The organism is Sanguibacter sp. Z41_6, assembly GCF_059621145.1.
Map to the genome: position 1 here is coordinate 456,916 of NZ_JCAQIF010000002.1, position 110,586 is coordinate 567,501.

At 69.8% G+C, this 110,586-nt stretch carries 99 protein-coding genes and 5 pseudogenes (1 of these 104 only partly in view); 56 read left to right on the forward strand and 48 right to left on the reverse strand.

Features of this window, described 5'->3' with window-relative positions:
- From clsA to AC54T1_RS07105, 8 genes are all read left to right on the forward strand, one after another.
- Positions 1 to 319: the 3' portion of a cardiolipin synthase ClsA gene (gene clsA / locus AC54T1_RS07070; RefSeq protein ID WP_484344502.1), read on the forward strand. It extends 248 nt beyond the left edge of the window; 319 of the gene's 567 nt are visible here — the last part of the coding sequence; the start codon falls outside the window, past its left edge; the stop codon is at positions 317 to 319.
- Positions 316 to 1,188: a DUF881 domain-containing protein gene (locus AC54T1_RS07075; protein WP_496911504.1), complete on the forward strand. Its 873-nt coding sequence runs from the start codon at positions 316 to 318 to the stop codon at positions 1,186 to 1,188. Before clsA ends, AC54T1_RS07075 begins: the two co-directional genes overlap by 4 nt.
- Before the next feature lie 31 nt (positions 1,189 to 1,219).
- Complete coding sequence (locus tag AC54T1_RS07080) at positions 1,220 to 1,552, forward strand: small basic family protein (RefSeq protein WP_484344500.1); 333 nt, start codon at positions 1,220 to 1,222, stop codon at positions 1,550 to 1,552.
- Positions 1,549 to 2,280 (forward strand): DUF881 domain-containing protein, encoded by a 732-nt coding sequence (locus AC54T1_RS07085; protein ID WP_484344499.1) that lies wholly within the window; start codon positions 1,549 to 1,551, stop codon positions 2,278 to 2,280. The genes AC54T1_RS07080 and AC54T1_RS07085 overlap by 4 nt, the downstream gene beginning before the upstream one ends.
- 200 nt (positions 2,281 to 2,480) lie before the next feature.
- Positions 2,481 to 2,975, forward strand: a complete 495-nt coding sequence (locus AC54T1_RS07090) for an FHA domain-containing protein (protein WP_484344498.1) — start codon at positions 2,481 to 2,483, stop codon at positions 2,973 to 2,975.
- A 65-nt stretch (positions 2,976 to 3,040) separates the two neighbouring features.
- Entirely contained in the window at positions 3,041 to 3,799 is a 759-nt protein-coding gene (gene ftsR, locus AC54T1_RS07095) for a transcriptional regulator FtsR (RefSeq protein WP_484344497.1), read from the forward strand.
- A 31-nt stretch (positions 3,800 to 3,830) separates the two neighbouring features.
- Positions 3,831 to 4,316 carry a bifunctional nuclease family protein gene (locus tag AC54T1_RS07100; protein WP_484344496.1) on the forward strand — a complete coding sequence of 162 codons (486 nt, stop codon included), beginning with the start codon at positions 3,831 to 3,833 and terminating at the stop codon, positions 4,314 to 4,316.
- Positions 4,317 to 4,507: 191 nt separating this feature from the next.
- Positions 4,508 to 5,167 (forward strand): MerR family transcriptional regulator, encoded by a 660-nt coding sequence (locus AC54T1_RS07105; protein WP_484344495.1) that lies wholly within the window; start codon positions 4,508 to 4,510, stop codon positions 5,165 to 5,167.
- A gap of 1 nt (position 5,168) precedes the next feature.
- Here AC54T1_RS07105 and AC54T1_RS07110 read toward each other — a convergent pair whose 3' ends face one another.
- Complete coding sequence (locus AC54T1_RS07110) at positions 5,169 to 5,942, reverse strand: ParA family protein (RefSeq protein WP_496911505.1); 774 nt, start codon at positions 5,940 to 5,942, stop codon at positions 5,169 to 5,171.
- 214 nt (positions 5,943 to 6,156) lie between these two features.
- On the opposite strand from AC54T1_RS07110, the gene AC54T1_RS07115 reads away from it, so the two are divergent.
- Together AC54T1_RS07115 and AC54T1_RS07120 are read left to right on the forward strand one after the other, a co-directional pair.
- Positions 6,157 to 9,555, forward strand: a complete 3,399-nt coding sequence (locus tag AC54T1_RS07115; RefSeq protein WP_484344493.1) for a pyruvate carboxylase — start codon at positions 6,157 to 6,159, stop codon at positions 9,553 to 9,555.
- A gap of 130 nt (positions 9,556 to 9,685) precedes the next feature.
- Positions 9,686 to 9,859 carry a hypothetical protein gene (locus AC54T1_RS07120; protein WP_484344492.1) on the forward strand — a complete coding sequence of 58 codons (174 nt, stop codon included), beginning with the start codon at positions 9,686 to 9,688 and terminating at the stop codon, positions 9,857 to 9,859.
- A gap of 113 nt (positions 9,860 to 9,972) precedes the next feature.
- On the opposite strand, the gene AC54T1_RS07125 is transcribed toward AC54T1_RS07120, so the two are convergent.
- A complete protein-coding gene (locus AC54T1_RS07125) occupies positions 9,973 to 11,229 on the reverse strand; it encodes a phospholipase D-like domain-containing protein (RefSeq protein WP_496911506.1) in 1,257 nt (418 codons plus the stop codon).
- A gap of 300 nt (positions 11,230 to 11,529) precedes the next feature.
- On the opposite strand from AC54T1_RS07125, the gene AC54T1_RS07130 reads away from it, so the two are divergent.
- The gene (locus tag AC54T1_RS07130; RefSeq protein ID WP_496911507.1) at positions 11,530 to 14,235 is read left to right on the forward strand and encodes a cation-translocating P-type ATPase; all 2,706 of its coding nucleotides are present in this window, start codon (positions 11,530 to 11,532) and stop codon (positions 14,233 to 14,235) included.
- A gap of 22 nt (positions 14,236 to 14,257) precedes the next feature.
- Here the strand turns inward: AC54T1_RS07130 and AC54T1_RS07135 are convergent, their stop codons facing one another.
- Positions 14,258 to 14,629, reverse strand: a complete 372-nt coding sequence (locus tag AC54T1_RS07135; RefSeq protein WP_496911508.1) for an ArsR/SmtB family transcription factor — start codon at positions 14,627 to 14,629, stop codon at positions 14,258 to 14,260.
- A gap of 179 nt (positions 14,630 to 14,808) precedes the next feature.
- Here AC54T1_RS07135 and AC54T1_RS07140 point away from each other — a divergent pair, with 179 nt between their 5' ends.
- Together AC54T1_RS07140 and AC54T1_RS07145 are read left to right on the forward strand one after the other, a co-directional pair.
- Complete coding sequence (locus AC54T1_RS07140) at positions 14,809 to 15,396, forward strand: hypothetical protein (RefSeq protein WP_484344488.1); 588 nt, start codon at positions 14,809 to 14,811, stop codon at positions 15,394 to 15,396.
- A 313-nt stretch (positions 15,397 to 15,709) separates the two neighbouring features.
- Complete coding sequence (locus tag AC54T1_RS07145; RefSeq protein WP_484344487.1) at positions 15,710 to 16,054, forward strand: RNA polymerase-binding protein RbpA; 345 nt, start codon at positions 15,710 to 15,712, stop codon at positions 16,052 to 16,054.
- A gap of 99 nt (positions 16,055 to 16,153) precedes the next feature.
- Here the strand turns inward: AC54T1_RS07145 and AC54T1_RS07150 are convergent, their stop codons facing one another.
- From AC54T1_RS07150 to AC54T1_RS07190, 9 genes are all read right to left on the reverse strand, one after another.
- Positions 16,154 to 16,912, reverse strand: a complete 759-nt coding sequence (locus tag AC54T1_RS07150) for a polyprenol monophosphomannose synthase (protein WP_484344905.1) — start codon at positions 16,910 to 16,912, stop codon at positions 16,154 to 16,156.
- Positions 16,913 to 17,007: 95 nt separating this feature from the next.
- Positions 17,008 to 18,753, reverse strand: coding sequence for an apolipoprotein N-acyltransferase (gene lnt, locus AC54T1_RS07155; protein WP_496911509.1), 1,746 nt, complete (start codon positions 18,751 to 18,753; stop codon positions 17,008 to 17,010).
- 420 nt (positions 18,754 to 19,173) lie between these two features.
- Positions 19,174 to 20,856, reverse strand: coding sequence for an amidohydrolase (locus AC54T1_RS07160; RefSeq protein WP_496911510.1), 1,683 nt, complete (start codon positions 20,854 to 20,856; stop codon positions 19,174 to 19,176).
- A 136-nt stretch (positions 20,857 to 20,992) separates the two neighbouring features.
- On the reverse strand, positions 20,993 to 23,938 hold the full coding sequence (locus AC54T1_RS07165) for a DEAD/DEAH box helicase (RefSeq protein ID WP_496911511.1): 2,946 nt from the start codon (positions 23,936 to 23,938) through the stop codon (positions 20,993 to 20,995).
- Positions 23,939 to 24,063: 125 nt separating this feature from the next.
- Positions 24,064 to 24,894, reverse strand: coding sequence for a twin-arginine translocase subunit TatC (gene tatC, locus AC54T1_RS07170; RefSeq protein ID WP_484344483.1), 831 nt, complete (start codon positions 24,892 to 24,894; stop codon positions 24,064 to 24,066).
- A 5-nt stretch (positions 24,895 to 24,899) separates the two neighbouring features.
- A complete protein-coding gene (locus AC54T1_RS07175; RefSeq protein ID WP_484344482.1) occupies positions 24,900 to 25,244 on the reverse strand; it encodes a twin-arginine translocase TatA/TatE family subunit in 345 nt (114 codons plus the stop codon).
- A gap of 51 nt (positions 25,245 to 25,295) precedes the next feature.
- Entirely contained in the window at positions 25,296 to 25,619 is a 324-nt protein-coding gene (locus AC54T1_RS07180) for a hypothetical protein (RefSeq protein WP_496911512.1), read from the reverse strand.
- A 26-nt stretch (positions 25,620 to 25,645) separates the two neighbouring features.
- Positions 25,646 to 26,653 (reverse strand): helix-turn-helix transcriptional regulator, encoded by a 1,008-nt coding sequence (locus AC54T1_RS07185; protein WP_484344480.1) that lies wholly within the window; start codon positions 26,651 to 26,653, stop codon positions 25,646 to 25,648.
- The gene (locus AC54T1_RS07190) at positions 26,646 to 27,692 is read right to left on the reverse strand and encodes a helix-turn-helix transcriptional regulator (RefSeq protein WP_496911513.1); all 1,047 of its coding nucleotides are present in this window, start codon (positions 27,690 to 27,692) and stop codon (positions 26,646 to 26,648) included. Before AC54T1_RS07190 ends, AC54T1_RS07185 begins: the two co-directional genes overlap by 8 nt.
- A 34-nt stretch (positions 27,693 to 27,726) precedes the next feature.
- Between AC54T1_RS07190 and AC54T1_RS07195 the strand changes: the two genes are divergently transcribed.
- The 8 genes from AC54T1_RS07195 to AC54T1_RS07230 all read left to right on the forward strand — a co-directional run bounded on the left by AC54T1_RS07195 (position 27,727) and on the right by AC54T1_RS07230 (position 34,444).
- Positions 27,727 to 28,941: a DUF3866 family protein gene (locus AC54T1_RS07195; RefSeq protein ID WP_496911514.1), complete on the forward strand. Its 1,215-nt coding sequence runs from the start codon at positions 27,727 to 27,729 to the stop codon at positions 28,939 to 28,941.
- Positions 28,938 to 29,744, forward strand: a complete 807-nt coding sequence (locus AC54T1_RS07200) for a DUF4129 domain-containing protein (RefSeq protein WP_484344477.1) — start codon at positions 28,938 to 28,940, stop codon at positions 29,742 to 29,744. Before AC54T1_RS07195 ends, AC54T1_RS07200 begins: the two co-directional genes overlap by 4 nt.
- Positions 29,741 to 30,217 carry a hypothetical protein gene (locus AC54T1_RS07205; protein WP_484344476.1) on the forward strand — a complete coding sequence of 159 codons (477 nt, stop codon included), beginning with the start codon at positions 29,741 to 29,743 and terminating at the stop codon, positions 30,215 to 30,217. The genes AC54T1_RS07200 and AC54T1_RS07205 overlap by 4 nt, the downstream gene beginning before the upstream one ends.
- Positions 30,214 to 31,236 carry an AAA family ATPase gene (locus AC54T1_RS07210; RefSeq protein WP_484344475.1) on the forward strand — a complete coding sequence of 341 codons (1,023 nt, stop codon included), beginning with the start codon at positions 30,214 to 30,216 and terminating at the stop codon, positions 31,234 to 31,236. The genes AC54T1_RS07205 and AC54T1_RS07210 overlap by 4 nt, the downstream gene beginning before the upstream one ends.
- A complete protein-coding gene (locus AC54T1_RS07215) occupies positions 31,233 to 32,552 on the forward strand; it encodes a DUF58 domain-containing protein (protein ID WP_496911515.1) in 1,320 nt (439 codons plus the stop codon). Before AC54T1_RS07210 ends, AC54T1_RS07215 begins: the two co-directional genes overlap by 4 nt.
- Positions 32,549 to 33,214, forward strand: coding sequence for a hypothetical protein (locus AC54T1_RS07220; RefSeq protein ID WP_484344473.1), 666 nt, complete (start codon positions 32,549 to 32,551; stop codon positions 33,212 to 33,214). The genes AC54T1_RS07215 and AC54T1_RS07220 overlap by 4 nt, the downstream gene beginning before the upstream one ends.
- A gap of 75 nt (positions 33,215 to 33,289) precedes the next feature.
- Positions 33,290 to 33,874 carry a Dps family protein gene (locus tag AC54T1_RS07225; protein WP_484344472.1) on the forward strand — a complete coding sequence of 195 codons (585 nt, stop codon included), beginning with the start codon at positions 33,290 to 33,292 and terminating at the stop codon, positions 33,872 to 33,874.
- Between the two features lie 78 nt (positions 33,875 to 33,952).
- Positions 33,953 to 34,444, forward strand: coding sequence for a DUF6328 family protein (locus tag AC54T1_RS07230; protein WP_484344471.1), 492 nt, complete (start codon positions 33,953 to 33,955; stop codon positions 34,442 to 34,444).
- A 21-nt stretch (positions 34,445 to 34,465) separates the two neighbouring features.
- Here AC54T1_RS07230 and AC54T1_RS07235 read toward each other — a convergent pair whose 3' ends face one another.
- Together AC54T1_RS07235 and AC54T1_RS07240 are read right to left on the reverse strand one after the other, a co-directional pair.
- Entirely contained in the window at positions 34,466 to 34,906 is a 441-nt protein-coding gene (locus AC54T1_RS07235; RefSeq protein ID WP_496911516.1) for a hypothetical protein, read from the reverse strand.
- A gap of 71 nt (positions 34,907 to 34,977) precedes the next feature.
- Positions 34,978 to 35,547: a tyrosine-type recombinase/integrase gene (locus AC54T1_RS07240; RefSeq protein ID WP_496911517.1), complete on the reverse strand. Its 570-nt coding sequence runs from the start codon at positions 35,545 to 35,547 to the stop codon at positions 34,978 to 34,980.
- Positions 35,548 to 35,714: 167 nt separating this feature from the next.
- Between AC54T1_RS07240 and AC54T1_RS07245 the strand changes: the two genes are divergently transcribed.
- The 3 genes from AC54T1_RS07245 to AC54T1_RS07255 all read left to right on the forward strand — a co-directional run bounded on the left by AC54T1_RS07245 (position 35,715) and on the right by AC54T1_RS07255 (position 38,905).
- Entirely contained in the window at positions 35,715 to 36,851 is a 1,137-nt protein-coding gene (locus tag AC54T1_RS07245; RefSeq protein ID WP_496911518.1) for an LLM class flavin-dependent oxidoreductase, read from the forward strand.
- Entirely contained in the window at positions 36,848 to 37,471 is a 624-nt protein-coding gene (locus tag AC54T1_RS07250) for an FMN reductase (RefSeq protein ID WP_496911519.1), read from the forward strand. Before AC54T1_RS07245 ends, AC54T1_RS07250 begins: the two co-directional genes overlap by 4 nt.
- Before the next feature lie 159 nt (positions 37,472 to 37,630).
- Positions 37,631 to 38,905: an ATP-grasp domain-containing protein gene (locus AC54T1_RS07255; RefSeq protein WP_496911520.1), complete on the forward strand. Its 1,275-nt coding sequence runs from the start codon at positions 37,631 to 37,633 to the stop codon at positions 38,903 to 38,905.
- 19 nt (positions 38,906 to 38,924) lie between these two features.
- On the opposite strand, the gene AC54T1_RS07260 is transcribed toward AC54T1_RS07255, so the two are convergent.
- On the reverse strand, positions 38,925 to 39,380 hold the full coding sequence (locus AC54T1_RS07260) for a tellurite resistance TerB family protein (RefSeq protein WP_484344465.1): 456 nt from the start codon (positions 39,378 to 39,380) through the stop codon (positions 38,925 to 38,927).
- A gap of 217 nt (positions 39,381 to 39,597) precedes the next feature.
- Between AC54T1_RS07260 and AC54T1_RS07265 the strand changes: the two genes are divergently transcribed.
- Positions 39,598 to 40,329: an ANTAR domain-containing protein gene (locus tag AC54T1_RS07265; RefSeq protein ID WP_484344464.1), complete on the forward strand. Its 732-nt coding sequence runs from the start codon at positions 39,598 to 39,600 to the stop codon at positions 40,327 to 40,329.
- A gap of 44 nt (positions 40,330 to 40,373) precedes the next feature.
- On the opposite strand, the gene AC54T1_RS07270 is transcribed toward AC54T1_RS07265, so the two are convergent.
- A complete protein-coding gene (locus tag AC54T1_RS07270; RefSeq protein ID WP_484344463.1) occupies positions 40,374 to 41,018 on the reverse strand; it encodes an ANTAR domain-containing protein in 645 nt (214 codons plus the stop codon).
- Positions 41,019 to 41,204: 186 nt separating this feature from the next.
- Here AC54T1_RS07270 and AC54T1_RS07275 point away from each other — a divergent pair, with 186 nt between their 5' ends.
- Together AC54T1_RS07275 and corA are read left to right on the forward strand one after the other, a co-directional pair.
- Positions 41,205 to 41,942: a GAF and ANTAR domain-containing protein gene (locus AC54T1_RS07275; RefSeq protein ID WP_496911521.1), complete on the forward strand. Its 738-nt coding sequence runs from the start codon at positions 41,205 to 41,207 to the stop codon at positions 41,940 to 41,942.
- Entirely contained in the window at positions 41,939 to 42,955 is a 1,017-nt protein-coding gene (gene corA, locus AC54T1_RS07280; RefSeq protein WP_484344461.1) for a magnesium/cobalt transporter CorA, read from the forward strand. Before AC54T1_RS07275 ends, corA begins: the two co-directional genes overlap by 4 nt.
- Positions 42,956 to 43,179: 224 nt before the next feature.
- On the opposite strand, the gene AC54T1_RS07285 is transcribed toward corA, so the two are convergent.
- Complete coding sequence (locus tag AC54T1_RS07285) at positions 43,180 to 44,634, reverse strand: glycosyltransferase family 2 protein (protein ID WP_496911522.1); 1,455 nt, start codon at positions 44,632 to 44,634, stop codon at positions 43,180 to 43,182.
- A 223-nt stretch (positions 44,635 to 44,857) separates the two neighbouring features.
- Between AC54T1_RS07285 and AC54T1_RS07290 the strand changes: the two genes are divergently transcribed.
- A complete protein-coding gene (locus AC54T1_RS07290; protein ID WP_496911523.1) occupies positions 44,858 to 45,955 on the forward strand; it encodes a hypothetical protein in 1,098 nt (365 codons plus the stop codon).
- A 75-nt stretch (positions 45,956 to 46,030) separates the two neighbouring features.
- On the opposite strand, the gene AC54T1_RS07295 is transcribed toward AC54T1_RS07290, so the two are convergent.
- Complete coding sequence (locus AC54T1_RS07295) at positions 46,031 to 46,336, reverse strand: YtxH domain-containing protein (RefSeq protein ID WP_484344457.1); 306 nt, start codon at positions 46,334 to 46,336, stop codon at positions 46,031 to 46,033.
- Positions 46,337 to 48,245: 1,909 nt separating this feature from the next.
- Here AC54T1_RS07295 and AC54T1_RS07300 point away from each other — a divergent pair.
- The 5 genes and pseudogenes from AC54T1_RS07300 to AC54T1_RS07320 form a co-directional block, all read left to right on the forward strand.
- Complete coding sequence (locus AC54T1_RS07300) at positions 48,246 to 49,244, forward strand: glycosyltransferase (RefSeq protein ID WP_496911567.1); 999 nt, start codon at positions 48,246 to 48,248, stop codon at positions 49,242 to 49,244.
- Positions 49,241 to 50,383 (forward strand): polysaccharide pyruvyl transferase family protein, encoded by a 1,143-nt coding sequence (locus AC54T1_RS07305; protein WP_496911524.1) that lies wholly within the window; start codon positions 49,241 to 49,243, stop codon positions 50,381 to 50,383. Before AC54T1_RS07300 ends, AC54T1_RS07305 begins: the two co-directional genes overlap by 4 nt.
- The gene (locus AC54T1_RS07310; RefSeq protein ID WP_496911525.1) at positions 50,380 to 51,363 is read left to right on the forward strand and encodes a nitroreductase family protein; all 984 of its coding nucleotides are present in this window, start codon (positions 50,380 to 50,382) and stop codon (positions 51,361 to 51,363) included. Before AC54T1_RS07305 ends, AC54T1_RS07310 begins: the two co-directional genes overlap by 4 nt.
- Before the next feature lie 82 nt (positions 51,364 to 51,445).
- A complete protein-coding gene (locus AC54T1_RS07315) occupies positions 51,446 to 52,681 on the forward strand; it encodes a lipopolysaccharide biosynthesis protein (protein ID WP_496911526.1) in 1,236 nt (411 codons plus the stop codon).
- Positions 52,682 to 53,019: 338 nt separating this feature from the next.
- Positions 53,020 to 53,406: pseudogene (locus AC54T1_RS07320) on the forward strand (integrase core domain-containing protein); the annotation flags it as partial.
- A 285-nt stretch (positions 53,407 to 53,691) separates the two neighbouring features.
- Here the strand turns inward: AC54T1_RS07320 and AC54T1_RS07325 are convergent.
- Complete coding sequence (locus AC54T1_RS07325; RefSeq protein ID WP_496911527.1) at positions 53,692 to 54,495, reverse strand: glycosyltransferase; 804 nt, start codon at positions 54,493 to 54,495, stop codon at positions 53,692 to 53,694.
- A 686-nt stretch (positions 54,496 to 55,181) separates the two neighbouring features.
- Here AC54T1_RS07325 and AC54T1_RS07330 point away from each other — a divergent pair.
- Positions 55,182 to 55,313, forward strand: a pseudogene (locus AC54T1_RS07330) (IS3 family transposase); the annotation flags it as partial.
- 111 nt (positions 55,314 to 55,424) lie between these two features.
- On the opposite strand, the gene AC54T1_RS07335 reads toward AC54T1_RS07330, so the two are convergent.
- The 4 genes and pseudogenes from AC54T1_RS07335 to AC54T1_RS07350 all read right to left on the reverse strand — a co-directional run bounded on the left by AC54T1_RS07335 (position 55,425) and on the right by AC54T1_RS07350 (position 58,833).
- Positions 55,425 to 56,492: an EpsG family protein gene (locus AC54T1_RS07335; protein ID WP_496911528.1), complete on the reverse strand. Its 1,068-nt coding sequence runs from the start codon at positions 56,490 to 56,492 to the stop codon at positions 55,425 to 55,427.
- Positions 56,493 to 56,584: 92 nt separating this feature from the next.
- Positions 56,585 to 56,729 (reverse strand): annotated as a pseudogene (locus tag AC54T1_RS07340) (IS481 family transposase); the annotation flags it as partial.
- Positions 56,730 to 56,810: 81 nt separating this feature from the next.
- A pseudogene (locus AC54T1_RS07345) lies at positions 56,811 to 57,057 on the reverse strand (IS481 family transposase); the annotation flags it as partial.
- Positions 57,058 to 57,387: 330 nt separating this feature from the next.
- Positions 57,388 to 58,833, reverse strand: coding sequence for a sugar transferase (locus AC54T1_RS07350; RefSeq protein ID WP_496911529.1), 1,446 nt, complete (start codon positions 58,831 to 58,833; stop codon positions 57,388 to 57,390).
- A gap of 258 nt (positions 58,834 to 59,091) precedes the next feature.
- Between AC54T1_RS07350 and AC54T1_RS07355 the strand changes: the two genes are divergently transcribed.
- Positions 59,092 to 60,684 carry a tyrosine-protein kinase domain-containing protein gene (locus AC54T1_RS07355; RefSeq protein ID WP_496911530.1) on the forward strand — a complete coding sequence of 531 codons (1,593 nt, stop codon included), beginning with the start codon at positions 59,092 to 59,094 and terminating at the stop codon, positions 60,682 to 60,684.
- A 153-nt stretch (positions 60,685 to 60,837) separates the two neighbouring features.
- Positions 60,838 to 61,824, forward strand: a pseudogene (locus AC54T1_RS07360) (IS481 family transposase).
- A gap of 92 nt (positions 61,825 to 61,916) precedes the next feature.
- Here the strand turns inward: AC54T1_RS07360 and AC54T1_RS07365 are convergent.
- Positions 61,917 to 62,441, reverse strand: a complete 525-nt coding sequence (locus AC54T1_RS07365; RefSeq protein WP_496911531.1) for a peptidase — start codon at positions 62,439 to 62,441, stop codon at positions 61,917 to 61,919.
- A 79-nt stretch (positions 62,442 to 62,520) separates the two neighbouring features.
- Entirely contained in the window at positions 62,521 to 64,452 is a 1,932-nt protein-coding gene (locus tag AC54T1_RS07370) for a DUF4012 domain-containing protein (protein WP_496911532.1), read from the reverse strand.
- Between the two features lie 159 nt (positions 64,453 to 64,611).
- Between AC54T1_RS07370 and AC54T1_RS07375 the strand changes: the two genes are divergently transcribed.
- The 6 genes from AC54T1_RS07375 to AC54T1_RS07400 all read left to right on the forward strand — a co-directional run bounded on the left by AC54T1_RS07375 (position 64,612) and on the right by AC54T1_RS07400 (position 72,273).
- A complete protein-coding gene (locus tag AC54T1_RS07375; RefSeq protein ID WP_496911533.1) occupies positions 64,612 to 65,184 on the forward strand; it encodes an arsenate reductase/protein-tyrosine-phosphatase family protein in 573 nt (190 codons plus the stop codon).
- A 353-nt stretch (positions 65,185 to 65,537) separates the two neighbouring features.
- Positions 65,538 to 67,493 carry an IPT/TIG domain-containing protein gene (locus AC54T1_RS07380; RefSeq protein WP_496911534.1) on the forward strand — a complete coding sequence of 652 codons (1,956 nt, stop codon included), beginning with the start codon at positions 65,538 to 65,540 and terminating at the stop codon, positions 67,491 to 67,493.
- A gap of 97 nt (positions 67,494 to 67,590) precedes the next feature.
- Positions 67,591 to 69,099, forward strand: a complete 1,509-nt coding sequence (locus tag AC54T1_RS07385) for an SDR family oxidoreductase (RefSeq protein WP_496911535.1) — start codon at positions 67,591 to 67,593, stop codon at positions 69,097 to 69,099.
- 9 nt (positions 69,100 to 69,108) lie between these two features.
- Positions 69,109 to 70,308: a type III polyketide synthase gene (locus AC54T1_RS07390; protein WP_496911536.1), complete on the forward strand. Its 1,200-nt coding sequence runs from the start codon at positions 69,109 to 69,111 to the stop codon at positions 70,306 to 70,308.
- Between the two features lie 32 nt (positions 70,309 to 70,340).
- Complete coding sequence (locus AC54T1_RS07395) at positions 70,341 to 71,117, forward strand: class I SAM-dependent methyltransferase (RefSeq protein ID WP_496911568.1); 777 nt, start codon at positions 70,341 to 70,343, stop codon at positions 71,115 to 71,117.
- Positions 71,110 to 72,273: an FAD-dependent oxidoreductase gene (locus AC54T1_RS07400; RefSeq protein WP_496911537.1), complete on the forward strand. Its 1,164-nt coding sequence runs from the start codon at positions 71,110 to 71,112 to the stop codon at positions 72,271 to 72,273. Before AC54T1_RS07395 ends, AC54T1_RS07400 begins: the two co-directional genes overlap by 8 nt.
- 21 nt (positions 72,274 to 72,294) lie before the next feature.
- On the opposite strand, the gene AC54T1_RS07405 is transcribed toward AC54T1_RS07400, so the two are convergent.
- Complete coding sequence (locus tag AC54T1_RS07405) at positions 72,295 to 73,998, reverse strand: methyltransferase domain-containing protein (RefSeq protein ID WP_496911538.1); 1,704 nt, start codon at positions 73,996 to 73,998, stop codon at positions 72,295 to 72,297.
- A gap of 87 nt (positions 73,999 to 74,085) precedes the next feature.
- Between AC54T1_RS07405 and AC54T1_RS07410 the strand changes: the two genes are divergently transcribed.
- The gene (locus tag AC54T1_RS07410; protein WP_496911539.1) at positions 74,086 to 74,418 is read left to right on the forward strand and encodes a DUF3817 domain-containing protein; all 333 of its coding nucleotides are present in this window, start codon (positions 74,086 to 74,088) and stop codon (positions 74,416 to 74,418) included.
- 62 nt (positions 74,419 to 74,480) lie between these two features.
- Here the strand turns inward: AC54T1_RS07410 and AC54T1_RS07415 are convergent, their stop codons facing one another.
- Both AC54T1_RS07415 and AC54T1_RS07420 read right to left on the reverse strand, forming a co-directional pair.
- Entirely contained in the window at positions 74,481 to 74,780 is a 300-nt protein-coding gene (locus tag AC54T1_RS07415; RefSeq protein ID WP_484344439.1) for a hypothetical protein, read from the reverse strand.
- A gap of 54 nt (positions 74,781 to 74,834) precedes the next feature.
- A complete protein-coding gene (locus AC54T1_RS07420; protein ID WP_484344438.1) occupies positions 74,835 to 75,362 on the reverse strand; it encodes a hypothetical protein in 528 nt (175 codons plus the stop codon).
- A 212-nt stretch (positions 75,363 to 75,574) separates the two neighbouring features.
- Between AC54T1_RS07420 and AC54T1_RS07425 the strand changes: the two genes are divergently transcribed.
- The gene (locus tag AC54T1_RS07425) at positions 75,575 to 76,975 is read left to right on the forward strand and encodes a hemolysin family protein (RefSeq protein ID WP_484344437.1); all 1,401 of its coding nucleotides are present in this window, start codon (positions 75,575 to 75,577) and stop codon (positions 76,973 to 76,975) included.
- Positions 76,972 to 78,039, forward strand: a complete 1,068-nt coding sequence (locus tag AC54T1_RS07430; RefSeq protein ID WP_484344436.1) for a hemolysin family protein — start codon at positions 76,972 to 76,974, stop codon at positions 78,037 to 78,039. Before AC54T1_RS07425 ends, AC54T1_RS07430 begins: the two co-directional genes overlap by 4 nt.
- Here the strand turns inward: AC54T1_RS07430 and AC54T1_RS07435 are convergent.
- Complete coding sequence (locus AC54T1_RS07435; protein ID WP_496911540.1) at positions 78,033 to 78,989, reverse strand: oxidoreductase; 957 nt, start codon at positions 78,987 to 78,989, stop codon at positions 78,033 to 78,035. The genes AC54T1_RS07430 and AC54T1_RS07435 overlap by 7 nt on opposite strands.
- A 111-nt stretch (positions 78,990 to 79,100) precedes the next feature.
- On the opposite strand from AC54T1_RS07435, the gene AC54T1_RS07440 reads away from it, so the two are divergent.
- From AC54T1_RS07440 to AC54T1_RS07455, 4 genes are all read left to right on the forward strand, one after another.
- A complete protein-coding gene (locus AC54T1_RS07440) occupies positions 79,101 to 79,454 on the forward strand; it encodes a VOC family protein (protein ID WP_484344434.1) in 354 nt (117 codons plus the stop codon).
- Positions 79,455 to 79,614: 160 nt separating this feature from the next.
- Positions 79,615 to 80,202, forward strand: coding sequence for a PilZ domain-containing protein (locus tag AC54T1_RS07445; protein WP_496911541.1), 588 nt, complete (start codon positions 79,615 to 79,617; stop codon positions 80,200 to 80,202).
- Positions 80,203 to 80,264: 62 nt separating this feature from the next.
- Positions 80,265 to 81,326 carry an ATP-dependent DNA ligase gene (locus AC54T1_RS07450; RefSeq protein WP_496911542.1) on the forward strand — a complete coding sequence of 354 codons (1,062 nt, stop codon included), beginning with the start codon at positions 80,265 to 80,267 and terminating at the stop codon, positions 81,324 to 81,326.
- 214 nt (positions 81,327 to 81,540) lie between these two features.
- A complete protein-coding gene (locus AC54T1_RS07455; RefSeq protein ID WP_496911543.1) occupies positions 81,541 to 83,628 on the forward strand; it encodes an endo-1,4-beta-xylanase in 2,088 nt (695 codons plus the stop codon).
- Between the two features lie 129 nt (positions 83,629 to 83,757).
- On the opposite strand, the gene AC54T1_RS07460 is transcribed toward AC54T1_RS07455, so the two are convergent.
- The 5 genes from AC54T1_RS07460 to AC54T1_RS07480 form a co-directional block, all read right to left on the reverse strand.
- A complete protein-coding gene (locus AC54T1_RS07460; RefSeq protein WP_496911544.1) occupies positions 83,758 to 84,150 on the reverse strand; it encodes a VOC family protein in 393 nt (130 codons plus the stop codon).
- Between the two features lie 66 nt (positions 84,151 to 84,216).
- A complete protein-coding gene (gene ligD, locus AC54T1_RS07465; RefSeq protein WP_496911545.1) occupies positions 84,217 to 85,239 on the reverse strand; it encodes a non-homologous end-joining DNA ligase in 1,023 nt (340 codons plus the stop codon).
- 13 nt (positions 85,240 to 85,252) lie between these two features.
- Positions 85,253 to 87,802, reverse strand: a complete 2,550-nt coding sequence (hrpB, locus tag AC54T1_RS07470) for an ATP-dependent helicase HrpB (protein ID WP_496911546.1) — start codon at positions 87,800 to 87,802, stop codon at positions 85,253 to 85,255.
- A gap of 19 nt (positions 87,803 to 87,821) precedes the next feature.
- Positions 87,822 to 88,658, reverse strand: a complete 837-nt coding sequence (locus AC54T1_RS07475) for a PKD domain-containing protein (protein ID WP_496911547.1) — start codon at positions 88,656 to 88,658, stop codon at positions 87,822 to 87,824.
- Between the two features lie 4 nt (positions 88,659 to 88,662).
- Entirely contained in the window at positions 88,663 to 89,244 is a 582-nt protein-coding gene (locus tag AC54T1_RS07480; RefSeq protein WP_496911548.1) for a DUF6318 family protein, read from the reverse strand.
- A 93-nt stretch (positions 89,245 to 89,337) separates the two neighbouring features.
- Here AC54T1_RS07480 and AC54T1_RS07485 point away from each other — a divergent pair, with 93 nt between their 5' ends.
- Complete coding sequence (locus tag AC54T1_RS07485) at positions 89,338 to 90,009, forward strand: DUF1294 domain-containing protein (protein WP_496911549.1); 672 nt, start codon at positions 89,338 to 89,340, stop codon at positions 90,007 to 90,009.
- A gap of 190 nt (positions 90,010 to 90,199) precedes the next feature.
- A complete protein-coding gene (locus tag AC54T1_RS07490) occupies positions 90,200 to 90,799 on the forward strand; it encodes a hypothetical protein (RefSeq protein WP_496911550.1) in 600 nt (199 codons plus the stop codon).
- 56 nt (positions 90,800 to 90,855) lie between these two features.
- Here the strand turns inward: AC54T1_RS07490 and AC54T1_RS07495 are convergent, their stop codons facing one another.
- The 9 genes from AC54T1_RS07495 to AC54T1_RS07535 all read right to left on the reverse strand — a co-directional run bounded on the left by AC54T1_RS07495 (position 90,856) and on the right by AC54T1_RS07535 (position 98,937).
- Positions 90,856 to 91,383, reverse strand: coding sequence for a DUF4240 domain-containing protein (locus AC54T1_RS07495; protein WP_496911551.1), 528 nt, complete (start codon positions 91,381 to 91,383; stop codon positions 90,856 to 90,858).
- A 96-nt stretch (positions 91,384 to 91,479) separates the two neighbouring features.
- The gene (locus tag AC54T1_RS07500; protein WP_496911552.1) at positions 91,480 to 93,075 is read right to left on the reverse strand and encodes an ABC-F family ATP-binding cassette domain-containing protein; all 1,596 of its coding nucleotides are present in this window, start codon (positions 93,073 to 93,075) and stop codon (positions 91,480 to 91,482) included.
- 94 nt (positions 93,076 to 93,169) lie between these two features.
- Complete coding sequence (locus AC54T1_RS07505) at positions 93,170 to 93,817, reverse strand: hypothetical protein (protein WP_496911553.1); 648 nt, start codon at positions 93,815 to 93,817, stop codon at positions 93,170 to 93,172.
- 48 nt (positions 93,818 to 93,865) lie between these two features.
- A complete protein-coding gene (locus AC54T1_RS07510; protein ID WP_484344420.1) occupies positions 93,866 to 94,405 on the reverse strand; it encodes a TetR/AcrR family transcriptional regulator in 540 nt (179 codons plus the stop codon).
- Positions 94,406 to 94,434: 29 nt separating this feature from the next.
- Complete coding sequence (locus AC54T1_RS07515; protein ID WP_484344419.1) at positions 94,435 to 95,253, reverse strand: oxidoreductase; 819 nt, start codon at positions 95,251 to 95,253, stop codon at positions 94,435 to 94,437.
- 90 nt (positions 95,254 to 95,343) lie between these two features.
- Positions 95,344 to 96,294 carry an SRPBCC family protein gene (locus AC54T1_RS07520; protein ID WP_496911554.1) on the reverse strand — a complete coding sequence of 317 codons (951 nt, stop codon included), beginning with the start codon at positions 96,292 to 96,294 and terminating at the stop codon, positions 95,344 to 95,346.
- Positions 96,291 to 96,539 carry a hypothetical protein gene (locus AC54T1_RS07525; protein WP_484344417.1) on the reverse strand — a complete coding sequence of 83 codons (249 nt, stop codon included), beginning with the start codon at positions 96,537 to 96,539 and terminating at the stop codon, positions 96,291 to 96,293. The genes AC54T1_RS07520 and AC54T1_RS07525 overlap by 4 nt, the downstream gene beginning before the upstream one ends.
- Before the next feature lie 95 nt (positions 96,540 to 96,634).
- The gene (locus AC54T1_RS07530; RefSeq protein ID WP_496911555.1) at positions 96,635 to 97,819 is read right to left on the reverse strand and encodes a GDSL-type esterase/lipase family protein; all 1,185 of its coding nucleotides are present in this window, start codon (positions 97,817 to 97,819) and stop codon (positions 96,635 to 96,637) included.
- 161 nt (positions 97,820 to 97,980) lie between these two features.
- Positions 97,981 to 98,937 carry an SDR family NAD(P)-dependent oxidoreductase gene (locus AC54T1_RS07535; protein ID WP_496911556.1) on the reverse strand — a complete coding sequence of 319 codons (957 nt, stop codon included), beginning with the start codon at positions 98,935 to 98,937 and terminating at the stop codon, positions 97,981 to 97,983.
- A gap of 77 nt (positions 98,938 to 99,014) precedes the next feature.
- On the opposite strand from AC54T1_RS07535, the gene AC54T1_RS07540 reads away from it, so the two are divergent.
- Positions 99,015 to 99,560, forward strand: coding sequence for a TetR/AcrR family transcriptional regulator (locus tag AC54T1_RS07540; protein ID WP_496911557.1), 546 nt, complete (start codon positions 99,015 to 99,017; stop codon positions 99,558 to 99,560).
- Between the two features lie 24 nt (positions 99,561 to 99,584).
- On the opposite strand, the gene AC54T1_RS07545 is transcribed toward AC54T1_RS07540, so the two are convergent.
- From AC54T1_RS07545 to AC54T1_RS07560, 4 genes are all read right to left on the reverse strand, one after another.
- Entirely contained in the window at positions 99,585 to 100,190 is a 606-nt protein-coding gene (locus AC54T1_RS07545; RefSeq protein ID WP_496911558.1) for a class I SAM-dependent methyltransferase, read from the reverse strand.
- Between the two features lie 283 nt (positions 100,191 to 100,473).
- A complete protein-coding gene (locus AC54T1_RS07550) occupies positions 100,474 to 102,390 on the reverse strand; it encodes a glycoside hydrolase family 127 protein (RefSeq protein ID WP_496911559.1) in 1,917 nt (638 codons plus the stop codon).
- Positions 102,391 to 102,480: 90 nt separating this feature from the next.
- Positions 102,481 to 104,097 (reverse strand): APC family permease, encoded by a 1,617-nt coding sequence (locus AC54T1_RS07555; RefSeq protein WP_484344411.1) that lies wholly within the window; start codon positions 104,095 to 104,097, stop codon positions 102,481 to 102,483.
- An 83-nt stretch (positions 104,098 to 104,180) separates the two neighbouring features.
- Positions 104,181 to 105,245: a DUF2776 family protein gene (locus AC54T1_RS07560; protein WP_496911560.1), complete on the reverse strand. Its 1,065-nt coding sequence runs from the start codon at positions 105,243 to 105,245 to the stop codon at positions 104,181 to 104,183.
- 218 nt (positions 105,246 to 105,463) lie between these two features.
- Between AC54T1_RS07560 and gadC the strand changes: the two genes are divergently transcribed.
- From gadC to AC54T1_RS07580, 4 genes are all read left to right on the forward strand, one after another.
- Positions 105,464 to 106,933: a glutamate/gamma-aminobutyrate antiporter GadC gene (gadC, locus tag AC54T1_RS07565; protein WP_484344409.1), complete on the forward strand. Its 1,470-nt coding sequence runs from the start codon at positions 105,464 to 105,466 to the stop codon at positions 106,931 to 106,933.
- A 5-nt stretch (positions 106,934 to 106,938) separates the two neighbouring features.
- Entirely contained in the window at positions 106,939 to 107,382 is a 444-nt protein-coding gene (locus AC54T1_RS07570; protein ID WP_484344408.1) for a hypothetical protein, read from the forward strand.
- A 70-nt stretch (positions 107,383 to 107,452) separates the two neighbouring features.
- The gene (gene gad / locus AC54T1_RS07575; protein WP_496911561.1) at positions 107,453 to 108,844 is read left to right on the forward strand and encodes a glutamate decarboxylase; all 1,392 of its coding nucleotides are present in this window, start codon (positions 107,453 to 107,455) and stop codon (positions 108,842 to 108,844) included.
- Between the two features lie 66 nt (positions 108,845 to 108,910).
- On the forward strand, positions 108,911 to 109,585 hold the full coding sequence (locus tag AC54T1_RS07580) for a hypothetical protein (RefSeq protein WP_484344406.1): 675 nt from the start codon (positions 108,911 to 108,913) through the stop codon (positions 109,583 to 109,585).
- A 42-nt stretch (positions 109,586 to 109,627) separates the two neighbouring features.
- On the opposite strand, the gene AC54T1_RS07585 is transcribed toward AC54T1_RS07580, so the two are convergent.
- On the reverse strand, positions 109,628 to 110,335 hold the full coding sequence (locus AC54T1_RS07585; RefSeq protein ID WP_484344405.1) for a DUF4389 domain-containing protein: 708 nt from the start codon (positions 110,333 to 110,335) through the stop codon (positions 109,628 to 109,630).
- Positions 110,336 to 110,586 lie beyond the last annotated feature (251 nt).

The window sequence follows — 110,586 nt, forward strand, 5'->3', positions numbered from 1 at the left end:
CTGGCGGGACATCGTCCCGGTGTGGCTCGTCGTGGTCATCGTCTCGCGCGACCTTCTCCTGCTCGCGCTGGCGCCGGGGCTCGCCCGTCGCGGGCACGGCCCGCTCCCGGTGAACATCGTCGGCAAGGCCGCGACGTTCGCCCTGCTGTACGCCTTCCCGCTCCTGCTGCTGGCGGAGTCGACCGGCGCGGTGGGCGTCGTCGCGTCCGTGCTGGGATGGGCCTTCGCGCTGTGGGGGGTCGGCCTCTACTGGTATGCGGGCGCGTTGTACGTCCAGCAGGCGCTCCCGCTGCTGCGTGAGCCGGCGATCACGCCGTGAGCGAGCACACCGTGAGCGAGGGACGACGGAGCGCGCAGGAGCCGCAGGGGTCGCGGCCCCCCGTCGACGCGTCGATGACCTTGCTCAACGAGGTCATGCTCCGCCCTCTCGACCCGAGCTACGCGCACGCCGCGCGGCGCCGCGCCCGGGGCGGTGACGCCCCCCGGTCCCGGGCAGCGGCCGCGGGCCTGCTCGCGCTGGCGGTGGTTCTCGGGTTCGCGACAGCCAGCGCTGCCGTCCAGCTCCGCGCACCACAGCCCTCCGTGCTCGCCGCGCGGACCCTGCTCGAGCAGGAGATCGTCGAGCGTCGCACCGAGGTGGAGGCCACGAGCGCGCGCAACGCCCAGCTCCGCGCTGAGATCGACTCGCTGCAGGCCGCCGTGCTCGCCACGCAGGACCCAGAGCTCCTCGAGCTCCTCGAACGCGACGCCCTCGCGACGGGCAGCGTCGCCGTCACAGGGCCGGGACTCACGGTCACGGTCAACGACGGCCCGGACGCCGTCGACGACCCCCGCGGTTACGTCCAGGACCAGGACCTCCAGCAGGTCGTCAACGCGCTCTGGGCCAGCGGCGCCGAGGCCGTTGCCGTCGACGGGCACCGTCTGACGCCGACGACCGCGATCCGCAGCGCTGGCCAGGTCATCCTCGTCGACCTCGTGGGGGTGAGCTCGCCCTACGAGATCACCGCCGTGGGGGACCGCAACGCGCTCGAGACGGGGTATGCGAGGTCGACGGCGGCGACACAGATGGAAGCGTTGCGCGGCGGGTTCGGCATCACGACGAAGGTCTCGCCGAGCGACGAGCTCACTCTTCCTGCGGGCAGCGCGACGGTACTGTTCTACGCACAGGTCGCGGGCGGGGATAATTGACCGTGAATCCGACGTTGCGGGGGAGTGCACAGTGATACCGGTCCTCGGACTGATCATCGGGGTGGCGGTGGGGCTGTTCCTCGAGCCGACCGTCCCGGTCTATCTCCAGCCGTACCTGCCCATCGCTGTGGTCGCTGCCCTGGACGCGCTCTTCGGTGGTCTGCGGGCACTGCTCGACGGTCTGTTCGACGACAAGGTCTTCCTTGTCTCGTTCCTGTCGAACGTCGTCGTCGCTGCCCTCATCGTGTTCCTCGGTGACCAGCTCGGTGTCGGGAGTCAGCTCTCCACGGGCGTCGTCGTGGTCCTGGGCATCCGGATCTTCTCCAACGCGGCCTCGATCCGCCGCCACCTGTTCAAAGCATGACGGGCGAGCCGGAATCCGCATGGCGGCGGCTGCGGGGCGTCCTGCGGCCGCGGGCGAGCCGTGCCCAGATCCTCGCCGCGCTGCTCTGCGCCGTGCTGGGCTTCGCCCTCGTCGTGCAGCTGCGCCAGACGAGCCAGGACGAGTTCGCGAACCTGCGCCAGTCGGACCTCGTGCGGATCCTCGACGACGTGACACGCCGGTCCGAGGAGCTCTCGAAGGAGGCCACGGAGCTGCGCGACACCGAGTTCGAGCTGCGCTCGGGCAGCGACTCCCAGCAGGCAGCTCTTGAGCTCGCCGAGCAGACGGCGATCACGCAGGGCATCTTGTCCGGGCGGCTGCCCGCGCAGGGGCCCGGGATCGAGATCACGATCCGCGAGGACGGCGAGCCGATCCGGGCGGCGCAGCTGTTCAACGTTCTCGAGGAGCTCCGCAACGCGGGCGCGGAGGCCATCGAGGTCAACGGCATCCGCATGGTCACCACGAGCTACTTCGCGGACGCCGGTGACGGCATCGTCATCGACGGCGAGACCGTCGACCAGCCGTACACGTGGTCCGTCATCGGCGATCCTTCCACCCTGGAGCCTGCGGTGGAGATCCCGGGAGGTGCGATGGCGACGATCCGGAGCAAGGGCGGCGAGACACGCATCAAGCAGCGCGAGCAGGTCGAGATCCTGTCCGTGCGCACGCCGGTCGAGCCGGAGTTCGCGACGCCCGTCGAGAACGACTGACGCGCACCGCACCGATCCGTGGCCGCGGCCCGGGCCGTGCTGTCGAGCCGCCCCGCGGCCTGCTGACCAGCCGGTTCGGTGCACAGAGGTCGGCGAGGCGGTTCAGAAAACACCCGATGACGAACTATGGTGGTGCGCAACGGAAGCCGATGGACCGGCGGGTCGATGATGCCCGGCGTGCGAACGTTCTAGGAGGCGGCATGAGGAGCATCAACGACACCCCCGACGAGAGGTCGGCCGCCGCTGGTCCTGGGGCGCCGCACGGGTTCAGCGACACGACCATCAGCTTCGGCACGGCACTGCGGTTCGACGACGCGCCCGGCGTCGGGCTCAGCGCGGAGCAGCAGGCGGCCGTCGCGGCGCTCCCGCCGACCTCCGCGTTGCTCATCATGAACAGTGGCGGGTCGCGGTTCCTGCTCGATGCGGACCGCACCCTTGCGGGTCGCAGCGAGCGTTCGGACATCTTCCTCGACGACGTGACGGTCTCCCGCAAGCACGCGGAGTTCGTCCGCGAGGGCGAGGACTTCGTCGTGCGTGACGTCGGGTCGCTCAACGGGACGTACGTCAACCGCAACCGCATCGAGTCCGTCGTCCTGCACGCGAACGACGAGGTGCAGATCGGCAAGTACCGCATGCGGTACTACCCGAGCCCCCGGTCCCGGTCGGAGTCCGGCCAGGCGCAGGCAGGCCAGTGAGCGCAGCGCGTCCTTCTCGACACGCCGATCTCGTCGCCGCGGTCCGTGAGGAGTCGCGGTCCTCCGTGAGCTCTGAGCCGCGAGCTGCTGACCCGGTGCGTGCGGACGGCGAGCGGGAGACGTGGCCCCAGGGGATCTCACGCACGCCGTCGATGCGCATCTCCGACGTGCTCAACAGCCTCAAGGTCGAGTTCCCCGCGGTGAGCCACTCGAAGCTCCGCTTCCTCGAGGAGCAGGGTCTCGTGCAGCCCGTGCGGACTGCCGCGGGCTACCGGCAGTACAGCGCCGCGGACATCGAGCGGCTTCGATTCGTCCTCGTCGAGCAGCGTGACCGTTACCTCCCCCTCAAGGTCATCAAGGACAAGCTCGCCGCGCTGGACGCGGGGGTCACGGGAAGCGATCAGCCGCTCATCCCGCGCCTGGTGACCCGGGACGGTGAGCCGGCAGCCGTCGTTCCCTCGTCGATGACGCTCGCCACGCTGGCGCACGACGCGGGCGTGGACGTCGGCGTCGTCGAGGAGCTCGTCGACGCGGGCATCCTCCGGCCCGGACCGGACGGTCAGTTCGACGCGTCGGCCCGGCAGGTCGCGGTCCTCGCCGCTGGTCTCGCCGAGCACGGGATCGGGTCCCGGCACCTGCGGTCGTTGCGTTCTGCGGCGGACAGGCAGGTCTCGCTCGTCGACCAGGCCATCGCTCCGTTGCGCGGTCAGCACACGACGTCCGCCCGCGCCCGTGCCTCCGTCACGGCGGCAGAGCTGGGTGAGATGTGCGCCCAGCTGCACACGGCGTGGGTGCGCCAGGGGGTCGCGGACCTCACCACCTGACGGTCGTCCGCTTTGGCCGTACGGTGGAGACATGTCCGACGACGTCCCCATGGTTCCCGTAGACGTGCTGGGAGTGCGCCGTCGTGCAGCCAACGAGGAGATCGTCGTCCTGCTTCTCGACGCGGACGCGGAGCTCGTCGTGCCGATCGTCGTGGGTCCACGCGAGGCCGGGGCGATCGCACTCGGGCAGTCCGGCGTCCCGGCTCCGCGCCCGACGCCGCATGACGTCATCTGTGCGGTCCTCGACGCCGTGGGCGTCACCCTCGACCATGTGGAGATCGTCGCGCTGCACGACGGCATCTTCCATGCCGAGCTCGTGCTGAGCACAGGAGCGCGGATCGACTCTCGCGCCTCGGACGCGATCGCTCTGGCCGTCCGCCAGAATGCCATGGTGCTCTGCTCGGCCGAGGTCGTCGGACTCGTCGGCCTCGAGGTGGTCTCCGATCCCGACGTGGAGGAGCTCGAGAGGTTCCGGGCGTTCCTCGACGGGGTGACTCCGGAAGACTTCACCCCCTGATGAACGCCCGGGTCGAGGCTCCGACGTCGGTGGTGCGACACGCCGGATCCCGCGAGGCCGCGGTCGTTGACCGCGGAGGGGCCGACCCCTAGCGTGTGACCCGCCAACCTCGCTGGCCCGACCGGGCCGCACGAGCACTCCGCACGACCGGTGCTCATCGTTCGCTGGCAGCCCGAGAGCCGCGTGTCACCATGGAGGTAGACGCACGTGCCGCCGGGCGAGTGCCACGGTCCCGTGGTGATGCTTCAGAGGAGGCAAGAGTGAGCGGTAGCGATGACACCGGGTTCCCACGGGGAGCGCGGACGCAGGGCCTGCTCTTCGGTGACGACCTGCCGAACCTCGACGCGTCGATCGGATATCGCGGCCCGACGGCCTGCCGTGCCGCAGGCATCACCTATCGGCAGCTCGACTACTGGGCGCGCACCGGCCTCGTCGAACCGACCGTGCGGACCGCCAGCGGATCCGGCACGCACCGTCTCTACAGCTTCCGCGACATCCTCGTCCTCAAGGTGGTCAAGCGTCTGCTCGACACCGGCGTCTCGCTGCAGCAGATCCGTTCGGCTGTCGTCCACCTGCGGGAACGTGGGGTCGAGGACCTCGCGCAGATCACGCTCATGAGCGATGGTGCGTCGGTGTACGAGTGCACGTCCGCGGACGAGGTCATCGACCTCGTGCAGGGAGGCCAGGGGGTCTTCGGGATCGCCGTCGGCCGCGTGTGGCGAGAGGTCGAGGGGACGCTCGCCTCCCTCCCGCGCGAGCGGCTCGGGGCGGACGGCTCCGTCACCCCGGACACGGTGCCGGGAGCCCCGGACGAGCTCGCGCTGCGTCGCCAGTCGCGCTCGGCGGGCTGACCTACCCCACTCCCATCGCGCGCATCGCCCGGGCGAGGAGCGCGTCGAAGATGGTGGCGAGCTCCGCAGCCGCGTGGCCCGGCCAGTCGTGGATGGCGCGGCCCGCTCCTTGCGACTGCTGCAGCGCGGCGCGCTCGGGGATGGCCGGAGCCAGCACGAGCGGACCGAACATCGTCTCCAGCTCCGCCTGGCGGAAGGCCTGCTCGCTGGAGCGTGCCCGCACCCGGTTGATGACCACGCCCAGCGGCTGCAGGCCGGGTGCTGGTCCCTTGCGCAGGTCGTCGATCGCGTGGAACGCCCGCGACGCCGCCGTCACGGAGAAGAGCCCGGGTTCGGAGACGACGAGGGCACGCTCGCACGCGGTGAGGCCCTGTCGGGTGAGACCCCCCAACGAGGGTGGGCAGTCGACGAGGACGAGGTCGTAGCCGGTGACCGTCGCGAGAGCAGTCGCGAGCCGCCCCGTCCGGTGTCCGTGCGTCGGACCGTCGTGACGGGCAGACTCCGCCGACCCGACGACCACCTCGAGGAGATCGGGTTCCCACGCCGAGGCCGCGAGGGCCGACTCGAGCACGTACCCGGCGGGGTTGTCGAGGACGGCGGCGACGTCCTGCGCAGCGGCCCCCGTCACGCCGAGCGCGAGCGTGCTGTCGGCCTGGGGGTCGAGGTCGACGACGAGCGTGCGATATCCCGCGGCGATCGCGGCGGAGGCCAGGCCGAGCGTCACCGACGTCTTGCCGACGCCTCCCTTGAGACTGCAGACACCGAGGATCGCCACCCGCCGAACCTTAGTGCCTCCATGTGCGCAATCCCACAAGTCCCCGACGACCGATACGTGGATGATCCGAGGAGGAATCTCGCCCGGCGTGGGAAGATCGCAGGCGACTTCCGCGTACGCCACCGTGCGCGGGGCGGCGGGTTCGATGTTGCACCGTCCCGGGCCGGGCGAAGAGGCCGGTCCTGGCCGGACACGACGAGTGATGAGGTGCTGGGTGTTCTCGAAGGTTCTGGTTGCCAACAGGGCAGAGATCGCCGTGCGGGCGTTCCGTGCTGCGTACGAGATGGGGGCGCGGACGGTCGCGGTCTTCCCCAAGGAGGACCGCAATTCCGAGCACCGTCTCAAGGCGGACGAGGCTTATCTCATCGGTGAGGCCGGGCATCCCGTCCGCGCGTACCTCAACATCGAGGAGATCATCCGCGTCGCCAAGGACGCCGGTGCCGACGCCGTCTACCCCGGGTACGGCTTCCTCTCGGAGAACCCGGACCTCGCTCGGGCGTGCGTCGAGGCGGGCCTGACGTTCGTGGGCCCGCCCGCCGAGGTCCTCGAGCTCGCCGGGAACAAGGTTCGAGCCCTGCAGGCCGCCCGTGAGGCCGGGATCCCGGTCCTCGCCTCGAGCAAGCCGTCGGCGGACATCGACGAGCTCATCGCGGCCGCGGACGAGGTGGGTTTCCCCATCTTCGCGAAGGCTGTCGCGGGTGGTGGCGGCCGGGGGATGCGCCGCGTCGACAACCGCGAGGACCTTCCTGCGGCGCTGGCTGCCGCGATGCGCGAGGCCGACAGTGCGTTCGGCGACCCCACGATGTTCCTCGAGGCAGCCGTCCTGCGGCCGCGGCACATCGAGGTGCAGATCCTCGCTGACGGCCAGGGCAACGTCGTCCACCTCTTCGAGCGTGACTGCTCCGTGCAGCGTCGCCACCAGAAGGTCATCGAGATCGCCCCGGCGCCGGACCTCGACCCGGCGATCCGCGACGCGCTGTGCGCGGACGCGGTGAAGTTCGCGAAGTCGATCGGCTACCAGAACGCGGGGACCGTCGAGTTCCTCCTCGACACCGTGGGGGAGCGCGCCGGCCAGCACGTGTTCATCGAGATGAACCCCCGCATCCAGGTGGAGCACACGGTGACCGAGGAGGTCACCGACATCGACCTCGTGTCCTCCCAGATGCGCATCGCGGCGGGGGAGACCCTCGAGGACCTCGGCATCCGTCAGGAGGACGTGCGCGTCAACGGCGCCGCCCTGCAGACCCGGATCACGACGGAGGACCCGTCCAACGGGTTCCGCCCCGACACGGGCCGGATCGTCGCCTACCGCTCCCCGGGCGGCGCCGGTGTGCGCCTCGACGGAGCTACCGCGACCGCTGGTTCGGAGATCTCCGGCCACTTCGACTCGATGCTCGTCAAGCTCACGTGCCGTGGGCGGGACTACCCGACGGCGGTGCGCCGAGCGCGCCGGGCCCTCGCGGAGTTCCGCATCCGAGGCATCCGGACGAACATCCCGTTCCTGCAGGCGGTGCTCGAGGACGCCGAGTTCGTCGCGGGCCACCTGTCCACGTCGTTCATCGACGAGCGTCCGGAGCTGCTCGCCGCGCGGGAGAGCGCGGACCGCGGGACCAAGCTCCTCAACTTCCTCGGTGACGTCACGGTGAACCGTCCGCACGGACCTCTGCCGTCGACGATCGTGCCCCGCGCGAAGCTCCCGACGGCTGACCTCGCGGCCGAGGCTCCAGCCGGCTCGCGCCAGCGTCTCCTCGAGCTCGGGCCGGAGGGCTTCGCACGAGCGCTGCGGGAGCAGACCGCCGTCGCGGTCACGGACACGACGTTCCGCGACGCCCACCAGTCGCTCCTGGCGACGCGTGTGCGCACCTACGACCTCGCCGGCGTCGCGCCGTACGTGGCACACCAGCTGCCGGAGCTCTTCTCGGTCGAGGCCTGGGGTGGCGCGACGTACGACGTCGCGCTGCGCTTCCTCGGCGAGGACCCCTGGGACCGCCTGGCGACGCTCCGCGCCGCGATGCCCAACGTCGCTCTGCAGATGCTGCTGCGCGGTCGCAACACGGTCGGCTACACGCCGTACCCGACGGAGGTGACGGAGGCGTTCGTCCGTGAGGCGGCCGCGACCGGCATCGACATCTTCCGCATCTTCGACGCGCTCAACGACGTCGAGCAGATGCGCCCCGCCATCGAGGCGGTCCGGGCGACCGGGACAGCCGTCGCCGAGGTGGCCCTGTGCTACACCGGCAACCTCCTCGACCCGGACGAGAAGCTCTACACCCTCGACTACTACCTGGATCTCGCGGACCGGATCGTCGCTGCCGGCGCGCACATCCTCGCGATCAAGGACATGGCGGGGCTCCTCCGGCCAGCCGCGGCGACCGCACTCGTCACCGCGCTCCGGGAGCGCTTCGACCTTCCCGTGCACCTGCACACCCACGACACGACCGGTGGCCAGATGGCCACGATCATGGCCGCGGTCGAGGCCGGGGTCGACGCGGTCGACGTCGCGAGCGCTGCGATGGCGGGCACGACGAGCCAGCCGCCGATGTCCGCGCTCGTCGCCGGCCTGGAGCACACCGAGCGTGACACCGGGCTGTCGCTGCGCGCCGTGTGCGACCTCGAGCCGTACTGGGAAGCGGTGCGCAAGCTCTACGCACCGTTCGAGTCCGGGCTCGCAGGACCCACCGGGCGCGTCTACACGCACGAGATCCCCGGGGGACAGCTGTCGAACCTCCGCCAGCAGGCGATCGCGCTGGGACTGGGGGACCAGTTCGAGCAGATCGAGGCCACGTATGCCGCGGCGGACCGGATCCTCGGTCGCCTCGTCAAGGTGACGCCGTCGTCCAAGGTGGTCGGCGACCTCGCGCTCCAGCTCGTGGCACGCGGTGCGGACCCGGCTGACTTCGCCGAGAACCCGCAGGACTACGACATCCCGGACTCTGTCATCGCCTTCCTCGGGGGTGAGCTCGGCGACCCGCCCGGTGGGTGGCCCGAGCCCTTCCGCTCGAAGGCTCTCGCCGGTCGGACGGTGCGCGGCGGTGTCACGCCGCTGTCCGACGAGGATCGCCGCGAGCTCGACGGATCGTCGGAAGCCCGCCGGAACCGGCTCAACCACCTGCTGTTCGCGGGTCCGACCAAGGAGTTCCTCGCGATTCAGGCGGCCTACGGGGACGTGAGCGTGCTCGACACGTCGAGCTACCTCTACGGTCTCCAGGCGGGCGACGAGGTCGAGATCGCTCTCGAGCGCGGCGTGCGTCTGCTTGTCGGGCTCGAAGCCGTGGGGGAGCCTGATGTGCGCGGCATGCGCACGGTGATGTTCACGCTCAACGGCCAGATCCGCCCGATCCAGATCCGCGACCGCAACGCCGAGGTCGACCTCGACGCGGCGGAGAAGGCTGATCCCGGCACGCCGGGCCAGATCGCCGCGCCGTTCGCCGGGGCCGTGACAGCGGTCGTCCAGGAGGGCCAGCGCGTCGAGGCGGGCCAGACGGTCGCGACCGTCGAGGCCATGAAGATGGAGGCAGCGATCACCACCCCGATCGGGGGAGTGGTGCAGCGGCTGGCCATCGGTGCGGTGCAGCAGCTCGAGGGCGGCGACCTCGTGCTCGTCATCGCCTGACGCCCACGGGTGAGCCTCGGGGCACGACCCGTCGGGTCGTGCCCCGAGGCATGTGGGACCGGGTGTCCGTGCAGGTCGCGCGCGTGGGCCGGGGCACCTACGGTGGGGGAGACCGACCGGAGGAGACACGATGACCAGCACACCCGAACTGCCCGACGACGACCGCGCGACGAAGGTCGCCGAGGCGCTCCACGCCCAGCACCCCGAGTTCGACGAGGTCCCGGAGCTCGAGGTCGACGAGACCGTCGCGCCGCGTCCCGAGGAAGCCATCGCCGACGTCGGCCGGCAGGAGCGCCAGGTCTGAGAGGCCAGGCCTGAGAACGCCAGGCCTGAGAACGCCGGGCCTGAGAGCGCCGGACCGCACACAGGACGAGGGACGTGACCTGTCACGTCCCTCGTGCTGTGTGCTGCGAGGGGCTAGAGGAGCGGGCTCAGGGGAGTGAGGACGATCTCTCCGATCTTCGCGAGCGGTGAGCGGCGCTCCCACTCCTCGAGGTCGAGTCGACGGCAGTTCGTGAGGTCGATCTCGAAGATCTGCTCCATCTGGCCGGCGAGGGTCTTGTCGTAGATCGCCATGTTGATCTCGTAGTTGCCCGTGAGGCTCAGGCGGTCGATGTTCGCTGTGCCGATCGTCGTCCACCGGCCGTCCACGGTCGCCGTCTTCGCGTGCACCATCGCGTTGCGGTACAGCCAGATGCTCACGCCGGAGCGCAGGAGCTGGGAGTAGAGACCGCGTGACAGCCAGTCGGTGAGGACGTGGTTGGACGCCTCGGGCATGATGATCCGCACGTCGACGCCACGCTCGGCCGCGGCGGTGATCGCGCGCAGCAGCTCCCGGTCGGGGATGAAGTACGCCTGCGTGAGGTAGATGTGGCTCGTCGCCCGGCGGATGGCCTCGAGGTAGATGTTGCGGATGGGGTAGACGCGCCGCACCGGGGCGTTGCTCGCCGCCTGGAAGTCCGGTTCCCAGTGTGGCGGGACACCGGCGTCGGGGAGCGTCACGGACGTGCGGATGCCCGTGAGGTTCCAGAAGTCGATGAACGCGCTCGCCAGCTCCCACACGACCGGGCCCTCGATGCGCATGTGGGTGTCGCGCCACTGCGTCGCGTACAGCGACCCGATGTTGTAGCCGCCGACGAACCCGACCCGGCCGTCGACGACGAGGATCTTGCGGTGGTCGCGGCCGGTGTGCTTGAGGTTCCCCAGCAGCACCTTCGGGCGGACGACGGGGAAGCGCAGAACCTCGATCTCCGGCGGGAACTCGTAGAAGGAACGGGGGACGACGAGGTTCGCGAAGCCGTCGTAGACGAGGTAGACCCGGACGCCGCGCTGGGACGCGGCGATGAGGGCGTCCTTGAAGCGTCGACCCATCGGGTCGCTCTTCCAGATGTACGTCTCGAGGAAGATGTAGTCCTCGGCGCCGTCGATCGCGCGGAGCATCTCCTCGTACAGCTCCACACCGAAGGTGTAGACGGTCGTCGTCGACTCGCCGATGACGGCGTCCACGGGCTTGGCGTGCGGGAAGATCGCCTTGCGCGAGTGCTTGCGCTTCGTCCAGTGGTCGATGGCGACGATCGCCGATGCGGCCACGACCGGCACGACGGCGTAGGCGATGAGCGTGCGTTTGATGGTCGAGCGCACGAACGCGACGGCGCTGTTCTCTGCGGAGGTCACATGAGGGACCTTAGTCGGCGCGCGGCGCCGCGAAGGAGCGGACACGAGGAGTCTGGCCGTCGGCTGCTTCGTCACGCGGGCGGGGCGCTGTCGGCTCTGTAGCCCGTCGGGGGACGTCCTCGCCCTCGCAGATGTAGGCGGAATGTCATAACGTACCTTATCGGCGACGGAGAAGCATCGCAGAAGGGGTCGACGCGCCAGACCGCCGGGGTCCGGTCATGCTGGACAGAACGGACACTCGCTGCGCCTCGCAGCTCGTGCCGACCGCGGTGCTCCGGCGAGCGAGAGGACGGTCCAGCGATGGACGAGGATGTCGATGCGGCACAGGCGACGCTGCCGGCGCCCTGGGCGGTGCCCGTCCCTGACGTGCTCGCGGCGCTCGACGTCGGCACCGGCGGGTTGACCGACGCCGAGGCGGTCCGCCGTCGGGCGGTCGCCGGGGCCAACCGCCTGCCGCCGCCACCACGGCGCCCCTGGTGGCGCGCCGTCGCCGACCAGTTCCGCGACGTCCTCATCTACGTGCTGCTCGTCTCGGCCGTCCTCAAGGCCGTGCTCGGGCAGTGGGTGGACTTCTGGGTGATCCTCGCCGTGACCGTGATCAATGCCGTCGTGGGCCTCGTCCAGGAGGGTCGCGCGCGCAAGGCACTCGACGCCATCTCGACGATGCTCCCCCGCACCGCCGACGTGCTGCGTGACGGCACCTGGGTGCGCGTCGATGCCGCCGAGCTCGTCCCCGGCGACCGCGTCCGCATCCGCTCGGGTGACGGGGTCCCGGCCGACCTGCGCCTCGTCGAGGTGACCCGGCTCCAGATGGACGAGTCCGCGCTGACGGGCGAGTCCGTCCCCACGACCAAGTCCGTCGACGCCGTGCACCGTGAGACGGAGCTCGGCGACCGCACGGACATGGCGTTCTCCAGCACCCTCGTCACGACAGGCACTGGTGTCGGCGTCGTCACCGCCACCGGGCCGAGGACGGAGATCGGCCAGATCCAGGCGATGGTCGCCGAGGCCGAGCCCCTCACGACTCCCCTGGCACGAGCCCTTGACCGCTTCGGCAAGCAGCTCGCTCTCGCCATCCTCGTGCTCGCCGTCGTCATGGTGGCCGTCGGGTGGTTCGTGCACGGGTGGTCCATCGAGGACCTCGTGAGCTCCTCCATCGGGTTCGCGGTCGCCGCCGTCCCCGAGGGCCTCCCGGCGCTCGTGACGATCACCCTCGCGCTCGGTGTGCAGCAGATGGCACGTCGGAAGGCGATCACCCGCAAGCTGCCGGCGATCGAGACCCTGGGGGCCGTGACGACGATCTGCTCGGACAAGACCGGCACCCTCACGCAGAACGAGATGACGGCCCGCACGGTCCGCACCGCCGCCGAGGAGCTGGCCGTCACCGGGACCGGCTACGCGGACGAGGGACAGGTCCTCGGGCCCGACGGCGCAGCTGTCACAGCCGCCGACAGGCGCGACCTGCGGGCCCTCGCGGAAGTCATGGCGCTGTGCAACGACGCCCACGTCACCCAGGACGAGACCGGGCGGTGGCGCCTGTCGGGGACGCCGACGGAGGGAGCCGTGCGGGTGCTCGCGCACAAGGCCGGGTTCGCCGACACCGGGTGGGTGCGACGGGCGGTCCTGCCGTTCGAGTCCGACACGAAGTACATGGCCGTCCTCGTCGAGGACCCGCACGGCGCCGCGCACCTGCTCGTCAAAGGTGCCCCGGACAGGATCCTCGACCGCTGCACGTACCAGACCGACGCCGACGGACGCCCCGTCCCGGTGGACAGAGACCTGTGGTTGCGGCAGATCGAGACGATCGGGGCGCGCGGGTTGCGGGTCCTCGCCGGGGCGCGCGGTGCCCCGGCCAGCGGTGCCGGTCCGCTCACCGACGCCGAGGTCGGCGGGGACCTCGAGCTCGTGGGCTTCGTCGGCATCGCCGACCCGCCCCGGCCCGAGGCCGTGGTCGCAGTGGCGCAGTGCCAGGACGCCGGCGTGGACGTCATGATGATCACCGGCGACCACGCCGACACGGCGGTGGCGATCGGCCGCGAGATGGGCATCGTGCGTCCCGGCACGACCGTGCTCACCGGGGCCGAGCTCGACGCGATGAGCGACCGGGAGCTCGAGGAGGTCGTCCCCCGGACAGCCGTCTTCGCGCGCACGAGCCCCACCCACAAGGTGCGCATCGTGCGGAGCCTGCAGCGTCACGGGCAGGTCGTCGCGATGACCGGTGACGGCGTCAACGACGCTGCGGCGCTGACCCAGGCCGACGTCGGGGTCGCGATGGGCATCAAGGGCACCGAGGCGACCAAGGAGGCTGCCGACGTGGTGCTCGCGGACGACAACTTCGCGACGATCGAGCGCGCGGTGGAAGAAGGACGGCGGATCTACGACAACATCCGCAAGTCCGTCCTGTTCCTCCTCCCGGCCAACGGTGCGCAGTCGCTCGTCATCTTCGTCGCGGTGCTCTTCGGCCTCACGCTCCCCCTCCAGCCCGTGCAGGTCCTGTGGATCAACATGGCGGCAGGGATCACGCTCTCGCTCGCGCTCGCGAACGAGCCGGCCGAGGAGGGACTCATGGCCCGACCACCGCGCGATGCGGCCGCTCCCCTGCTCGACGGCACGATGTTCCGGCGCATCGCTGTCGCGTCCGTCCTCGTCGGTGCGGCTGCGTTCGGTCTGTTCTACTGGCAGACGAACCACGGCGTCGCCCTCGCGGAGGCGCGCACCGCGGCCGTGACCATGCTCGCGGTCGGGCAGATGGCCTACTTGTTCTCGTGCCGGTTCCTCGACCGCTCGAGCCTCACCGTCGACGTCCTGCGCGGCAACAGGTCCGTGTGGTGGGCGTGCCTCGCACTGCTCGCGCTGCAGCTCGCTTTCGTCTACCTGCCGGTCATGCACGACCTCTTCGGCACAGCGCCCCTCGGCATCGGCCAGTGGATGATGATCGTCGCCCTCGCGTTCGTCGTCTTCGTCCTCGTCGAGGCGTCGAAGCCCTTGGTACGACGGCGCACCTGACGGTCGGCGGAGCGTCGCGGTGCTACGTCGGGTCGGTGGCGGCTGGCTCGTTCGACGTCCATGCCTCGTCGGCATCCTTGAGGTGCTGGCCCAGCGCACCGAGTGCGCCCGGGACGAGCGAGAACACCGACCACACACCGCGCTTCTCGCGCGTGAGCAGCCCTGAGTCGGTGAGGATCTTCAGGTGGTGGGAGACGGTCGGCTGACGCAGACCGGTGGGCTCCGTGAGGTCGAGGACGGTCGCCTCACCGTTCTCGTGCGCCGCGACGAGCGACAGCAGTCGCAGCCGGGTCGGCTCCCCCAGCGCCCGGAACATGCGTGCCAGCGCGACCTCGCCGCTGGGCCGCGCGATGTCGGGTTGCCCCGGAGTGGATGGTTCGCCTGTCCTGGGCATGTGTCTCTTCCCCTGTGTGCTGCCGCGCTCGATGCACAAAGCATAGACGACCATCGATGCTGCGCGTGGCGCGGTTTCTCCGGGATTCTCGCGGACGAGGCCCTGTGGATCGCGGGGCCGGTCCACCGCTGACCGCCAGTCGCCACATCGCCCGGCACCACGCCTGCAGGATCGCGGCCATGACGACGACCTCCGCAGGCTCGAGCCACGACCATGACGACGACCGTGTGCGCCGCGCGGCCGACCCCGACCGCTCCCGAGCCACAGCCCCCGACCCGTTCGAGCTCCACGCGCTCCTCGACGGACCGCTCGAGGTCCTGTCCGCCCGGCACGCGCCCGCCGAACCCGGCTCGCGGCTCACGACGGACGCAGCGATCCTCGACCACCTCGTGGGTCTCGTCGGCCCCGAGGCCGCGGGCCCACCCGCGTTGTGGGTCGGTTTCCTGGGTGACGACGAGCGGGTGCTCCCTGTCGCGATCCCCCTCGAGGACCTCCCCGTCCTCCCGGACCGCGACGCGGTCGACACCATCGAGCAGCTCGTGCGCACCGTCGTCCGGGACAACTTCCCCGGCGCTCGGACGCTCGTGGCGATCGTCCGGGCAGACGGAGGCGACTACGGCGCGTTCGAGCGACGTTGGGCCACCGCCCTCTGGGCTGCTGCGGACGCCACGGGGTGGTCTCTGAGGTCCGTCGTCGCCGTCGGTGAGGGGCGGGCGCGGACCCTGGACCGTGCGCGGTGCCGCTCGGTCCGAGGTCCGACCGGCTGAGGCCCGTCTGCGGCGGCCCGCAGGTGCGCTCGCCCCGTCGCTCGTCGGCCGAACGCGGTACAGTGGTGCGGTTGCCCACCCGCTTCCGCAGCCAGGCTCACGAGGTCTGTGCACGCCCGCCCGCTCCGCCTCTCGGATGCGGTCCCGCGCGTCAGCCAGCATCGTGACGACAGCGACGCGTTCACGAGACCTTCACCACACCGTGGAACAGGGTGCGGCCGCACGACGTTGAAGACAGCAGGACGCATCACCCTCACGACCGCCGGCACACCGGCCCCGGTCGAGCAGTACCGCAGACAACTTGGAGGACCCTATGGCCGACCGATCCTTGCGTGGGATGAGCATTGGCGCCAAGAGCATGGAGTCGGACGAGGGCGTCGACTTCGCTCCCCGGTTCCAGGCTCACTACGACTGCCCCAACGGCCACACGGTCATCCTCCCCTTCTCCACCGAGGCCGAGGTCCCCGTCGTCTGGGAGTGCCGCTGCGGCGAGGAGGCGCTCCTGCGGGATGCCGACCGCCCCGAGCCGAAGTCGGGCAAGGCTCCTCGCACGCACTGGGACATGCTGCTCGAGCGCCGCACGATGAAGGAGCTCGAGGACCTGCTCGATGAGCGCCTCGCCCTCCTGCGTGCGGGAAAGCTGCGCCGCAGCGCGTGAACCGCCGACAGATGCCCCGGACCACGACGGTCCGGGGCATCTGTGCGTCTCCGGCACCCTGACGGTCGAGCGGGTGCGACGTGCGGACTGGTGCGGTGGTCAGCGCGGAGCCCGCGACCGGCTCGCGCCCGCCGCGGCCCGTCCCAGCAGTCGTCGCAGTGACCGCGTCCGAGCGGTGACACCCCAGGCGGTGACCTTCCACAGGGCTTCCGTGACGATGTCGCGACTCATCTTCGACTCCCCTGCCGTGCGCTCGACGAACGTGATCGGCACCTCGACGATCCGCCCGCCTGCTTGCGCGACGCGCCACGCCATGTCGACCTGGAAGCAGTACCCCTGGGAGGCGACGTCGGACAGCGGGAGCGAGCGCAGCGTGCTCGCGCGGTAGGCACGGAAGCCGCCGGTCGCGTCGCCGAGGGGCAGCCCGAGGGCCCACCGCACGTACGTGTTGCCCCCTCGCGAGAGCCACTCCCGGCGGGCCGGCCAGTTGAGGACGTCTCCCCCGGGCACCCAGCGCGATCCCAGGACGAGGTCCGGCGGGTCGACCGCGTCGAGGGGTTCGAGCAGTCGGGCGAGGTCCTCGGGGCGGTGCGAGCCGTCCGCGTCCATCTCGACCACGACGTCGTAGTCGCGGTCGAGCGCCCAGGCGAACCCCGCGAGGTACGCAGCCCCGAGTCCGTCCTTGCCCGCCCGGTGCAGCGCGTGCAGGTGGGGGTCGGTGGCCCGCAGCGACTCGACGAGCTGCCCGGTCCCGTCGGGACTGGCGTCGTCGACGACGAGGACGTCGAGCGTCGGGGCGTGCTCGCGCAGGCCTGCGAGGGTCGTGGGCAGCGTGAGTCGCTCGTTGTAGGTGGGCATGACCACGAGGGCTCGTCGACGGTTCGCGGGCGCTGACGCCGTGGGCCCGGGGTCGGGCTCGGGCGACGCGGGACGGTTCTCCGGCACCGACGACATCACGACTTCGGCGCAGGTCGTGCGCGCCCTGTCTGACCCGCACCGGTGCGCTTCGTGCTTCGCGGTCGGGCTCCCCGACCAGCCGTGGAGCCCGCTGACGCGCGGCCAGTCGATCGCTGTGCGGGTACCGCGGGTCGCGCGCGTCCCGTGCCGACCGCCGCCGCGCGACCACGCGGGGTGGTGCTGCGTCCTGTCGTCCGGGCAGCCGCGTCCGGCCGGGGCCGCTGGACGATCGCGGCGACGAGCAGGGCGACCGCTGCGCCGAGGACCGCCCAGGCGGGCCACGGGCCGAGGGCGACGGCCGGGGTGATGCTCGTACGCAGGGCCACGGAGTCGACCATCTGCTCTGCGGTGAAGTGGCCCGTCCGAGCGATGGTCGCGCCGTTGGGAGCGATGATCGCGCTCACGCCGACGGTCGAGATCTGCACCGTCGTGCGGCCCGTCTCGATCGCACGGAGCCGGGACATCGCCAGCTGCTGGGTCGACTCGTCGGTGGGGCCGAACGAGGCGTTGTTCGTCGGGACCACGAGCATCTCCGCGCCCGCGGCCACGGCGTCGCGGACGAGGCCGTCGTAGGCGACCTCGAAGCAGATGACGTCGCCGATGACCACCGTGCGTCCGAGCCGCGGTGCCTCGAGCTCGACGATGCCGACCTCCTGGCCCGCGACCATGTCGGTCTGGACGAGGTCGACGGCGGAGGAGAACGGGCGGACGAGCTCGCGGATGGGGATGTACTCCGCGAAGGGCGCGGGGTGCTGCTTGGCGTAGCGGTCCACGACCCCGACGCCCGGCTCCCACAGGAGCGAGACGTTGTAGCGGCCGCCGGACTCGGGGTACTCCTGCGCTCCGACGAGGATCGGTGCGCCCACGGCCTGGGCGGCACCGTCGATCGCGGCAGCGGCGGCTGCGTCGACCTGCGGGTCGATGTCGGTGCCGTTCTCGGGCCAGAGCACGACGTCGAGGTCGCCCTGCTCGACGCCGTCGAGCAGGGCGTGGGTGCCCTGCACATGGTTGTTCAGCACCTCGCGACGCTCGGCGAAGGCGTCGAGGCCCTCTCCGGCGACGTTCCCCTGGACGGCGCCGACGCGCAGCGTCCCGTTCTCGGCTCGTGTCTCGAGCGGCACGAGGAACCCCACGCCGATGATGACTGCGGCAGCCGTGGCGCAGGTCCCGACCTCGAAGGGGTCGAGCCGTCGGATTCCGAGGATGGCGAGCGCGAGGAGCACGCCGGCCGCGGCCACGGCGAGCGAGACGAGCGGGGTCCCGGCGAGCCACGCGAGGCGTCCGACCGGAGACTCGGACTGGGAGAACGCCAGGCGCCCCCACGGGAACCCACCGAAGGGCACGAGCGAGCGCGTGAGCTCGGCGGCGACCCAGAGCACGGCGAAGGCGACGACGTGCGCCGCGTGGTTGCGTGACACGAGCGGGATGCGTCGGACGAACGTCCACGCGAGACCCACGAGCCCGACGAAGGCGGCCTCGGCCGTGCTCAGCGCCACCCACGGGACGTCGCCCACGGCGAACTGCGCCCATCGGATGTGCGGGAGGAAGAACGCGAGCCCCCACACGAACCCGACGAGGAAGTTCCACGCCGGTGCGTCGCGTCGCACGGCGAGGTAGAAGAGCGCGACTCCTGCGACGGCGGCGATCCAGATGCCGGCGTCCGGGAAGGCGAGGTCGGTGAGGAGCCCGCCGGCGACGGCGAGCAGCAGAGCCAGCCATCGAGGGAGGGGACCGGGAAGCACCCGTGCAGATTACGTCACGGCGCTGGTCGTCTGCTGTGACGGCAGGGTTCGGAGAGCAGGTGTCCGGGTTCCGGTGCCGTGGGCCACGGCACCCTCCTCGTCGTGCGCGCAGCTGGCGGTCCGCGTGTCCTTCGTGCCGACGTCGCGCGAGCGCGACATACGTTTTCTACTGAACACGCGGACCAACCAGTGCTGCGCACGGGAGCTGCTTCCGCCGCGCCCGTGACCCGTGGGGCACGTTCATGAACCTACTCGCACAGGTCGCCATCGTGTCAAACGACGAAATGTGCAGGTCAGGGGCTTTCTGGCTGGTCAGAGCCTGGTCGCCACCTGTGATCTACCTCACCCGGAGCGGGTGAAAAAGTGCGACACGCCGGGTGAAGTACGTGCCCCCGGGCGTGTCCGGGAGCAGGTGCCCCGTCAGTCGAACGTGTCGTAGATCGGCACCCCGTCACGCACCGTCTGCAGGCACGTGGGTCGGGGTGCGTCGGGGCCGAGGTCCGGGAGCAGCGGTGTGCCCGACCGGGCGTCGGTGCTCCACGAGGACACCGCGGCGGAGCCGCTCTGCACGACGACGTGCTGGGCCCGCCAGACCGCGAGGTGCGCCGGGCTGCCGACCCGCAGCTCCCCGGCACCGGTGTGGTCGAGCCCGGCTGCCCGCCAGGCCCCGCGTGTCGACGCGCGGAACGCGGCGCGTGCGGAGATCCGCTGCGCGGGGTCGTGGTGGTGGACGGCGGCACGCACGGGCTCCCACGGGTCCGACGTCGTCACGGGTGCGTCGGAGCCGAACGCCATGGGGATCCCCGCCGACGCCAGGGTCGCGAAGCGGTTCATCCCTGCGGCGCGCTCCCCCACCCGCTCGGCGTACATCCCGTGCGGTCCACCCCACCGGGCGTCGAACGCGGGCTGCAGGCTGAGCCGGACGCCGAGATCGACGAGCGTGGCCAGCTGGCTGTCGTCGAACATCTCGACGTGCTCGAGGCGCACCCCGATCCGCCGCATCGCACTGCGGGCGGCGGCCGACGTCGCGGCGGCGGCCCGCAGCCCGTCGAGGGTGACGTCCAGGGCGCGGTCGCCGATGACGTGGAACCCGGGCTGGACGCCGACGCCCGTGGCGGCCAGGACGTGGTCGCGGATCTCGTCCGCCGTGAGCAGGAGACTCCCGGTCGTGTCCGGGGCGTCGCTGTAGGGGGCGCGCAGGGCTGCCGTACGGGCCCCCAGGGAGCCGTCGACGCAGAGGTCTCCCCCGAGGCCGGTGAGGCCCGGCACGGCCGCCAGCAGGGCCTGTGCGTCCTCGGTCGTGCGGCACAGCTCGCCGCGGTAGCCCACGACGAGCGGGAAGCCGCTCGCGGGGTCGGCGGTCATCTCGAGCAGCGTCGCCAACCCGTCCCGCGTGTCGATGCCGGGGGCGCTGTTCTCGTGCACGGCGACGACCCCGCTCCGGGCGAGGTGCCGCAGCTCCGCTGCGTACATGGCGGCGCGGCGCTGCTCACCGACGCGGCGGGCGAGGGCCCGCGCCGCCTCGTTCGCGGCGAGGGTGACGTACCCGTCGTCGTGCCACCCGGTGAGGTCGCGCAGACCGCCGAGGTCCGCCAGGCGTGAGGAGACGACGGCGCAGTGCACGTCCACGCGACCCGCGTACACGGCTGCGCCCCCGGTGAGCACGTCGAGCTCGGCGGCGGTCGGACGGCGGGCGTCCGCCCAGTGCGACTCGTCCCAGCCGTGGGCGAGGAGCACACCGTGGTCACCGTCCGGGCCGCCGGTCGGTGCCGTGCCGGCCCGCGGGACTCCCCCGGCGTCGACCCGTGCGCGGTCCGCGATCGCCTCGAGGGCGAGCTGACGCGTCGCACCGGCGCCGGTCACGGACAGGTCGACGCTCTGCCGTGCGAACGCGGACTCGAGCACGTGGACGTGAGCGTCGACAAAGCCCGGCGCCACGAGGGCACCGGCGAGGTCGATGACGCGGTCCGCCTGCGCGGCGTGCCCCTCGGCGGTGTCCTCCGCGCCCATCCAGGCCACGACCCCGTCGACGACGAGCAGCGCCTCGGCGAAGGGGTCGGACGGGGAGTGGATGATGCCGTTGCGGTAGAGAGTCGAGGTCACGCGAGCACGATATGCCACGGGGCTGTGCCCGAGCCGCCACCGCGGCTGTGCCCGAGCCGCCACCGGGACCCGTGGTCGAACACTGCGGCTGTGCTCGAACCGCCACCGCGCCTGTGCGCGATATGCCAGACCGGTGTCAGACGCTCGAGTAGGCGACGACCCCTCGTCGCAGTGCGGTGATCGCCCGGTCCGCCGAGCGCCGCATCCGCTCGTCGGGCGCCGCCTTCGTCAGCTGGTCGAGCACGTCGATGACCTGCTTGCACCACCGGACGAAGTCGCCCGCCGCGAAGTCGGTCTCCTTGAGCACGGCGTCGAGGCTCCGTCCGGACGCCCAGCGGTGGACGGCCTCGACGAGACCGAAGTCGAGCGGGCCGGTGGCCTCGAGCCGGTGCGCGGCCTCGAGGTCGTCGAGCTCCGACCACACGCGCACGGTCTCGTCGAGCGCGCGGGCGAGCGTCCCCGTGGGGCCACCCGGGATCCGTGGGTCCCCGTCGCGGTCGTCCCGGCGCGCGGAGTAGACGATGGTCGAGACCGCGGCCGCCAGCCCCGCGGGCTCGAGGGACGCCCACGCGCCACGGCGCAGGCACTCGGACAGCAGCAGGTCGCTCTCGGCGTAGAGCCGGCGCAGCGTGGCTCCCGGAGCGGTGACCCGCAGCTCGCCGTCGTCGCCGGGCTCGAGGTAACCCAACGTCCCCAGCACGTCGCAGATGCGGTCGAACACCTTGGCGATCGACCCGGTGCGCCCGGAGATCCGGCGCAGGAGCGCCTTGTGCTCCGACTCGAGCTTGGCCCACCGCTCAGCCCACCGCGCGTGATCGTCCCGTTCCGGGCACGAGTGGCACGGGTGCTCGCGCAGGGCGGACCGCAGCCGCGAGAGCTCTGCGTCGTCCCCGGCCGTCGTCCGCGCGCGGACCGCGCCCCGGTTCTTGCCGCCCCGGCGCCCCGTCCCGCGCGTCGGTGAGCTGCCGTCCGTCGAGCCCGCGTAGGCACCGAGGGAGGTGCGCAGGGTCGCGGCGAGGTCCCTGCGAGCCGCGGGGTTCCGGGCGTTGAAGCCCTTCGGGATCCGCACGCTGCTCACGACGCGCACCCCCTGCGGGACGTCCGCGAGGGTGAGCTTCTTCACCTGACGGTCGCTCGTGAGGATGAGCGGGTGGGGTCCGTCGAACCCGGCGTCCTGCCCGGGCTCGATGACCACGGCGTACCCGGCGCGTCGACCTGACGGGATCTCGACGACGTCCCCGCGCGAGAGCGCGGTGAGGGACGCGACGATCTCCGCGCGGCGCTCGCTGCTCGCGCGCTTCGACAGCTCGCCCTCCCGGGCCGAGATCGCCCGACGCAGCCCCATGTACTCGGTGAAGCTGCCCTTGTCGCAGCGCATCGCCTCCGCGTAGCCCTCGAGGGCTTCCGCCTGCGCGTTCGCCTGCCGGGCGAGCCCGACGACACCGCGGTCCGCCTGGAACTGCGCGAAGGATGTCTCGAGGATCTCGCGGGCGCGCTCGCGGCCCACCTGGGACACGAGGTTGACGGCCATGTTGTACGTCGGCTTGAAGCTCGATCTCAACGGGTAGAGCCGCTTCGACGCGAGCCCCGCCAGCGCCACGGGATCGAGCCCGGGGTGGTCGACGACGACGGCGTGGCCCTCGATGTCGATGCCGCGGCGGCCGGCGCGCCCCGTGAGCTGGGTGTACTCCCCCGGCGTGACATCGACGTGGCTCGATCCGTCCCACTTGACGAGCTTCTCGAGGACGACGCTCCGTGCGGGCATGTTGATGCCCAGGGCGAGCGTCTCCGTCGCGAAGACCACCTTGACGAGGCCCATGCTGAACAGCTGCTCCACCGTCTCCTTGAACAGCGGCAGCATGCCGGCGTGGTGGGCGGCGATCCCCCGGCTCAGGGCGTCGATCCACCCCCAGTACCCGAGGACCGCGAGGTCCTCCGACGGGATGGCCGAGCAACGATCCTCGACGATCTCCCGGATCTGCTCCTCCTGCTCGGGAGTGGTCAGCCGCAGTCCCGCGGACAAGCACTGGGTGACGGCGCCCTCGCAGCCGGCGCGGGAGAAGATGAAGAAGATCGCCGGCAGCAGGCCGTCGCCGTCGAGGAGGTCCACGACAGCGAACCGGGGCGGCCCGCGCCGCCCGGTGTGCTGGCCGCCCGACGCTCCTCCGGGCCCACCACCGCGGCCACCGCGCCCGTACCCGCGTCCCCGGCCCGGCGCCCGATGGTCGGTGCTCTGGCGCATGATCGCCAGCAGGTCGGGGTTGATCGGCGGGTTCGTCCCCGGGTTGGTGGGGTCGACGTCGTGCGCGTAGAGGTCGAGGATCCCGCCCGGCGTCGTGCCCCGGCTCGCGGCGACGACGTGCTGGCTGAGCGGGACCGGCCGGTGCTCGCTCACGACCACGGCCGTGTCGCCGCGGACCATCTCGAGCCAGTCCCCGAACTCCTCCGCGTTGGACACGGTCGCCGAGAGGGAGACGAGCTGGACGTCGCTCGCGAGGTGGATGATGACCTCTTCCCACACGGCGCCGCGGAAGCGGTCGGCGAGGTAGTGCACCTCGTCCATGACGACGAAACCGAGCCCCTGCAGGGTCGGGGAGTCGGCGTAGAGCATGTTGCGCAGCACCTCGGTGGTCATGATGACCACGGGTGCCTCGCCGTTGATCGTCGTGTCCCCCGTGAGCAGCCCCACGGACTCCGGTCCGTACCGGCGCACGAGGTCCGCGTACTTCTGGTTGCTCAGCGCCTTGATCGGCGTCGTGTAGAACGCCTTGCGGCCGCTCGTCATGGCCAGGTGCACGGCGAACTCGCCGACGATGGTCTTCCCAGCGCCGGTCGGTGCCGCCACGAGGACGCCCTGGCCCTTCTCGAGGGACTCGCACGCCTCGATCTGGAAGTCGTCGAGCTCGAAGTCCAGGCTCCGTCGGAACGCACCCAGCTCGCTCGCCTCGCGCGCGCTGCGCTCGCGGAAGAGGCGGTACCGCTCGGCCGGGCCGGGTCCCTCGTCCGCGGCGGAGCTCTTCGCGGGTGCTGCGTCACGTGCGGAGCGGGCTGCGGAACGGGAGGATCGTGCGGGGGGAACCATCCCCCCAGGGTAGGACCCGCCCCCGACGCGGGCACGTCCACCGGGCACGTTCACGCGGCGCGGGCCAGGGCACACACCGGACCCGGACCCGGGCTCACGCGGGGCGCGGCGTGCGCCCCGCCTGCTCAGCGCAGGCTGGCTTCGAGCTCGGCGGCGTCCCGGGCGACCCGGCGGTCGTGCAGGACGCACACGCCGAGCGCGACGAAGTAGAGCAGGCAGATGGGCAGGGCGACGAAGATCATCGTCAGGGCGTCCGGGGTGGGGGTCATCACGGCGGCGAACCCGAAGGCGATGACGACGGCCCAGCGCCAGCCCTTCGCCCAGGTGGCCGCGCTGACGAGGCCGAGGAAGTTCAGGGCGACGATGAGGACGGGCATGACGAACGCGAGCCCGAACGCGAGGAGCAGTCGCATGACGAACCCGAGGTAGACCTGTGCGTCCTGGAGGTTCGTGGCGTTCTCGGGGAGGAACTCGGTGAGGATGCGGACGGCGTAGGGCAGCACGATCCAGGCGAGTCCCGCGCCGGCGAGGAACAGCGGGACGGCAGCGCCCACGAACCCGACGGTGTACCGCTTCTCGCGGCCGGTGAGCCCGGGGGTGATGAACGCCCAGAGCTGGTAGAGCCACCAGGGGCTCGTGCCGAGGACGCCGATGAAGAAGGCGACCTTGACCTTCATGTCCAGCGCGGTGGCCGGCCCGCTGAAGTTGAGGTTGACGAGCTGGTCGCGTGCGCGGCCTGCCTCGAGGACAGGCTCCTGGAGCAGTGCGATGACCGGGTCGTAGAGGAACCAGCCGCCGACGGCGCCGAGGAGGATCCCGGCGGCTGCGAGGAACAGCCGACGGCGGAGCTCCTGCAGGTGGCCGCGCAGGGGCATCCGGCGGCGGGCGGCGAGGCGCTCGGCGCGTTCCTCGGCCCGGCGCAGGCTGCGCGCGAGAACCTTGTCCGTGCCTGCCACGCCGGTCAGAGCTTCGGGGGTGTGGCGTCCTCAGACCCGCTGATGGTGTCCGTACCGGCCGCTGGCACCCCGCTGTCGGCGTCGAAACCCGGGGGCTTCGTCTCGGTGGGGGGCAGGTGGACGGGCTCGGGCGAGGTGGCGGACGCACCGGGGGCCTTGAACACCGGGACCGCACCGGGCACGGTGCTGGCCGGGGTGACCGGGACGTCGTCGTCGGCGAGGTCCTTGACCTCGGTCTTGAGGATCTTCAAGGACTGACCCACGCTGCGCGCGAGGTCAGGCAGCCGCTTCGCACCGAACAGCAGGAGAACGATGAGCAGGAAGAGGAGCACGTGAACCGGCTTGAGCATGCCCATGGTTGACCTCCGGAGTCCGTGGGATGTCTGTCCATCCTAGGCGCCTCAGAGGTCGATGGTGCGCCAGCGCTCGTACCTCGCAGCGTGACGTTCGCGGCGGCGCAGGGTCCGGGCGGTGCGGGCCCGGCGTCGGGACTCGCGCAGGGCGGCGCGCTCGTCCGGCGTCGCGAAGACGTCGACGGGCCGGGGCGTGGTCGCGGGGCCCCGCGCCGCGAGCTTCTCGGCGCGGACCGCGACGTCGCCCAGGGTGGCTGTGAGGTCCCCGACGGCTCCGAAGACGCTCTTCGTGCGTCGCCAGAGGTCCCGGGCGCCGAGGAACGCGAGGGCTGCCGTGCCGAGCACGAGGGCGCACCAGATCCAGAACCACATGGGAGCAGCCTAGGGGCACGGGCGCGTCAGTCGAGCGCGCCGCTCGCCTCGAGCTCGGCGAGGGCCGCGTACTCGGCCAGCGCCTCGGACGCCGCCGCCACGACGTCGTCGTGCACCTCGGCCGGTCCGACGACCCGCACGTCGTGGGCGTTGCGGAGCAGCAGGTGCCGCAGCCACATGGGGTTGCCGACGCGGAGCGTGAGGAGGAAGTCCGAGTCGGGGAGGTTCTCCACGGACTCGACGGGCACCTGCTCGGCGATCCACCGGGCACGGCTGGAGAGCACGAGCTCGGCCAGGGTGTCCCCCTCGGGCCGGTACGCGGCGGGCGCCGGGTGGTCACCGCCGGCGGCGGCATCGCGCCCCCGGTCGGAGACGGGGTCAGGCAGCACCTCGGCGCGCAGGATGCGGTCGGTGCGGAACGTCCGGTCCCCCTGGGCGCTCAGGCACCACGCGTGCAGGTAGGTGAAGTCGTCGGACGGCAGGAGCCGGATGGGTTCGACGACGCGGGTGGAGGTGACGTCGGAGTTGTTGACGTACTCGATCTGCAGACGGCGCCCGGTCTGGACGGCGGTGCGGATGGCCGAGAGCACCTGCGGGTCCCCGTCGACGGCGAGCCGCACGTCGAGCGCCGCCGCGGCCTCCCCCGAGGCCGCGGTGAGCTTCGCGAGGGCAGCGTCGACGACCGCCGCCTGCTCGTCGTCACCGGACACCGCGACGACCTCGCGCATCGCGCGCAGCGCGGCGATGAGCGCGATCGCCTCACGCGTGCCGAGGCGCAACGGCCGTGTCATGCCCCGGGACTCGGTGAGGTGCACGATGCCGCGCTCGTAGGAGTCGGCGTCGAAGTCGATGAGGTCCTCGGGCCAGTAGCCCGGTGTCCCGGAGATCCACAGCGTGTCCACGTCGGCGAGGATCTGCTTCGGGGTGACACCGAAGCGTCGCGCGAGGTCCTCGACGGGCACGGGCCCGCTCGTCTCCAGGTAGCTCACGAGGCCGATGAGCCGGACGAACCGCTCGGTCGCGCGCTCAGCCACGACGGTTCCCTTCGCTGGTGGTCCCTGATGTGCGGGGGGTGCCGCGCGGGCTGGTCCGGGCCGAGGGTCCGGGGAACGACGCGGCGGTCCGCAGCTGCTCGACGACCGCGTCGCGCAGTGCCGGGGGGCTCACCACGAGCACGGCGTCGCCGTACCCGGCGATGTCCTGTGCAGCGGCCCGCAGCGACCCGTAGGCCAGCCGCACCATGTCCCGGCCCGGGACGCGCGGACCCCCGGTGACCGCCGTCGCCTGCGCGCGCAGGGCGCTCGCGCGCTCGGGACGCAGGGCGAGCAGCGCGTGCTCGAGCGTCTCCGGCGTGCCGCGCCCGATGAGGGCGTCGACGTCGACGTCGTCGGGGATCGTGTAGGCCCCGGGGACGCCGCGGACACGCACCGCCCCCTCGACCCGGTTGAGCCGGAAGGACCGCGGCGCCCCGCGGTCGCGGTCGAACCCGACGAGGTACCAGCCGCCGTCGCGCACCGCGACCTTCCACGGCTCCACCGTTCGCGTGCGGACCTCGCCGGTGCTCGCGGCCCGGTAGGTGAAGGTCACGACCCGGCGTGCGGCCACGGCGTCGAGGATCGGCTCGTAGGCGGAGCCGAGCGGGCGGACCCGCGGTGCGAGCCCGGCGACGGCGTCGGTGCCCTCCTCCGCGCCGGCCACGGACCGCAGCTTCGTCAGCGCGCGCGAGGTGTCCACCTGCAGGGCGCTGTCCTGCCAGAACTGCGCGGCGAGGGACAGCACGCCCAGCTCGGCGGGCGTGAGGTCGATCTCGGCGAGAGCGTAGGCGTCCTTGTCGATGCGGTAGCCGGTCTCGGTCGCGTGGGACCCCGTCTCGACGATGAGGATGGGCACGCCGAGCTCCCGCAACGCATCCTTGTCGCGTTCGAACATGCGTTCGAACGCCTCCGTGGAGGACGCCTCGTCGTATCCGGCGACGGACGTGCGGATCTCGTCCTTCGTCATCCGCACCGGCGTGTTCATGAGCGCGATGACGAGATTGAGGAGGCGGGCGGCGGGGGGCGTCTGGGCAGGCATCACTGCTAACGCTAGCGTCGAGTAGCGTTACCGCGTGATCACGTGGCGGAACGGTCGGGTCGTGGCGCTCGGGCGCCACTGGGACGGTGCCCAGGAGCTCATGGTCGACGTCGCTCCCCAGGGCCCCGTGCGGGCGCTCGCCTACCCAGGGCTCGTCGGCCCCACGCAGCTCGGGGACACCGTCGTGCTCAACACCACGGCGCTCGACCGCGGCCTCGGCACCGGCGGGTACGCCCTCGTCATCGCTGTCCTTCCCGCGGAGCCCGCGGGCGGCGCGGTGCTCCCCGACGACGAGACGGTCCTCGACGACCAGACGGTCCCCTCCCCGCCGGGCGACGGCGCGCCGCAGCCCGGCCACCTCGTCAAGGCTCGCTACACGCCGCTGCAGACGATGGTGCTCGGCGTCGACGAGCAGGAGTCCCCCCACCACGGTCTGCTCCAGGACGCCGACGACCTCGGCGGGATGCCCGTCGTCGTCGCCGACCTCCACTCCGCGCTCCCCGCGATCGTCGCCGGTGCGCGGCTCGCGGCCCGCGAGGCCGACCGGCCGCTCCCCCGCGTCGCGTACGTCATGACCGACGGCGGCGCCCTGCCCGCCTGGTTCTCGCGCACCGTCGCCGGGCTGCGCGACGCGGGCTGGCTGAGCACCTGCATCACCGTCGGCCAGGCGTTCGGCGGCGACCTCGAAGCCGTCTCGTTGCACACGGGCCTCCTCGCCGCGCACCTCGTCGACGAGGCCGACCTCGTCGTCGTGACCCAGGGCCCGGGCAACCTCGGCACCGGCACCCGCTGGGGATTCTCCGGCGTCGCCGCCGGCGAGGCGGTCAACGCGGTGAGCGTGCTCGGCGGACGCCCCGTGGCGTCCCTGCGCATCTCGGGCGCCGACGCCCGCGCCCGCCACCTCGGCGTCTCCCACCACTCCCTCACCGCCTACGGACGGGTCGCCCTGCGCCCCGCAGACGTCGTCGTCCCCGTCCTCGCTGGCGCACCGGCCGCGTTCACCACGACCGACCAGGACGCCGCGGCCCTCGACGCCCTCGTCGCCGACCAGGTGGCCCCGCTCGCCCGCACCGACGCCGCCCACCGTCTCGTCACCGTCGGCGCCACCGACGCCCTCCAGCAGGCGCTCGCGGACACCCCCGTCGGACTCTCGACCATGGGGCGGTCCCTCGCCGCCGACCCCGCCGCGTTCCTCGCCGCCGGTGTCGCAGGGATGCACGCCGTCGCACTGCTCGGCGGGCACGCATGAGCGGCGCGGGCGTCACCGCACCACAGACCACCCGGGGCCCCGGCAGCACGGCCGATCCGGCGCGGGCGCCGCAGGACGGGTTCCGTCTCCTCCTCGTCCTCGTCACCGCGGTGCTGCTCGTCGTCGTGGCCGTCGGCTCGACCCTCGCCGGGCCCTGGGACATCACCCTCGCGGAGCCGGCGCCGATCGAGACCGTTCCCGCAGAGCCGCCGCCCGCGCGCCCGGAGGGGCTCACGCAGCTCGACGCGACCACGGGAGACTCCAGGACGCTGGGCACCGTCGTGCTCCTCGTCGCCGGCGTGCTCGGGCTCCTCCTCGCGGCGTTCCTCATCACCCGGATCATCTCGTGGGTCCGCCGAGAGATGGCCCAGACCTCGCGCTCGCAGGCAACCGAGCGCTCCGCGGGAAGCGTCGTCGCCGCCCCGACCGGCCTCGTCTCGGTGCCGGTGCTCCAGGAGGGAGTCACGGAGGCCACCGCCCGGCTCCGCGGCGCCGAGACGTCGACGGACGCGATCATCGCCGCCTGGCTCGCTCTCGAGGAAGCGGCGGAGGCCAGCGGCGCCAAGCGCATCCCGTCGCAGACGCCCACCGAGTTCACGGTCTCGGTGCTCGACACCACACCTGCGTCGCCGCCCGCGGTCCAGGAGCTCCTCGCGCTCTACCACCTCGCCCGGTTCACCCGCACGCCGGCCACGCCCGCGCACGTCGACCGCGCGGAGCGGGCGCTCGTCCAGCTCACAGCCGACTTCGGTGGCTCGCCGGAGCCCGCCGTCCCCCCGCACGGCGCTGAGGAGGGCACATGATCAAGGTCGTCGTCGTGGTCGCCGTCGCGGCGGCCCTCGTGGTCATCGGCCAGCGGGAAGCCGGGTACGACGTCGGGCACGCCCTCATGCTCGTCCTCGGTGTCGCCGCGTTCACCATCGCTGCGTTCTACGTGCAGCACGGCACCCGGGCGCGGTTCCCGGTGGACCGCAGCGTCCGCCGCGCGGGTGCCCGTGACGAGGTCGCGACCCTGTCCTGGTCGTTCTTCGGCCGCGACGGCAACGTCACGTCCCAGGGCCTGCGCACCCTGCGGTCGATCGCCGCGGGACGGCTGCAGCACCACAGCGTCGACCTCGACGACCCGCTCGACGCCGACCGTGCCCGCGCGCTCCTCGGCGCCGACGTCTACGACACGCTGCACGGCGCGCCCCCGAACGTCCGACAGCTCCGCACGTGCATCGACGCCCTCGAACGCATCGCCCCGGCCCCGCCACCGACAAGGACCCGCACATGACCGACGCACCCGTCACCGACGCACCCGCCACCCACGACCCCGCAGCGACCAGCGACGCCCTCGCGGTCCCCGAGATCGCGCACCTGGCCACCCGGGTGCTCGACGAGGTCGGGACCGTCGTCGTGGGGATGCGCGAACCCCTCACGGTGGCTCTCGCGGCGATCCTCGCCGGGGGGCACGTGCTGTTCGAGGACGTGCCGGGCCTGGGCAAGACGCTCGCCGCCCGCAGCCTCGCCACGGCTCTCGGCCTCGACTTCGCACGCCTGCAGTGCACGCCGGACCTGCTCCCCGCGGACATCACGGGTTCCTCGGTGTACGACCCGGCGCGGCGCGAGTTCGAGTTCCGGCCGGGACCCGTCTTCACAGGGCTGTTCCTCGCCGACGAGATCAACCGCACAGCGCCCAAGACCCAGTCGGCGCTGCTCGAGGCGATGGCCGAGCGGCAGGTGACGATCGACGGGACGACGTACCCGCTGGCGCTGCCGTTCCACGTCGTGGCCACGTCCAACCCCGTGGAGTACGAGGGCACGTACCCGTTGCCCGAGGCCCAGCTGGACCGCTTCATGGTCCGCCTCGCCGTGGGGTACCCGGACCGTGACGCCGAGACCGACGTCCTGGCCCGCCGCCTCGACCGCCGACGTGAGTTCTCGGCCGTCGCACGCGTCGTCGACCCCGCGACCGTGCTGGCGATGCAGTCGGGGATCGAGGACGTCGCGGTGGACCCGGACATCGTGCGGTACTGCGTGGACATCGCTGCCGCGACGCGGGATCTCGCGGAGCTCGAGGTCGGGGCGTCCCCGCGTGGGTCGCAGAACCTCATGCTCGTCGCACGGGCCCTCGCGGTGATCTCGGGCCGCGACCACGTGCTCCCGGACGACGTGAAGGCCGTGGCCGTCCCCGTCCTCGCGCACCGCCTCACCCTGAGCCCGGGCTCGTGGGCTGGTGGGGTGAGCACCGAACGGCTGGTCACCGGGCTGCTCGACCACGTCGCCGGACCGTCCACCGTCCCGAGCCGGTGACCGGTCCCCGTCCAGTCGCGGTGAGCCCGTGGTACCGCGACCGCGTCGTCGGCGCGTCGGCGGTCGCGGGTCTCCTCGTCGCGGTCCTCGGCCTCGTCACGGGCCGTGCCGAGCTCGTCGGTGTCGCCGCTCCCCTGCTGCTCAGCGCCGTCTGGGGTGGGTGGCGGGCACCGGCCGAGGACGACGACATCGTGGCCACGACCCGCGCCGTGGGCACGACGGTCCGCTCGGACGGGCTCGAGGCGACGCTCACGGTGACGGCTCCTGCCGGCGCACCCGCAGCGCGGGTGCTCGTGACCAGCCCGGGCACGGCTCGCCGGGAGGCGATCATCGCCATCGACGGGACCCGCGAGGTCGTGCTCGAGACCCCGTCGGTCCGCACGGGCGTGCGCGAGCTCTTCACGGTCGACGTCATCGCCGTGACGGACGAGGGTGGGTGGTTCCGCGGGCCGCGCCACGCCGAGCCCGAGCACGTGCTCGTCCTCCCGGCGGTGCGTCGCATCGCCGAGGTCCCGGTCTCCCGCCAGCTGCGAGGGCTCACGGGCCCGCACACGTCGCGCCGGCTGGGTGACGGCAGCGAGATGCGCGACGTGGCCAGGTTCACGAGCGGGGACAGCGTGCGCCGCGTCGACTGGCGCGTCACGGCGCGGCGCTCACCCGAGGTGGAGCACCTGTACGTCCGGCGCACGTACGCGTCGGCCGAGGCGTCGGTCGTCCTCGTGCTCGACTCGCGGGACGACGTCGGCCCGGAGATCGCCACGTGGGGCGCCCTGCGTCAGGCCCGCCCCGACCAGCAGACGTCGCTCGACCTCGCGCGCGAGGCGTCGGGTGCGATCGCTCGTGCCGTCGTCGAGGCGGGCGACCGTGTGGGGTTCGAGGACCTGGGCCGGCCGCACAGCCCGTTGCCGTCGTCGGGCGGCAAGCGTCACCTCGACCGGACGCTCCACGCCATCGCGTTGGCGCGTCCGTTCGGCGCGCCCCGGGCGCGGGTGCGTGCTCCGCGGATCCCCGCGCACGCCCTCGTCTACCTCTTCTCGACGTTCCTCGACGACGACGCGCACGACGCCGCGCTGCAGTGGTCGGCAGGCGGCCACCAGGTCATCGCGATCGACACGCTGCCCGTCGAGGACACGTGGGCGCTCACGGAACGGGACATGTACGCGTGGCGTCTCACCGCGGTCGCCCGGGAGGACCGGCTGCACGCCCTGCGGGCCGCCGGCATCACGGTGCTGCGCTGGGCCGGCGACGACCCGCTCGCGGTGCTCGGTGCCGTGGTCCGGGCGGGTCGTCGCGTCGGTAGCGGAGCACGGCGATGAAGGCCGCGGTGCAGGCGTGGCGAGGGCTCGTGCAGCGCGCGACGCAGCTCGTGCGGGCGGACGACCGCCCCCACGCGCCCGCCGCGCAGCTGCAGCTGGGCATCGGGCCGAGCGCGCCGGGATGGGTGTTCGACGTCGTCCTTCTCGTCACCGGCATCAGCGCGGTGGTCTGCGCGGGCACGACGGCAGCGATGCTGCCCGGCCTGCTCGTGACCGTGTGCGTCACGCTCCTCGTGCTGGGTGTGCGGAGCCTGCGCAAGGGGGACCACGTGTTCGTCGTGACGGCCGCGGGTCTTGCTGCGGCCGCGTACCTCTTCACGCCGGCGTCGGGGTACCCGTGGCGCGCCCATGTCCTTGTGCTCCTCCTGCACGTGTGTGCGCGTGCTTCGTGGTTCGCGGTCGCCACCACGGCGACGTCGCGCGTCGAGCTCGCGGTGCTGGCGCGCGAGGGACGGCGGTTCGGTGCGTTCCAGGGTGTCGGTCAGGCACTCGTGCTCGTGTCGGCGGCCCTTGCGAGCGTCCGCGACGGTGGTGGCGTCGGGTCGCACGTCGCTTTCGCCGTGGCGGGGGGCGCAGCGCTCGTCGTGCTGGCCGGTGTGCTCCTGCTGCCGCGGCTGCGACCAGGGACGGGACCGCGCACCGGGGGTTCACCGACGGCGTAACTTCTGCGGGACGGGACGGTCGCGGGCACGATGTGTTGTGTCACTGACCCTCGAGTCTCTTGGAGGAACACGCCCATGGCTGCTCGCAAGCACATCCCGAAGTACACGGTTCCGTCGCTCACCCCTGAGGAGGGTGCTGAGGTCGCGGACGTCCTTCAGATGCGCCTCCACGCCCTCAACGACCTGGCTCTGACGCTCAAGCACGTGCACTGGAACGTCGTCGGGCCGCACTTCATCGCGGTCCACGAGATGCTCGACCCGCAGGTCGAGGCGGTCCGTGCGATGGTCGACGCCATCGCTGAGCGCATCGCGACCCTCGGTGGTGCCCCGCTGGGCACGCCGGGCCAGATCGTGGCGGCGCGGACATGGGACGACTACTCCCTCGGCCGCGACACGGCCATCGCCCACCTCGGGGCGCTCGATTCCGTCTACGAGGGTGTCATCACCGCCCACCGTGAGGCGGCGGAGGCGGTCGAGGAGATCGACGACGTCACGAACGACCTGCTCATCAGCCACCTCGGAGAGCTCGAGCTCTTCCACTGGTTCGTCCGTGCGCACCTCGAGTCCGCGGGCGGCGCGCTGAGCACCGCGAGTGCCACGACCGAGCGGGGGGCCGCGAAGAAGGCCCAGGCCGCTGCGGAGAAGCCTTCCGCGAAGTAGCGCTGCTGACGGTCGCCGTGCCACGGGCACGGCGACCGTCGGAGCCACCGGCTGTCATCGACGATCGGAGGGGTCCTGATGGATCAGCGAGTACCGGCAGTGTCGCCGGACCAGCCTGTCGATCCGCAGCTCATCGAACGCAGATGGACCGAGCTCCTCCAGGAGCTGCGGGTCACCCAGACCGGCGCGCAGATCATCCTCGGCTTCCTGCTCACGGTGCCCTTCCACGAGCGCTTCGAGACGCTCGAGCCGTACCAGCGCACAGCCTTCCTCGTGCTCGTCATCCTCTCGGTGACCGCCGTCGCGCTCATCGTCGCCCCCGTCGCGGTGCACCGGACGCTGTACCGCCGGGCTGAGGCTCCCCCACCTGTCGTCGTCGTCGTCGGTCATCGGCTCGCGCGGACAGGGATGGTCGTGCTCGGTCTGGAGCTCACCGGATGCGTCTTCCTGCTGTTCGACGTCACGTGGGGCCATGGCGTCGCGATCGCCGTGTCCGGAGCGGTCGGGGTGGCGCTGTTCAGCCTGTGGTTCGTGCTCCCCGAGGTGCTGCTCCGTCGCCCGAAGCAGTGAGCGTCGCCAGGACCAGGAGCGTCACCAGGACCAGCCGCGGGCTCCGAGCTCGAGCTCGGACCGCATGCGCTCGTCCGCGTCGAGGACCCACTGGCTCGGAACCCGCAGGTCGGGTTCGCATGCCGGCGCGTCCAGGCCGGCGAGGGCGCACGCCTGGAGGAGCAGCTTGTCGTAGGCCTGCTGACTGGCCCGGAGGTGGTGTGCGCGACCCATGGACGCCCGGTCGGACTCGATCCGTTGGATCTCGTCGGCCATGGCGGCGAGGCGGAACTGCACGGCGAGCACGGTGAACGGGTCGATGATGTCCGTGGTCCGTTCGACCGGCTCGTGCTTGCGCACGGCGCGAGCGATCCGGTGGCGACGCCGTTGTCGGCCATCGAAGAGCCTCGATGGCCTCGTGACGACGTCGAGCACGACGAAGAACCCGGCCACCACGAGCACGTACAGAAGCACCCAGATCATTCCCGCGTCCTCCTCCTCGAGGTAGGACCATCCTCGCAGTCTGTGGACGTCGGCGCGCGACGAGCCGACCGTCAGCCTGCCTCTGCCGTCGCCTCGCTCCATGCGCGCCGCAGCTGCTCGAACCGCGTGGGCAGCGGGGGGCGGAGGCCGACTGTGCGTGCGTTCGTCCGGTGGACGTAGCGGCGCCAGGAGAGCACGAGGCCCTGACGGGTGATCGGCAGTCCGGCCGCGACGGTGACCCCGTTGTCGTGGGTGTGGTGCACCGTGAGCAGCAGCGCGCGCGGGACGGAACCCTCGAGCTCTGCGCAGAGCGTCGCCCGCTGGTCGTCCCAGCGACGGAGCACGTGCCGGACAGGGTCGTCGAGCTCGTGGACGCGCGCGACGCGGTGCTTGCCGTGGGCGAGCTGCACGCTCCCCCGGTCCGGCGCGACATCGTCGACGGTGCAGCGCAGGAGGTCTCCGTACCGGCCCCCCGTGGCGCGTGCCAGTCCGACGACGACGGCGAGCCGCACCACCTCCGACCGTGCGCCCGCGCTGAGCGCCTCGGCGCGCAGGTCCCACCACGCCCGCTCGGCGTCGGCCAGGGGTACGGCGGGCACGGGATACCGGTTCGTCCCTGCTGGTTTTTGCGTCTCGTGCATGGGGTGACCCTAGTTGGCTGCGAGTGTGCTTGGCACACTATTTTTCTCCTGAGCAATCACCGATGTCCGCCAGTCTCCCGTTCGCATGCGCCGGAATACATCGGCCACCCAAATAGTTGAAGGCTAAACTAGGCTAGGAGCCCGACCCACCGGCAAGGAGCGCGACCATGCAGTTCGGCATCTTCACCGTCGGGGACGTCACCCCCGACCCCACGACAGGCCGCACCCCGACCGAACGCGAGCGGATCAAGGCGACGATCCAGATCGCTCTCAAGGCCGAGGAGGTCGGCCTCGACGTCTTCGCCACCGGTGAGCACCACAACCCGCCGTTCGTACCCTCCTCCCCCACGACGACGCTCGCGTTCATCGCCGCCCAGACGTCGCGCATCCTGCTCTCCACGTCGACGACGCTCATCACGACGAACGACCCCGTGAAGATCGCCGAGGACTACGCGACGCTCCAGCACCTCACCGACGGGCGCATGGACCTCATGATGGGCCGCGGCAACACCGGCCCGGTGTACCCGTGGTTCGGCAAGGACATCCGCGACGGCATCCCGCTGGCCGTCGAGAACTACGCGCTCCTGCACCGGTTGTGGCGTGAGGACGTCGTCGACTGGGAGGGCCAGCACCGCACTCCCCTGCAGGGCTTCACCTCGACGCCGCGCCCGCTCGACGGGGTCCCGCCGTTCGTGTGGCACGGGTCCATCCGCAGCCCGCAGATCGCGGAGCAGGCCGCCTACTACGGCGACGGGTTCTTCCACAACAACATCTTCTGGCCCCTCAGCCACACCCGGCAGATGGTGGAGCTCTACCGCCAGCGGTTCGAGCACTACGGTCACGGGCGCGCGGACCAGGCGATCGTGGGTCTCGGCGGTCAGGTGTTCATGCGTGCGAGGTCGCAGGACGCCAAGCGGGAGTTCCGTCCGTACTTCGACAACGCCCCGGTGTACGGACACGGGCCCTCGATGGAGGACTTCACCGCGCAGACGCCGCTCACGGTCGGCAGCCCCCAGGAGGTCATCGACCGGTACGCCACCATGCGCGAGCACGTCGGGGACTACCAGCGTCAGCTGTTCCTCATGGACCACGCGGGCCTGCCGCTCGCCACCGTCCTCGAGCAGCTGGAGATCCTCGGTGGCGAGGTCGTCCCGGCACTCCGCAAGGAGTTCGCCGTCGGACGTCCGGCGCACGTCCCCGACGCCCCGACCCACGGCGCCCGCGTGGCTGCCGCGCGCTCGGGCCGGGACGAGGCCTCGGGCACCGCAGGCGCCACCACCGAGACCGTCGGGGAGCACGCATGACCAGCCGCCGCATCGTCGTCGTCTCAGCCGGCCTGAGCCAGCCGTCGTCCACCCGGTTGCTCGCCGACCGGCTCGCCGCCGCCACGCGCGACGCCCTCGCCGTGGACGGCAGCACGAGCGCCCAGCTCGAGGTGGTGGAGCTGCGTGACCTCGCCCACGAGATCACCGACAACCTCCTCACGGGGTTCGCCGGAGCGCGTCTCCAGACGGCGATCGACGCGGTGACCGCGGCGGACGGCGTCATCGCCGTCTCCCCCGTGTTCAGCGCGTCGTTCTCCGGGCTGTTCAAGTCGTTCTTCGACGTCCTCGACAGCAAGACGCTCGTGGGGACACCGGTCCTCCTCGGTGCCACGGCGGGGTCCGCGCGCCACTCCCTCGCGATCGAGCACGCGATGCGACCGTTGTTCTCCTACCTCCGGGCGCTCACGACGCCGACCGCGGTGTTCGCAGCGTCCGAGGACTGGGGCGCAGGGGCTGCCACCGGCAGCGCGCTCGGCGACCGCATCGAGCGCGCCGGGAAGGAGTTCGCGGCGCTCGTCCGGTCCCACGAGCAGGGGCCCGACCTCACCGATCCGTTCGCGTCCTTCGTCCCGTTCGAGGAACAGCTCCGAGGTCGTTGACGTCACCCTCGCAGGGGGTCCCGGATGTGCCGGTCCGGGGCGTAAAATGGGAGGGTTGCGACCGCACGCGACCGCTCGTCCCTCCACCTCTGCCAGCGCACGGCCCTGCCCTCACGGCTCGGCCTGCGCCAGCTCCTCACGCCCCCGAATCAGGATGCCTTGTCCACCTTCGCCCCCGCGTCGTTCCCTGCTCTCTCCCTCGTCTCCGACACTGACCCGGACGCGGCCGACCTCGCCGCCGCGCTGCCGGCCGGCCGGCCCCTGCACATCTGGCTCAACCGCACGTATGCGACGAGCTACTGGTTCCTCCAGATGCTGCGCTCCAACCCGGACAACGTCACGGTCCGCCTGTTCGCGACCCACACCGACCCGACGTCACCGGTGCTGCGTGCCGCGGACGTCGCGCTCCTGGAGCCGGACCTCAGCGGAGAGGCGTACGTCGAGTGGGCCCTGGAGCTCTGCCGGCTGCACAGCATCGACGTCCTGCTCCCCGGCAAGGAGATGGCTGCCATCGCGCAGCGCAGCGCGGAGTTCGCCGCCGCCGGCACCCGGGTGCTCGCGTCGCCGGCCGCGTCGGTCGCCCTGCTCGACGACAAGGACGCGACGTACCGGTCCGCCCGCACCCTCGACATCCCCGTGCCGCCGTGGCGCACGGCGCTCGGCGCGGACGAGCTGGAGGCCGCGTACGCGTCGTTGCGCTCCGAGCTCGAGCCCGACGAGGCGATGTGCCTCAAGCCGATCAGCGGCGTCGGTGCGGAGGGCTTCCGGGTGCTCGACGACCGCCCGCTGAACCTCGACGACCTGCTCGCTGCCCCGGCGCACCGCGTCCGGCTCGACGAGGTCGTCTCCGCGATGCGCGCAGCCGAGGCCGCGGGCAGGGACGTCCCACGGTTCATGGTCATGCCGTACATGGCGTCCCCGGAGATCAGCGTCGACTGCCTCTCGACGCCGTTCGGGGAGACCCTCGCGGCGCTCCCGCGCGCGAAGGCGGGCCGACGCCGGACGTTCCTCGACGACACGCCGCGCGCCGCCGAGATCGCACGCCGCGTCGTGGACTCCTACCAGCTCGCCTATCTCACGAACACCCAGCTGCGGTGGTGGCGCGGCGAGCTCGCTCTCCTCGAGGTCAACACGAGGCCCTCCGGAGGGATGTTCGCGGCGTCGCTCACCGGGGTGAACCTCCCGTGGGCTGCCGTGCGCCTCGCGCTCACGGGTGACGCGAACCTCGCGGAGCCGGAGCTCGGTTCGTCGTTCGTCACGGTCGAGACCCTCGTGCCCCTGCCCCAGGCGCCGGACCCGGTGGCCGCCACGGCTGCGCACCCGGCGCCGAGCGGTGCGGGCGCAGCGCAGAACATCAATCCCGGTCTCACCAAGACGGTGGCGCTGGAGGATGTCCAGGCCACCGTCCGGGTGAGGTCCGCGCTCGAGCCCTAGGGCTCGCTGGCCGGGTCGGTCAGAGGTCGAACTCGGCGGGGGCGATCCCCACGGCGAAGCACGCCTCCTTGACGGCACGGCGCTCGTTCTCGTCGAAGTCGCCGTCGGCTCCGCCGATGATGATGCCGATCTGCAAGACGGCGCGGGCCTGGTCCGGCTTGGCCTTGAGCTTCGAGATCGCGGAGACGGCCTCGACCTTGCCGAAGTCGTAGTCGCTGTCGAGCTTGCCGCAGTAGTAGTCGAACTTCTCACGGAGCTCGGCGGGCGGGAACACCGACAGCACGTCGTTGCTCATGATGAGCCCGGCGGTCTTGCTGCGTTCGGTGGGGTCGATCTTGCCGTCGGCTGCGGCGATGAGCGCACACATCGCCATGCTTCCGGCGGCGAACTCCTTGTTCTTGAACTGCTTCGCCTTCGTCTGCAGCTGACCGTTCATCTCCGCGGTCTTCGACTTGAGCTGGTCCCAGAACGCCATGAGCTCTCCTTGCGCGTGTGTGTCGGGGCGGCGGTCGTCGCCCCGTGTCCTGCTGGTCCCCACCATGGGGCGGGCGAGCAGGCCCGGGCATCGTATCGCCGCGGGGCTGAGCCGGGTATCCGTGCCGGGAATCTGGGCTGGAGCGCGCAGATGCGCGCAGCCACATAGATTGGACGATGGCGACCGGGGATGCCCGGCCGGGGACGGAGCAGCGCACATGGCCGACAGAGCGGGAGTTCTTGCCCAGCTCGCGGACGTCGTCTCCTCGGGCCCGCTCGGGCAGCCTCTTTCCTCCCGGCTGTGCCAGGGGGCGGTACGCATCCTCGGTGCCGAAGGTGGCGCCATCACCCTGAGCGTGGCGACGCCGGACCGGGTGACCTTGAGTGCCTCGACCGCGCTGGCGGCGCGCCTCGAGGACCTCCAGGAGGTCCTCGGCGAAGGGCCGGCGTTCGAGGCGTTCGTCTCCGGCCATCCTGTCGTCGCCGACTACGAGCAGGCGGCAGAGGAGCGATGGGCGGCGTTCTCCGCGACGGTGCGTGACGACCTGGCCCGCGGTGAGCTGGCACCGTTCGCTCTGTACTCCCTGCCCATGCGTCCGGCGGCACGTACCGTCGGGGTCCTCACCGTCTACGGCCGGCCCGGGTTCGTGCGTGCGGTACCGAGCGCGGAGGCGCAGTTCCTCGCCGATGCCGTCGGTGCCGCCCTCCAGCAGGACCCGGGATCGCTCGGGGCGACGGGCAGCGTGGCATGGGCGGACCGCGCGAGGATCCACCAGGCGACGGGCATGGTCATCGCCCAGCTGGGTGTCTCAGCACCGGACGCGCTCGCGCTGCTCCGAGCCCACGCCTTCGCCCTCTCGGCGTCGCTCGACGCGATCGCGACGTCGGTGCTCGACCGTGAGCTGGACTTCACCGGCGCCGGGCAGAAGAACTGGAGCGAGGACCGATGACGTCCGTCCCCCTGTGCGGCCTGCACGGGGGGACGGCGCTGCGGTCAGACGTAGCTTGCGGTGCGGGACGCCCGGGCGCGGATGGTCTCGCGCGAGACGCTGAGGAGCGCCTCGACCCGCTCGTCGCCAGCGCACTGCACGAGCTGCTGCGCAAGGCTGTGCACCTTGATGTTCGACTGCTGGGACTGCTCGCGCAGCAGGGCGAACGCGTTCTCGTCGTCGATGCCGAAGTGCTGCATGAGGATGCCTTTGGCCTGCTCGATGACCGCAGCGCGGGCGCGGAACTGCTGCACCGCGTTGCGGACCTCGTGCTCGAGGTGGGCACGCTGCGTCTCGGTGAGGTCGGTGAGGTACCCGGTGACCTGGACGAGCTCACCGTCCTCCCAGTGCCCCTCTCCGGCGACGACGACGTTGCGGGTGCGACCCTGCCCGTCGACGACGCGGTGGAAGGAGCTGAACGGGAGATTCCCGAGGAGCGACGCGCGGACGGACGTGAGCGCCCGTTCCCTGTCGTCCGGGTGCACGTGGACCGTGATCGCTTCGACGGTGGGGACGATCTCGCCGGGCGCGAACCCGTGGATCTCGAACACCTCGTCCGACCACTGCCAGTGGTTCGTCGCGACGTCGAAGGTGAATCGGCCGGTGAGGTTGCTCGTGGCGTGGTCGGTACTCGTGGAACCGCGCGACATGGGTACTCCTTGCAAATCGCGCACTGCACGGACCTTTTTCTAGACCCATGACGAGGATACGCCCGGATGCTCGGTCGTGCTCTGTCGAGGCGCGGTGACGTTCCGCGTGGGGCCCTAGGATGGAGCGCTCCGTGCGAGGCGGCGGTCCACGCCCCGTGCGCGCATCCACCACGAGAGGACGACGGCATGGCACAGGTAGAGGACACCGCAGGCGACCCTGCTGGTGTCACCGACAAGCGCCCGCTCGTCGAGCGCGTGAGCGAGGCCGCGCGCTCTCTCGCCGAGGAGCCCGACGTCGAGCAGACCATCGACGGGACCGTCGAGTACGCCGTCCGGCTCGTCGAGGGGTGCGAGGCGGCGGGCGTCGTCCTCGTGGCCCGGCCGGCGACGGTGCGCACGGCAGCCCCGTCCGCGGACTGGGTCGCGGAGGCCGACCGCATGCAGCGCGAGCTCGACGAGGGTCCGAGCCTCGAACCCTTCCAGGACGCGGAGCTCGTGCGGTCCCGGGACCTGCGCCATGACGCTCGCTGGCCCAGGTGGGGGCGGTGGGTCGCCGACAACCTCGGGATGCGGAGCCTCCTCGCGATCCAGCTGTACACGGCGAAGACGCACCACGGGCACCTCAACCTGTACTCCCGCGAGGTCGATGCCTTCGGCGAGGACACCCACCCGATCGCGACGATGTTCGCCACTGTCGCGATGCTGGCACTGACGTCCGCCGAGACCGAGGAGGGACTGCACTCGGCCATCCGGACCCGCAACGTCATCGGTCAGGCGCAGGGCATCATCATGGAGCGGTACCGCGTCACCGCGGTCCAGGCCTTCGCGGTGCTGAGCCGGGTGTCGCAGGAGACGAACGTCAAGCTGCACGAGGTCGCCGCCCAGATCGCGTCAGACGGGATCATCCCGGGCGTCGCGCGGTGACGATCATCGACAATGCCGTCTACATCGACGGCCACCGACACTCTGCGCCGGCATCGCTCGACCTCACCTACGAGGCGGTGCGGGCCGGGGACGGCATGGCGTGGATCGGTCTGTACCGCCCGGATCGCGCGCAGATCGAGTCGATCGCGCAGGAGTTCGGCATCCACCCGCTGGCGGTGGAGGACACGATCAAGGCGCACCAGCGCCCGAAGCTCGAGCGGTACGGCGACGTGCTGTTCACGGTGCTCCGGCCCGCGCGCTACCTCGACGAGGACGAGCGTGTCGAGTTCGGTGAGCTCCACGTGTTCGTCGGTCCCGGCGTGGTCGTCACGGTGCGTCACGCGGAGGCCCCGAACGTCGCACGGGTGCGGCAGCGCCTGGAGTCCACGCCGGAGCTCCTGCGGATGGGCCCGCAGGCGGTGCTGTACGCGCTCCTCGACGAGGTGGTCGACGAGTACGCGCCGGTGGTGGCGGGCCTCGAGAACGACATCGACGAGATCGAGGAGCAGCTGTTCGGTGGGGATCCCGCGGTGTCGCGGCGCATCTACCAGCTCTTCCGGGAGGTCATGGAGTTCCAGCGCGCGACACACCCGCTCCTCGCCATGCTCGACGCGCTGGACGCGGGCGCGTCGAAGTACGCGGTGCACGAGGAGCTGCAGCGCAACCTCCGCGACGTCAAGGACCACGTGGTGCGGGTGGTGGAGCGCGCGGACGGGTTCCGCTCGGTGCTCCTCAACGCCCTCACCGTCAACGCCACGGTCGTCGGTGAGCGGCAGAACGAGGAGATGCGCAGCATGTCCGAGACCAGCCTGCAGCAGAACGAGCAGATGAAGCGGATCTCCTCGTGGGCGGCCATCTTCTTCGTGCCGACGCTCGTGGGGTCGGTCTACGGCATGAACTTCCAGCACATGCCTGAGCTGCACTGGACGTACGGGTATCCGTTGTCCTTGGCGCTCATGGTCCTCGGTGCCGGGGCGCTGTACGTCGTCTTCCGGTCGAAGAAGTGGCTGTAGGCCCGCCGACGGGGGCGTCGGGGTAGATGCTGCGTGTCTCGGACCGCTCGTTCTTCCTGCGGACCCAGTCGCTGAGATAGATCTTCGGCAGGATCTTTGCCGTCGCGAGCGCGGCGTACATGATCGTGTTGAGCGCGACGAAGGTCGCGAGGACCGCGAAGAGCTCGGACTGGAGCGTGGACGCGGGGAGGAAGATCCCGGCGTGGACGGTGGGGCCGCGCACGTCAGCCCACCCCCGCGAAGGCGGTCGGCGGGGCGTCGGTGCGCGTCGGCGTGTGGTGCACGTGGTTCCAGGTGCACTGCGCGCCGCGGGAGATGTCGATGATGCCCTTGACGTAGACGATGTTGAGGAACATGTCGAACAGCAGCTCGGGGATGAGGGTGGCCGCGAGGATCCGCGCCCGCCAGCCGCCCTTCCACACGGTGACGACGCGCTCGAGCATGAAGAGCAGGCCGATGCTGATCCAGAACGGGAACCACACCCAGAAGTCGACGGACACGAGCATGAGGACGATGAGCAGCAGGTACGAGCCGAGGGCGATGACGCCGTACCCGATGCCGAACTGCTGCGCCCAGTAGCGGACGGTCTGGGGGGTGATCCCGTAGGCGCCGATGTTCTCGAGGGCCCCGCGCTGCCAGCGCAGGCGCTGCGCCCAGAGGTCGCGCCACGTGGGCATGAGCTCGGTGACGACGGTGCACTGCGCCGGGGAGATCATGAGCCCCCCGAGGGACTTGATGGCGATGGTGAGCTCGTTGTCCTCGGTGAGCGCCGTGGTGTCGTACACGTTGCCGTGGGTCCCGGGCAGCACTCCCCCGCGATTCTCGGCGACGGCGCGCAGGGCGGCGGGGCGGAACAGGGAGGCGGTGCCTGTGAGGACGAAGACGCGGCCGCGTCGGCGCTTGATCTCCCGGCCGTAGCGGATGTACTCGTTGCGCTGGAACTGCCCGAGGAGGCCGTGGCCGTCCTCCCCGTAGAACAGCCCGCCGATGGCCATGAGTGCGCGGTCCCAGGTGAACCGCTGGACGGCGGCTTCGAGGAATCCGTCGTCGAGAACGGTGTCGGCGTCCATGACCATGACGAGGTCGTTGTCGCCCTGCTGGGGTAGCAGGTGCGTGAGCGCCTGGTTGAGGGCTCCGCCCTTCTTGTGCGCGTTGTGTACGGACTCGATGACCTCGACGCCAGCGCCCAGGGCGATGGCGACGGTGGAGTCGGTGCAGTTGTCGGCGACGACGATGACCCGATCGGGCCGGTGGGACTGGGTGAGCAGGGAGGAGATGGTCGCGGCGAGCGACGCCTCCTCGTTGTGCGCGGGGATGAGGACGGTGACCGTGACGGGTCCGGCGAACACGCCGCGGGTGGCGGTCATGATGATCTTCGGTGCGAGGGGCTGCTGGGCCGCGTTCGTGGAGCGGCGCGAGCGGTTGGTGATGCGTCGTTCGAGGACGGCGACGGCAACAGCGAGGAGCACGGCCAGCGCGATGGCGCCGACGACGACATGGGTGGCGGGCGCCTCGGCGTCGTAGAAGAGGTTCCAGACGCCGAACAGGAGGCCCGTCCGGGTCTCGCCGCCCCCCATGGGCGCGTCCACCGCGACGACGAACCACAGGACAGCTGCGGCGGTGATCGCGAGGACGGCGATGACGATGCCGACGCCTCGCTCGAACCACCTGTTCCACATGTTGTTATCCCCTTGCTACTGCCGTTCACGTTATCAACGGAGCTTCGGAGCAGCCGAATCCGCGGACGGGTGAAGTTCGCGGCCGTGTCCCTTCCGGATGACGCGTCTGCGTGCTGTCCGTTCAGTTCTCTCGGGTTGGTGACGAAGGACACCTTGAGGCCCTAGATTGCCTCTCGGTTGTGCGCGCAGCACGACCTTCATCTCCGAGAAAGGTCGTCCTCCGATGACCAGGTTTCCGCAGGGGTCCATCGCCCGACGGCGGGCGGCAGCTGCTCTGTGTGTTGCTCTCCTCATCCCTGTCTCCGCTGCTGCGTCGGCCACCGCCGACGACACGATCGTGGAACCCGCCGACAGCGCGGTGCCTGGGGAGAGCGCTGTCGCGCCGATCCTCGACCCGCCCGACGGGAGCACCGTCGACCCGCTCGACGCGGCGCCCGATCCCGGTGTCGAGGGCGTTGCCGACGTCAGTGCCGCGCTGCCGGTGGCGCCTCGTGAGGCTGTCCCGTCCCCGGGAGGTGCGGACATCGCACCTCCAGCGGTTCCGCGCGCGGCGGACTTCACGGTGGTCGGCCAGCCGACGATCACGGGTGATCCCGTGATCGGGGGCACGCTCGTCGCGCACCCGGGGACGTGGGAGCCTGCTCCCCACTTCGTCTACTCCTGGATGCGGGACGGTGTGCCGATCGACGGCGACAGCACCCCGACCTACCGGCCTGGTGCGGACGACTACGGGACGACGATCAGCGTCGCGATCCTCGGCGTTCTGAGCGGGACGGAGCTGACCACGGTGACGAGTGCGGGCGTCGGCCCGATCGGTGTCGTGGAGTCGTCCTCGACCTTGCACACCTCACAGGTGTCCCCCGGCGGGACGGTCCGCGTGACGGGTGCGGGCTTCTGGCCCGGCACGCGTCTCACCCTGGCGCTCCGCGCGGGGACGGTCGCTGCGGAGACTCCGGGCGCGGACTCGGTGCTCCTGGGTTCGGTGACGGTCGCAGCAGACGGGACGTATGACGTGACGCTGGTGGTGCCGACGGATACGGCGCCCGGCGGGTACGTGCTGCAGTACGACGGCGAGGTCTTTCCCGACGTGGCGGCAAGCGGTCTCGTCGACGGCGTGCTCGAGGTCGTCGCGGTCACGGGAGCGGTGACGACTCCCGTCTCCGCTATGGCACCGGGCGCACCTGCTGTGACGTTGCCGTCGACTGCTGCGCAGCTGCCCGTGACGGGCATGACTGCGGCGGGTGGCGCCGGCCTCGCGTTGGTGATGGTGGCGCTCGGCGCTGGCCTGGTGGGGCTGCGCACGCGGCGCGCACGCGTGTAGTCAGGCCTGAACAGAGCGGGCGGGTGGTGTGCTCAGTGCACACCACCCGCCCGTCGTTCTGTGTCCTGGCGATGCTCAGGCGTGCCCGGACCCGGTGTCCGTGGACCAGGGCTCGGTGGTGTTGCCGTCGGTGAGCTCGGGGTCGTTGTCGTTCTTCTTGTGCTTGACGGCCTCGGTGACCTTCTCCTTGAGTGCGCCGCCCTGCTCCTTGGCGACGGTGGCGGCCTTCTCCTGGAGGGTGCTCACGCCGGACTGGACGGAGTCGCTCTGCCACAGCTCGTTGGCACGGGTCTTGATGACCTCGAACTGGTTGCGGCCGGCGCGCGTGCCGAGGACGTAGCCGATCCCGGCTCCGACGATGAGTGCGATCTTGGTCTTCATCTGCGAGTCCTCCATGGGGGTGAGTGTGGTGTCGAGCGTAGGGCCGGGAGGGCTGGCCTGCACGGCGACGGGTGCCCCCACCTCGTGGTGCGCATACGCAACTCCGCGGGTTCGGCCTTGGATGCGCTCAGAGCCTTCCGAGGGCTCGTTCGGTCCAGTCCGCGCCGCGCCGCGCCGCTGCACGGTCATCAGGACGATAAAACCGCCCCGGATTTTGTGGAGGCTCGGTTCTCTTGTCGTCACGAGCGTAGTCACCAACTGCTGGCGGTAGTAGTCGGCTTTACGCTCTGCCGGCGGGGCGGGGCGGAGCCGAACTCAGTGTGAAGACGGCGATCGTTGAACCAGGCGACCCACGCCAGGGTCGCGATCTTCACTTCATCCAAGATCCGCCACGTGCCCCGGCGGCGGCTGAGGTCAGTGTTTTAGAGTCTGATCGTCGACTCGGCGAGTGCGTAGTCGTGGGCGTCACCGACGGTCCGGATCGAAGCGGGCATCCCAGGGATGCGAGGCGTTCGGTCAGCGCGAGCGAGACGTATTGAGAGCCGGCATCGCTGCGGTGGATACGCCGGACAGGTCGGTGACACCCGCATGATTCTGTGCCCAGACGGCCAACTCGCGGGTGTCTGGGACGAGGTCCGGGCGCATGCTCGAGTTGCAGCCGTGCCGCAATTCCAGACCGGTCATCGATCGGCCAGCCACCGGTAGTAGGGCTGTCGGGCGAGCTCGAGGACCCAGCACGCCACCGCGACGGGCACCCCGTCAGCGACGAGCTCTCTCACGACCGGTCACTCATTTTCCTGGCAGGTGCGCCTGAGCGGAGTACGCCGACGTGCGGCGCAGAACCTCGTTCTCCTGATCTAGCAACCGAACGCGCTTGCTCGCCTCACGCAACTCAGCCGACCCACTGACCGTCGCTGCAGGATGCCGCCTGTCCTCGCTGTCGGCGGTGTACCTCCAGTTGTGCAGCCAAGACTCGCTGAAGCCGAAGTCCTTGCCGATCTGCTCGATCGGAGCATCCCCAAGCCACCGCCACCGCCACCGCCACCGCCACCGCCACCGCCACCGCCACGACATCATTGCGGAACTTATCGGGATGAGGTCTTGGCATGATGCACACCCTTCCAGCAGCGTCGGCAGGCACCACACGTCAGATGTCAACTATTCGTGCAGCACTCCCTACCGCGAAATCGCGCGGGAGTTGCCGAGTCGACGGTGCCGGCCGTATCAGCGCGACCAGCACGGCGATTTCGTGGATTCCGGGAGCGAACCTCACCAGCACGGGGGTGGGTCGACGGGAAGTGTCACGGCTGCATCTTCGTTCGCACCGTACTCCCTATGAGTGAGCACACTATGACCAATTCCGGACGTCCAGCCCCGCGGTCATGAGAGCATCGACCTATCGTTCGGGCACGCACAGTGAGCCGGGAGAGGTGTGCTGGAGGCGAGGGTGTTCCATCCGTGTGTCAGCACACTTGGCTGGGCAGTCGATCGACGATGGCACGTGCGGCCGTCCATTGGAGGATCCGTGCTGGTGAACGCTTGGTGATCGCCGTGATTGTCGCTGTCGGCCACGCCCGGATGCGCAGCGATTCTTCTCCGAGCCAAGTCCACGTGTTGATCGTGCTCACGTTCGCCAGGTTTCTGGCACTGGGCGTCGGCCGCACCTGCCACCACCGTGCCTTCGGAAGTAGACGGGCCGCGTACCATTGGCGAACCTGGAACTCACGAGATTGCGGCACGTATCTGGCCGTTCGGTTCTCAGTACCAATGAAAGGATCCGGATGGACGCCTCGTACGCGGAGGGTCTGACGCTCTTCGGAGAGCCTTCAGCACTGATCTTGGAAGGGGCGTAGAAGTGGCCGTCATTTTGCACGTCACCGAATGTTTCGGAGGGGGCGTAGAGAAAGCGATGATTGCGCGTGTCAAAGCCCGGCCTGACGCCACGCACCATCTGCTATGGAGCGGAAACAGCGTACCGTCGCAATCGGATGGATGGGCTACTATCAACCCTCTTCCCTCCGGATTCATCGCACGCGTTCGAATAGTTCGGAAAGCCACGAAGCAAATCGACCCGGACTTCGTCCATGCGCACTCGAGTTGGGCAGGCGTGTATACACGGGTGCAAAAATTGACGACGCCAGTGGTGTACGAGCCTCACTGTTTTAAACACGCGGACCCTGCCGCCCCTGCCGTTCTTCGTGCCGCATTCCGCGCAGCTGAGAGGATGCTAGCAGTGCGAACGCACAAATTTGGCGTTCTGAGCGCACAGGAATACAACCTGGTTCGGGAGCTAAATCTCGCTGCGCGCTGTGTATTCGTTCCTAATACGCCGAGCGTGCCTCATGCCGGCGCAGGAGCGTACAAAAAAGACGGCATTCTTATATCCACTGTCGGTCGGATAACCCCTCAAAAAGACCCGTCCTACTTTCGGGAAGTGGTCTTACTGCTCAAGGAGCATTTTCCGCGCGCCCGTTTCCAGTGGATTGGCGACGGGAATCCGGGTGACAGATCTTCTCTAGAATCCGCGGGAGTTCGCGTCACGGGTTGGCTGAACCCCGAAGAAATCACGGCCGCATTGGTCGCGAGTGACGTTTACGTACACACGGCAGCCTACGAGGGCTTCCCGATCAGCGTGCTCGACGCTGCAAATTGCGACGTACCGATCGTCGCGCGATCGATTGACGCATTAGCCGGGACGGGTCTGATTCTTGCCTCGTCGCCAGCCGAGCTTGCCGACCGGGTACGGGAGGTAGTTCTTGTACCCGACTCAGCGCGGAAAGCCAGGGAAGCGAACAAGTCGCTACTACTTCGAATGAGCGATCAAGCGCTCAGTGCAGCTCTCAACCAACTATACGCTCGAGAGAAAAAAAGCCAATTTCCACCAACAACCAAGGAGTTGTTTCGATGAACGATACACTAACCATAACTCGCCACGCCATACGAAATTATGGGTCCGTCTTGCAGGCATATGCTACACAGGCGTTGATCAACGCAGCGGGAAGCAACTGCGCGACGATCGACTACCGGCAGCCGGGGGTGCGCGATAGCGCGCGCGGGTACCGACTCAAGGCTCCTGGCGTGACCGGCTTGGCGAAGGACACCGCGTATCGAGCGTTCCGAGCGCACGGTGCGCGTGCTCGCGGCGCAGTTTTTGAGAACTTCCTGCACACGCGACTCCAACTGACTGATGAGCGATTCAATTCCTACGCCGAACTCGCTAGTCACGAGTGGTCGGACAGCACACGTTATTGCGTGGGTTCGGATCAAGTTTGGAACTTGGAAGCAAATTCTGATAACCGGCCATACTATCTATCGTTCGCGCCAAACGGGGCAACCAAATTCAGCCTGGCCTCTTCAATCGGGATGGACCGCCTTCCAGCGTGGGAAGAAGAACGTCTCGTTGACGCACTCAGCGCCTTCGCCGGTGTCTCCGTACGTGAGGAGGCAGCGGCGGAGTACCTGACTTCGCTCGGCCTGCCCGCGGTGTGCCACCTCGATCCGACGTTGGCGGTGGCGGGTGCAGACTGGAGCGCGTTCGCAGGAGAGACCCCTGCACGGTCCGCTGGATACGTGCTCGTCTACCAGCTCAACAGCAGCCCAATTGTACAAGAAGCCGCGCTAGCAGTCGGCCGCGAATTGGGTCTACCTGTGGTCCGCATGGAATACTGGACCACGTTCCGCGGGCGCGGCGCCGAGACGGTCATGCGCCCGAGCCTGGAACAGTTCGTCTCCTTGATTCGCGACGCATCCGTGCTGGTTTCGGATTCTTTTCATGGTGCGGCGTTCGCGCTTAACCTCGACACGCGTTTGGTGGCAGTTCGACCGCCAAAGTACAGCGGTCGCCTCGATTCATTACTTAGCCAGTTCGACCTGGAGAGCATGCGTGTCAATTCACCGAGCGAAGCGGTGGCGGTCGTGCGCGAGTTCGATGCGATGCCAGATCGCACCGCCCAGCTCATGGAGCAGCAGGAGAAGGTGCGCCGCTATATTGCCGAGATGGTGCAGACGCCTCGAACCGTTCAGTGCCATGATGGAGGAAACGAGTGACTAGTCTCAAAGAGCGCCTGGGCGCACAGGCGCCGAGACCGCTGGTGCGTGCGTATCGCCGTATTGCGACAGCGCGTGAGTTCTTTCGCGACTACCGTGATTACAACCGCAGCACTTTGTACCATTATGGTAAAGGGAAGGCTCGCAAGGGCCAGGATGAGCGCGAGTGCCTGGAATCCCGCCTTACGCTCGCATATCACGGTATCGAGAAGGGCGCGTCGTTTCCAAATCCGAAAAGACCGTACGGTGCATCGAAACGGCCTGAGATTGACGAGCTATCGAGAATTGCTCAGAATTCCGGAACTGCACCTGAGCGCGTGAAGTTGGCACGCACGGCTGTCGATGCTTTAGAGAAATACAACGCTACCGGTGAGATATCGGACGTTGTGACTCCTGTTAGTAACTGGCACGGTCGCGCTTACCCCTCGGAGGAGATTTCTAATTTCGTTCTATCTCGGCATAGCGTGCGCAACTTCGATCCGAATGCCCGTGTGGAGATCGACCTCATCCGGCGCATCGTCGAGGAGGCATCTACGACTCCCTCGGTTTGCAACCGCCGTAGCTACCGAGCGCACTACTTTGACGATCCCGACCAGTTGGCCGCTGTGCTCGCGCTTCAGAACGGAAATCGCGGGTTCGGGCACACGGTGCCCGGTGTCTTTGTCGTTACGGTGCGGCGCTCGGCGTTCGTCGGAGCGGGCGAACGGAACCAACGATGGATCGATGGCGGGCTCTTCGCGATGTCTTTGGTGTGGCTGTGCCATGCGCACGGGCTAGGGACCTGCTTTCTAAACTGGTCACAGGTGAACGCACAGACCGACAAGCTCCGCGCACTCACGGGAATCTCAGAAGCCGAGGATGTCATCACCTACATCGCCGTGGGCTACGCCAGAGCCGGCCATCGTGTCGCGCGCTCACCTCTGCGCCCCGCGTCTGACACGTTCGTACACCACCGGTCGGAGGGCAGCGGGATCTCGTGACCACGCGACCTTCACTTGCGTTCGGAGAGCAACCCCTATGAGAGGCAAGAGGCAGCAACGAGGGCTTCCCGCGCTCCTGGTGATGTTTGGCACTTTCGCGGCACCGCTTGCGCAGTGGATCGTTTTCCTCCTAGTCGCGCGCGTCGGCGGGAGTGGGGACGCGGGCACTTTTGTACTGCTGTTCGCGGTGGCAACACCGTTAGTTACCGCGGCTAATTGGGGGCTGCGGAACGGATATATCACCCTTCCAAACTCTCCCTCTTTTGCCGATTTCTTCGTGTTCCGCATAGTCGGAGTATTAGTTGCAAGCGCACTCCTACTGTCGTTCGGCATGGTCGCGAGACTGGATACTGGCACCGTCCTCGCCGTTCTAGTCATGAAGGCTGCCGATTCGATGACTGACATCTGGTACGCGCGTTGGCAGCGTCAGCAACGGCTAATTCCGTTCGGTATGCTGATGACAGCGAACGGATTGATCACCATATCCGCTGCAGCAACATTTGCCGCTCTGGGATTATCTAGCGTTTGGATTGTTTTCGCCTCAGCTTTAGGATCGATCCTCACGTTCGCAGTGGCCTTGGCGGTCGACGCGCGGGAGATAGCCGCGTGGTGGGAGCGCGGGGGTTATGTGTTTACAGGCTCCGCCAAGCGCATGGGGAGGATTGCTGCCAACTGCTGGCAAATCTGCGTCGGTCTGGTGCTGGCTGGCCTCGTTGTCAGTATTCCTATTTGGGCCGTCGGCATGTTCGGCACGGTGCATGATGTCGGTCGGTTTGCGGGTGTGGCGTACATGATTACAGCAGGTTCGCTCGTAGGCGCATCGTTACAGTCGGTCGTGCTCGGTGGTTATCACGCCAAGATGTGCTCCGGCGAGTCCGAATCCGTCAAGCGGAGCGTGCGACGCGGCAATGCTCTGGTTATGTCCGCTGGGCTCGTGGCAGTGGTTATCGCCGGGACACTCGGGAACGGAGCATTCGAGATTATATACGGTGCTCAGTTCGCTTTTGTGCCGTATGAGCTTATGCTCGTCGCGTTTGCGGCCGTGCTCAACCCAGGCACTTTCCTGCTGGGTGCAGCGCTACTGGCGGCGAATTCTTACGGCGCGCAAATGTCCCTCGTGGGAGTCGCGCTCCTGGGTTCGGTCGTGGCAACCGGATTCGCTGCGTCGATGGGTGCGTCTGGATTTTTGATAGGTGCCATTTGTGCGCTTACCGGCAGCCTCCTGAAATATGGGCTCTCGTGGGCTTGGTTCCGGCGGCGGATGCGGTCATTCACGGTCGAATCGCAAGCCGCGCAATCGGAGAGTAGGGCTCGATAGGTCTTGAACTGTTTAGTCAGCGCCTAAACGAATCGTCCTTCGAGACGACGGCTGTTCCAGGATTCTATGCGATGACCTCACAGCTGAGGCTCGGGTGGGTTTGCGCCGATCGAGCAGATCGACATAACTTCGGCATCGGTGAGTCGTTTCTGCAGAACCGGACGCATGCCCCTGACGCCGTGGACGACAAAGTCCCGACGTCAGGGCCAGAAGTCCGCCGAGTTACGCGAAGCGAGGAGGCGCATTCGATCGCTGGAGTAGGCCAACGCAGTGCCGCCCCGCGCTGCGGCGCACTTCGCTCATGCACCTTCACCGCGGAAGAGAAGCTGCACTCCTGACTGGCCTACACCGAGGACCTGCCCAACCAGACCGCCACCACGATCGCATTCTGGGCGCAGCAGGGGTGTTCTTCGCCGTACACGGCACCGGCAGCATCACGCGGCCCGTGACCGACGACGGATCGAAATATCGTGCCAAGGGCTTCAACCGCTCGATCAGCGAAACACCAGCGGATCGGGCCTACCCCAACGCACAACGGGAAGGTGGCTCGCTCCAACCGCGCCCCGGCCGAGGAGGTTCTCTACGCCCGGGAATGGACCTCAGAAGCACAACGCGCCGCCGCCATCGGCGTCTGGAACATCCAATACAACTATCATCGACCTCACACTGCAGCCGGCGACCAGCCCCCCAGCCTCACGCCTCCGAGTGCTTCACCAACGTCATGACACAGAACGCCTACACCGGCGCAAGCGCTCAGCCACCGCGGTGGGCTGGGCATCACGGACGGGACCCGAATCGGACTTACCTGAGATCGCCGACCCCAAGCTCGACTCGGACGCATCACACCCGTCGAGTACGAACCCATCGAGACCATCCAGCTCGCAATCGCGGACTGAGAAGAACTGTCACTTCGTTGTGCCATCGAGAATCCGCCAGAACCACCATGGGCCCCACTCCGCAGCTCGGAGCCAAACCCTAAGCTCGACGCCAACATCATGAAAGCAGAATGTCTAGACCGCGACCCTGCTCGAGGTGAGACGCTTTACCGCACTGGTGAAACGGCGCGGTGTGGCAAGTTGAACGACTGCGCGCAACATGCCGTAAAAAGCAATCGGGTGCCAGTCAAAATGCTCCCGCATCACCTTCAGGCGCGTGAGTATCTGCCGACGACGCCTCTTGTCCGAGATCCCATCGGCAGATGTCAAGCAGGACACGTGGACCTCTCCAAGGTTTGCACCCTGACAGTTCTTCAACATCGAGCGGAACAATGCATAGTCTTCGGCCGCGGGGTAACTCTCAGAGTACCCACCGGCCGCCTCATATGCCGCTACCCGGAAGACGACCGCGGGGTGGGTGAACGCGGTGTTGATTCTCATGTAGCGCCTGATGCCAGAATCCTCCGTGGGCAGGTAATGCTTGTAGAGAAACCTGCCTTCTGGTGTGACAAACTCCACCGAAGTACCGACGATCCCGACGAGTGGCTGCTGATCCAGGAGTTGTCGCTGCATCTCAAATCGGCTGGGCGAACAAAGATCTCCGCAATCGAGCCGCCCTAGGTACTCCGCGTCTCTCGGAGCCTGTGCGATACCAGCCTGCAAGGCGCCGGTGATGCCTATATTCTTCGCGAGTTCAACGAGCTTGACCTCCGTTTCCCCTACGCGCGAGGGGCAGAAATTCCTCGCGGGAAGACGCACCGAGCCATCGTCCACTACGATTATCATGTCGTCTGAACGAAGCTCTACGGTCGCCAAGGATCGCGTAAGCGACTCCCCAGCCTCATAGTATGGGACGATTAACGCAATCGTCTTATACATAGGCGCTATTCCTATCAGGCATTTGAGGCCTCATTTACTTGCAGCCCCTGAATCGGCGATAAAGGACGTGTCTCGGTGTCAGCCTAACATCGGCACCTGTGGCACAGCCGAGGGCGGTATCGGCCGTGGCGGTGGGCCACGGCGTGGCGTAGCCCGGTCCTTTGATTACACTCCTAGGCGTTACGGATCATGAGGTTTGAACCTCACCGATCTTGATGGAGACATCGAAGACCCGGAAGGATCAGATCCATGGCTGTACCACCGAAGTACCCCGCTGAGTTGCGTGAGCGTGCGACGCGGATGGCGATGGATGCGCGTCAGGATGCCGAGGCTCGGCCCGGTTCGCCGATCGGCTCGGGATTGATCCCGAGACGTAACGCACGTGGTTTAAGCGCGCTGAGAGCCGTGGGCGCCTGCGTCCGGGCACGACGAGCGATGACGCGTCGAGGATGGCTGAGCTCGAGCGGCAGAACCGCGAACTGAAACGGGCGAACGCGATCTTGAAGTCCGCGGCGTCCTTCTTCGCTGCGGAGCTGGACCAGCCACGCAGGTGAAAGCCGAGTTCGTCGGCAAGCAAGAGATGGAGTTCCGCGTTCAGTCGATCTGCGAGGACCTCGAGAATACGCCCGCGAAGATCGCGCCGAGTACTTACTACGCGGCCAAGTCACCCTGAGGCTGCCCGGACCGTGCGCGACCGCGGGCTCGACGAGCAGATCGCTCAGATCCACAGTGACAACTACGGCTTCTCCGGCGTGCGGAATGTCCGCGCCGAACTGCTGCGATGCCAGGTGTCCGTGGCTCGCTGCACCATTGAGCGCCTCATGCGCAAGCGCCGACCTAGTACGAGGCCATCGCCGCGGCGGTCGGGACACCAGAACCATCAACCAAAACCAGTTGACCATCCGTACACGAAACTCCCGGCTTACAGTTCAAGAGGTGACTCCTGGAATGGCTCCGGCAACCTGATAAGGGACGATCTCGTTATACGATATGACATAGATGAGGTAGAACGCGAAGGCGGCGATTGCTATCGTCGCGGTCCACGCGGTGCGCCGTTTCGCCGTCTCCAATGCCTGCGGGATGGCCAGAATCGCGAAAATGCCGAAGTATGACTCTAGACGGGCAATCGTCACAACAGAGACCGCCGCCGCCATGATCGGAATTGTGATTGCATAAAGGCTTGCGTACGTCGCGCCGGAGGCATTTACTTGGCCAGCACGGCGAGCCATGACCAGGCAGAACAACGCAATCAGCACATGAACACCGAGGGATAGTATAGTCCCGAACCCGGCCCCAACGCCCCTGTCGATATATTCAATGTAACGGCCGTTCAGTCTGTTCAGCAGGTTAGCCACCGCAGAAAGCCGCACCAATGGTAGGCTGACCAAGGCTAACGCGATCAGAGTGATGAATAGCGGCACGATACGTATGTTCGACATACGCACGGCTAGGATGACCACGCTGGCCACCAGCGCCGAAACATGGATGAGCGGCGCAATAATTGTCAAGAGCATCCACAGCCAACGTTTTTCGTACCGGTAAGTTTCTGCGAGAAGAACCAATGAACATGCGATCGATTGTCTGACGGCATTAAATGAGAGCGGATAATAGGATAGCGTTACAAATAAGAAAAGAGAGAATGTCGGCATACTGCTGACGCGTCGAACGGCGACCACGACTGGATAAACCGTAAGTATAGAGCAAAGTGTCAAAAATATGGCGAAGTCGTCAGTAAACTGGCGCGTCAAAAACATGAGCCCGACGAAGCCTGGTTCCTGGGGTATCTGCGCGAGCGTGTCCGCCAATGATTGCTTATCGGTAATCGCGAAGAATCTTTCATACATCCGCACATCAGTGCCGACTTCGCTGCTACGCACACCAGCGAAAACTACGAGTATCGCAGCAGGGAGTAGCCAGCCCAGTAGCCGCAGCCCCTTGATTGAGCCGACCTTCGCAACTGCAGGCACACCGAGACTCACCAGAACATAGGGAAACATTGCACGATTCTAGCCTCGATTTTTCATCGGGCCGTTGAGTCTGGCCGTTCGGCCGTCGGTGCCCTTCAAGTCATATCTTCGTATGGACTGTGCTAGGTGTTGGGTGTCATGACGTTGGTGACGCCCGCTCGGAGGCATGGGGATGGGGGCCTGTCGACGACTGCAGTGAGGTCGATGATAGTTGTAGCGGATGTTCCAGACGTCGAAGGCGACGGCGTGTTGTGCTTCTGAGGCCCATTCCGGGCGCAGAGAGCCTCTCCCCGAGCCCGAAAGCCGATAGTGGCCACGGCGGCCTCGTTGGTTAGGAGCTCGGTACCCGCGGCCGTGAACCCGCCAGCCGCCCATGTTGGGGATCCGCCCGGCCTTCTTTGCATCCAGGTGGACCAAGTGCCCGGAATACCGCACCACGATCCGCCTGATGACCCGGTCGGCGGCGCCCTCAGTGTCGATGTCCCGGCGCCGCGAGATCGCCAACCGGCGCAACCCGCGCCCGACAGTCACATGTGAGATCTCGTGCCTTCACGGGTCAGCTCGAGGTGGATCTGGGGGCCAGCCACTTGTGCTTGCTTTCGAGGGGGCGCAGTCACTTCGTGACCGGCGAGACGAGCGACGCCCGCCTCGGGGTCAACGGCGCGTTAGCGTGGGTCATCAGGAGTAGGTCCTCCCAGCAGGCGGATGTAGGAGTCCTCCCATCCTGGAGGTCCGGGACCTACCCCTTCCCCGCGCGCACCCTCCCCAGCGTGTCACCAATCTCATGACCCACAACAACTGGTGCGTGTGCTGGCGAAGTCAATGCGCCACGGCCTCTGAACCGAGCTGACCAGTGTCATGCTCTCAGTGCTGACCCGGACCGACCGCTGACACACCCGGCTTCTGTCTGCTGGAACGCGTGGAGTCAGTAGGCACCAGAACTGGACAACACCGCTCTCGCAGTGCGCGCGAGGATGAGAATATCACCGAAAACTGTCCAGTTTTCTGCATAGTAGAGATCAAGACGAACGCTCTCCTCCCACGTCAGATCCGAACGGCCGCTCACTTGCCACAGGCCCGTAATTCCCGGCCTGACGAGGAGACGCCGGTGGACGTGGTTCTCATAGAGCTGCACCTCACGAGGAAGGGGCGGCCGCGGGCCAACGAGGCTCATGTCGCCGCGCAGTACATTGAGCAGTTGGGGTAGTTCATCGAGGGAGAAACGTCGTAGAACTCGTCCGACAACGGTGACCCGTGGATCGTTGCGCATCTTAAACAGGACGGCGTTGCCTTCATTCAAGTGACGCAATTCGGCCAACCGCTCGTCGGCATCCGCATACATGGATCGAAACTTCAGCATAGTGAAGACGCTTCCACGGACACCGACTCGTTTTTGTTGATAGAGGACCGGACCCGGGCTGGTAAATCGCACGCACGCCGCAATCAACAGGAGCAACGGGGACAGAATGACCGTGATCACAAAAGCGAGCAGCCAGTCAACGATCGCTTTAAGTGCATATTTCGGGCCAGTGAAGCGCGGTTCTTCGACGTAGACGAGCGGAAGACCATTGACTGGCTGCATCATCACCCGCGGACCGGATACGTCTCGAAGCGGAATCGTGAGAGCCAAGTCGATTCCGCTGCCCTCGAGAGCCCAACCCAGTTTGCGCACGGTCTGTTCGGTGATGGCGTCCGATCCCACCACCGTAACGACATCAGCTCCAAGACGAATGGCCAGTTCCGACGCATCCTCCATGGCGCCGAGTACCGCGACTCCTTCAAGCGCATCCCCGGGAAGCTCGGCCCGGGGGACGCACACCCCGAGCACCTTGAAGCCTGCGAGGGGATTAAGCTGCATTTCCCGAGCCAAGAATGCGGCATTATTTCGATGGCCGACGATAATCACGAGCGCCTGCAGTTTTCCGTGGGCGCGTCGGCGGTTGAGCCACTGGCGCCAAGAGAAACGCCCTAAAAGGATAAGCATGAGTCCAAGAGGGAACGCGATACCCAAGTACCCGCGCGCGATCTCCATTCGAAACATGTAGGCGATCACGGCGATGCTCGCGAAGAGCCGCCAACTGACTGAGAAAATGCGCTGATACTCCAGAGGGCCCGCGCCGGCCAGACGCCGGTCTTGCGTGCGCCCGACAACCAAGGCAAATAGCCAAGCCCACATGATAGCGATCGAAACGACAAAGTAACTAGGGGAAAACTCGCCGTTGACGGCCGTAATATTGGCGCTCCCAATCCGAGCGATGTACGCGACGAGGATGCCAACGTAGATCGCCGCCGCGTCAGTGACGAGGATTCGTTTGCCGTACTTTCGCCACCATCGAGGAAGTCCTATGGTCGGCACGACCGAATCGTTCACACTCTGTCTTCGATCTGGGGACGGATGAATCACGTTCTCGCTCGCTCTGCTTGGTTCCACAGTCGATCCCACTGCGCCTCCACCCCCTTAGCGGTCGGCCAGGACCAACCGCTCCGCTCCGCTGATTATGCCGTACGACGGATGCAAGCTGCCCGATGCTCACCCCGGACGAAGATCAGGATGACGGGCCCAGTAAGCGCCCTCGCCATGAGAAGATGTCCTGGATCTGCGAGCACGACGAACAGAGGAGCATCGAACGTGGAACTTCAAGACTACTTGCGAGTCCTGCGCAAACGATGGACCTCGATCTCGCTAATCACACTGCTAGCCCTCGGGGGCGCAGTCGCAGCGACGGCCGTGTCGACACCGATGTACGACGCCCGAGCCCAGGTGTTCGTCTCCGTGCGAACGGGTGGGACGACGTCTGATCTTGCGCAAGGTAGCAGTTTCACGCAGCGGCAGGTGAAGTCGTACACGGACCTAGTGGTCAGCCCGCGTGTGCTGGTTCCGGTCATTGAACAACTCGGCCTGGCAACGACGCCCGACCGCTTGGCGCAGTCGATCTCTGCGAATTCACCTATCGATACCGTGCTTATAAACATCACCGCCACTGACCGCGATCCGCAGCGCGCGAGCGACATCGCGAACGCTACGGCGAACAGTCTGGCGACGGAAGTCACGGCTCTAGAGAAACCTGAGAATGACGTCTCGCCGGTGAAGATCAGCACAGTCCGCTCGGCGACAGCGCCCATGTCGCCATCTTCGCCCAACTTGCAGTTGAACGCTGCGCTCGGGCTCCTGATCGGCTTGGCGCTCGGAATCGGATATGCGGTACTCCGCGAGGCACTTGATACAAAAGTTCGTTCCGAGTCCGATGTGAAGCTCGTAACAGACGCATCGGTGATTGCGACCATCGGCTACGACGACGACGCGCCAGATCACCCGCTGATCGTTCAGACGCACCCACACAGTTTGCGCGCGGAGGCGTTCCGTCGTCTCCGGACGAATCTACAGTTCCTAGACATCGCAGGTCGCCCACAGACGATCGTCATCACTTCCTCGCTTCCAGGCGAGGGGAAGTCGACGACGTCGATCAACGTAGCAATCAGCCTCGCCGACGCTGGCTCTCGAGTCGTGCTTGTTGACGCTGATCTTCGTCGACCATCGGTGGCGGAGTACATGGGCCTCGAGGGGAATGTCGGCCTGACAACCGTGCTTATTGGTCGGGCAACGGTTGCCGATGTCGTACAGCCGTGGGGCAACGGAAACTTGCATGTCCTCCCATCTGGACAGGTTCCTCCCAACCCGAGCGAGTTGCTCGGATCTAACACCATGGCGAACCTGCTCGAGGAACTCGCTGCTGAATACGACGTCGTCTTGATCGACACGCCCCCCTTGTTGCCCGTCACGGACGCCGCAATCCTTGCTCGGCTCACTGGAGGTGCTCTGGTCGTGGTTGGCGCCAACACGCTGACGCGACAACAGCTGGGCGAGTCGATGGGATCACTCGAAACAGTCGGAGCGCGAACCCTCGGCGTCGTCCTCAATCGACTCGAGCGCAAACAGAGCGACTCCTACGCGTACTACGACTACTCCCCCCTCGACGCGTCGAGCACGAAGGACGCGCGCAAGGGAGGGACAGCCCGCAGAACGAACGCCACACGCAGTGCGCGCGGCGTTCGTCCCAAAGCCGAAAAGGCGACCGCGCCCGTAACCCGGGCAGCGCCGTCCACCGGGACATCACGCCGCCGAATGGCAGACGCCGATACCACGGCTTCACTCGACACTCTTTTGAAAGAACAAGAACCGACATCTGCGAACCGCTGGCCGGGCGGTCCGATCAACGACTAGTTGTACTGAGCCCGGTGGTTGCGTACAGCGCGGCGTGTTGGGCTTGAACGGGTGAGGACCTCCGGGGGAGGTGTGGAGCTGTCGAGGGCTTCTACACCGAGATCCTGGGGGTCCTCATGTCTCACGCTTGCGCTTTCTGTCCCGACGGTTCGCCTGTGTTTGGCCCGGCGTGTCGTCGATGACGGTTCACCGTTGCGCCCGGCCGCGGAACGCTTCGGGGTGTCGGTGACCAGCGCGGCGCGGTGGGCCAGGCGATACCGCGAGCAAGACGTGGCAGGCATGGTGAACCGGTCAAACCGTCGTCGCACACGTGCCCGCACCGCACCCCGATACGTACTGAGCGGCGGGTCGTGGCGCTGCGGGTGTCCCGCCGGCGGGAAGCGACGAGGATCGCCTACCACCCGGAGTTAAGTGTCTTAACCGTCCACCGAATCTTCACCCGCTACCGGTGCCTGCCATTTGCGGTGGACCGACCCGGAGACCGGCACCCGATGCGGGCCCGACGCCGCCCGATCGTGCGTTACGAGGACGAGCGGGGGAACTGATCCGCGTCGGCATCGAGAGGCTCGGACACTTTCCCGACGGCCGCGGGCAGAAGGTCCTGGGGTCTCGATCCAGGAAGAACGAACCGCTCACTCCATCGCGACCCCAGCCGCTCCCTCAAGGTCCCCGGGCGCCGCGCCGCCCGAACCTGGGCTTTGCCTACCTCCACCACGCCGTCGAAGACCACACCCGCCTGGCCTACTCCGAGATCATGACCGACGAGAAGAAGGAAACCGCGACGGCATCTATGGCGCGCGCACTGGAGTACTTCGCAGTGCGCGCGATCACCGTCAAGCGAGTGTTGACCGACAACGGCGCGTGCTACCGATCAAAGTTGTTCAACCAGCTCCTGGCCGACGCGCAGATCAAGCACGAGGTGACCCGTTCCTACCGACCCCAGGCCACCGGAAAGGTCGAGCGATTCAACTGAACGCTCCAAGAAGAATGGCCCACGCCTAGCCCTACGCCTCAGAAACCAAACGCGCCGCTGCCTACTCCAAATTGCTGTACCACTACAATCATCACCGCGGCGACACAGCACTTAAAGGCGCTTCGCCAGCCGGCCGCGTACCCGACCTGACGGGTCAGTGCGACTAGTCACGCCTTACCCAACGGCTGAGGGCCGGAACTCCATTGGAGTTCCGGCCCTCAGCCGTTCAGCTGATCAGATCAGCACGGGAGCTCTTCGATCAGTTGGTACCGCGGCGGCGAGCGACGAACACCGCTCCCGCTCCAGCAGCGAGGAGCGCTCCCGCGCCAAGTGCCAACTGCGTCCCGTCAAAACCGGTCACGGGCAGCGGGCTACCGTCCGAAGCCTGCTCGCCAGCGGCAGCAGCGCCACCCCCGACGACGAGGATCGCGTCACCCAGCATGTTGCCAGCCGCATCGGTGGCGACAGCGGTGTAGGTGGCCTCCTGGGAGAACGACACGGAGAACGTCGCAACGCCCGCAGCATCCGCGGCCTTCGGCAGGGACTTCGTGCCGGCGATCGTGATGGCGTCGTTCGGGATGGACGCGGGGTTCGAGGTGACCGTCAGGGTGACCTGGCCGCCCGGCTCCGCCCCAGCGATAGAGACGGTGATCGCCTCGCCGACGGCCGGCGTCGGGTCCGTCACCGTGACATCGATCCCGGGTGCCTCATAAGCGAGAGCCGTAGCCGGGACAGCGAGCAGGGCGAGTACGGAAGCGGCGACGAGCGCAGTACGACGAGTCATAGGTTTCCCCCAAGGGATCGGTTTATCAGATTAGTGTCACAGCAATACATGCGAGACTCCGCGCTCAATCTAGTCGCGTTCACGCGCACACGGTAGTGCCGTCCGTAAACGTCACCCGCCCGTCGCGGAGTGGCGTACTGCGAACGTCGATCTCCCCGGGCTGCGCACCGGTAACCAGGTCGTACTCCATGGTCGCCGCCTCCCCCGGCTTGAGCTGGATCGTCTTGCCCACCACCGTGAGGTCTTCATGAGCCTGGGCCGTGACACCCGTGTTCTCGCCGTTCAGACGAATCCCCGCCACAGTTCCGCCGGTCGGTGCATAGACGAGGACGTTCGTCCGCACCTCGCCCTCAGGAACAGCGATGCCGGCCCCGGTGATGTAAGGCGGCAGAGTCGCCGCGTCGGCGGGGGCCGTATTTGTGAGCGTCACGCTGACCGTGACGGCACGGGTGCCATCGACCCTGCACTCTTGCGTAGCCACAATTACGTCGCTCGAGAGGTAGTAGCCCATCTTCGCGGCCGAGCCGTCGTTGTAATAGACGCCGACCACCGGTGAGTCCCCGTTGTCCCCGCGCAGCTCCCCGCTCAGCACCGTGCCCGCGATGAGACTCTGCTCCTCCGGGTGCGCCGACCACGCGAGAAGGCGGTCTTGGCGCGCGGCCTCCGCGAGAGCCTCGACCGCAGCAGCGGGGTCACCCTGGCCCGCAATGATCCCCGCGAACACCGTCGCCGCCGTGGCCGCGAAGAACGCGTCCTGCTCCTCGGGGTCGTCGAGGACCATGTACACCGTGTTGAGCAGAACATCGGACGCGTTCTCACTCGTCAGCTGCCCCCCGACGGAATCCGCAACGTCCCCGGGCGTGAGCGGCACTGGCCCGGTCGCACCGAGCACGAGCGCGAGCGTCCCGGGGTCCACGGAGAACACCCCGTCGATCTCGCCGCCCACGTACTGAGTCCATATTGTCCGAGCGATCTCCCCGGTCCGGGGAAAGTCCGGTGTAAATGTCACGTCGCGCATGTCCGCGGCTAAGTCTTCACCAAACAAGGTGTCCTCGACCGGCAACAGCGGCAGCACGGGCGCCGGCAGATTCCCGAGTGATTGACCCGACCGCTGCTCCACGACCTCGACTGCGCCGTTGTCCGCACGCAGCTTGACCACCGACCCGGGGATGCCGCCGGTGGCGCGCGGCTCGGCGTTGTTCTGCACGAGCAGCAGGTACTCGCGGGGGCCTTCGGCGCCGAGCATCGGGGGCAGCAGCTGGACGGCCTTGGCCGCCGTCGCTGTCGTGCCCGCGACGGCGCGGACCTGCTCCTCGAGCTGCGTGACGGGTCCTGCGATGAGGGAGTGGAGCGCCGTCGTGTCGATGCCCGCGACACGGTGCAGCGAGTCCTGGATCGAGGCGTCCGACGCGACGACCGCGGGCTCCGCGGCGATGAGCGGGGCGAGGTCGATCCTGCCCGAGGCCAAGGAGAAGGCGGACGGGTCGACGAGGTCGGTCGCGTCCATGAGGCCCGGCAGCGCGTCGCTCGCGAGGTCGTCGACGACCTCGCTGACCACCTGCACCGCCTTGACGTTCGGTCCCGCCCATGGCAGCGCTCCGGCGAGGGACCAGTGCGGGCCGTGCGTGGAGTCGAGGGCTGTCGCCGCGTGGTCCTGCAGCTCGGCGAGAGTCACCTGGGCCGCGTCGCGGTCCCCGGCGACCACCTGCTCCTGCAGCGTGCTCACGAGGTCGGCCGCCGTCTCGAGCTCCCCCTTGGCCCGCAGCGCATCGACACCGAGCCACACGCCACCCGCGACGACGAGGAGCACAGCGACGAGGAGCGCGTAGCCGACGGTGCGGCCGGTGCGGTTGCGGCGCTTGCGTCCGCGCCGCGCCGCGCCGCGGGAGGCCCGCCGCGTCCCCGCGGCCCCAGCCGGCTCGGCCGTGTCCCACCCCTCCCACACCGCCGGGGCGTCCGTGCTGTCGGGGCTGACGGAGCCGTCCCTGCGGTGGGGGCTGTCCTGCGTCACGCGGTTCCTCCAAGGTGTCGGCACGCCCGTCCTCGCCGACCGGCAGGCGCCGCGAGTCTATCGGTGGATTCAGGACACCCCCGGTGATACGACACACTGGAGCCCCCAGCTGAACGTCTGCGCCACTCCCGTCCCCACCTTCTCCGAGGAGACCCCCGCGTGCCCACCGACTTCTCCGTCCTCGCCGTCTGCACCGGAAACATCTGCCGCTCCCCCGCCGTCGAGCGTGTCCTGGCCGCCCGCCTCGGGCCCGACTCCGGGGTGAGCGTCCGCAGCGCGGGGACGTCCGCCGTCGTCGGGGCGGCGATGCCCACCGAGATGGCCGCGCTCGTCTCCTCCGTCGGCGTGTCGCCGGACGCCTTCGCGTCCCGTCAGCTCACCCCGGACATGCTGCGCGACGCGGACCTCGTCCTCGCCCTCACCCGCGCGCACCGCGCAGCGATCGTCGACCTCTACCCGGGCGCTGTCCGCCGCACCTTCACGGTGCGGGAGCTCGCGCGCCTGGCCGCCGCCGTCGGGCCGGACGCCCTGCCCGACGGGACGGCCGCAGAACGCCTCCGGGCGCTCCTCCCGCTGGCCGCCGGGCAGCGCGGCCTGCACCCCGCAACCGCCGAGGACGACGACGTCATCGACCCCTACCGCCGGAGCGAGAGCGTGTACGCGGAGGCGTTCGAGCAGCTGCTGCCAGCGGTCGAGATGATAGCCGCGACAGTGCGTCCTCGCGGCGTCTGAAAATTCACCCGCTGGCCATGTCTGACCGCTTGCAACGGCCTGTGATCGGGGTCACAGTGCTAGTAACGCCACGGTAGCCGGGGGGTACGCGGCGTAGCAGGGGGCACGAGCGGGGATGGCTGGTCGCACCGACCACGGGGGTAGGTCGGTGCGGCCGCCACCTCCCGTCTCCCACCCCGAGGTCCAGCCCGACGTCTCCCCGGGCCCGACCGCCATCACCGACGAGCGGGTGACGCATCCCCGCTCAGGTCGCCCCACACACGTGACTCGTTCACACAGGAACACCGGGGCGCCACGCGGCGCCCAGCAGCTGCGTCGTGGGGGGACCAACGATGAGACTCGCTCAGCGTTGCATGCGAACGATCGGTGCAGTCGCCACGATCACGGCCCTCACGTGCGTCCCCGCGCTCGGGGCGCCACCTGCCGGATCTGCGCCCGTCGTGCGTGCGGGGAGCGGTACCGGGTCCGCGGCCAGCACGGCCGGAGACGCATCCGCCTCGGCGGTCCGGCTCGACCTCGAGGCCCAGCTCCTCGGTTCCGAGGTCCTCAGCGGGCGCGCCGACAACCCCGTCGCCGCGCCTGCGACACCCGGGACCAACGCACCAGCCGTCCCGGACCTCCACCTCGACGCCACCGGCGTCACTGCGAGCGCCGGCGCGCTCGGGGCGAGCGCGACCCGCGGCACGACGAGCTCGCAAGCGACGGCGAGCGTCGCGGACGTCGACCTCGAGCTGCTCGGTGTCGATGCGGTGACGGCCGGGTCGGCCACCGCGGACGCGCGCTGCGTCACGGGTGCGGGCGGCACGGCCAGCACGGACGCCGTCGACCTCGTGGTCCTCGGGACGGTGCTGGCGGCGAGCACTCTCGCTGGCGGCGTGGCGGTGGCGGTCCCGCCGGTGGCGGTCAGTGTCGCGGGGGCCACCGATGCCAGGCTCGGTGCGAGCGTGGCGTCGGTGGAGGAGGAATCACCCTCAGGGGTCCGTGCGGCGTCGCTCGTCGTGACGTTCCAGGTCACGGGGACCGCGTCCGGGGCGGCAGTCGTCGTGCCGGCTGGATCCGTGACTCTCGCGGAGGCGTCCTGTCAGACGCCCGCCGGCGTCCCCGGGACGCCGCCCAGCACGACCCCGTGGACCGGCCCCCAGTCCGGCAGCGCGCCGAGCGGGAGCGGGTCCGTGCCTGGCGTCGAGCCTGACGTGCCCGCACCGGGTGGGGGCCCGGACGGCACCGCGCCGGGCACGGACGGCACCGCCCAGGGGGCAGGTGGTGGCCACCTCGCACCGACGATCAGCACACTGAGCCCGAGCGATGGTCCCACGGCAGGCGGGACGCTCCTCACGCTCACCGGGACGAACCTCACCGGCGCGAGCCAGGTGCTCATCGACGGCGTCGCGGCGACAGACCTGGCCGTCGCGCCTGACGGCCTGTCGCTCACCGCACGCGCACCGGCCGGTATGCCCGGAGCGGCGGACGTCGAAGTCGTCGGCCCCGTCGCCGACGCGACCGCACCCGGAGCGTGGACGTACCGCACGGTGCCGAAGATCCGGTCGATCACGCCGGGCAGCGGTGCGGCGTCGGGCGGCCAGACCCTGCTCGTGCTGGGTACCGGGTTCGAGGTGGGAGCGACGGGGGTGACGATCGCGGGGGCGAGCGCGACGGACGTCCGGGTCCTCAGTCCCACGACCCTCGTCGCCGTGGCACCAGCAGCCGGCTCGGGCGCGGGCGGGCCCGGCACCGGAGACCTCGCTGAGGGGCACGCCGACGGCGCAGGCGCCGTGGCCGTGGTGACCGTCGGGACGGTCGCGTCCGCCCCGCTGCGCTATGCGCTGGACGGCCCCGAGCGGCAGGCGTCGCCGGCGCCGGAGCTCACCGACGTCGCTCCCCCGGCAGGGCCCGCCTACGGCGGCTCGAGCGTGCTCGTCTCCGGTGAGGGGCTGGCACCCGGGCAGACGTCGGTGGTCATCTGCGGGGTGCTCGTGCCGGCCGACGACGTGGTCGTCGACGAGTCGCGCGACCGCGCCATGTTCATCACGCCCCCGTGCACCGCAGGGTTCGAGACGTTCACGCTCGTCACGCCCGACGGGACCGCGAGCGCCGACTTCCAGTACATGGACCTGCCCGTGCGGACGACCTTCCCGGGCGGTGCGTCCGCGGCGGCAGCCGGGCCGCGCGACGGGAGCCTCGCCCGGACGGGAGCGGGAGTGGCATCCCTCGCCGCAGCAGCAGCCGTGCTCCTGGCGGTCGGTGTCCTTGCTGTCGGCACGGGCTCCGGGAGGCGCACCGGCGGGCGCTCGGGTCACGACCGCGGGTAGCGGGCGCTGGGCGCGAGCGGGCTCGCACCCGGGCGGCCTCCCACCGCCGGCGTCTCGCGCTCGGGCGGGTGCCGGACGGCGGCCGTACGCTCGGCAGATGACTGTCCGCGAGCGCGTCCTCGTCACCGGCGCCACCGGCTACATCGGCGGCAGGCTCGTCCCGCGGCTGCTTGCCCGCGGGTACCGCGTGCGGGTCCTCGTGCGGACCCCGAGCAAGCTCGACGTCGTGCCCTGGCGCGACGACGTCGAGATCGTCGAGGGTGACCTCACCTCGCTCGAGGACACCACCGCTGCGTGCGAGGGCGTGCACACGTTCTTCTACCTCGTGCACTCGATGGGCTCCGGGCGGCACTTCGAGGAGACCGAGCGGCGCACCGCGCACCTCGTCGCCGACGCCGCGGAGGCCGCCGGCGTCTCGCGCATCGTGTACATCGGCGGGCTGCACCCGGACGGGGTCGAGCTGTCGACGCACATGCGCTCCCGCACCGCCGTCGGGCAGATCCTCCTCGACTCCCCCGTCCCGGCGATCGTCTACCAGGCGGGCGTCGTCATCGGCTCCGGGTCCGCGTCGTTCGAGATGATCCGTCACCTCACCGAGAACCTGCCCCTCATGCCCGCGCCCAGCTGGGTGACCAACCGCATCGAACCCATCGCGATCCGAGACGTGCTGCACTACCTCGTCGAGGCGCCGGGCATCACCGAGGACGTCAACCGGACCTTCGACATCGGGTCCCGCGAGGTGCTCACCTACGCCGCGCTCATGTACGGGTACGCCCACGAGGCGGGCCTGCAGACCCGGCGCATCTACGCCCTGCCCGTGCCCGCGCCGCGGCTCGCCGGGTGGTGGGTCGCGCTCGTCACCCCCATCCCGCACTCCATGGCCGTGCCGCTCGTGCAGTCCCTCCAGCACGACGCCGTCACCCTCGAACGAGACATCGACACCTACGTCCCGCCACCGGCCGAAGGGCTCACCGACTACCGGTCCGCCGTGCGCCTCGCCCTCGGGCACATCGAGGACGGCGCCGTCGAGACGTCGTGGACCGGCGCGACGAGCGGCAAGCCCTACGAGCCCCTGCCCAGCGACCCCGACTGGGCCGGGCGCACCGTGTACGTCGACGACCGCTCCAGGACCACGGACGTCCCCCCGGCCGCGGTGTGGACGGTCATCGAGAGCATCGGTGGCGAGAACGGCTGGTACTCGCTGCCCGCGGCGTGGGTCATCCGCGGCATCGCGGACAAGATCGTCGGTGGCGCCGGGCACAACCGCGGACGACGCAACCCCGACCACCTCGTCGTCGGGGACGCCGTCGACTGGTGGCGGGTGGAGCACATCGACCGTGGGCGCCAGCTGCGGCTGCGCGCCGAGATGCGTGTACCCGGCGGAGCGTGGCTCGAGCTCACCGCCGAGCCCCTCGAGGATGGCGGCACCCGCTACCGCCAGCGCGCCATCTACCTCCCCCGCGGCCTCGCCGGGAAGCTCTACTGGTGGGCGGTCGTCCCCTTCCACAGCGTGATCTTCCCGTCGATGGCGACGAACATCCTCGCCCGCGCGCGGCATGTCGACGCCCGGACGCCGCACCGCGCGGCGGACAACACCGCCGGTTAGGGTCGCTCCATGCCCATCAGCATCCGATCCATCGAGACCGCCGTCCCGGCCACGATCGTCCCGCAGACCGCTGCCCGGGACGTCTTCGCGTCGCAGCTGAGCTCGAGCCGGCTCGGCCAGCGGCTGACCCGCGCCGCCTTCGACGCCTCCGCGATCGACACCCGGCACACCGTGCTCGACGACCTCGCCTCGCTCGCCGCACCGGCCGCGAGCGCACCAGGCGGCGTCGCGGGCGACACCTCTGCCGGCGGCCAGGCACCTGTCTTCTACGACGCGACGACAGGCACGATCCTCGGGCCCAGCACGGGGACCCGGAACGACATCTACATCGAGCGCACCCCCGAGCTCATCCTCGACGCCGCACGGCGCGCCGTGGAGTCGGCCGAGGGAATCACCGCCGCGGAGATCACGCACGTCATCACGATCTCCTGCACCGGGTTCTACGCGCCCGGACCGGACTACGTGCTCGTACGGGGGCTCGACCTCGACCCGGCGGTGCGGCGGTTCCACCTCGGGTTCATGGGCTGCTACGGCTCCTTCCCCGCCCTGCGGGCCGCGCACGACTTCTGCACGGCCGACCCCGACGCGGTCGTGCTCGTCGTGAGCATCGAGCTGTGCTCGCTGCACCTGCAGACCTCCGACGACCCTGACACGATCGTCGCGGCGTCCGTGTTCGCCGACGGCGCCGCGGCCGCCATCGTCACCGGACGCCCCGCGCCCAGCGGCGCGACGGTCCTCGACCTCGACACCCACACGACCGTGCTCACCCCCGTCGGGGAGCAGGACATGGCGTGGAAGATCGGTGACCTCGGCTTCGACATGGTGCTCTCCCGGTACGTCCCCCACATCATCGAGGAGCACATCACCGCCGCGCTCACCCCGCTGCTCGCGACGGTGCCCGGGGCGAACGAGGAACCCTCCACCGCGATCGAGCACTGGGCCGTGCATCCCGGCGGGCGCAGCATCCTCGACAAGGTGCAGGACACCCTGCGCCTCACAGACGCCCAGATGCGGCCGTCCCGGGAGACCCTGCGGGTCAACGGCAACATGTCCAGCGCGACGATCCTTTTCATCCTGCGCCGCATCCTCCACGGCGTCGACGACGTCCCGGGAGGCGCAGAGACCGCCGGAGCCGGGCGGGTCTGCGCGATGGCCTTCGGTCCGGGTCTCACCGTGGAGTCCGCGACGCTCACGCGCCGCACGACGTGAACCCCGCAGCGCACATGAACCCCGCGCCGCCCATGAACCTCTCCGTGCGGGACCTGCGGGCCACGGAGCTCATGGACGACCCGGCGTGCGACCCGGTCGCGTTGCGCCGCACCTACGAGCAGTTCGGGCTCGTCAACCGGCTCGTGTCCGGGTGGCGCCGGACGTACGTGCGCCGGCTGCGCCCACTGCTGTCCGCGGACCGGACGACGACGTTGCTCGACATCGGGTACGGCGGCGGTGACGTGCCCCGCGCCCTCGCGCGGTGGGCCGAGCGGGACGGGTTGCGGCTCGACATCACGGGGATCGACCCCGACGACCGCGCTCACGCCTACGCCAGCGCCCTGCCACCCGTGCCGGGCCTACGGTTCCGGCAGGCCTTCAGCTCGGACCTCGTCGCCGAGGGGGCGCGGTTCGACGTCGTCGTGTCCAACCACGTGCTCCACCACCTCACCGCGGACGAGCTCGACGTGCTCCTCGCCGACAGCAGCTCGCTCGCCCGACACCTCGTGCTGCACTCGGACATCGCCCGCAGCCGCATCGCCTACGGGGCGTTCTGGGTCGGAGCACGACCGTTGTCCCGGGGGTCCTTCATCCGCCACGACGGGCTGCTGTCCATCCGCCGCAGCTACACCCGCGACGAGCTCGCCGCCGTCGCACCAGGGTGGCGCGTCGAGACGCAGCATCCCTACCGCGTCCTGCTCCTCCAGGACGGCGCACCCGACCGTCCGGACCACCCCGACGACGTCGCCGAGCGCGTCCGCGCGGACGACAGCGTCGGGAGCGTGACCGCCGGGGAGAGCGATGCGTGACGTCCTCGTCGTCGGCGGCGGACCGGTCGGGCTGTTCCTCGCGACGCTGCTCGCCAGCCGCGGCCTGGACGTCGCGGTGTGGGAGAAGCGCGAGCAGCCCGCCGCCCTGTCCCGCGCGATCGGCATCCACGCACCGTCGCTGCGCGCATTCGGCACGGCCGGCATCACCGATGCCGTGCTCGACGAGGCCCTCCTCGTCCGGCGCGGGCTCGGGATGTGCCGGGGGCGGAGCCTGGGGACGGTGACCTTCGCGCGCGTCCCGGACTTCCCGTTCGTCGCCGCGCTCCCCCAGTTCCGCACCGAACGCCTGCTCACCCAGCGCCTCGCCGAGCTCGCCCCCGACGCGCTGACCCGCGGGGTCACCGTCGACGACATCCGCGACGTCGGTGAGCACGTCCAGGTCACCGGGCGCACCGAGGCCGGCGTGCTCGAGGAGAGTGCGCGGTTCGTCGTCGGCGCCGACGGTGCCCGCAGCGCCGTGCGGCGCCTGCTGGCCATCCCCACGGCGTCCCGCACGTACCCCGACACCTACCTCATGGGGGACGTCACCGACAGCACCGGCGCCGGTGCGGACGCCGTCGTCTCCCTCGAGCCGGACGGCGTCGTCGAGTCCTTCCCGCTGCCCGGCGGGGTGCGCAGGTTCGTCGTGCACACGATGGGCACGCCGCACGCCACGTACACGTCCACCGGCGCCGGACGGGCGCCGACAGCGGACGACCTCGCCGAGATCGTCGCGCACCGCACCGGGGTCCAGGTGGATCCCACGACCTGCACGATGCTCAGCGACTTCACCACCCGGCGCCGCGCCGCTCAGCACATGGTGCGCGGTCGCGTGAGCCTCGTCGGGGACGCCGCCCACGAGATCAGCCCCATCGGCGGGCAGGGCATGAACCTCGGCTGGCTCGACGCCGTGGCCCTCGCCCCGCTCCTCGCCGACGGCGTCGCACGCGGGTCGCTCGACGACGGCGCCGCACAGCGGTTCAGCCGCGAGCGTCTGGGTCGCGCCGCCCGGGCCGCCCGGCAGTCCGAGCTCAACATGCGCCTGGGGCGTCCGATCAGCGGCGCAGCGCTCGTCGTGCGGGAGCGCGCGCTCACCGCAGCGCTGCGTGCGGCCGGCCCCGCCCTCGCGTCCGTGTACGCGATGCGATGGACCTGACGCGCCCGGCGGCCCCGTCCGTCAGGCGGTGACCGGGCGGCGCGCGACGAACAGGACGTGCGTGTCCGGCCACGGGACGTCCCCGCCGGTGCGGGCATCCGTGAGGCTGGCCCCGACAGACAGCCGGTTCTCCACGAGCCAGTCGTTGCGCCACGGACCGCTGCCGGGCTCGAGGGTGAAGCCCGCCGCCGTGAGCAGCCCGACCCAGTCCGGGTACGTCATGTCGCAGAAGCGCTCGTGGCACTCCGAGAGGTAGTTCTCCGTGTAGTCGCGCGTGTAGAGGAACTCCATGGCGGCGCGCAACGTCAGCTCGGCGACCTCCGTCCGGCGCGGGCCGTCCGCTGCCTCCTCTGTGCCCTCGGCCTCGCCGGCGGCGAGCCAGCGGACGTCGCAGCGGCCGCCGGAGAGCGCCGGGAAGTCGCGGGAGAACTGGCGGAGCATGTCCGCCGGAGACAAGGACGCGACGTGCGCGGCGACGTCGGGCGCCGACCAGCCGGAGAGGTCCACCGGCGCGTACGTCGTCGCCGGGCCGTCGCTGCGCGGGGAGGCGTCCAGGCGCAGGTGGACGAGGCGGTCCGGGTCGTCGGGCCCGAGCACGTCCGAGCACACCCACACCCCGCCCGGTGCGGTGTGCTCGTAGATGCGCCGGGCGAGCTGCTCGAGGTCCGGCACCCCTGCGCCATAGCTCGAGATCTCATGGGTGAGCGCCACAGTGAGCGTCGTGTTCACCGTGGCCTCGGGGAACACCGGGGCACGCAGCAGGTTGCGCTGCGCGAAGAAGACGTTGGGGTTGGCGAACACTCCCTGGGCCTTGCGGTGCTCGGCCTCGGCGACGAGGTGCCGGGACACGTCCACACCGTAGAGGTCCGACTCCCCGAGCTCCGTGGCCCGCGCCGCGCGCTCGAGCAGTCCGCCGGCGGCACAGCCGAGGTCCACGACACGGCCGGGCTGCACGTACGGCGCCACCTGCGCCCACTTGCGGTCGGACGCACCGTCGAAGTCCGCGGTGTACGTGCCGTAGTCACGCGTCTCGGTGAGGTCCCCCTCCGCGGAGACGGTCGGGTCGTGGTGCACGAGGCGGATGGCCCCGGCGAGGCGGTTGCGGTCGACGTACGCGACGGTCTGCGGGTGTGCGAGCTCCCGCCATCTCGGGTCGTCCGCCGCGAGCAGCTCGAGGACGTCCCACGGACGCGCCGGGCTGTCGGGGTGCCCCTCCTCGACCGGGGCGATCCGGAAACCTTCCGCGGCATACAGAGCCGCGACCGACGGGGTCGAGCACGCGACGACGGTGGTCTGGGGGGTCAGCGTGATGCCCGTCGTCGCCTCCACACCCGCGACGACGGTCCGGGCGAACCGGTCGCTCGGTGGCACGTCGGCGATCGGGGCGACCACCGACGGCAGGTCCTCCGCGACCGACACCCGCTCGATGAGCGCTTCGCGGCGGTGCGCGGGGACGGGGTTGCGGCGCGTACCGGAGTGCGTCGCCGACGTCACCGCCCACACGAGCTCGACGTCCGGGGAGCACGTCACCGCGACGCCCCGCGTGTCCGTCACCTCGCCGCGCAGCAACGCCCGCAGGTACGCGACCTGGAAGCTCGTGACGAGGTGGTGGCGCCCGGGGAAGAGGACGTACCGCACGGCGGCCGTGGGCAGCGGGTCAGGCACCGCTGCGGCGTCGGGGACGGCGGTGCGGGCAGCGACGGTGTGCGGGGAGGGGGTGGTCACGCCCGCACGGTGCCACCTGGTGCGGCGTGGCGCAAGGCACACCGCGAGGATTGCCGTCCCGTTCGTCGTGCGTGAGAGGGTCGGTGCATGGATCGCGCCCTCCCCCTCGTCTACCGCATCGTCGCCATCTTCGAGGCCTTCACCTGGGCCGGACTGCTCGCCGGCATGGCGGTGAAGTACCTCGGCAGCGGCAGCGAGATCGGCGTCCACATCTTCGGGCCCATGCACGGTGGGGCGTTCATCGCCTACGTGCTCATGACCATCGTCGTCGGCGTGCGGTACCGCTGGCCGCTGCGCACGCAGGTTGTCGGCCTCGTCGCCGCCATCCCGCCGTTCTGCACCATCGTCTTCGACCGCTGGGCCGAGCGCCGCGGATACCTCGAGGCCAGCCGCCGGGCCGAGGTCCGCGTCGCCGCGTAGCTCGACCCTTCGCGTCGGCACCGGCCTCGCGGGCCGCTCCACGCGCCAGGGGCCTGCGCCCGCTAGACGGGGCGGCACTCCGCGGCAGGGATCCACGCCTTCCACGACGGCCACCCGTGCACGGACTGGTTGACGCACACGTGGCCGCGCGCGGTCCCCACGGCCTCGAGCACGAGGGTCTCGACCTCGCCGCCGTAGGTGAGGGTCCGCACGAGCACCGGGCGCGGCGGATCGATGGGTGTCGATGGCCGGAACTCGCCACGGTTGACGACGAGCTTCGAGTAGTCCGGGACGTCGCAGGCTGCCATGAGCACCACCGTCCCACCACCGTCTGACAGGACGACGACGGGCCCGTCACGCATACCGCGTGACGGGCCCGTCCCGTCTCTCACGCCCGGTGCGGGCGCGTGGTCGGCCTAGCGGCGCGTGCGCGCCTCACGCTGCTGCTCGCCCTGCTGCGCCGCGAGCGCGACGAGGACCGCGGTGAGAACCGGGACGATCCACTGCAGGGTCGCCTGCTGCTTCTGCGCCGACTCGAGCTCCGAGGAGCTCCCCGCGAACGCCTCGGTCGCGCCCTTCGCACCCTCACCGGCGTGCGCGGCCTGCTTCTTGCCCACGAGACCCGAGTAGAGGGTCGTGGCTGCCGCGGCCACGGTGACGATCGTCTTGATCGCCGTGTTGGACCGCGCCTCGGGCTGCGCGTCGAGACGCTTCTTGTTGCCCGCGATGAGTCCGAGGCTGCCGAGGCTGTGCAGGCCGACGGCCCCGACGACCACGGGTGTCCACCGGGCCCAGCCGAGCGAGGACAGGCGCAGCCGCTCTGTCGGGTCCTTCGCCGCCGCAGCGGCGCCGTTGAGGCCGACGGCCCCCATGAGTGCACCGCCGAACCAGGCAGCGAGACCGATGTCGTGGGCGATGCGGGAGAGGGTGTTGCGCTGTGACATGGAAACCTCCAGATGACCGACAGGAACCCACCAAGGGTGCGGCTCACCCACGGACCCGGCAACTGGAACGAACCGGACGCCGCCCGCCCCGACGGATGGCTCACGGGGCGATAGGATCGTCAGACTATGGACGACCCTCCTTCCCACAGTCCCACGCCCCGTCGTGAACGCACGGCCAGCCGGCCGGCGCTCGGTCACGAGGGGGCACTCCGTTGAACGAATGGATCCTTCTCGGGATCGGCCTCGTCCTCACCATCGGCACCGGCCTCTTCGTGGCTTCCGAGTTCGCGCTCGTCAACCTCGACCGCAGCGACCTCGAGGCGCGTCAGGAACGCGGCGAGAAGCGTCTCGGACGCACCATCGCCGCCCTGCGCATCACCTCGACGCACCTGTCCGGCGCGCAGCTGGGCATCACCCTCACCACACTCCTCACCGGGTACACCTTCGAGCCGGCTGTCAGCGCACTCCTGCGCGCGCCCCTCGAAGCCACCGGTCTGCCGGACGGGGCACTGACCGCCGTCGGGAGCGTCCTCGGTATCCTCGTCGCGACCCTCTTCTCCATGGTCATCGGTGAGCTCGTCCCCAAGAACTTCGCCCTGGCGCTGCCGCTCGCGACCGCCAAGGCCGTCGTCCCCTTCCAGACCCTCTTCACCACCGTGTTCAAGCCGGTGATCCTGCTGTTCAACAACACGGCGAACGCGATCATCCGCAGCCTGGGCATCGACCCCAAGGAGGAGCTCTCCGGGGCGCGGTCGGCCGAGGAGCTCAGCTCGCTCGTGCGCCGCTCGGCGCTCAAGGGCATGCTCGACGAGGACCACGCCGTCCTCCTCAGCAGGGTGCTGCGGTTCTCCGCGCACGACGCCTCGGAGGTCATGACCCCCCGCGTGCTCATGACCACCGTGCACGCCGACGACACGGCACAGACGATCATCGACCTCGCGACCTCCACCGGCTTCTCCCGGTTCCCGGTCGTCGGAGAGGACGTCGACCACCTCATCGGCGTCGTGCACGTCAAGCACGCGTTCGCGATCCCCCTCGACGAACGCGAGTCCGTCCTCGCCGAGGAGCTCAAGGTCGACCCGCCCTACGTGCCGGAGTCGATGCGCGTCGACACCCTGCTCGTGCTCCTGCGCCGCAGCGGGTTCCAGATCGCGATCACCACGGACGAGTACGGCGGCACCGCGGGCCTCGTCACCCTCGAGGACCTCGTCGAGGAGATCGTCGGAGAGCTCGAGGACGAGCACGACCGCACCCGGGTCGGGGTCCTGCGCACCGGACGGTCCGTGTCCTTCCAGGGCAGCCTGCGCCCCGACGAGCTCCTCGAGCGCGCCGACGTCCACGTCCCCGACGACGGCGACTACGAGACCGTCGCCGGATACGTCGTCGAGTGCCTCGACCGCATGCCCGAGGTCGGGGACGAGGTCGAGGTCGAGGGCGGCGTCATCCGGGTGGAGCGGATGGACGGCGCCCGCGTGGACCGCCTGCGGTTCATCCCCCACCTGCCCGCCCCGGAGGCGCCCGACGCCGCAGCGGCTGCGGCCACCGGTGCCGCCGCCGAGCGGACAGCGAAGCACGACGCGGTCGTCGACCGGATCAGCGAGGACATCTCATGAGCGAGTATCTGCCAGGGCTCCTGTGGCTCGTCGTCCTGCTGGCCGTCAACGCGTTCTTCGTCGGCGCCGAGTTCGCCGTCATCTCGGCGCGGCGCTCCCAGATCGAGCCACGCGCCGAGCAGGGCAGCAAGGCTGCCAAGACGACCCTGTGGGCGATGGAGCACGCCACGCTCATGCTCGCCACGAGCCAGCTGGGCATCACCATCTGCTCACTGCTCATCCTCCTCGTCGCCGAGCCGGCGATCCACCACCTCCTCGAGATCCCGCTCGCCGCGACCAGCCTGTCCGAGGATGCGATCAGCGTCATCGCGTTCGCTGCGGCGCTCATCCTCGTGACGTTCCTGCACGTCGTCCTCGGCGAGATGGTGCCCAAGAACCTGTCGTTCTCGGTGCCGGACCGTGCAGCGCTCATCCTCGCGCCGCCGCTCGTGCTCGTCGGGCGCGTGTTCAAGCCCGTGATCTTCACGCTCAACGCTCTCGCCAACGGCGTCCTTCGCCTGTTCCGCGTGGAGCCCAAGGACGAGGCGACGAGCACGTACACGCTCGACGAGGTGGCGAACATCGTCGAGCAGTCCACCCGTCAGGGCGTCCTGGACGACACCTCGGGGACGCTCTCGGCGGCGTTCGAGTTCACCGCGAAGCGGGTGCTCGACGTCGAGGTGCCGATCGACGACATGGTCGTCCTGCCCGCGGGCGCCACACCCGCGGACGTCCAGCACGCCGTCTCCGAGCACGGCTACTCCCGGTACATCGTCAGTGACGAGTCAGGCGCACCCACCGGCTACCTGCACCTCAAGGACGTGCTGAGCCTGTCCTCCCCGGAGAAGTTCACGGCGCCCGTCCCGACGAAGCGGATCCGCCGGCTCGCCGCCGTGTACCGCGAGTCCGAGCTCGAGGACGCCCTGGCGACGATGCGTCGGTCGGGCTCGCACGTCGCGCGATCGTTCGACGCGCAGGGCCGCACGACCGGCGTGCTGTTCCTCGAGGACATCCTCGAGGAGCTCATCGGCGAGGTCACCGACGCCACCACGGTCCTCGACGAGCAGGCGGCTGCCGCTCAGTAGTGCACCCCGGTGAGCTCCTCGCTCACCGCCCACAGGCGCGCGGCCATGACGTCGTCACGTGCGCGGGCCGACGGCGTCTCACGCGTCGTCGGCCCGTTCTGCATCGCACCCGACGGACCGAAGTACTCGCCGCCCACGACGTCGGGCATCGTCGCCGCGTAGAGCGTCGGCAGGGCGCCCGCCGCGTCGGTCTGCGAGATCCTGCGCTCCGCGAGCCGGAACGCACCCGCCATCAACCGTGAGACGAGCGAGCGCGACTCGACGCTCGCGGAGAGGTTCGTCGCCGCGAGGCCCGGCTGCGACGCGACGGCCGCGATCGTCTCGTCGTGCGCCCGCAACCGGCGGTCCAGCTCACGGGTGAACAGGAGATTCGCGAGCTTGCTCTGCCCGTACGCCCGCCACGCGCCGTAGCGTCGCTCCCCCTGGAGGTCGTCGAGGTCGATGCGGCCGAACCGGTGGGCGCTGCTCGTCACCGTGACGACCCGTGCCGCCGGCGGACGCCGCAACGCAGGAAGCAGCAGACCCGTGAGCGCGAAGTGACCGAGGTGGTTCGTGCCGAGCTGCATCTCGAACCCGTCGGCCGTGCGCGAGTGCGGCACGGCCATGACGCCCGCGTTGTTGACGAGCACGTCGAGCGGCCCCTCCCACGCGCTGGCGAACTCCCGGACCGAGGCGAGATCTGCGAGATCGAGCCGGGCGAGCTCCACGGCGTCGGACCCCGTCACGCGTCGCACGCGGTCGGCCGCCGCACGCCCACGAGCGGCATCACGGCAGGCCATTGTCACCTCGGCACCGTGGGCCGCGAGCGCGAGCGACGTCTGGAGACCGATGCCGCTGTTGGCTCCGGTGACCACGACCCGCCTGCCGTCCAGAGGAGGGATGTCGTCGGCAGACCAGGCGCTGGACTCGGACGCGTGCGGCTCGGACTGGGACGAGCTGGTGGTGTTCATGGGACCTCCGCAGACAGTCCGGCCAGCGTACGACCGTGCCCGGGCACGTGCCTGCGCACAGATACGCGTGGGGGGCTGGCGTCGGAGGAAGCCGCGCGGCAGGATCAGGGAATGATCGCTCGCCTGAACTCCGTCGTCCTCGACGCCGCCGACACCGAGACTCTCGCGCGGTTCTACGAGGCGTTCCTCGGCTTCTCCCGGATGCGCCAGGACGGGGACTGGATCGACCTCGACTCCGGCCAGGGGTGGAAGCTCTCGTTCCAGCACGCGCCGGACCACGTGCCCCCGCAGTGGCCGGACCCGGCCCGTCCCCAGCAGTTCCACCTCGATCTCGAGGTCGAGGACATCGACGCTGCTGAAGAGCGCGTCCTGGCGCTCGGGGCACGGCACCTGTCGAGCGCGGAGGAGGGGTTCCGCGTCTACGCGGACCCGGCCGGGCATCCCTTCTGCCTGGTCCTGCCGTGAACCAGCGTTCGCGGGCTGCTAATCCCGGGAGGACGGTGGCCGATGGCATGGACATGACGACTGTGCGCCCTGGGGGCAGCTCGTGACGCGGTGGGCCACGCCCCCGGTCGGGCACCAGGTGGAGGTCGCTACCTCCGCGGACCGTTCCTACACCACGTGGGTGGACCGGACCGACGGGTACAGCATCAGCGTCTTCACACCGCACGACGTCCTGCTGAGCGACCTCCCGGCCCCGGGGGCGCCGGTGACGGTGCGCTGGCACAGTGCCCGTGGTCGCCACAGCATCGGGTCGGTGTTCCTGGGCCGTCGCACCGACGGGGGCCTGCAGTGGGACCTCGAGACGGACGGCCAGGTGAGCATCACCCAGGACCGCCGGTACGTGCGGGGCGGCGGCGGGGAACCGGTGAGCGTCACGCGGACCGCCCGCCCCGGGGCCGACGCCGAGGAGGCGCCCGTCGACGCGCCTGAGCCGCACACGGTGCACGGCACCGTCGCCGACGTCAGCGAGCGCGGCGCACGCCTGCAGCTCCCCTCGCCCGACCTCCTCCCCCAGGACACGGTGTCGCTGCAGATCGTTCTCGGCGGTGAGACGTTCGACCTCGAAGGTCACGTGCTGCGCCTGCTGCCGCAGATCGAGGGGTACCCCGCCGAGGTCGTCGTCGTGTACGAGCCGTCCGAGGCCGTCGCGCAGCGCATCCGCAGCTACGTGCTGCAGAGCCAGATGCGCAACCGCCAGGTCCGGGACTGACACGGCCGACCGTCCGGGGTGCTGACGCGCCGGCGCCGGACAGGTACGGCAGGATCGGCTGCATGGACCCCGTGCTCGTCTCGCCCGCATCCCCGGTCTCCCCCATGCTCGCCAAGGCGGTGCCCGCGGTCCCGGAGCCGGACGCGGTCGACGGGGGTCTGCTGTACGAGCCGAAGTGGGACGGTTTCCGCGCGATCGTCTACTACGACGGCGAGTCGGTCGAGATCGGCAGCCGTGGGTCGAAGATGCTCACCCGGTACTTCCCTGAGCTCGTCGAGGCGCTCGCCCGCCTGCTGCCGGGCCCGTGCGTGGTCGACGGCGAGATCGTCCTGCGCAGCGGCGAGCCGGGAGCCGAGCGGCTCGACTGGGACGCTCTGTCCCAACGCATCCATCCGGCTGCCAGCCGGGTGCGGACCCTCGCGAGCCGGACCCCGGCGTCGTTCGTCGCGTTCGACCTGCTGGCCCGCGGGGACGAGTCGATGCTCGACGCCCCGTTGCGGGAGCGCCGCGCCGCGTTGGAGGGCCTGCTGGCCGGGGTCGGCGCCCCGGTCCACCTGAGCCAGACGACGCACGACGTCGATGTCGCGCGTCGTTGGCTCGTGGAGTTCGAGGGCGCCGGGCTGGACGGCGTCGTCGCGAAGCCCCTCGAGGCGCCGTACGCGCCGGGCAAGCGCGTCATGCTCAAGATCAAGCACCACCGCACGGCGGACCTCGTCGTCCTGGGCTACCGCGTGCACGCGAGGGGGCGCGGCGTGGGTTCTCTTCTGCTCGGGCTGTACGACGCCGACGGTGGGCTGCGCAACGTCGGTGGCGCGTCAGCCTTTACGGACAAGCGCAGGCTCGAGCTCGTCGAGGAGCTCGAGCCGTTCGTCCTGCGCGACGAGGACGGCGAGGTCGTCGCGGCGGAGACCGAACGCAGCCGCTTCTCCTCGGGCCGGAGCACGGCGTTCGTGCCGCTGCGCCCGGAGCGTGTCGTGGAGGTGCGGTACGACCAGATGGAGGGTGACCGGTTGCGGCACACCGCACAGTTCCTGCGGTGGCGGCCCGACCGCGACGCGCGGTCCTGCACCTACGAGCAGCTTGAGACTCCCGTCGCCTACGACCTCGACCGGGTGCTCGCGTAGCCCGGCATTTCGGCCAGCGCCCCTTGACCCCCGCTGCTGGTGCGCCCTAGGGTGATATGACACGCAATGACAACGTTTGCAACGAAGCACGCGTTGCGCTGACCCGGGCTGCGCAGGGCCGCGCACCAGGGAGATCACCGGAGGAATCCTTGTGTCCGATCGACAACGAGCCACACCGACCGAGCCCGGCCGCGAGCGTGCACCTCGTGCCGTCATGACAGCCCTGCTCGCGGGGATGGTCGCACTCACCACCGTGGGGGCCGGCAGCCAGGTCGTCGCGGCCGCTGAGCCAGCCCTCCCGCCCAGCGGGCAGACGTTCGAGCACTACCCGGCGATGAAGGACGCCTACAAGGACTACTTCTCGTTCGGCATCTTCGGCCGAGGCGAGATGGACGGCCTGATCTACAACTACGCGTCCTACACCCCGGGAAACGAGATGAAGCCCGAGAGCACCCAACGGGACAAGGGCGTGTTCACCTTCGACGCCGCGGACGCGGCCCTCGACCTGCACGCGGCGGAGAACCCGGACCTGCTCTTCTACGGGCACACCCTGGCATGGCACTCCCAGACACCCACGTGGATGTGGGACGCGCCCCCGGCCAGGTTCGGCCAACCGGGCACGTTCGACCGCACCGTGGCGCTGGACAACCTCAACACCCACGTCGAGACCGTGCTCGAACGCTACGGGAGCCGCCTCGTGGCCATCGACGTCGTGAACGAGGCGGTGGGCACCGCGGACCCCGCCGACTGGCGAGGCTCGCTGGCCAAGGGCGAGGGCTGGTACCAGGCGTTGGGCGCTGACTGGGTGGAGCTCGCCTTCCTGCGGGCCGCCGAGGTGGTCGACGCCAACGGATGGGACGTGAAGCTCGTCTACAACGACTTCGGGCTCGATTCCCCGGCCAAGGCGCGCGTCGTCTACGAGATGGTCAAGGACATCAACGAGCGCTACGCCGGCGTGCGACCCGACGGCAAGCCGCTCATCGAGGTGATCGGCATGCAGGGCCACTACAACCTGTCGACCGACGCCGAGGCCGTCGAGGAGAACATCAAGCTCTTCGCGACGCTCGAGGGCATCGAGATCAACATCACGGAGATGGACATCGGCGTGCCTCCCGGTGAGCTGACGCCCGCCGCCGAGAACAACCAGGGCATGAAGTACGCCGAGCTGTTCGAGATCTACCGCGACTACGCTGCCGGGCCGGCCAACACGACGAGCAACCCGCACGTGATCACCGCGGTGAAGCTGGCAGGCGTGCGCGACGTCCAGACCGGGTGGCGGGGTGGCGAGTTCGCCATGCCGTACGACTACGACGGTCGGGCGAAGCTCGCGCTGCTGGGCATCTTGTACCCCTCGGAGTTCCTCGCCACGCACGAGTACGTCGAGGTGCCGGGCGCCGGCGACGAGCACGAGCCGGTTCCCGGGATCCACGTCTTCCACACCTCGGCCGGGGACGCCTGGACCGGCGCGAACATCATCCTGGGCGACGACGCATCGGTGTGGCCGTGGTCCACGACGGATGACGAGGAGGTGGCCTTCCGGCCCGAGCCGGACGCGACCTACCGACTGACCGTCAACGTCACCGCACAGGGAACGACGGCGTTCCGGGTGCGGTGGCTCGGCGACAACACCAACGGCGGCTACACGAGCGCGGACGGCGCGGCGGTGAACGACCACCCGTACTCGGCCGACCAGGTCGCCACGACCATCCCCGCGTACTTCAACAACGGCATGGTCAACATGGGCACCTACGACCTCGTCACGGAGATCACGCTCGACGGGTCGCAGCCGGCCGACGGGCTCATCGGCAACATCGGCATCCGTGGCGGCGGCGGAGGCAGCGCGTACACGATCAACCGCATCGCGGTGGAGAAGGTGACCGACGACGGTGACGAGCAGCTCGTGAGCTGGCCGGGCGAGGCCGTAGCGCCCGAGGAGCCCGGCACACCTGCTGACCCCGGTACTCCCGGCGAGCCCGGGGAGCCCGGTACACCTGGCGGACCGGGTGAGCCCGGTGGACCTGGTGTGCCCGACACCACAGGGCCGGACGGTGTTGACGGCACCAACGGCGGGAACGGCCTCGACGTCACCGACAGTCGCGGGACCGCGAGCGGTGCTGGCGGCGCGGAACGTGCCAGTGACGCGTCAGCGGCCGGTGGCCGCTCGGACGACCTCCCGCTGACGGGGTCCGCGGTCTCGGGGCTGGTGCTCGCAGGCGGGCTGCTCCTGCTGGTCGGTACCGCGGCCGTGGTCGTCTCCCGCCGGCGCCGCGGCGATACCCAGGCACTGCTCGGCGACGCGTAGTCCCGCGCAGTCGCTCCACTCGGACGCCCGCCGCCCACCAGGGTCGGTGGGCGTCCGAGCGCAACCCAGGGCCCTCATCTGCACTGCCACACCGCCCGGCCGCAGCCGGGGCCTCTCCTGGGCCTGGGCTCAGGAGAGGTCAGCGACGATCTCGACCTTGAACCCGGCGGCATTCTCGAGCCAGCCCGCATAGTGGTCTGTTCCACCCGCGTGCGGGTAACGATCCGCATAGAGCGGCTGCCAGCCATGCGCGGGCGCGTCGTGCATCATCGTGTCGACCGCGGCCTCGGTGCTCGCCATGAAGGCGATGTGGTTCACTCCTGCGCGGCGTCGATCGTGCGTGGAGGATGACAGGTTCGGTGACGTCGTGAGCGTGAGGTACGCACCGCCGGCACTCCAGGACTGCCCGCCGGGCCACTCGCCATCCAGAGCGAATCCCAACCTCCTCAGAAGCCAGCCCCACTCCGCTCGCGCCTGCTCGGCATCCGCGATCCACACCTCGACATGATGAAATCCCGCCACCTGACGAGTCTGTCACCCGAGCCCGGCTGCACGTGAGGAGACATGCCCCGGTGGTGCGGACGCGGGCTAGTCGTGCTTGCGCGCCCGGCTGGGCTGCACGCGCGGCGGCTCCCCCGGCATCTTCGGGTAGTCCGGTGGGAACGGCAGCTCGCCGAGGCCGTTCGCGCAGTCTCGCTCCCACCAACGAAGCAGCTCGTCGATCGTCCCGGCGTGGTCGTGCATCCGCGCCCACGGGTCACCCGTCGTCCGCAGGCGGTCCGGCACGGTCTCGATGGTGAACGTCGTCGGGTCCGCGGTCTCGAGCTCGTCCCACGTGAGGGGGCAGGACACGGAGGCGTGCGGGAGCGCACGCGGGCTGTACGCCCCGGCCATCGTGCGGTCGCGGTTGGCCTGGTTGTAGTCGAGGAAGATCCGGGTACCGCGCTCCTCCTTCCACCACTTCGTCGTGACCTTCTCCGGCATCCGGCGCTCCAGCTCCCGGACGGCGGCGATGACCGCGTGGCGCACGTCGAGGAACTCGTGGACGGGCTCGATCGGTGCGAACACGTGCAGCCCGCGGTTGCCTGACGTCTTGACGAACGCCTCGAGGCCGACCTCCTCCAGGACGCTCCGCAGCTCGACGGCGACAGGTACGGCGTCGTCGAAGTCGGTTCCGGGCTGGGGGTCGAGGTCGATGCGCAGCTGGTCAGGGTTGTCGGAGTCGTCTGCCCGCGAGGGCCACGGGTGGAACACGACGGTGTTCATCTGCACCGCCCACACCGCGGCGGCGGGCTCGTCGATGACGAGCTGCGGGTGAGACCGGGCGCTCGGGTAGACGACGGGCACCGAACGGACGTACTCCGGGGCGCCGCGTGGCGGGTTCTTCGAGAAGAACTGCTCCCCGTCGATCCCGCCCGGGAAGCGCTGCAGGGACAGCGGCCGGTCGCCGTTCGCGGCGACGAACGCCTCCCCGACCTCGATCATGTACCGCGCGAGGTCGAGCTTCGTGATCCCGCGGTCCGGCCACAGCACGCGGCTGGGGCTCGAGATCCGCACCTCGCGCTCACCGTGGGGTCCGGGCACGGGCAGGACGGTCGCTTCGCTGGCCATGGGACCAACGTACTCACGCGCCGCCGGGCCGCCACAGGGCCGGGTCCTCGGGCCACGCGTGCTTCGGGTACCGGCGCCGCAGCTCACCGCGCACCTGCGTGTACCCGGTCGCCCAGAACGACCGCAGGTCCGCCGTCACCGCGACGGGACGGCGCGCCGGCGAGAGCAGGTGCAGCAGGACGGGCACCCGTCCGTCCGCGAGCGCCGGGGCGGCCGACCACCCGAACGCCTCCTGGACACGGAGGGCGAGCACGGGCTGGTCCCCGGAGTAGTCGACGCGTGCTGGCCGACCGTTGGGGACCGGGAGGTGCTCCGGGGCGAGCTGGTCGAGCCGGCCTGCCTCGGGCCACGGCAGGAGGCGGCGCAGCGCGGCGAGGACGTCGATGCGCTCGAGGTCGCGTGCGCGGCGGATGCGGGCGAGGTCGTCACCGAGCCAGGTGTCGAGGTCGGCAAGGAGTGCGGCATCCGAGACGTCGGGCCACGGTGCGCCCATCGCGCAGTGCAGGAACGCCATGCGCTGGCGGAGGCGGACCGCGCCGTCTCGCCAGGGCAGCGCGGCGAGGCCGTCGCGCTCGAGGCCGTCACGGACGGCCGCGACGATCCGGTCCCGCGGCGGGGTCGCGAGGTTCTCGGAGGTGAGCGGGATGGCGCCGAGCGACGTCGTGCGGCGGGCGACGACGCGCCCGTCGGACCAGGAGACGTCGTCGTCCTCGCGCAGCGCGGACCCGGCGGCGAGGAGAGCGAGGTCCTCGTCGAGGGGGGCGGCGCTGCGGATCGTCGCGTCGCGGCGCCCGGCGGTCCGGTCAGCATCTGCGACGGCGAGCCAGTCGTAGCCGCTGAGCGGGGACCCGGGCGCGAGGGCGGCGCCCGTCCCGGACACCATGAGGTAGGTCGTGCCGCCCGGGCGACGCCGAGCGATCCGGTCGGGGTGCGCGAGGGCGACGACGAGCCCGACCGTGAGGTCGTCCGAGAGCTCCCCGGCGCCCCGAGGGGTGCCTGCGGATGGGCCGGTACGACCGCGCCCGCCGGACCCAGCGGTGCGTGGGTTCGTGCTGCGCGGGACGGCTCGGCGCAGGCGGTCGACCTGCGCGGCCCAGGTCGCGGCGTCACGCCCTCCCCGGCGCAGGGTGCGCAGGTCCGCGCCGAGGTCGCCACCCGGGCTGCGCGCGTCGTCGGACAGCATCGCGACGACCTCGGCGGCGCGGCGCGGACCGACGGCGTCTGCGCCGTCGAGGAGGGCGCGCGCGTGGCGGGGATCGGCGGGGACCGCGGCGATGTCCCGGCCGCGCGGGGTGACGGTGCCGTCCGGTCGGACGGCGCCGAGCCCGACGAGCGTCTGCCGCGCGACCGTCATCGCCGCCTGGGGCGGCGGGTCCATGAGCGCGAGCCCCGCGCCGTCAGGGCTGCCCCAGCAGGCGAGCTCGAGAGCGAAGGCTGTGAGATCGGCGGTGGCGATCTCCGGCAGCGGGTGCGCCGACAGGCGCGCGTGGTCCTCGGGCGACCAGCACCGGTAGACGGCGCCCGGTCCTTCCCGCCCGGCGCGCCCGGCGCGCTGCTCCGCCGCGGCGCGGCTCACGCGGACCGTGACGAGACCGGCGAGACCGCGCCGGTGGTCCGCACGCGGCTCGCGCGAGAGCCCGGCATCCACGACGACGCGCACCCCGGGCACGGTGAGCGAGGACTCAGCGACGGCCGTCGAGACGACGACACGACGCCGCGGCCCGGCACGGAGGGCAAGATCCTGGTCGCGTGTGGGCAACCGCCCGTGCAGCGGCCGGACGTCAGCGTCGACGCCAGCGAGGCGCCGGGTGACGCCACCAACCTCCCCGGCACCGGGGACGAACACGAGGATGTCCCCCGTGCGCTCGTCAAGGGCACGGCGGACGGTGGCGGCGACGTGGTCGAGGAACGCGGGCGTGATCCCGCGGTCGTCCAGGGCGCTGATGCGCGGCGGTGGCGGGCACCACCGCGTCTCGACGTCGTGCAGGGCGCCGGGAACCTCGATGACGGGGGCCGGGCTGCCGCCACCGAGGAGCTCTGCTGTCCGGGTGGCCTCGACGGTCGCGGACATGGCCACGACGGCGAGGTCGTCGCGGAGGTTCGCCCGGACGTCGACGAGGAGGGCGAGGGTGAGGTCGGCGTCGAGCTGGCGCTCGTGCACCTCGTCGAGGACGACGGCGCCCACGCCGGGCAGCTCGGCGTCGCGCTGCAGGCGCCGGAGCAGGATCCCCGTGGTGACGACCTCGATGCGGGTGGCCGCGCTCGTCGCGGACTCGCCCCGGACGGTGCAGCCGACGGTCTGCCCGACCGGTTCGCCGAGGAGCTGCGCCAGTCGGCGGGCCGCAGCGCGGGCGGCGATGCGCCGCGGCTGGGTGACGATGACCCTGCCCGGGACGCCTGCGGCGAGGGCGGGTGGCACCAGCGTCGTCTTCCCGGTGCCGGGCGGTGCCTGCATGACGGCGACGCCGCGATCCCCGACGACCCGCACGAGCTCGGCCAGACCGGCGCGGACGGGCAGGTCCGGCGGGTCGGCGAGCAGCCGGGCGATGGGGTCGAGAGTCACGTCTGCATTCTGCCCGCTCTCAGGTGACGAGACCGTCGACGAGCTGGGACCTCAGCTCCGTGACCGACAGAGTCGGTGCGGTGGACGTGGTCGTCGCCGTGCCATCGATGTCCGTATATGTGGCTCCGCCGTCGACGGAGAACTCTCCTGCCCATGTGGTGGTGAGCGTGACGACGTAGTCCCCCGCCCGCGAGTAGGCGTGCGAGACGGTGTGGTCGGGGAAGGCGGCACCCGGGTCGGTCGTGACGAGCGGTGCGCTCCCGTCCGCGAAGTCCCAGGCATACTGCGTCGGCGTGGCGCGGACAAGGACCGGTTGCCCGAGGACGGTCGTGGGAAGCACCTGCGCGTCGCTGCTCGCATAGACGGCGACGACCATGTTCACCGGCAACCAGCCACCCTCCGGGCCCACCGAGATCGACGACGCTGCGAGCGGCAGCGAACGGAAGTCCGCCTCCGTCACGGTGATGGGTATGGCATCCGCGGCGCACGTGAAGACCGAAGCCAGCTCCGGGTCCGACCAGGTGCCATCCGGCTGACGGACGCTGAGGTCAGTGGGGTCGAACTGAAACTCCTGCTCGGCCGCGACACAGTCCTCCCGCTCCTGGATGCCCCGCATTCCACACTCGGCCATCCCGGAGTAGTCGCCGTCCCAGAATGTGTCGAAACCACAGCTCGAGGAGGAGAACGTGTAGTTCGACTCCGCTGCGGAGGAACCAACCGTGCCTCGCGGCGTCTGCTTCCACCACGCTTCGATCACCGCTTCGTCGTCAACGAGACCAGCGCTGGTCGTCGCCTCTTCATCGCCGAAGCCCAACGGCAGGAGCAAGGGGATCACGAACAGCGCACCGAGGTTCACGTCCTCAACTCTCTGTCGTCACTGCGCGCACGAGCCAGCCACCGGATTCGAAGGAGAGATACACAGATATCGCCAAGTCTTTGGCCTGGGCGTCTTCCAACACAGCACCCGTGCTGTCCTGACGCAAGAGTGGCGCCTGGGTCGCTGCGACAACTACGCGCCTTCGACCCGTGTCTGGCGCTGTCTCAACCGACGGGTCGAGCGCCCAGGTGATCGCCCCTCCCACATACGTGCTTCCAGCGCTTTCCTGCTCCTGGACCGCTGCAACCACCGCCACGCAGAAATCACACTCCGGATCGCTCATCTCCGACCATTGCCGAACGTCACGGGACTGGTAGGAGTAGGCGTACAACTCCAAGAAGTACTCCGCCGCCGCGCGCGCTCCCGCCTCGTCGTCGTTGGCCATGGCCGCCGGCTTCTCGGGGGGCTCGATGACCGGCGCCTCGCTCGGCTCCGTCGTCGGAATCGGGCTCGACGTGCTCGAGGTCGGTGCCGGTTCGGGTTCCTCGTCAGTTGTGCACCCGCCGACGACGAGGAGGCATCCGAGGAGAACGAGAGCGCCGCGCCGCGCGTCGAGCAGAGTCATGCGCCAGACCCTAGGGGGTAGAAAGCCACGAAAGCCATCCCGTCGCCGATCTGTGGACAAACGACCACCGCCTCCCGCCTGTACGCTCTGCGCGTGCCTCGACCCTCGACACTGAGCAGCGGGACCCTCGCCAGGTGGAACGACGACAGAGGCCTCGGCTTCATCCGCCCGGAGTCCGGCGGTCCTGACCTGTTCGTCCACGCCACCGCGTTTCCACGGACAGCAGCGCGCCCCTCGGTCGGCGCAGCCGTCGGGTTCGAGACCGGCGCCGGGCGCGACGGCCGCCCCGAGGCGATCCGCGCCCACCCTGCGGGAATGACACCCGGACGCCACCCAGCCGCACGCGAGCGGGCAGCGCGATCGTCGCGACCGTCGTCCCGTCCACGCATGGCGAGGTGGAGCATCCCGGCGATCGTCGTCGTGGGATTCGTCGTCAGCCAGGTGTGGTCCCTGCCTGCGTGGCTCGTCTGGTGGTACGTCGCGTGGAGCCTTGTCTACGCTGCCGCCTACGCCGCGGACAAGCGCGCGGCGATCAGCAGCAGGTGGCGGACGAGGGAGAGCACGCTCCTCATCCTCGGGCTGCTGGGCGGGTGGCCCGGTGCCGTCGTCGCTCAGGAGGTCCTGCGGCACAAGACGTCGAAGGTGAGCTTCCGTCGGGTGTTCTGGCTGACCGTCGTCGTCAACGTCCTCGCCCTCGCGCTCCTCTGTTCACCGGTGTCGGGTGGGGTCCTGGACCAGCCGACGGAGGTCGTGCACGCGCGGTGAGTCACCCGAGCATGAGCGCACCCGCCGGACGAGGCTGGCGCGCCGGTCGGGCGCCCCACCGCCTTTCACTGCGGGCCACTCCCCTACCTGGATGTCCGGTTTGACCTGTACTCTCACCGTGCTGCTCCGTTCGCGTGCGGAGCCGCGCCACTGATCAAGAACACCCACCAGGCCGAGGCGCGGGAGTGAGATGTACGGTCATCACCACCTTCGGCGCCGACCGCGTCGGTCCGCAGCTGCCCGAGCCGCCGTCCTGGTCGCGCTGGCAGCGGCGCTCGCCCTGACCGGGTGCGCGCAGGACGACGGTCGACGGATCGCCGCGCCCGGTGAGGAGGTCCTGTCCGAGGTCGAGAGCGTCGCCCGGTGGCTGCACAGGGAAATGCTCGCCGTGCGTTCCCGTGCCCCGGAGGCAACCGGGGAGCTGGCGGTGGAGGAGTTCGTCGGTGCCCGCCTGGCTGAGGAGAGTCAGTCGAGCTTTGACGACGACAGCATCACGGTCGTCGTGGCGATCGCGGTGGATGAGATCGAGCCGGACGGCTCCTACGGCGACGAGATCTTCGGGGCGTGCGTGCGGATCGTCGCGACGGTGGGCTCGCCGTACGGGACCGTCGGCGAGCGCGGGCACGTCACCACGGACGAGGTGACGTGCCCCGATGGGCTGACGCCGACCCGGCACGAGGAGACCGCCCAGATCGTCTCCGGTCTCACCAGCTATGCCGACGATGTCCCAATGCCCATCAAGGAGCCCGGAGCCTGCTTCGGCACGACGGGTGACTGCCCGGGCGGCTGACCGCGGACCTGCCCGCTGCATGAGCCGCACAGCACAGACGAGCGGCCCCGTCCCGGTCAGAGGAAGAGCGAGCTCAGGCGCGGGTAGCGGCGGCCGAGCGACTCCTCGTCCTCGTCGAAGGGCTCGCCCGTGGGCTCGGCCGACGTCACGGACGGCACGATGGCCGCGCCGGGTGCGCTGTAGATGTCCTGGCCGGTCTGCTGCTCGCATACCTCCGCCGCGACGTAGATGAACCCCTCGCCGTCGCCGATGCTCTCGTCCGCATCGCCTTCGAGGATCTCCGCGAGGGAGTCCGGGGCTGTCGCCGCTCGCCGATAGGCGTCCTGTCCCTGCGAGATGACCCAGTGCCGGAAGTCGATGAAGGAGTCGTCCGAGCACCCGCCGAGGATGACGTATGCCGCGCCCCAGAGGTCCCACGTGTACAGCTCGCTGGCGAGGCCGGACATCACTCCCCCGAAGGCGACGACGTCGCCCACGGGCATCGAGGTGAGCATCCCGCGGAGAGCCTCGACGTGCGCCTCGGGGTCACCGCCAGCGGTAGCGCGGGTCTCGTCGATGAGTGCCCAGAAGGTTGCCTCGTCCATGCGTGTCTCCTCGTGTCGGGTGCAGAGGCCATCATGCTGGGGACTGCCCCACCGCGCTTCCCGGGAACGGGACCCGGCACGCGCGCGGGCCGCTCGTCAGGCGACCCGCATCTCCACAGCGCCCGGCAGAGCGGCATCCGCCCCGAACACCAGGCGCCGGTTCGCGACCTTGTCCGCGAAGAACCTGTCGTGGCTCACGACGACGACCGCACCGGGGAAGTGCTGCAGGGCGCGCTCCATCACCTGGGTGCTGGACAGGTCGAGGTGGTTCGTGGGCTCGTCGAGCAGCAGCACGGACGCCCCGGAGAGCAGGCACTGTGCCATCGCGACGCGCGCCCGCTGCCCTCCCGAGAGGTTCCCGATCTTCTGCTTGAGGTCCGCGTCGGAGAACTGGAACATCGTGAGGAACCGGTTGACCGACTTGCGGGTGGCGGTGAGCGCGAGCGAGTCGGGCATGGAGTTCACGGCGTGGCTCACGGTGTCGGCGGGGTCGAGGTCGTCGAGCACGGCGTTGTAGGACACGACGTTGGTGCCCTTCGCCCAGACGACCTCCCCGGCGTCGGCCTGCTCCTCGCCGGTGAGCACGCGCAGCAGCGTCGTCTTGCCGCTGCCGTTGTGCCCGACGACGACGATCCGGTTGCCGCGCTTGATCTCGAACCCGAGGTCCACGAACAACGTCTTGTCCCCGTACGACTTCGTCAGGCCCTCGACGCGGCACAGGGAGTCCTTGACGTGCAGGCCGCCGTAGATCTCCGTGATGATCTGGTCCACGGGGCGTGGGGCACGGGCCTTCTTGATCTTCGCGAGCTGGTTGCCGAGCTTGCGGTTCGCGGCCTTGGCGGCCTCCCGGCGGTCGGCGATGCCCTCGGCCTCGAAGGCGAGGAGCTCGGACTCGTGGACGAACTGTGCGTCGAGGGTCTTGAGCCGGAACTGCTTCTGCACGACGTACTCGGCGAAGTTCCCGGCGTACTCGTGGAGGTGGAAGTTCTCGACCTCGATGATGCGGGTGACGACGGCGTCGAGGAACGCCCTGTCGTGGGACACGATGATCGCGGCCCCGCGGAAGTCGCGGAACCATGTCTCCAGCCACTCGACGCCGGCGACGTCGAGGAAGTTGGTCGGCTCGTCGAGGAGCAGGACGTCGGGGCGCTCGAGGACGATCTTGGCGAGCGCGGCACGGTTGCGCCAACCACCGGAGAGCGCATCGATGGGGCACGTGCGGTGTGCCTCGTCGAAGCCGAGGGTCGTCAGCGCCGTGTCGATGCGGCGCTCGTAGTCCCAGCCCTCGAGCCGCTCCATCTCCTCGAACAGTGCGGCCTGCCGGGTGATGAGCGCGTCGAGCGCCCTGGGGTCGGATGAGTCGGTGGCGATGGCGGCGTCGATGTCAGCGAGCTCGGCCTCCACGGCCTTGATGTCGGAGAACAGCTCATGGAGCACCTCGGTGATCGTGGCCGTGCCGTCGAGGGAGGAGAACTGCGAGAAGTACCCGACGCGGACGCCGTTCTCGAGCGTCACGGTGCCGTTGTCGGGCTCCACCTGACCGAGGACGAGCTTGAGGATCGTCGTCTTGCCCGACCCGTTCTTGCCGATGAGCCCGACGCGGTCACCGGGATCGAGCCGGAAGAACGCCTCCCGCAGGATCTGGGTGTTGTCGTACCGGACACTGACGTCGTGCAGCCTGATCAGGCTCATTCCTGCGGTCCTCTCGGGTGGATCTCCGTCGCTCAGGGTACGGCGCGGCACGTCGGAGGACGCAGCAGCCTGACATCCCGACGGGTCCGGACCACTAGCTCGGAGGAGGTGGAACGGGACCCTGGGTGCGCGGCGCGGACCGCGCGGCCTTGACGCCCGCAGTACGCATCGACAGGTCTGCGAGCGCAGAGATCGCCGTGGCGTCACCCGTGCGCCACCGCTGGACGACGTCAGGTCCCGCGGCGAGCACCGCACGCGGTGGTGCCTCGACGACGGCGCGGGCGGCGAGCAGCTCCCGTCCGTCGGGCCGCGCAGCGAGGGCGCGGACCTGTCGGGCACGTCGGATGAAGCGGATCCGGCCCGGCAGCCAGAAGAGGGCGACGAGCACGGAGGGGAACAGCGCGACGGCCAGGCCCGTGATGGTGCCGGCGGTCCGGACGAACTCCTGCTGGTCGCGGCCGGTCTGCGCGAGCTGTGCGCCCGCGCCGCTCGCGCTGTCGAAGGGCGCGCGGGCGTCGTCGCCGACGTAGGGCACCTCACCGAGGGCCTCGGCGGCGTCGATCATGTGCCCCTCGAAGGACGTGCCCGCGTCCTCGATCGTCACCCCGATCGCGGAGGTCCCGCTGATCATCGCGTCCGCGGCTCGCCCGAGGAGCACGAACACGACGATGAGACCGACGGCGAGGACGTCGGCGAGGAGCTGGCGGATGCGTGCGGTCGGGAGCGCCGAGTAGAGCTGCATCGGACCACTATGCAGTGTGCGCCCACTCGTGCACGTCCCGGTCCGCCGTCAGTGGGCGCGTATCCCCGCTAGGACGATCTCCAACCACCTGGTGCGGCTCGGCTCGTCGAGCGCGGTGGGCGCCGTGGTCATGATGAGGTAGATGTCATCGACGGTGGTGTCCGGGCGCAGGTGCCCGTCGGTCCGGGCCGCCTGCAGGAGGGTCTCGATCGCTGCCCGGCCCCGGTCCGCCTGGTCGCCCGCAGCGTTCTCGGCGCCGAGGCCGGCGGCAGCCGCCTTGAGCGCGAGGTTCTGCGCGGCTTCCGCCAGGAGATCGGTCAGCAGCGTGACGATCGCGGTCATCGCGTCGCCTGGTGCGGTGGCGGTCCGGGCGGCCTCCTCGGCGCGGGCGAGGATGTCCGCGGAGTGCTCGGCGAGGATCGCCTGGACGAGGTCCGTCTTCGTCGGGTAGTGCCGGTAGAGCGTCCCGACGGCGACGCCCGCAGCCCGCGCGATCTGCTCCATCGAGACGTCCTGGCCGTGCGCGGCGATCTGCTCGCGAGCGGCTGTCAGGATGCGTTGCTGGTTGCGCCGTGCATCCGCGCGCATCGCTCTCCCTCGTTCCCGGCGGATGTCGCCTACGTCATGCTTCCGAGGACGAGCCTATCGAAGGCGCGGTCCGGCAGGATCCGGCGGAGCGCGAGGACAGGACGGGCCATGTGGCCGGCCGCATAGCGGGTCCGTGGACGTGAGCGCGTCGCTGCTGCGGCGATGGTCTTCGCGATGACCGACGGGTCGGATGCGCGCTCCGCGAGGCGTCCGGTGAACGTCGCCGCCACCTCGTGCGCCGCCTGTGCGTAGGCGCCCTCCCCCGAGGTCTCCAGCAGTCGCTGGGCGGCGATGTCCCCCCACTCGGTCCGGACCGTCCCGGGCTCCACGACGACGACGTCGATCCCGAACCTCCGGAGCTCGATCCGGAGCACGTCGCTCATGCCTTCGACGGCGAACTTCGTGCCGTGGTACCACGCACCCAGCGGGGTGTGGATCTTGCCGCCGACGGAGGTGACGTTGATGATGCGTCCGCTCCCCTGGTGTCTCATGAGCGGGATGACGAGCCGGGCGAGGCGGATCACGCCGAAGACGTTGACGTCGAACTGTCTGCGGCCCTCCTCCAGTGGCACGTCCTCCACGGCCCCGTAGGACCCGTACCCGGCGTTGTTCACGAGCACGTCGAGCCGTGCGGCCTCCTGCTCGATGGTCGCGACGGTCGCGTGTGCTGACGCGCCGTCCGTGACGTCGAGCGCGATCGGCCTGATCCCGTGCGCTCGCAGGTCCTCCATCCGGTCGGTGCGCCGTGCGCCGGCGTAGACCGTGAGGCCCCGGTCCGCGAGCTCGAGCGCTGCGGCACGCCCGATCCCTGATGAAGCCCCCGTGACGAGTGCCACCTTCGTGGTCATGACGATCCCCTAACGTGAGTAACTGTTCACGTTAAGGATGAATGACCATTCACGTTATGGCAAGGGTTACCCTCGCGTCGTCGCGACGACTCAGCGGAAGCACCGGGAGACGCCGGCCACCTGCTGCATGAGGAGCTGACGGAAGAGGAAGCGCCCGAAGGGCCCGAGCGCACGCTGGACCATGCCTCGCACGCCCGTGCGCCGACGGACCTGGAGCGTGAGCTCGATCGCCGTGCTCCCGTCGGCCGCGGCAAGCTCCACGGTGTGCACCTGGGTGCGCGGGCGGCCCTGGCGGAGGAAGGTCATCTCCCACACGATGCGCGAATCCTCGATGCGTTCGACCTCCCGCAGCCGCGCGCGAGGGTCGCCGACCTCGTCGCCGTCCTCGCGAACGTGCCACAGGTCCCAGCGGTCCGTGCCCACCGGCTCGACGCGCTCGACCAAGCCGTCCCACTCGGGCCGGCGCGCGGGGTCGGCAAGAAGGGCCCACACCTCGTGGAGGGGTGCGGGGATGAACCCGTCGTGCCGGGACCACAACCACTCGCGCCCCGGCACCGCGCGGTCCGCTCTCCCGCCGACAGCGTGGTCGCCCTCAGCATGCGCCGCTGTCCGGACCTCGTCGCCGTCGATCCCCAGCCGCTCGAGCACAGAGAGCGCGAGCCCCGACGGCTCGTCGAGGACCGCGAGCAGGAGCGGAAGGTCGGTCGTGTAGTCGGACAGCCCGCGCAGGATCGCGAGCGCACGGGGCGACCAGTCGACGTCTCCCGTCGCGGCGTCGGTGATCGCACCCGGCTCGCTCACCGGCACAGCGATCCCCAGGCTGGCGACACGGTCCCGGTGCAGTCCTTCGACGGCATCGCGCGCGGCCGGGAGATCGACGCCAGCCTCCCGCAGCACACGGCCCGCAGGACCGTTGCTCACGACGAGGGCGAGCAGCACGTGGTCGACGTCGATCGCGGGGTGACCCCATCGCGAGGCCTCCTCCCGCGCCGTGATCGAGACCTGCTGGCTCAGGACCATCGCGCCCGTCAGCCTGCTCATGTTCTGTTCCTCCTGGGGACGTCGATGGATGGGTCGATCCGCTTGGCGTACTTCTTGTGCACGGCCTGGCGCGTGACACCGAGCGCGTCGGCGATCTCCTGCCAGCTCATGCCGGCCCGGAGCCCAGCCTCGACCTGGCGCAGCTCGAGGGACTCGGTGAGCAGTCGCAGGGACGCGACCGCACGCAGACCCGCGCGCGGGTCCGTGGTGTCCGCGGCGACGACAGCGACCTCGGGTGACGACATGGTGTCAACCTACGTTGCTCAACCACGACGAGCAACCTGGGTTGCTGAGGACGTCGAGACGTCGCCGGCGACCCACTCGCCGCGACCCCTCCGGCTCAGCGGTGCTCGGAGGCGAAGGGCCCACCGTCTCCGAAGGCGAAGCGGGCGAAGCGGTCCCCGATGCGCCGGTGCGCGGCGGCATCCGGGTGGAGCCCGTCCGGCAGGGGCAGCTCCTGCGCGTCGTCCGCACCGTACAGGTCCAGGCCGTCGAGGTACGACAAGCGCGTGTCGTCCGCCGTACGCTGCTCGACCACGCGCGCGAGCTCCTCCCGGATCACCGTCAGGGTGAGCCTGCCCGCTGCCCGCTCGGCCGGGTCGCCGGTCGCGCGGAACCGGACCTTGCCCTCAGCGAGCGCCGCTGTGTCGAACGCCGCTGGCCCCGGCGTGTCCTCGTGGATGCCGCAGTAGAGCGGCGAGACGACGACGACCGGCACGTGCGGGTGGCCGTCGCGGATCGTGTCGAGGAAGCCGTGCACGGCCGGGCCGAGCGCTCGCCGACGCATGACGTCGGCGTTGACGAGGTTGATGCCGATCTTCAGGCTGATGAGGTCGGCGGGGGCGTCGCGCATGGCGCGGGCGACGAACGGGTCGAGCAGCGCGCTGCCGCTGAACCCGAGATTGGTGAGCTCCGCTCCCCCGGCGGCCGCCGCCAGGGCGGGCCACGTGCCGGTCGGGTGCGTCGTGTTCGAACCCTGGCTGATCGAGCTGCCGTAGTGCAACCACCGCGGCCGGGACGACGGCGGCACGGGCGAGACGGGCGCGTCGGACCGCAGTGCGACGAGCTCGGTCGCCTCGTTGTAGGGCAGCCAGATCTCGACGTCCTTGGTGCCGTCCGGCAGGTCGACGAAGCGCAGCGTCGCATCCGGGCCGTCCGTGCGTGTCGCCGCACCGGTGACCATGTCGATGGTGACGAGGACGCCGCCCTCGGCGACAGCCTGGGCAACGAGCCGGCCGTCGACGAGGAGGTCGTAGACGCCCGGGGGGCGGGCGGGCGCGTTGGCATACCCCGTCCGGGTGGGCACGGTGTCCAGCTCGAGGACCGTCGCCGCAGTACGCAGTGCAAGGCGAACACCAGACGGGTGCGACTCGGCCATGAGCAGCTGCGGGTCGGGGCACTGCACCCGCGCCCACGCGGGCAACCGGTGCGGGCGCAGGCCGTGCTCGGTGCGTTCGAGCTCGAGCGCGCCTCGCACGAGGTCGGGGGTCACGGGCGTGGTGGTGAGCTCGGGTCGGACGGTCATGGTGTCAGTCTCCTGCCATGGCGCTCGGTGGTGCGAGCCGCAACGGCCTCGCGCCCTTCCCGACAAGCATGCTTCGTACGCGGATGTCACGCTCTAGGCCGTCATGTCGATCCAGGCCGCCACATCGCTCGTCCTGTCCGGTCGCGTCGTCGCCCGAGCGGTCAACGTCCTCGACTGAGGTCGTCGCTGGCGAGCCGCAGCAAGGTGTCGGTGCCACTCAGCTCAGCGAGGCGAGACCAGACCCGCGTCACGACCTCGGGAGCGGGAGATGCCGTGGCCGAGTCCGGCTGGACGCGCACCGGCTCCCCGCGCGCGCCGTCGGCTGGTGCGTAGTACTCGCCCCCGAGGGCGTGCGGGTCCGCGAGCGCGCGGACGCCTGACCACGCCGCGGTGTCCTTGCCCTGGGCCCAACGCGCATAAGGGTTGCGCCGGCGCGGCACCGACTCGTCGCGGATCCCAGGACGGCGTGGCGTCTTCGCGTCGACCGCGATGCCGGGGCGGGTGACGATCGACGCCAGCGGGAGACCTGCCGCTCGGAGGCGGCGATCGAGCTCGAACGCGAAGACCTCGGTGATCGTCTTCGCCTTCACGTACGCCCCGATAGCGGTGCGTGGCGTGCGGTCGACGTCAGCCACGCTCACGTGGAATCGCTGCACGTAGCTCGTCGACGCATGAACGATGCGGCACGGCCGCTCCCCTGTGCGTCCGCCGAGGAACGGAAGCATCTGTGCGACGAGCGCGGCGTTCGCCACCGCGTGCGCGCCGAGCATCAGGGGCAGTCCGTCCGCGGTGCGTGCTCTGCGGGAGAGCTGCATCGGACCGCCGTTGAGGAAGATCCCGTCCAGGCGCGGGAGCGCACCGAGCTCGTCGCCCGCCGCAGCAACCGACGCCAGGGACGTGAGATCGACGGTGACGTGGCGCGTGACCGCGCCGGGCGCGTGCTCGGCGATGACCTCGCTGGCCTGCTGCAGCTTCGCCGACGACCGTGAGACCAGCACGACCTCAGCACCCGCTGCGGCGAGCTGTTCGGCGGCGAAGTACCCGATGCCCGCGGTCGCGCCGGTGATCGCGTACACGCGGCCGCTCAGGTCGGGCAGCTGGCGCGGGTTCCAGGTCATGATCGCTCCAAGTGGATAGGTCGTCCGGTTACGCTAACACAACCGGAATCGCTATCCGATTCGCCTACGATGAGGTCATGGCCGCACTGAGATCCGACGCCGCTCGTTCCCGTGCCCGCATCCTCGAGGCGGCGCGCGGACGCCCGTCGGACAGCATCCGCCTCAACGACCTCGCCCGTGACACCGGCCTCGGCGTCGGAACCGTCTACCGACACTTCCCGACGGTGACCTCGCTGCTCGAGGCGCTCAATCTCGATGCTCTCGAAGAGCTCGTCGCGGCGGCACGTGAGGCTGCGCGGTCCCCTGGTGGCGGCGCGCCGTTCCTCGTCCTGGTCCGAAGGGTCGCCGAGGTGCAGCTGGCGCACGACGGCATGAAGGAGCTGCTCACCGCCGACAACGTCTCCCCCGAGGTGCGCGCGCTGCGCGAGGAGCTTCAGCGGTCCGCCGGTATCGCGCTCCAGGCCGCCATCCGCGAAGGGCTCGTGCGGCCGCAGATCTCGATCGAGCAGATCCTGCGACTCGTGTGCGGAGTCGAGTACGCGGTCCGTCTGGGACGCAGGCGCGACCAGGCGCTGCTGCTCGACGTCATGATCAGTGGCCTCGGTCGCCCCTCGGACCGCTAGAGCAACCGCTCGCGACGAGTTCGCTCATCCCGGGTTTCTGGTCGCGACGATCGCACCGTGCGGGCGGACACCAGGATCGGCGCGGGTGTGCGTCTCGGTCACGGCGAACCCGGCCTCCCCGACGAGAGTGCTGAGAGCATCGACGGGCCACCGGTACGCAGTGGTGATCACGTGCTCGAACGGCTCGAACGCCGGACCGTCGAAGAACCCGAGGACGAGCCCGCCCCCGGGACGGAGGGCTCGGGCGAACTCGACGAGCGCCGCCGCCACGTCGGCCGGCTCCGCATGGATGAGTGAGTACCAGGCGAGCACACCGCCCAGCGTCGCGTCAGGGACGTCGAGGTGATCGGCCCGGCCGGCACGGAACGTGACCGCCGGGTATGTCGCTCGCGCGTGAGCGACGAACTCTGGGGTCGGATCGATCCCGGTGACGTCTGTGCCGAGCTCGTGCAGGTAGGCGGCCCAGTGGCCGGGGCCGCACCCGACATCGAGCACCGGGCCGTCGAGGTCCTGCGCCCAGGAGCGCACGAGCTCACGGTCCGGTCGGGCGACCGCATCCATCCTGCCCAGACGCTCCGCGTACTCCGGTGCCCGTCGCCCGTACGCGCGCTGCACGTCCCGGAGGCTCACCGTGCCTCGTCGAGGGGAACGCGTTCACCCGGCAGGGATGGAGTGGTGGTCACGACGGCTCCAGGTGATGAGTGCCGGCGAGGTCGTCGGCGGTGCTCCACGGCGAGCTCGATTGAACCTCGTGCTCCTGCAGGATGCGACACTCCTCCAGGCGCTCCCGGACGATCTTCTCGCCGGAGCGGGGTCACCGGCGCCTCGGCGACGACGAGGGATGCGGTCAACTGCGTCCCTCGTCGCCACCGCCCGTGTGGTCGCGCCGTCGGCGACGCGCAGTCCGCCGCCGTCAGACTCCGGCCGGCGCGACGGGGATCCACACGCGCATCGCACCGGGCGTCGCGTTCCCCCACGTGGCGAAGGGGATGGCGCGGACCGTGAAGGTCGCGCGATCGCCGGCTGGGAGCGCGGGCTGCGGGTCGGACGCCGCGTAGAGGCCCTCCGAGCTCGCGGACGTGACCGTCAGGCTGACGTCTGTGTCGCGCACCTCGACCGGCGCGCTCGGCACGACGGCGAGGTCGTCGACGACGGCACCGTCGGGCATGCTCGCCTGCTCGATGCAGTAGACGAGGGGCCCGCGCTCGAGCGCGACGCACCCCCGCACGGCGTCGACGCGGTGGTGAGCCCGTGTCCACCGTGGGGTGAGGTCGAGCTCGAGGTGGTACGTCGCGCCGTCAACGAGGTCCACGTGCGCGTAGCCGTCGTCGCTCAGGCGTGCCTCAACGTCGGGGGACGCCCCTCCGGACCTCGTGAGGGCGCTCGTGGAGGACCACGAGGGGACGCGGACGGCGAGGCGCGACCCGGGCGTGACGCGGCCGTCGACCGTGACCACCACGGAACCGTTCGCCGGGTAGTCGGTCTCGACCCGCAGCACCCCCTCACCGAGGTGCGCCGGCAGGTCGATCTCGGCGGCGGCGACCTGGTGCAACCAGAGTGTGTCGGTCGTCGTCGAGGCGACGTACGCGGACATCTGCGCCACGGTCCGGGCGATGTTCGGCGGGCAGCACGCGCATGCGTACCAGGTCGTGCGCTCCCGCGGCGCGTTCTCCTCGGAGTAGCGGTCGGGACGCTGCTGCAGGGGGTTGGAGTAGAAGAACCTCGTGCCTGACGCATCTACCGCGGCCGCGAGCGCGTTGTGGACCTCGCGCTCGATGGTCTCCGCGTAGCGGGCCGCGCCTGCCGCACCACCGGCGAGGAGCATCCGCCACGTCCAGTGGACGTCGGCGATCGTCGCGCAGGTCTCGGCATAGGCACGCTCGCTGGGGAGCTCGTAGTCGTCGCCGAAGGCCTCGTCGCGGTGCCGCGACCCGAACGCACCGGAGATGTACATCTTGCGCTCGTGCGCGCTGGCCCACTGGCTGTCCATCGCCGACAGGAGCGTGGGGTCACCGTTCTCCAGGTAGACATCCGTCGCACCAGCGTTGAGGTAGAGCTGCCGCACCGCGTGCCCGACGGCGTCGCGGGCCTCGCGCACCGGCGCGTGGTCCTGGTAGTAGCGGGCACCCAGACCGCCCACCGGGAGCAGCCCGCGCCCGCGCAGGTCGATCATGCGTTCGGCGAGCGTGAGGTAGCGACGCTCGCCGGTGTGGCGGTAGAGCTCGACGAGCGCGGTCTCGATCTCGGGGTGACCGCAGATGCCGTCGTCCCGCCCCGGACCGAACCGGCGGTCGACGAGGTCGACGAACGCGCGGGCGATGTCGAGCAGGTCGGAGCGGCCCGCTGCCCGGTCGAGGGCGACCGCCGCCTGGACCATGTGCCCCAGGACGTACATCTCGTGCGTCCAGTGCAGCTCCGCGAACTTCTTCTCGGGGTGCACACCCTGGATCCAGCTCATGACGTAACCGCTGGGCTCCTGGACGCGGGCGACGAGGGCGATGACGTCGTCGAGCCATGCGTCGTGGGCGGTGGTGCCCGTGCGCGCGATCTCCCACGCGACGGCCTCGATGACCTTGTAGAGGTCGGAGTCGGCGAAGACGAAGCCCCGGTACTCGGCACCCGACTCCCCCACGACGCGGCGCAGGTTGTCGATGACGCCCGAGGTCTCGAGCTGACGGATGCAGTGCGGGATCGTCGCCTCGGCGTTGAGGGACTGCCAGGCGGCGAGAGGGCCGCCTGTGAGCCGTACCGCTCGGAGGTCGAGCGGACGGTGTGCGGCGATGTCGGCGGTGGGCAGGGCAGGGGTCGCGTCATTGCGTATCTGTGCCATGGCGACCATGGTAGGTCCGCTGCGGCCTGCGGTTCGGACGTCAGCAACGGCCGCGGCGCGGCGCGCTGCCGCGCCCGGCACACGGCGTGGTCACGTGGGTCGGTCCACCCTCACCATGGGGACGGTGGCGACCGCGGCAGCCGCTGCGGCGGCCGGCAGCGCGGACCGCACTCCCCATCCGAACAGCGCCAGTGCGAAGGCGGACACCACGAGCATGTCCACGCCGAGGGGCAGCACCTCGCGGCCCCCTCCGAACCGCCCGAGGAACGTGATCGTGAGCAGTCCGGCGTAGTAGGGGCCCAGCCAGACGAGCGACGGCAGTGCGAGCGACCGCCGCAGGGACGGCTCACGGACCAAGCGCCAACCCAGCACGGCGACCCCGACGGCGATCGGGATGGTCAGCTTGATCATCGTCTCCCATCCCGTCCAGTAGATGATCAGACTGATCGCGACGAAAGCGACCCGCGCCAGGACGGACACACCGTGGAGCCGGAACGGTCGAGGCCGGTCCGGCACCTGGCGGCGGAGCGCGACGACGGTGACCGGCCCGAGGCACATCGACAGCACGACGGCGCCCGAGTTGAAGGACAGCAGCTCCGCCCAGCCATCACGGAACACGAGCAGGAGCACCAGACCGACGGCGAGGTTGAGGATCATTGCTCGCACCGGTACCCGGTGCCGGGAGAAGCGGGCGACCGAGCGTGGGAACAGGCCGTTGCTCGCGACCGCCACCGCGAGCCGCCCGGTCGATGCCGTGGAGACGAGTCCTGCACCGAAGGGGCCCAGCACGGCGTCGGCGACCAGGAGTCGCGCCAGCGCCGTCATGCCGAGTGCGGTCAGCACGGCGGCGAGGGGTCCGTTGGCGCCCCCCTGGTCCAGACCTGCCCAGCCGCGATCGAGGTCAGCGGGGTCGGTCGCACCGATGAATCCGAGCTGGAGGAGCGTGAAGAGCACCGTACAGATGATGATGCCGCCGACGAGCGCGACGGGGATCGTCCGCTGCGGGCGCCGTGCCTCGCCCGCGAGGTCGAGTGCGTGCCTGAACCCGAGGAAGGCGAACGCGACGCCTCCGCTCGTGATGGCGCTCAGCACTCCCGCGATCCCCTCGGGAGCGAAGCCCGTGGAGCGGATCGGCTCGGGTGAGAAGCGGGTGAGGAGTGCGACGGCGACGAGGGCAGGGATCAGGAGCTTGGCCCACGTCAGGGCCGTGTTGACGTGGGCGAAGAGCGCGACGCCGAACGCGTTGAGCGCCGTGAATGCGACGAGGACGACGGCGGCGGCGGCTAGCCCTGGCACGCTCAACCCGCTCTGTCCGTTCGCCGCCGAGTCCGCGACGAAGAGCCAGTCGAACACCGGCTCGTTGCTCGCGTACTCGAGCATCGCCTGGGTCTCGATGGGCGCGGCCGTCACGTAGCCGACCCATGCCACCCAGCCGATGGCGACACCCACGCCCGGGCCGTGGCTGAAGGTGGGCAGCAGCCCCAGTCCCCCGACGACAGGGAGCATCGCCGAGACCTCCGCGAAGACCAGCGCGACGGTCACGAACATCAGACCCGCGATCGGCCACGCGAGAACCGCGGCCGGCCCGGCCTGCTGTGCTGCGAAGAGCGGGGCGAACAGGACCCCGGAGCCGACGACTCCCCCGACGGCGACGAAGGTCAGCGCCAGAGTGCCCAGCGACCGACCGGGTGCGCGTGACTGGTCCATTCCCGAACGATACGTCTCGGAGGAACATTGCGGGCTTTCCGGACAGCGTGCGCGTGCGGTGTGCGCACTGGCCGGTCCTGCGGTCACCCCGACGAGGACGTGCCGCTCTCCAGGATGGAGACGATGGAGTACAGCGTGAAGCAGATCGCGCCGAGACCCACGAGGACGTGCGCCGCGATGAAGACGCTCGGATCTGTGAAGGCCGCCTGGAACACGAATGCCGCGAGGAACAGGCACGCGAGCGCCGTCACGACGGGGATGAGGGGCACCCGGTTGGCGAGGCTGAAGGTCCGACGCCAGACGAGCGCGAGGAGCCCGACCTTGCTGAGGATGCTGAAGCAGACCAGTCCGAGTCCGATCATGACGAACCCGGGCGTCCTGTAGTAGGGCTCGTCGTCGACGATGAGCAGCAGGACACCCCAGACCATGCCGACCACGCCCATGACGATGACGAGCCAGGGCCACCCGACCCGGTCCCTGGGGCTGTAGGAGTTCTGCACCTGGCGCAGGATGCTCCACACCAGGCCGATGAGGCTCGTGCAGATCATCGCGAGTCCGCAGACCACGTGCCCGACCGTGAACCTGCTCGGGGACGCGGGCAGAACGAGGTTGGTGATCCCCACCCCCCAGGCGACCGCGGCCAGGATCACGGGGAGCGCCGCGAGCAGGGCGGCGGTCCCGCGGGAGAACGCCTGCGCGGGCGGTGCGTCGTCCCCTGGCGGCCGCGCGGAGTTGGCCGGGATCAGGGAGAACTTCGTGGAGGCGGTGGCGACGGTGGCGATGCACCCGCAGATCAGGGCGAGTCCGAGCACGACGTGCCCCGCGACGTAGTAGGGGTCCTGGCCGTCACCGGAAGCGCCGGCGAAGACGACGATGCCGTACGTCGCGGTGCCGACCGCGGCGAGGAACCCGAGCGCGGGGTACACCACCCGGTCGACGGCATCGAAACGGCCGATGAGCTGACGGATGATCGTCGCGGCGGTGCAGAACAGGCAGAGACAGATGGCACCGAGGAACGTCACGACGCGCCCGGCCACGATGTTGCCGGAGGCCTCTCCCGCGGTCCAGACGTCCAGCCCGTATCCCACACAGACCGCCATCATGGCCAGCGGGATGGCCCGGAAGATGACACTGACCCACCAGTTCACGTGACCACGCCCCTCAGCGGCGACAAGGGTCGACGCTGACGCGTCGACCGACGGTTATCCCGTCGACTTTCAGTAGAGCACCAGATCGGTCGACGCGCCGTAGATGTCCCGAATGTTCCGGGTGCGTGCTTCAGCACGTTATGCGAATCTAGAACGTGTTACCACGGAACGACCGGCACCTACCTCGCCGGCCAGGGCACGTAGCGAAAGGTGTGGAGATGGCTACTCGTGCAGACGGTCAGCCCCCGGCGTCGCAGAGATCGGCGCCGGGCCGCTCATTCATCAGCTGGACCTCTATGGCCATACTCATCGCCACGGCCGTGGCGAGCGTCCGCGGCCTACCCGCGATGGCTGCCTACGGGTGGGCGTCGATCTTCCTCTACGTCCTGCCTGCGATCCTCTTCATGGTCCCGGTGGCTCTCGTCGCTGCCGAGCTGGCCAGCGGATGGAAGGGCGGTGTGTTCGTCTGGGTCAAGGAGGCCTACGGAGACCGCCTCGGCTTCTTCGCCATCTGGCAGCAGTGGATGCAGAACGTCGCGTGGTACCCCGCGCAACTGGCCTTCTTCGCTTCCGCGCTCGCCTACGTGTTCAACCCTGGCCTCGCGAACTCCGGCATCTTCACCGGGCTCGTGATCCTCATCGTCTACTGGTTCTCGACCCTCATCGCCACACGCGGTGTGAGCGCCTTCGCCAAGGTCGGCACCTGGGGGTTCATCGTCGGCACGATCGTGCCGGCAGCCGCCCTGATCGTCTTCGCCGTCATCTTCATGACGGACGGCGGAAGCTCCCACCTGGCACCGGTGAGCGACGCGCAGTGGTTCCCGACGTTCACCGGACTCGCCTCCATCGTCCTCATCGTCAGCAACTTCCTCTCCTACGCGGGCATGGAGATGAACGCCGTGCACGTGACGGAGATGCGCAGGCCCAGCATCGAGTTCCCCAAGGCGATCGTGCTGTCCGTCGTCCTCATCCTGTTCGTCTTCATCCTGCCGACGCTGGCCATCTCCGTCGGGGTCCCCGGATCGAGCGTCAACCTCACACAAGGTGTGCTGCAGGCGTTCGACGTCTTCTTCAACCACCTCGGGATCCCCTGGGGCACCACGGTCATGGCCCTGCTCATCGTCGTCGGGATCCTCGCGTCGGTCGTGACATGGATTCCCGGACCGAGCCGCGGTCTCCTCATGGTCGGCAAGGAGGGCTACCTGCCTCCCCGCCTGCAGGGCACCAACAGCCAGGGCATGCAGGTCCCGATCATGATGGTCCAGGGGTTGATCGTCACCGCGATGGCCGTGCTGTTCGCCGTGCTCCCGTCGGTGCAGTCGGTCTTCTGGATCCTCACCGCGATGGCGGTCCAACTCTACCTGATCATGTACATGATCATGTTCCTCGCAGCGATGCGGCTGCGTCGTACGCACCCCGACGTCAAGCGCGGCTTCCGTACCCCGGCCATGACCCTCGTCGGGACCATCGGCTTCCTCGGAAGCGCTGCCGCCTTCCTCCTCGGCTTCGTCGAGCCGTCCGGGAACGCCGGTGCGACGCCCCAGGGCGTCTACATCCTCATCCTCCTGGCGGGCATCGTCCTCCTCGGCGTCTGGCCGTTCGTCCTGTACAAGGTGCGCAAGCCGGAGTGGAAGATCGAGGCCTCGCCGGACCACACACATTCCGACGCACCAGCTCAGGAGGCCTGAGTCCCATGATGATCACGAAGCGTCCCCGAGCCGCCCACCGCGCCACCCTGCGGGCCGCAAGCCTCGCGGTCGTCGTGGGTGCCGCGCTCTGCGCCTGCACACCTGCCGGCACCGCCACCGATCCCGACGCGGACGAGGCACAAGAGCTGGCCGACCAGCTCAACGAGAGCCTCGCCGAAGCAGGCCTGCCGGAGCTCGACACGGCAACGGCTGCTGCCCTCTACGGCACCGACGGCGGCGTGAGCTGCGAGAACGTCGGCGAGCTGCAGCAGGAGCTGTCGCTGTCCCAGTTCGGCAACAACTCCGGGAACCTGCGCCGGGTGATCCTCGATCCAAGCGTCGTCGCCTATGACCTCGCGGTGGTCGAGACCTACTGCCCCGACAAGGTCGACGCGTTCCAGGACGTCATCGAGGACCTCGAGACAGGGGAGACCATCCCCATCCCGTAGCTCGACCCGCACAGCTCCATACACCAGAGACCGACCTGCGCGAGGACGCGCTGAACCGAGGAGAACATCCATGCTGCACAACAAGGACTCCGTCCGAGGCGCCCTGGAGGACGACGTCTTCGCGTCGAACGACCTCTCGGTCGCGATGCCCAAGTATCGGTTCCCGAAGGACGAGCACGTCGCACGGCACGTCTACCAGGTCGTGCACGACGAGCTCATGCTCGACGGCAACTCCCGCCAGAACCTCGCGACCTTCTGCCAGACCTGGGTAGAGTCCGAGATCAACGACCTCATGGCACTGTCCGTCGACAAGAACATGATCGACAAGGACGAGTACCCGCAGACCGCCGAGCTCGAGGGCCGGTGCGTGCACATGCTCGCCGACCTCTGGAACAGTCCCGACGCCGCCAACACCATGGGGACGTCGACCACGGGGTCGAGCGAAGCCGCCATGCTCGGCGGGATGGCACTGCTCTGGAAGTGGCGGGAACGGCGCCGTGCCGAGGGGAAGCCGACCGACCGGCCCAACCTCGTGACCGGACCGGTGCAGATCTGCTGGCACAAGTTCACCCGCTACTGGGACGTGGAGCACCGCGAGATCCCGATGGAGGGTGACCGCCTGCTCATGAACCCCGAGGAGGTGCTCAAGCGGGTCGACGAGAACACGATCGGTGTCGTCCCGACCCTCGGTGTCACCTTCACCTGCCAGTACGAGCCCGTGGCGGAGGTGGCGGCGGCCCTCGACAAGCTCCAGGAGGACACGGGCCTCGACGTGCCCATGCATGTCGACGGGGCCAGCGGCGGGTTCATCGCCCCGTTCGTGGAGCCGGACCTGCTGTGGGACTTCCGCCTGCCGCGCGTGAAGTCGATCAACGCCTCGGGGCACAAGTTCGGCCTGGCGCCCCTGGGGGTCGGTTGGGTCGTGTGGCGAGACGCCGAGGACCTTCCCGACGACCTCGTCTTCCACGTCAACTACCTCGGCGGGGACATGGCCGTCTTCGCGCTGAACTTCTCCCGCCCGGGCGGGCAGATCGTCGCGCAGTACTACAACTTCCTCCGCCTGGGCAGAGAGGGGTACCGCAAGATCCATGAGGCCGGGTACGAGACGGCGCGCTACCTCGCCGACGAGATCGCGCAGATGGGCCCCTTCGAGATGATCTACGACGGGCGCGGTGGGATTCCCGGGCTCACCTGGAAGCTCAAGGAGGGTGTGGACCACGGCTTCAGCCTCTTCGACCTGGCTGACAGGCTCCGCACCCGCGGATGGCAGGTGCCCGCATACACGCTGCCGCCGCACCGGGAGGACCTCGCCATCCAACGCATCCTCGTCCGGCACGACTTCAGCCGCGACATGGCCTCCCTGCTCCTCGACGACTACCGCCGATCCTTGGAGATCCTGGACAAGCACGGGCCCAAGGTGCCGCTGTCGGCCGAGGAAGGCAGTGGTTTCCACCACAACTGATGCCGTCGGACCTCAACGGTGTGACCGGTGGTCATCCCGAGCCGGGGTCAGGGGTGAGGCCCTGCCATGACCCCTGACCCCGGCTCGGAGGACGCCGTCCAGGCGTACGACGAGACGCGGTGGCCGATGGCGGCTGCCGTCGTCGTCGCCATGGCGCTGACCGTCGCACTCCCCGACAGCCTCCGGCTGGCCCAGCCCTGGGTGCTCCCCACGATCTCCGGCCTGCTGCTCGTGTCGCTGCTCGCGGGCGACCCCGGGACGATCTCGCGGCGCACCACCGAGCTGCGGGTGGCATCGATAGCACTGATCTCCGTGCTGTCGCTCGGGGCCGTGTGGTCCACCGTCCAGCTGGTCCAGGACCTCCTCACGGACGGTCCGGAGACGGACTCGGCAACCGAGCTGCTGCAGGCTGGTGGGTGCGTCTGGCTCGGCACCGTCATCGCCTGCGCGCTGCTCTACTTCGAGCTCGACTGCGGCGGGTCCGCTGCGCGCGCGGAACGGATGCCCCAGACCCCCGACCTCGCCTTCCCGCAGCAGCTCAACCCCGGTGTGGGCCCGGAGGGCTGGCGACCGCTGTTCTTCGACTACCTCTACCTCGGGCTGACGAACGCCACGGCGTTCAGCCCGACGGACGTCATGCCGCTGGTGCCGTGGGCCAAGGCCGTGATGTCCGCGCAGGCCGTCACGTCGTTGGTCATCACCGGTCTCGTCGTGGCCCGGGCGGTGAACGTGCTCGACTGACGACCGCGACGGTGCGCGCCGCGGCGCCCCCCGTGGACGCGGTTACCGCGTGCCGCCCGGTCCGGGCACCGCCGGCACGGTGCCCGGGTCGTCGCCACCCTGATCGAGCCGGAAGGGCGGGTACTGGTCCGTCATGAGGCTCGTGTACGCGCCCACCCGCAGCATCCACCGGTTCATACCGAGCACGAGGTCGTAGATCGACGTCGGGTACCGGCCGCTGCACAGGAGCGTCACAGCGGCGATGAGCACGAGCAGCCCGTTGAGCCCGCTGGCCCACGTCCACGAGTCCTGCCCGTTGGCCGTCGCCTCGTTGGCGAGGTAGACGCTGCCGCCAGCGAAGAACGACAGGACGAGGTAGTGCGGGATCGCCAGCAGCCACCACTTCACCAGCACGAGACCCCGGGAGAGTCGCTCGGGGTACTCCACCCCGAGGTGGGCCGGGTAGTCCGGCACGTCCGCCAGCGTGAAGGGCGGATATCGGTCGGTACCCAGCACACCGTAGGTGTAGTGGGTGACGCGCCAGCTCCAGCGCATCACCCCGACGTTGAAGTCGAAGACCGGGCGCGGATAGCGGCCGGTGACGAGGATCGAGAAGAAGGCGACCACGCTGAGGACGGCGAACGCCAGCCACAGGAAGACGAGCACCACGTAGTGCGGAAGGGCCAGCAGCCACTTCACGAGCCACAGCCACCGGTTGAGCGTCGGGTCGAGGTGGGCGTCCACCCGGACGGGATAGGTCGACGGGCTCATGACGCGTCCTCCCGGCTGGCACGCGCGGTGTGCTCACCGCACACACCCAGCATGCTCCGTCGGATGAGAAAGAGCGCGTCGGCCCGTGCCCACAGTCCGCCCTCTGCTGGCCGTGCTCACAGCACATCGACAGACGCAGAAGGCCGGCCCTGGGGGGGTGGTTTCCCTTCGCCCAAGAGAGGCGCGGGTTTTTGGGGGGGGGGAGGTGGGGACGTGGACCCCCTTCCCCCCAGCCCAGGGGGGGATAAAAC

Coding starts and splice junctions, on each gene's coding strand:
- AC54T1_RS07085 (WP_484344499.1), top strand. CDS start 1,549: ATGACGGGCGAGCCGGAATCCGCATGGCGGCGGCTGCGGGGCGTCCTG.
- AC54T1_RS07090 (WP_484344498.1), top strand. CDS start 2,481: ATGAGGAGCATCAACGACACCCCCGACGAGAGGTCGGCCGCCGCTGGT.
- AC54T1_RS07100 (WP_484344496.1), top strand. CDS start 3,831: ATGTCCGACGACGTCCCCATGGTTCCCGTAGACGTGCTGGGAGTGCGC.
- AC54T1_RS07105 (WP_484344495.1), top strand. CDS start 4,508: ATGGAGGTAGACGCACGTGCCGCCGGGCGAGTGCCACGGTCCCGTGGT.
- AC54T1_RS07120 (WP_484344492.1), top strand. CDS start 9,686: ATGACCAGCACACCCGAACTGCCCGACGACGACCGCGCGACGAAGGTC.
- AC54T1_RS07130 (WP_496911507.1), top strand. CDS start 11,530: ATGGACGAGGATGTCGATGCGGCACAGGCGACGCTGCCGGCGCCCTGG.
- AC54T1_RS07135 (WP_496911508.1), bottom strand. CDS start 14,629: ATGCCCAGGACAGGCGAACCATCCACTCCGGGGCAACCCGACATCGCG.
- AC54T1_RS07140 (WP_484344488.1), top strand. CDS start 14,809: ATGACGACGACCTCCGCAGGCTCGAGCCACGACCATGACGACGACCGT.
- AC54T1_RS07145 (WP_484344487.1), top strand. CDS start 15,710: ATGGCCGACCGATCCTTGCGTGGGATGAGCATTGGCGCCAAGAGCATG.
- AC54T1_RS07150 (WP_484344905.1), bottom strand. CDS start 16,912: ATGCCCACCTACAACGAGCGACTCACGCTGCCCACGACCCTCGCAGGC.
- AC54T1_RS07165 (WP_496911511.1), bottom strand. CDS start 23,938: ATGGTTCCCCCCGCACGATCCTCCCGTTCCGCAGCCCGCTCCGCACGT.
- AC54T1_RS07175 (WP_484344482.1), bottom strand. CDS start 25,244: ATGCTCAAGCCGGTTCACGTGCTCCTCTTCCTGCTCATCGTTCTCCTG.
- AC54T1_RS07180 (WP_496911512.1), bottom strand. CDS start 25,619: ATGTGGTTCTGGATCTGGTGCGCCCTCGTGCTCGGCACGGCAGCCCTC.
- AC54T1_RS07190 (WP_496911513.1), bottom strand. CDS start 27,692: ATGCCTGCCCAGACGCCCCCCGCCGCCCGCCTCCTCAATCTCGTCATC.
- AC54T1_RS07200 (WP_484344477.1), top strand. CDS start 28,938: ATGAGCGGCGCGGGCGTCACCGCACCACAGACCACCCGGGGCCCCGGC.
- AC54T1_RS07205 (WP_484344476.1), top strand. CDS start 29,741: ATGATCAAGGTCGTCGTCGTGGTCGCCGTCGCGGCGGCCCTCGTGGTC.
- AC54T1_RS07210 (WP_484344475.1), top strand. CDS start 30,214: ATGACCGACGCACCCGTCACCGACGCACCCGCCACCCACGACCCCGCA.
- AC54T1_RS07220 (WP_484344473.1), top strand. CDS start 32,549: ATGAAGGCCGCGGTGCAGGCGTGGCGAGGGCTCGTGCAGCGCGCGACG.
- AC54T1_RS07225 (WP_484344472.1), top strand. CDS start 33,290: ATGGCTGCTCGCAAGCACATCCCGAAGTACACGGTTCCGTCGCTCACC.
- AC54T1_RS07230 (WP_484344471.1), top strand. CDS start 33,953: ATGGATCAGCGAGTACCGGCAGTGTCGCCGGACCAGCCTGTCGATCCG.
- AC54T1_RS07235 (WP_496911516.1), bottom strand. CDS start 34,906: ATGATCTGGGTGCTTCTGTACGTGCTCGTGGTGGCCGGGTTCTTCGTC.
- AC54T1_RS07240 (WP_496911517.1), bottom strand. CDS start 35,547: ATGCACGAGACGCAAAAACCAGCAGGGACGAACCGGTATCCCGTGCCC.
- AC54T1_RS07245 (WP_496911518.1), top strand. CDS start 35,715: ATGCAGTTCGGCATCTTCACCGTCGGGGACGTCACCCCCGACCCCACG.
- AC54T1_RS07250 (WP_496911519.1), top strand. CDS start 36,848: ATGACCAGCCGCCGCATCGTCGTCGTCTCAGCCGGCCTGAGCCAGCCG.
- AC54T1_RS07260 (WP_484344465.1), bottom strand. CDS start 39,380: ATGGCGTTCTGGGACCAGCTCAAGTCGAAGACCGCGGAGATGAACGGT.
- AC54T1_RS07265 (WP_484344464.1), top strand. CDS start 39,598: ATGGCCGACAGAGCGGGAGTTCTTGCCCAGCTCGCGGACGTCGTCTCC.
- AC54T1_RS07270 (WP_484344463.1), bottom strand. CDS start 41,018: ATGTCGCGCGGTTCCACGAGTACCGACCACGCCACGAGCAACCTCACC.
- AC54T1_RS07275 (WP_496911521.1), top strand. CDS start 41,205: ATGGCACAGGTAGAGGACACCGCAGGCGACCCTGCTGGTGTCACCGAC.
- AC54T1_RS07285 (WP_496911522.1), bottom strand. CDS start 44,634: ATGTGGAACAGGTGGTTCGAGCGAGGCGTCGGCATCGTCATCGCCGTC.
- AC54T1_RS07290 (WP_496911523.1), top strand. CDS start 44,858: ATGACCAGGTTTCCGCAGGGGTCCATCGCCCGACGGCGGGCGGCAGCT.
- AC54T1_RS07295 (WP_484344457.1), bottom strand. CDS start 46,336: ATGAAGACCAAGATCGCACTCATCGTCGGAGCCGGGATCGGCTACGTC.
- AC54T1_RS07300 (WP_496911567.1), top strand. CDS start 48,246: ATGATTGCGCGTGTCAAAGCCCGGCCTGACGCCACGCACCATCTGCTA.
- AC54T1_RS07305 (WP_496911524.1), top strand. CDS start 49,241: ATGAACGATACACTAACCATAACTCGCCACGCCATACGAAATTATGGG.
- AC54T1_RS07315 (WP_496911526.1), top strand. CDS start 51,446: ATGTTTGGCACTTTCGCGGCACCGCTTGCGCAGTGGATCGTTTTCCTC.
- AC54T1_RS07325 (WP_496911527.1), bottom strand. CDS start 54,495: ATGTATAAGACGATTGCGTTAATCGTCCCATACTATGAGGCTGGGGAG.
- AC54T1_RS07335 (WP_496911528.1), bottom strand. CDS start 56,492: ATGTTTCCCTATGTTCTGGTGAGTCTCGGTGTGCCTGCAGTTGCGAAG.
- AC54T1_RS07365 (WP_496911531.1), bottom strand. CDS start 62,441: ATGACTCGTCGTACTGCGCTCGTCGCCGCTTCCGTACTCGCCCTGCTC.
- AC54T1_RS07380 (WP_496911534.1), top strand. CDS start 65,538: ATGCGAACGATCGGTGCAGTCGCCACGATCACGGCCCTCACGTGCGTC.
- AC54T1_RS07385 (WP_496911535.1), top strand. CDS start 67,591: ATGACTGTCCGCGAGCGCGTCCTCGTCACCGGCGCCACCGGCTACATC.
- AC54T1_RS07390 (WP_496911536.1), top strand. CDS start 69,109: ATGCCCATCAGCATCCGATCCATCGAGACCGCCGTCCCGGCCACGATC.
- AC54T1_RS07395 (WP_496911568.1), top strand. CDS start 70,341: ATGAACCTCTCCGTGCGGGACCTGCGGGCCACGGAGCTCATGGACGAC.
- AC54T1_RS07400 (WP_496911537.1), top strand. CDS start 71,110: ATGCGTGACGTCCTCGTCGTCGGCGGCGGACCGGTCGGGCTGTTCCTC.
- AC54T1_RS07410 (WP_496911539.1), top strand. CDS start 74,086: ATGGATCGCGCCCTCCCCCTCGTCTACCGCATCGTCGCCATCTTCGAG.
- AC54T1_RS07415 (WP_484344439.1), bottom strand. CDS start 74,780: ATGCGTGACGGGCCCGTCGTCGTCCTGTCAGACGGTGGTGGGACGGTG.
- AC54T1_RS07420 (WP_484344438.1), bottom strand. CDS start 75,362: ATGTCACAGCGCAACACCCTCTCCCGCATCGCCCACGACATCGGTCTC.
- AC54T1_RS07430 (WP_484344436.1), top strand. CDS start 76,972: ATGAGCGAGTATCTGCCAGGGCTCCTGTGGCTCGTCGTCCTGCTGGCC.
- AC54T1_RS07435 (WP_496911540.1), bottom strand. CDS start 78,989: ATGAACACCACCAGCTCGTCCCAGTCCGAGCCGCACGCGTCCGAGTCC.
- AC54T1_RS07440 (WP_484344434.1), top strand. CDS start 79,101: ATGATCGCTCGCCTGAACTCCGTCGTCCTCGACGCCGCCGACACCGAG.
- AC54T1_RS07450 (WP_496911542.1), top strand. CDS start 80,265: ATGGACCCCGTGCTCGTCTCGCCCGCATCCCCGGTCTCCCCCATGCTC.
- AC54T1_RS07455 (WP_496911543.1), top strand. CDS start 81,541: ATGACAGCCCTGCTCGCGGGGATGGTCGCACTCACCACCGTGGGGGCC.
- ligD (WP_496911545.1), bottom strand. CDS start 85,239: ATGGCCAGCGAAGCGACCGTCCTGCCCGTGCCCGGACCCCACGGTGAG.
- AC54T1_RS07480 (WP_496911548.1), bottom strand. CDS start 89,244: ATGACTCTGCTCGACGCGCGGCGCGGCGCTCTCGTTCTCCTCGGATGC.
- AC54T1_RS07490 (WP_496911550.1), top strand. CDS start 90,200: ATGTACGGTCATCACCACCTTCGGCGCCGACCGCGTCGGTCCGCAGCT.
- AC54T1_RS07495 (WP_496911551.1), bottom strand. CDS start 91,383: ATGGACGAGGCAACCTTCTGGGCACTCATCGACGAGACCCGCGCTACC.
- AC54T1_RS07500 (WP_496911552.1), bottom strand. CDS start 93,075: ATGAGCCTGATCAGGCTGCACGACGTCAGTGTCCGGTACGACAACACC.
- AC54T1_RS07505 (WP_496911553.1), bottom strand. CDS start 93,817: ATGCAGCTCTACTCGGCGCTCCCGACCGCACGCATCCGCCAGCTCCTC.
- AC54T1_RS07510 (WP_484344420.1), bottom strand. CDS start 94,405: ATGCGCGCGGATGCACGGCGCAACCAGCAACGCATCCTGACAGCCGCT.
- AC54T1_RS07515 (WP_484344419.1), bottom strand. CDS start 95,253: ATGACCACGAAGGTGGCACTCGTCACGGGGGCTTCATCAGGGATCGGG.
- AC54T1_RS07520 (WP_496911554.1), bottom strand. CDS start 96,294: ATGAGCAGGCTGACGGGCGCGATGGTCCTGAGCCAGCAGGTCTCGATC.
- AC54T1_RS07525 (WP_484344417.1), bottom strand. CDS start 96,539: ATGTCGTCACCCGAGGTCGCTGTCGTCGCCGCGGACACCACGGACCCG.
- AC54T1_RS07530 (WP_496911555.1), bottom strand. CDS start 97,819: ATGACCGTCCGACCCGAGCTCACCACCACGCCCGTGACCCCCGACCTC.
- AC54T1_RS07535 (WP_496911556.1), bottom strand. CDS start 98,937: ATGACCTGGAACCCGCGCCAGCTGCCCGACCTGAGCGGCCGCGTGTAC.
- AC54T1_RS07540 (WP_496911557.1), top strand. CDS start 99,015: ATGGCCGCACTGAGATCCGACGCCGCTCGTTCCCGTGCCCGCATCCTC.
- AC54T1_RS07550 (WP_496911559.1), bottom strand. CDS start 102,390: ATGGCACAGATACGCAATGACGCGACCCCTGCCCTGCCCACCGCCGAC.
- AC54T1_RS07555 (WP_484344411.1), bottom strand. CDS start 104,097: ATGGACCAGTCACGCGCACCCGGTCGGTCGCTGGGCACTCTGGCGCTG.
- gadC (WP_484344409.1), top strand. CDS start 105,464: ATGGCTACTCGTGCAGACGGTCAGCCCCCGGCGTCGCAGAGATCGGCG.
- AC54T1_RS07570 (WP_484344408.1), top strand. CDS start 106,939: ATGATGATCACGAAGCGTCCCCGAGCCGCCCACCGCGCCACCCTGCGG.
- gad (WP_496911561.1), top strand. CDS start 107,453: ATGCTGCACAACAAGGACTCCGTCCGAGGCGCCCTGGAGGACGACGTC.
- AC54T1_RS07580 (WP_484344406.1), top strand. CDS start 108,911: ATGACCCCTGACCCCGGCTCGGAGGACGCCGTCCAGGCGTACGACGAG.
- AC54T1_RS07585 (WP_484344405.1), bottom strand. CDS start 110,335: ATGAGCCCGTCGACCTATCCCGTCCGGGTGGACGCCCACCTCGACCCG.